Origin of the sequence: Stenotrophomonas sp. AR029 (genome assembly GCF_047520695.2) — a bacterium.
GTDB classification, from domain to species: Bacteria; Pseudomonadota; Gammaproteobacteria; order Xanthomonadales; family Xanthomonadaceae; genus Stenotrophomonas; species Stenotrophomonas sepilia.
In genome coordinates, this window is sequence record NZ_JAXBQQ020000001.1 from 965052 (window position 1) to 1077415 (window position 112364).

103 protein-coding genes, 1 tRNA gene and 2 riboswitches (2 of these 106 cut by a window edge) are annotated in these 112364 nt (G+C 67.2%); of the genes, 61 read left to right on the plus strand and 43 right to left on the minus strand.

Features of this window, described 5'->3' with window-relative positions:
- The 9 genes from ACM0PB_RS04570 to ACM0PB_RS04610 all read left to right on the plus strand — a co-directional run.
- Positions 1–415, plus strand: partial view of a hypothetical protein gene (locus ACM0PB_RS04570; protein WP_072169182.1) — the 3' portion only. 98 nt of this gene lie to the left of the window's left edge; the window shows 415 of its 513 coding nt (coding positions 99–513); its start codon lies off the left edge, out of view; the stop codon is at positions 413–415.
- 133 nt (positions 416–548) lie between these two features.
- Positions 549–1418, plus strand: coding sequence for an RHS repeat-associated core domain-containing protein (locus ACM0PB_RS04575; protein ID WP_081275814.1), 870 nt, complete (start codon positions 549–551; stop codon positions 1416–1418).
- Positions 1419–2224: 806 nt separating this feature from the next.
- Entirely contained in the window at positions 2225–4447 is a 2223-nt protein-coding gene (locus ACM0PB_RS04580) for an NADP-dependent isocitrate dehydrogenase (RefSeq protein ID WP_139727826.1), read from the plus strand.
- Positions 4448–4754: 307 nt separating this feature from the next.
- Positions 4755–5720, plus strand: a complete 966-nt coding sequence (locus tag ACM0PB_RS04585) for a hypothetical protein (protein ID WP_065178844.1) — start codon at positions 4755–4757, stop codon at positions 5718–5720.
- Positions 5713–6261 carry a GTP-binding protein gene (locus ACM0PB_RS04590; protein ID WP_065178843.1) on the plus strand — a complete coding sequence of 183 codons (549 nt, stop codon included), beginning with the start codon at positions 5713–5715 and terminating at the stop codon, positions 6259–6261. Before ACM0PB_RS04585 ends, ACM0PB_RS04590 begins: the two co-directional genes overlap by 8 nt.
- A complete protein-coding gene (locus tag ACM0PB_RS04595) occupies positions 6254–6670 on the plus strand; it encodes a roadblock/LC7 domain-containing protein (protein ID WP_065178842.1) in 417 nt (138 codons plus the stop codon). The genes ACM0PB_RS04590 and ACM0PB_RS04595 overlap by 8 nt, the downstream gene beginning before the upstream one ends.
- A gap of 53 nt (positions 6671–6723) precedes the next feature.
- Positions 6724–7083 carry a hypothetical protein gene (locus ACM0PB_RS04600; RefSeq protein ID WP_005419760.1) on the plus strand — a complete coding sequence of 120 codons (360 nt, stop codon included), beginning with the start codon at positions 6724–6726 and terminating at the stop codon, positions 7081–7083.
- A gap of 146 nt (positions 7084–7229) precedes the next feature.
- Positions 7230–8960, plus strand: coding sequence for a bifunctional isocitrate dehydrogenase kinase/phosphatase (aceK, locus tag ACM0PB_RS04605; protein WP_005419759.1), 1731 nt, complete (start codon positions 7230–7232; stop codon positions 8958–8960).
- An 80-nt stretch (positions 8961–9040) separates the two neighbouring features.
- On the plus strand, positions 9041–9943 hold the full coding sequence (locus ACM0PB_RS04610; protein ID WP_414604736.1) for an energy transducer TonB: 903 nt from the start codon (positions 9041–9043) through the stop codon (positions 9941–9943).
- A 39-nt stretch (positions 9944–9982) separates the two neighbouring features.
- Here the strand turns inward: ACM0PB_RS04610 and ACM0PB_RS04615 are convergent, their stop codons facing one another.
- From ACM0PB_RS04615 to trxA, 3 genes are all read right to left on the minus strand, one after another.
- On the minus strand, positions 9983–11557 hold the full coding sequence (locus ACM0PB_RS04615) for a sensor domain-containing diguanylate cyclase (RefSeq protein ID WP_005419756.1): 1575 nt from the start codon (positions 11555–11557) through the stop codon (positions 9983–9985).
- A gap of 209 nt (positions 11558–11766) precedes the next feature.
- Entirely contained in the window at positions 11767–13515 is a 1749-nt protein-coding gene (gene rho, locus ACM0PB_RS04620; protein WP_053498291.1) for a transcription termination factor Rho, read from the minus strand.
- A 228-nt stretch (positions 13516–13743) separates the two neighbouring features.
- A complete protein-coding gene (trxA, locus tag ACM0PB_RS04625) occupies positions 13744–14073 on the minus strand; it encodes a thioredoxin (protein WP_005411275.1) in 330 nt (109 codons plus the stop codon).
- Between the two features lie 509 nt (positions 14074–14582).
- Here trxA and rhlB point away from each other — a divergent pair.
- The 6 genes from rhlB to rpoH all read left to right on the plus strand — a co-directional run bounded on the left by rhlB (position 14583) and on the right by rpoH (position 20797).
- Positions 14583–16307 (plus strand): ATP-dependent RNA helicase RhlB, encoded by a 1725-nt coding sequence (rhlB, locus tag ACM0PB_RS04630; RefSeq protein ID WP_414604735.1) that lies wholly within the window; start codon positions 14583–14585, stop codon positions 16305–16307.
- Positions 16308–16445: 138 nt separating this feature from the next.
- On the plus strand, positions 16446–17132 hold the full coding sequence (gene ftsE / locus ACM0PB_RS04635; protein WP_005419728.1) for a cell division ATP-binding protein FtsE: 687 nt from the start codon (positions 16446–16448) through the stop codon (positions 17130–17132).
- A gap of 3 nt (positions 17133–17135) precedes the next feature.
- Entirely contained in the window at positions 17136–18083 is a 948-nt protein-coding gene (ftsX, locus tag ACM0PB_RS04640) for a permease-like cell division protein FtsX (protein ID WP_005419726.1), read from the plus strand.
- A gap of 7 nt (positions 18084–18090) precedes the next feature.
- Positions 18091–18933 carry a response regulator gene (locus ACM0PB_RS04645; RefSeq protein WP_005411271.1) on the plus strand — a complete coding sequence of 281 codons (843 nt, stop codon included), beginning with the start codon at positions 18091–18093 and terminating at the stop codon, positions 18931–18933.
- Entirely contained in the window at positions 18930–19643 is a 714-nt protein-coding gene (gene ung, locus ACM0PB_RS04650) for a uracil-DNA glycosylase (protein ID WP_005419723.1), read from the plus strand. The genes ACM0PB_RS04645 and ung overlap by 4 nt, the downstream gene beginning before the upstream one ends.
- A gap of 278 nt (positions 19644–19921) precedes the next feature.
- Entirely contained in the window at positions 19922–20797 is an 876-nt protein-coding gene (gene rpoH, locus ACM0PB_RS04655; RefSeq protein ID WP_005411269.1) for an RNA polymerase sigma factor RpoH, read from the plus strand.
- A gap of 135 nt (positions 20798–20932) precedes the next feature.
- Here rpoH and purD read toward each other — a convergent pair whose 3' ends face one another.
- Entirely contained in the window at positions 20933–22216 is a 1284-nt protein-coding gene (purD, locus tag ACM0PB_RS04660; protein WP_171956155.1) for a phosphoribosylamine--glycine ligase, read from the minus strand.
- A gap of 61 nt (positions 22217–22277) precedes the next feature.
- Positions 22278–23861, minus strand: coding sequence for a bifunctional phosphoribosylaminoimidazolecarboxamide formyltransferase/IMP cyclohydrolase (gene purH, locus ACM0PB_RS04665; protein WP_414604734.1), 1584 nt, complete (start codon positions 23859–23861; stop codon positions 22278–22280).
- Positions 23862–24069: 208 nt separating this feature from the next.
- On the opposite strand from purH, the gene ACM0PB_RS04670 reads away from it, so the two are divergent.
- The 6 genes from ACM0PB_RS04670 to ACM0PB_RS04695 are packed head-to-tail and all read left to right on the plus strand — an operon-like array spanning position 24070 to position 29870.
- Positions 24070–24687 carry a CDP-alcohol phosphatidyltransferase family protein gene (locus ACM0PB_RS04670; RefSeq protein WP_414604733.1) on the plus strand — a complete coding sequence of 206 codons (618 nt, stop codon included), beginning with the start codon at positions 24070–24072 and terminating at the stop codon, positions 24685–24687.
- Positions 24688–24721: 34 nt separating this feature from the next.
- On the plus strand, positions 24722–26473 hold the full coding sequence (locus tag ACM0PB_RS04675; protein ID WP_065178832.1) for a bifunctional alpha/beta hydrolase/class I SAM-dependent methyltransferase: 1752 nt from the start codon (positions 24722–24724) through the stop codon (positions 26471–26473).
- Positions 26473–27801 carry a phosphatase PAP2/dual specificity phosphatase family protein gene (locus ACM0PB_RS04680; RefSeq protein WP_065186302.1) on the plus strand — a complete coding sequence of 443 codons (1329 nt, stop codon included), beginning with the start codon at positions 26473–26475 and terminating at the stop codon, positions 27799–27801. The genes ACM0PB_RS04675 and ACM0PB_RS04680 overlap by 1 nt, the downstream gene beginning before the upstream one ends.
- Positions 27798–28235: a hypothetical protein gene (locus ACM0PB_RS04685; RefSeq protein ID WP_005419714.1), complete on the plus strand. Its 438-nt coding sequence runs from the start codon at positions 27798–27800 to the stop codon at positions 28233–28235. Before ACM0PB_RS04680 ends, ACM0PB_RS04685 begins: the two co-directional genes overlap by 4 nt.
- A 13-nt stretch (positions 28236–28248) precedes the next feature.
- On the plus strand, positions 28249–28878 hold the full coding sequence (locus ACM0PB_RS04690) for a lysophospholipid acyltransferase family protein (RefSeq protein ID WP_005419712.1): 630 nt from the start codon (positions 28249–28251) through the stop codon (positions 28876–28878).
- Positions 28875–29870: a phosphatidate cytidylyltransferase gene (locus ACM0PB_RS04695; RefSeq protein ID WP_065186303.1), complete on the plus strand. Its 996-nt coding sequence runs from the start codon at positions 28875–28877 to the stop codon at positions 29868–29870. Before ACM0PB_RS04690 ends, ACM0PB_RS04695 begins: the two co-directional genes overlap by 4 nt.
- Positions 29871–30054: 184 nt before the next feature.
- Here the strand turns inward: ACM0PB_RS04695 and fis are convergent, their stop codons facing one another.
- From fis to prmA, 3 genes are all read right to left on the minus strand, one after another.
- The gene (fis, locus tag ACM0PB_RS04700) at positions 30055–30330 is read right to left on the minus strand and encodes a DNA-binding transcriptional regulator Fis (RefSeq protein ID WP_005419706.1); all 276 of its coding nucleotides are present in this window, start codon (positions 30328–30330) and stop codon (positions 30055–30057) included.
- A 115-nt stretch (positions 30331–30445) separates the two neighbouring features.
- Positions 30446–31213: a DUF3426 domain-containing protein gene (locus ACM0PB_RS04705; RefSeq protein ID WP_065186304.1), complete on the minus strand. Its 768-nt coding sequence runs from the start codon at positions 31211–31213 to the stop codon at positions 30446–30448.
- Between the two features lie 42 nt (positions 31214–31255).
- Positions 31256–32176, minus strand: coding sequence for a 50S ribosomal protein L11 methyltransferase (gene prmA, locus ACM0PB_RS04710; protein WP_065186334.1), 921 nt, complete (start codon positions 32174–32176; stop codon positions 31256–31258).
- A gap of 164 nt (positions 32177–32340) precedes the next feature.
- On the opposite strand from prmA, the gene ACM0PB_RS04715 reads away from it, so the two are divergent.
- Positions 32341–33306, plus strand: a complete 966-nt coding sequence (locus ACM0PB_RS04715) for a hypothetical protein (protein WP_065178827.1) — start codon at positions 32341–32343, stop codon at positions 33304–33306.
- Positions 33303–33677, plus strand: a complete 375-nt coding sequence (locus ACM0PB_RS04720; RefSeq protein WP_005419699.1) for a hypothetical protein — start codon at positions 33303–33305, stop codon at positions 33675–33677. The genes ACM0PB_RS04715 and ACM0PB_RS04720 overlap by 4 nt, the downstream gene beginning before the upstream one ends.
- Positions 33678–33810: 133 nt before the next feature.
- Here ACM0PB_RS04720 and accC read toward each other — a convergent pair whose 3' ends face one another.
- From accC to ACM0PB_RS04740, 4 genes are all read right to left on the minus strand, one after another.
- Positions 33811–35178 (minus strand): acetyl-CoA carboxylase biotin carboxylase subunit, encoded by a 1368-nt coding sequence (gene accC, locus ACM0PB_RS04725; protein ID WP_065178826.1) that lies wholly within the window; start codon positions 35176–35178, stop codon positions 33811–33813.
- Between the two features lie 10 nt (positions 35179–35188).
- A complete protein-coding gene (accB, locus tag ACM0PB_RS04730) occupies positions 35189–35668 on the minus strand; it encodes an acetyl-CoA carboxylase biotin carboxyl carrier protein (protein ID WP_019660824.1) in 480 nt (159 codons plus the stop codon).
- 59 nt (positions 35669–35727) lie between these two features.
- A complete protein-coding gene (gene aroQ / locus ACM0PB_RS04735) occupies positions 35728–36171 on the minus strand; it encodes a type II 3-dehydroquinate dehydratase (protein WP_414604732.1) in 444 nt (147 codons plus the stop codon).
- A gap of 350 nt (positions 36172–36521) precedes the next feature.
- Positions 36522–37250, minus strand: a complete 729-nt coding sequence (locus ACM0PB_RS04740; protein WP_065186306.1) for a DOPA 4,5-dioxygenase family protein — start codon at positions 37248–37250, stop codon at positions 36522–36524.
- Between the two features lie 165 nt (positions 37251–37415).
- Here ACM0PB_RS04740 and ACM0PB_RS04745 point away from each other — a divergent pair, with 165 nt between their 5' ends.
- Positions 37416–38243 carry an isocitrate lyase/PEP mutase family protein gene (locus ACM0PB_RS04745; RefSeq protein WP_065178825.1) on the plus strand — a complete coding sequence of 276 codons (828 nt, stop codon included), beginning with the start codon at positions 37416–37418 and terminating at the stop codon, positions 38241–38243.
- A 33-nt stretch (positions 38244–38276) separates the two neighbouring features.
- Here ACM0PB_RS04745 and ACM0PB_RS04750 read toward each other — a convergent pair whose 3' ends face one another.
- Positions 38277–38810, minus strand: coding sequence for a hypothetical protein (locus ACM0PB_RS04750; RefSeq protein WP_005419691.1), 534 nt, complete (start codon positions 38808–38810; stop codon positions 38277–38279).
- Between the two features lie 125 nt (positions 38811–38935).
- Here ACM0PB_RS04750 and ACM0PB_RS04755 point away from each other — a divergent pair, with 125 nt between their 5' ends.
- Positions 38936–39532: an NAD(P)H-dependent oxidoreductase gene (locus tag ACM0PB_RS04755; protein ID WP_065178824.1), complete on the plus strand. Its 597-nt coding sequence runs from the start codon at positions 38936–38938 to the stop codon at positions 39530–39532.
- 16 nt (positions 39533–39548) lie between these two features.
- The gene (locus tag ACM0PB_RS04760; protein WP_065178823.1) at positions 39549–40142 is read left to right on the plus strand and encodes a TetR/AcrR family transcriptional regulator; all 594 of its coding nucleotides are present in this window, start codon (positions 39549–39551) and stop codon (positions 40140–40142) included.
- Positions 40143–40155: 13 nt separating this feature from the next.
- Here ACM0PB_RS04760 and ACM0PB_RS04765 read toward each other — a convergent pair whose 3' ends face one another.
- The gene (locus tag ACM0PB_RS04765; RefSeq protein ID WP_065178822.1) at positions 40156–40938 is read right to left on the minus strand and encodes a D-alanyl-D-alanine carboxypeptidase family protein; all 783 of its coding nucleotides are present in this window, start codon (positions 40936–40938) and stop codon (positions 40156–40158) included.
- A 133-nt stretch (positions 40939–41071) separates the two neighbouring features.
- Between ACM0PB_RS04765 and ACM0PB_RS04770 the strand changes: the two genes are divergently transcribed.
- Positions 41072–41638 carry a GIY-YIG nuclease family protein gene (locus ACM0PB_RS04770; protein WP_005419685.1) on the plus strand — a complete coding sequence of 189 codons (567 nt, stop codon included), beginning with the start codon at positions 41072–41074 and terminating at the stop codon, positions 41636–41638.
- Between the two features lie 7 nt (positions 41639–41645).
- Here ACM0PB_RS04770 and ACM0PB_RS04775 read toward each other — a convergent pair whose 3' ends face one another.
- Positions 41646–41789 (minus strand): hypothetical protein, encoded by a 144-nt coding sequence (locus ACM0PB_RS04775; protein WP_162911598.1) that lies wholly within the window; start codon positions 41787–41789, stop codon positions 41646–41648.
- Positions 41790–41887: 98 nt separating this feature from the next.
- Here ACM0PB_RS04775 and ACM0PB_RS04780 point away from each other — a divergent pair, with 98 nt between their 5' ends.
- Entirely contained in the window at positions 41888–42799 is a 912-nt protein-coding gene (locus ACM0PB_RS04780; protein ID WP_065178820.1) for a LysR substrate-binding domain-containing protein, read from the plus strand.
- Here ACM0PB_RS04780 and ACM0PB_RS04785 read toward each other — a convergent pair.
- Entirely contained in the window at positions 42783–43499 is a 717-nt protein-coding gene (locus ACM0PB_RS04785; RefSeq protein WP_065178847.1) for an ABC transporter substrate-binding protein, read from the minus strand. The two genes, ACM0PB_RS04780 and ACM0PB_RS04785, sit on opposite strands and share 17 nt — an antisense overlap.
- Positions 43500–43769: 270 nt before the next feature.
- On the minus strand, positions 43770–44609 hold the full coding sequence (locus ACM0PB_RS04790) for an arylamine N-acetyltransferase family protein (RefSeq protein WP_414604731.1): 840 nt from the start codon (positions 44607–44609) through the stop codon (positions 43770–43772).
- Between the two features lie 202 nt (positions 44610–44811).
- Between ACM0PB_RS04790 and ACM0PB_RS04795 the strand changes: the two genes are divergently transcribed.
- A complete protein-coding gene (locus tag ACM0PB_RS04795; protein ID WP_065178819.1) occupies positions 44812–47352 on the plus strand; it encodes a methyl-accepting chemotaxis protein in 2541 nt (846 codons plus the stop codon).
- A gap of 92 nt (positions 47353–47444) precedes the next feature.
- Here the strand turns inward: ACM0PB_RS04795 and ACM0PB_RS04800 are convergent, their stop codons facing one another.
- From ACM0PB_RS04800 to ACM0PB_RS04820, 5 genes are all read right to left on the minus strand, one after another.
- Complete coding sequence (locus ACM0PB_RS04800; protein WP_235649052.1) at positions 47445–49967, minus strand: PepSY domain-containing protein; 2523 nt, start codon at positions 49965–49967, stop codon at positions 47445–47447.
- A gap of 645 nt (positions 49968–50612) precedes the next feature.
- A complete protein-coding gene (locus ACM0PB_RS04805; protein WP_414604575.1) occupies positions 50613–51176 on the minus strand; it encodes a TlpA family protein disulfide reductase in 564 nt (187 codons plus the stop codon).
- On the minus strand, positions 51173–53554 hold the full coding sequence (locus tag ACM0PB_RS04810; RefSeq protein ID WP_414604574.1) for a protein-disulfide reductase DsbD domain-containing protein: 2382 nt from the start codon (positions 53552–53554) through the stop codon (positions 51173–51175). The genes ACM0PB_RS04805 and ACM0PB_RS04810 overlap by 4 nt, the downstream gene beginning before the upstream one ends.
- A complete protein-coding gene (cutA, locus tag ACM0PB_RS04815; protein WP_065196842.1) occupies positions 53551–53889 on the minus strand; it encodes a divalent-cation tolerance protein CutA in 339 nt (112 codons plus the stop codon). The genes ACM0PB_RS04810 and cutA overlap by 4 nt, the downstream gene beginning before the upstream one ends.
- Positions 53890–53957: 68 nt before the next feature.
- Positions 53958–55748 carry an endonuclease gene (locus ACM0PB_RS04820; RefSeq protein WP_065196843.1) on the minus strand — a complete coding sequence of 597 codons (1791 nt, stop codon included), beginning with the start codon at positions 55746–55748 and terminating at the stop codon, positions 53958–53960.
- Positions 55749–56059: 311 nt separating this feature from the next.
- Between ACM0PB_RS04820 and ACM0PB_RS04825 the strand changes: the two genes are divergently transcribed.
- From ACM0PB_RS04825 to ACM0PB_RS04835, 3 genes are all read left to right on the plus strand, one after another.
- Positions 56060–56347, plus strand: coding sequence for a co-chaperone GroES (locus tag ACM0PB_RS04825; RefSeq protein WP_005411227.1), 288 nt, complete (start codon positions 56060–56062; stop codon positions 56345–56347).
- Positions 56348–56428: 81 nt separating this feature from the next.
- Positions 56429–58078, plus strand: a complete 1650-nt coding sequence (groL, locus tag ACM0PB_RS04830) for a chaperonin GroEL (protein ID WP_005411226.1) — start codon at positions 56429–56431, stop codon at positions 58076–58078.
- A gap of 138 nt (positions 58079–58216) precedes the next feature.
- Positions 58217–58828: a DUF6445 family protein gene (locus ACM0PB_RS04835; protein WP_053497029.1), complete on the plus strand. Its 612-nt coding sequence runs from the start codon at positions 58217–58219 to the stop codon at positions 58826–58828.
- 69 nt (positions 58829–58897) lie between these two features.
- Here the strand turns inward: ACM0PB_RS04835 and ACM0PB_RS04840 are convergent, their stop codons facing one another.
- Positions 58898–60058, minus strand: coding sequence for a serine hydrolase domain-containing protein (locus ACM0PB_RS04840; protein ID WP_139727800.1), 1161 nt, complete (start codon positions 60056–60058; stop codon positions 58898–58900).
- Between the two features lie 68 nt (positions 60059–60126).
- Positions 60127–61050 (minus strand): aspartyl protease family protein, encoded by a 924-nt coding sequence (locus ACM0PB_RS04845; RefSeq protein ID WP_005419669.1) that lies wholly within the window; start codon positions 61048–61050, stop codon positions 60127–60129.
- Positions 61051–61156: 106 nt separating this feature from the next.
- Between ACM0PB_RS04845 and ACM0PB_RS04850 the strand changes: the two genes are divergently transcribed.
- From ACM0PB_RS04850 to ACM0PB_RS04875, 6 genes are all read left to right on the plus strand, one after another.
- Positions 61157–61864, plus strand: a complete 708-nt coding sequence (locus tag ACM0PB_RS04850; protein ID WP_065178812.1) for a response regulator — start codon at positions 61157–61159, stop codon at positions 61862–61864.
- A gap of 32 nt (positions 61865–61896) precedes the next feature.
- Positions 61897–63195 (plus strand): sensor histidine kinase, encoded by a 1299-nt coding sequence (locus ACM0PB_RS04855; RefSeq protein WP_065178811.1) that lies wholly within the window; start codon positions 61897–61899, stop codon positions 63193–63195.
- A gap of 71 nt (positions 63196–63266) precedes the next feature.
- Positions 63267–63767, plus strand: coding sequence for a MarR family winged helix-turn-helix transcriptional regulator (locus ACM0PB_RS04860; protein ID WP_065178810.1), 501 nt, complete (start codon positions 63267–63269; stop codon positions 63765–63767).
- On the plus strand, positions 63764–64504 hold the full coding sequence (locus ACM0PB_RS04865) for a DNA alkylation repair protein (RefSeq protein ID WP_414604573.1): 741 nt from the start codon (positions 63764–63766) through the stop codon (positions 64502–64504). Before ACM0PB_RS04860 ends, ACM0PB_RS04865 begins: the two co-directional genes overlap by 4 nt.
- A 185-nt stretch (positions 64505–64689) precedes the next feature.
- Positions 64690–64947, plus strand: coding sequence for a hypothetical protein (locus tag ACM0PB_RS04870; protein ID WP_414604572.1), 258 nt, complete (start codon positions 64690–64692; stop codon positions 64945–64947).
- Between the two features lie 295 nt (positions 64948–65242).
- Positions 65243–66316 carry a 3-deoxy-7-phosphoheptulonate synthase gene (locus tag ACM0PB_RS04875; RefSeq protein WP_065186318.1) on the plus strand — a complete coding sequence of 358 codons (1074 nt, stop codon included), beginning with the start codon at positions 65243–65245 and terminating at the stop codon, positions 66314–66316.
- 248 nt (positions 66317–66564) lie between these two features.
- Here ACM0PB_RS04875 and ACM0PB_RS04880 read toward each other — a convergent pair whose 3' ends face one another.
- Positions 66565–67182, minus strand: coding sequence for a trimeric intracellular cation channel family protein (locus tag ACM0PB_RS04880; protein WP_005419661.1), 618 nt, complete (start codon positions 67180–67182; stop codon positions 66565–66567).
- Between the two features lie 84 nt (positions 67183–67266).
- Positions 67267–67370, minus strand: a riboswitch (glycine riboswitch).
- Positions 67371–67383: 13 nt separating this feature from the next.
- A riboswitch (glycine riboswitch) is annotated at positions 67384–67473 on the minus strand.
- Between the two features lie 40 nt (positions 67474–67513).
- On the opposite strand from ACM0PB_RS04880, the gene ACM0PB_RS04885 reads away from it, so the two are divergent.
- The 3 genes from ACM0PB_RS04885 to ACM0PB_RS04895 all read left to right on the plus strand — a co-directional run bounded on the left by ACM0PB_RS04885 (position 67514) and on the right by ACM0PB_RS04895 (position 68739).
- Entirely contained in the window at positions 67514–67780 is a 267-nt protein-coding gene (locus ACM0PB_RS04885; protein WP_005419660.1) for a GIY-YIG nuclease family protein, read from the plus strand.
- A 71-nt stretch (positions 67781–67851) separates the two neighbouring features.
- A complete protein-coding gene (locus ACM0PB_RS04890; protein ID WP_032954574.1) occupies positions 67852–68283 on the plus strand; it encodes a nuclear transport factor 2 family protein in 432 nt (143 codons plus the stop codon).
- Positions 68284–68286: 3 nt separating this feature from the next.
- Entirely contained in the window at positions 68287–68739 is a 453-nt protein-coding gene (locus tag ACM0PB_RS04895) for a hypothetical protein (RefSeq protein ID WP_065178806.1), read from the plus strand.
- An 80-nt stretch (positions 68740–68819) separates the two neighbouring features.
- Here the strand turns inward: ACM0PB_RS04895 and ACM0PB_RS04900 are convergent, their stop codons facing one another.
- A complete protein-coding gene (locus ACM0PB_RS04900) occupies positions 68820–70100 on the minus strand; it encodes an NAD(P)/FAD-dependent oxidoreductase (RefSeq protein WP_414604571.1) in 1281 nt (426 codons plus the stop codon).
- A gap of 123 nt (positions 70101–70223) precedes the next feature.
- Here ACM0PB_RS04900 and ACM0PB_RS04905 point away from each other — a divergent pair, with 123 nt between their 5' ends.
- Together ACM0PB_RS04905 and ACM0PB_RS04910 are read left to right on the plus strand one after the other, a co-directional pair.
- Positions 70224–71003, plus strand: a complete 780-nt coding sequence (locus ACM0PB_RS04905) for an NYN domain-containing protein (RefSeq protein ID WP_049470953.1) — start codon at positions 70224–70226, stop codon at positions 71001–71003.
- Positions 71004–71114: 111 nt separating this feature from the next.
- Positions 71115–71735, plus strand: a complete 621-nt coding sequence (locus ACM0PB_RS04910) for a glutathione S-transferase family protein (RefSeq protein ID WP_005419650.1) — start codon at positions 71115–71117, stop codon at positions 71733–71735.
- Between the two features lie 96 nt (positions 71736–71831).
- Here ACM0PB_RS04910 and ACM0PB_RS04915 read toward each other — a convergent pair whose 3' ends face one another.
- On the minus strand, positions 71832–74009 hold the full coding sequence (locus ACM0PB_RS04915; protein ID WP_005419648.1) for a primosomal protein N': 2178 nt from the start codon (positions 74007–74009) through the stop codon (positions 71832–71834).
- Positions 74010–74422: 413 nt separating this feature from the next.
- Here ACM0PB_RS04915 and ACM0PB_RS04920 point away from each other — a divergent pair, with 413 nt between their 5' ends.
- The 4 genes from ACM0PB_RS04920 to sppA all read left to right on the plus strand — a co-directional run bounded on the left by ACM0PB_RS04920 (position 74423) and on the right by sppA (position 79610).
- Entirely contained in the window at positions 74423–75427 is a 1005-nt protein-coding gene (locus ACM0PB_RS04920) for a hypothetical protein (RefSeq protein ID WP_065178803.1), read from the plus strand.
- A complete protein-coding gene (locus ACM0PB_RS04925) occupies positions 75420–76001 on the plus strand; it encodes a DUF3106 domain-containing protein (RefSeq protein ID WP_032954564.1) in 582 nt (193 codons plus the stop codon). The genes ACM0PB_RS04920 and ACM0PB_RS04925 overlap by 8 nt, the downstream gene beginning before the upstream one ends.
- A gap of 206 nt (positions 76002–76207) precedes the next feature.
- The gene (locus ACM0PB_RS04930; protein ID WP_005419642.1) at positions 76208–77572 is read left to right on the plus strand and encodes an MATE family efflux transporter; all 1365 of its coding nucleotides are present in this window, start codon (positions 76208–76210) and stop codon (positions 77570–77572) included.
- A 115-nt stretch (positions 77573–77687) separates the two neighbouring features.
- A complete protein-coding gene (sppA, locus tag ACM0PB_RS04935; protein WP_171956146.1) occupies positions 77688–79610 on the plus strand; it encodes a signal peptide peptidase SppA in 1923 nt (640 codons plus the stop codon).
- A gap of 98 nt (positions 79611–79708) precedes the next feature.
- Here the strand turns inward: sppA and ACM0PB_RS04940 are convergent, their stop codons facing one another.
- On the minus strand, positions 79709–79921 hold the full coding sequence (locus tag ACM0PB_RS04940) for a hypothetical protein (protein WP_065178801.1): 213 nt from the start codon (positions 79919–79921) through the stop codon (positions 79709–79711).
- Between the two features lie 112 nt (positions 79922–80033).
- Here ACM0PB_RS04940 and ACM0PB_RS04945 point away from each other — a divergent pair, with 112 nt between their 5' ends.
- Positions 80034–80810 carry an SDR family oxidoreductase gene (locus tag ACM0PB_RS04945; RefSeq protein WP_005419635.1) on the plus strand — a complete coding sequence of 259 codons (777 nt, stop codon included), beginning with the start codon at positions 80034–80036 and terminating at the stop codon, positions 80808–80810.
- Positions 80811–80903: 93 nt separating this feature from the next.
- On the opposite strand, the gene ACM0PB_RS04950 is transcribed toward ACM0PB_RS04945, so the two are convergent.
- The 9 genes from ACM0PB_RS04950 to ACM0PB_RS04990 form a co-directional block, all read right to left on the minus strand.
- On the minus strand, positions 80904–81614 hold the full coding sequence (locus ACM0PB_RS04950; RefSeq protein WP_414604570.1) for a hypothetical protein: 711 nt from the start codon (positions 81612–81614) through the stop codon (positions 80904–80906).
- A gap of 34 nt (positions 81615–81648) precedes the next feature.
- A complete protein-coding gene (locus ACM0PB_RS04955) occupies positions 81649–82338 on the minus strand; it encodes a hypothetical protein (RefSeq protein WP_065186322.1) in 690 nt (229 codons plus the stop codon).
- A gap of 43 nt (positions 82339–82381) precedes the next feature.
- Positions 82382–82972: an L-threonylcarbamoyladenylate synthase type 1 TsaC gene (tsaC, locus tag ACM0PB_RS04960; RefSeq protein WP_081275815.1), complete on the minus strand. Its 591-nt coding sequence runs from the start codon at positions 82970–82972 to the stop codon at positions 82382–82384.
- 131 nt (positions 82973–83103) lie between these two features.
- A complete protein-coding gene (locus ACM0PB_RS04965) occupies positions 83104–85587 on the minus strand; it encodes a DNA topoisomerase I (protein ID WP_005419627.1) in 2484 nt (827 codons plus the stop codon).
- 193 nt (positions 85588–85780) lie between these two features.
- The gene (locus ACM0PB_RS04970) at positions 85781–86710 is read right to left on the minus strand and encodes an RDD family protein (RefSeq protein ID WP_065178799.1); all 930 of its coding nucleotides are present in this window, start codon (positions 86708–86710) and stop codon (positions 85781–85783) included.
- Positions 86711–86759: 49 nt separating this feature from the next.
- Entirely contained in the window at positions 86760–87518 is a 759-nt protein-coding gene (locus tag ACM0PB_RS04975; protein WP_005419623.1) for a pilin, read from the minus strand.
- Between the two features lie 39 nt (positions 87519–87557).
- Positions 87558–88031, minus strand: coding sequence for a DUF494 family protein (locus ACM0PB_RS04980; protein ID WP_005419622.1), 474 nt, complete (start codon positions 88029–88031; stop codon positions 87558–87560).
- A 43-nt stretch (positions 88032–88074) separates the two neighbouring features.
- Complete coding sequence (dprA, locus tag ACM0PB_RS04985; RefSeq protein WP_065186323.1) at positions 88075–89202, minus strand: DNA-processing protein DprA; 1128 nt, start codon at positions 89200–89202, stop codon at positions 88075–88077.
- Positions 89203–89312: 110 nt separating this feature from the next.
- Positions 89313–90443 (minus strand): LysM peptidoglycan-binding domain-containing protein, encoded by a 1131-nt coding sequence (locus tag ACM0PB_RS04990; protein ID WP_414604569.1) that lies wholly within the window; start codon positions 90441–90443, stop codon positions 89313–89315.
- A 126-nt stretch (positions 90444–90569) separates the two neighbouring features.
- On the opposite strand from ACM0PB_RS04990, the gene def reads away from it, so the two are divergent.
- The 5 genes from def to ACM0PB_RS05015 all read left to right on the plus strand — a co-directional run bounded on the left by def (position 90570) and on the right by ACM0PB_RS05015 (position 96602).
- Entirely contained in the window at positions 90570–91082 is a 513-nt protein-coding gene (gene def, locus ACM0PB_RS04995) for a peptide deformylase (protein ID WP_005419619.1), read from the plus strand.
- A gap of 120 nt (positions 91083–91202) precedes the next feature.
- Positions 91203–92126: a methionyl-tRNA formyltransferase gene (fmt, locus tag ACM0PB_RS05000; protein WP_053496981.1), complete on the plus strand. Its 924-nt coding sequence runs from the start codon at positions 91203–91205 to the stop codon at positions 92124–92126.
- A gap of 3 nt (positions 92127–92129) precedes the next feature.
- The gene (rsmB, locus tag ACM0PB_RS05005) at positions 92130–93461 is read left to right on the plus strand and encodes a 16S rRNA (cytosine(967)-C(5))-methyltransferase RsmB (RefSeq protein ID WP_065196856.1); all 1332 of its coding nucleotides are present in this window, start codon (positions 92130–92132) and stop codon (positions 93459–93461) included.
- Between the two features lie 22 nt (positions 93462–93483).
- Positions 93484–95193 carry an ArnT family glycosyltransferase gene (locus ACM0PB_RS05010; protein ID WP_414604783.1) on the plus strand — a complete coding sequence of 570 codons (1710 nt, stop codon included), beginning with the start codon at positions 93484–93486 and terminating at the stop codon, positions 95191–95193.
- Positions 95194–95345: 152 nt separating this feature from the next.
- Positions 95346–96602, plus strand: a complete 1257-nt coding sequence (locus ACM0PB_RS05015) for an O-antigen ligase family protein (protein ID WP_005419601.1) — start codon at positions 95346–95348, stop codon at positions 96600–96602.
- Positions 96603–96632: 30 nt separating this feature from the next.
- On the opposite strand, the gene ACM0PB_RS05020 is transcribed toward ACM0PB_RS05015, so the two are convergent.
- Positions 96633–97439, minus strand: a complete 807-nt coding sequence (locus ACM0PB_RS05020; RefSeq protein WP_065178794.1) for a glycosyltransferase family 2 protein — start codon at positions 97437–97439, stop codon at positions 96633–96635.
- Between ACM0PB_RS05020 and ACM0PB_RS05025 the strand changes: the two genes are divergently transcribed.
- Positions 97438–98496: a CDP-glycerol glycerophosphotransferase family protein gene (locus ACM0PB_RS05025; protein ID WP_065178793.1), complete on the plus strand. Its 1059-nt coding sequence runs from the start codon at positions 97438–97440 to the stop codon at positions 98494–98496. The two genes, ACM0PB_RS05020 and ACM0PB_RS05025, sit on opposite strands and share 2 nt — an antisense overlap.
- A 92-nt stretch (positions 98497–98588) precedes the next feature.
- Here the strand turns inward: ACM0PB_RS05025 and ACM0PB_RS05030 are convergent, their stop codons facing one another.
- From ACM0PB_RS05030 to ACM0PB_RS05045, 4 genes are all read right to left on the minus strand, one after another.
- Positions 98589–100127, minus strand: a complete 1539-nt coding sequence (locus ACM0PB_RS05030; RefSeq protein WP_164229850.1) for a PH domain-containing protein — start codon at positions 100125–100127, stop codon at positions 98589–98591.
- Positions 100124–100624: a PH domain-containing protein gene (locus tag ACM0PB_RS05035; protein ID WP_053496994.1), complete on the minus strand. Its 501-nt coding sequence runs from the start codon at positions 100622–100624 to the stop codon at positions 100124–100126. The genes ACM0PB_RS05030 and ACM0PB_RS05035 overlap by 4 nt, the downstream gene beginning before the upstream one ends.
- A 72-nt stretch (positions 100625–100696) precedes the next feature.
- Positions 100697–101833 carry a GTP cyclohydrolase II RibA gene (gene ribA, locus ACM0PB_RS05040; RefSeq protein WP_053496995.1) on the minus strand — a complete coding sequence of 379 codons (1137 nt, stop codon included), beginning with the start codon at positions 101831–101833 and terminating at the stop codon, positions 100697–100699.
- An 87-nt stretch (positions 101834–101920) separates the two neighbouring features.
- Complete coding sequence (locus ACM0PB_RS05045) at positions 101921–102841, minus strand: lauroyl acyltransferase (protein WP_053496997.1); 921 nt, start codon at positions 102839–102841, stop codon at positions 101921–101923.
- 61 nt (positions 102842–102902) lie between these two features.
- Between ACM0PB_RS05045 and dtd the strand changes: the two genes are divergently transcribed.
- The 4 genes from dtd to ACM0PB_RS05065 all read left to right on the plus strand — a co-directional run bounded on the left by dtd (position 102903) and on the right by ACM0PB_RS05065 (position 106325).
- Entirely contained in the window at positions 102903–103343 is a 441-nt protein-coding gene (gene dtd / locus ACM0PB_RS05050; protein WP_005419588.1) for a D-aminoacyl-tRNA deacylase, read from the plus strand.
- Positions 103344–103433: 90 nt separating this feature from the next.
- On the plus strand, positions 103434–105287 hold the full coding sequence (rpoD, locus tag ACM0PB_RS05055) for an RNA polymerase sigma factor RpoD (protein ID WP_005419586.1): 1854 nt from the start codon (positions 103434–103436) through the stop codon (positions 105285–105287).
- Positions 105288–105879: 592 nt separating this feature from the next.
- Complete coding sequence (locus ACM0PB_RS05060; RefSeq protein WP_111108294.1) at positions 105880–106209, plus strand: hypothetical protein; 330 nt, start codon at positions 105880–105882, stop codon at positions 106207–106209.
- Between the two features lie 40 nt (positions 106210–106249).
- Positions 106250–106325, plus strand: a tRNA-Ile gene (locus tag ACM0PB_RS05065).
- A 93-nt stretch (positions 106326–106418) separates the two neighbouring features.
- On the opposite strand, the gene ACM0PB_RS05070 is transcribed toward ACM0PB_RS05065, so the two are convergent.
- Complete coding sequence (locus ACM0PB_RS05070) at positions 106419–106577, minus strand: helix-turn-helix transcriptional regulator (RefSeq protein WP_488472680.1); 159 nt, start codon at positions 106575–106577, stop codon at positions 106419–106421.
- Positions 106578–107775: 1198 nt separating this feature from the next.
- Between ACM0PB_RS05070 and ACM0PB_RS05075 the strand changes: the two genes are divergently transcribed.
- From ACM0PB_RS05075 to ACM0PB_RS05085, 3 genes are all read left to right on the plus strand, one after another.
- Entirely contained in the window at positions 107776–109569 is a 1794-nt protein-coding gene (locus ACM0PB_RS05075; protein ID WP_111108293.1) for a DEAD/DEAH box helicase, read from the plus strand.
- Between the two features lie 696 nt (positions 109570–110265).
- On the plus strand, positions 110266–110907 hold the full coding sequence (locus ACM0PB_RS05080) for a hypothetical protein (RefSeq protein ID WP_111108292.1): 642 nt from the start codon (positions 110266–110268) through the stop codon (positions 110905–110907).
- 61 nt (positions 110908–110968) lie between these two features.
- Positions 110969–112364, plus strand: partial view of a serine hydrolase domain-containing protein gene (locus ACM0PB_RS05085; RefSeq protein WP_239502811.1) — the 5' portion only. The gene runs 380 nt beyond the window's last position; the window shows 1396 of its 1776 coding nt (coding positions 1–1396); its start codon is at positions 110969–110971; the stop codon falls past the right edge of the window.

The following is a 112364-nucleotide window of genomic DNA, read 5'->3' on the forward strand; positions in this document are numbered from 1 at the left end:
CAATGCCGCTCCGGCAGCGACTGCTCCGGCCGAACCGGCAGCACCGGCCCCGATGACCGGCGCGCCGCCGCCGATGGCCGAAGCCGCTGCTGTCAGCGTCTCGTCGGTCACGGTCGGCAAGACCGCAGCCGCCGACAAGTCGGTTGCGACGACGGCTTTGTTCGCGCCGAAGGACGACATCATCGTCTCGGTCAAGACCGACGGTGCTGCCAACAACGTCGCCGTTGGCGCGAAGCTGACCTACCAGGACGGCCAAGTGGCCGGCGAACAGAATGCCACGCTGAACACCAGCGGTGCGGAAACCACCAACGTCACCTTCAAGAATGCAAAGGGCTGGCCGGCCGGCAAGTACCGCGCCGAAGTCACCGTCGATGGCAAGGCGGCCGGAACGCCGCAGGAGTTCGAGGTCAAGTAAGTCCAGCCGACTCTCTCCCGGCAGGGCTCACGATGGACGCAGCCGCGAGGCTGCGTCCTTTTTTGTTGGGCGATACCCGATCGAGGGGATCTCGGGTACGCTGAACGGAATATGGAAGCGTGGGAGGGATGGGATGCTCAACTGGATTGTTCTCACGCTGGCAATGGCGTCGACGGACGGTGAAGTAGTCACCTATGTTCATACGGATGCACTCGGGAGTCCGGTGGCTATTACGGACTCAAACGGGAAGGTGATCGAGAGATTCACATACGAGCCTTATGGCTCTGTCGTTGGAATCGCCGCGGCAGATGGTCCTGGTTACTCAGGCCATGTGTTTGATTCCACGACAGGTCTCAATTACATGCAGCAACGATATTACTCTCCCGAAATAGGTGCCTTTCTCAGTGTAGATCCCGTCGCTGCCTATGGTGGGAAGTCTTCCCTCTTCAACAGGTACCGATACGCCAATAGCAGTCCTTACAACTTTGTCGATCCGGACGGCAGAGTTCCTGTAGTTACGCGGATGAAGGACGGTTCGGTGAAAATCAGCTTCCCAACAAAATTTTCAGGGGATGGTGCGACACCCAAGAACATAGCGACCTTCAAAGAGCAGGTGGCGTCAATGTCAGGAACCTATGATATTGGCGGGAAGGAGACGCGCGTGACGGTCGAGGTCACTGACATTGAAAGAAGTACCCCGCGGGCCGCCCGTAATGAGATAAAGCTTGTCAACGGGGAAACCTCCCACCGCAGCGGACGTAGTTTTGCGGAGTTGGGCGGAAAGAAGGGCGAGATCAATGTCCTGGATAGATTTGACAAGGGTGTTGTTCCTCATGAAGTGTCACATCTTGGCGGTGTGGATGATCTCTATGACAAGACAACGGGGCTGCCCAACCCTGCACGCGGCGACGGAATCATGAATAGGGTTCCCGGTGTGGTTGACAGCCATACCATCGGTGGAATTGTGGACGGTGATTCGGCAGTTCAGAAACGGGAGCGTTGAGATGCTTGCACGCATTTTGGTTTTCTTCGCTTTCTTATTCCCGCTCACTTCGTGGGCCCAGGAATCTAGCCTGTGGAGCTACAGTTGTGACCACTTCCTATACGGCGCCTGTGTGCGGCTGCCGACAGGCATGTCCGTGACCTACGAGGCATCTGTTGACTTTGGTCTGCACCGCATCAGGCGTGATGGTAGGGAAGTCGTCTTGATCTACGAGGGCGATGCCCCCGAAAAGCCTGTGCCAGGAAGCACGCCGGATCTGCGCTTCACGGATGGCGGATATGTCGTGTCGGGGTATGCAAGGGCGGAAGGACCTTCCACCCGGTACGACGTCTACGTTCGACCCGGATCATCTGGCGCCGGCTCGCTGCACATCCGAGGCTCTGCAGCGACAGCAGATGAACTCGCCAGCCTGGCCGCCGTCGTTGGGGGATTCCGAATCTGCAACTTCCAGCAAAGCAAGCGCTCGCAGACATTGATCTGTCCAAGGCGTGCCGAGTGGGGGCAGGGATTGTCGGAGTGGGTCATGCGTGCCTCAACGAGCGGGAAGTCGAATTAGCCATCAAGCCTCAGCTTCCAGACCGGAAGCGAGCCAACGACGAAACACAGCGGTCCAGTACCGCCGCGTATGGCGTGGCTTTGCCCCGCGCGACTGAAAACGCGACAATGCAGGGGTTTCCCCGCCGCGCGCCCACCCTGACGGCGACGGGGGAAAGCGTGGGGCCCCGCCTCGCGCGCGACACGGTTGCACGTGGGCCGGCGCTGGCGCCGGCCTTCCCCTGAGCATTGCTACAGAGTCCAAGTCCCCCATGTCCAAGATCCTCTACACGCTGACCGACGAAGCACCGTTCCTGGCCACCCAGTCGCTGCTGCCGATCGTTGACGCCTACACCGCCACGGCCGGCATCGTGGTGGAAACCCGTGACATCTCGCTGTCCGGCCGCATCCTGTCGCAGTTCCCGGAACTGCTGTCCGACGCGCAGAAGGTCAGCGACGACCTGGCCGAGCTGGGCCAGCTGGCGACCACCCCGGACGCCAACATCATCAAGCTGCCGAACATTTCCGCCTCGGTGCCGCAGCTGAAGGCGGCCATCAAGGAACTGCAGGACCAGGGCTACCCGCTGCCGGATTACCCGGAAACCCCGGCCGACGACCAGCAGCGCGACTACAAGGCGCGCTACGACAAGGTCAAGGGCAGCGCGGTGAACCCGGTGCTGCGCGAAGGCAACTCCGACCGCCGTGCACCGCTGTCGGTGAAGAACTACGCGCGCAAGCACCCGCACCGCATGGGCGCTTGGGCGCCGGATTCGAAGTCGCACGTCGCGCACATGGCCGCCGGCGATTTCTACGGCAGCGAAAAGTCGGCCACCCTGGCCAACGCCGGTTCGCTGAAGATCACCTTCCACGGCAACGACGGCAGCACCGCTGTGCTGAAGGAAAAGACCGCGGTCAAGGCCGGCGAGATCGTCGACGCCGCCGTGATGAGCCGCAAGGCGCTGGCCGCGTTCATCGGTGAGCAGATCGCCGATGCCAAGGCCCAGGGCGTGCTGTTCTCGCTGCACCTGAAGGCGACCATGATGAAGGTCTCCGACCCGATCATGTTCGGCGTGGCGGTCAATGAGTTCTACAAGGACGTGCTGGCCAAGCATGCCGACGTGCTCAAGCAGGCCGGTTTCGACGCCAACAACGGCATCGGTGACCTGGCTGCGCGCCTGCCGTCGCTGCCGGAAGCCACCCGTGCCGCGATCGAAGCCGACCTGGCTGCCGAGTACGCACAGCGCCCGGGCGTGGCCATGGTCAACTCGGACAAGGGCATCACCAACCTGCACGTGCCGAGCGACGTCATCGTCGACGCCTCGATGCCGGCGATGATCCGCGACTCCGGCAAGATGTGGAACGCCGAAGGCAAGCTGCAGGACACCAAGGCGGTCATTCCGGACCGCTGCTATGCCGGCGTGTACCAGGCCGTCATCGACGACTGCAAGGCGCACGGCGCCTTCGACCCGGCCACCATGGGCTCGGTGCCCAACGTCGGCCTGATGGCACAGAAGGCCGAAGAGTACGGCTCGCACGACAAGACCTTCCAGATCGCTGCCGATGGCGTGGTCAAGGTCACCGACGACGCCGGCAACCTGGTGTTCGAGCACACTGTGGAAGCCGGTGACATCTGGCGCATGTGCCAGACCAAGGACGCGCCGATCCAGGACTGGGTCAAGCTGGCCGTCGAGCGTGCCCGCCTGAGCAGCACCCCGGCCGTGTTCTGGCTGGATGCCGCCCGCGCCCACGACGCGCAGGTCATCGCCAAGGTCGAGCAGTATCTGAAGGACCACGACACCAACGGCCTGGACATCCGCATCCTGCCGCCGGTGGAAGCCACCGCGTTCTCGCTGGACCGCATCCGCAAGGGCGAGGACACCATCTCGGTGACCGGCAACGTGCTGCGCGACTACCTGACCGATCTGTTCCCGATCATGGAGCTGGGCACCAGCGCCAAGATGCTGTCGATCGTGCCGCTGATGGCCGGTGGTGGCCTGTTCGAGACCGGCGCCGGTGGTTCGGCCCCGAAGCACGTGCAGCAGTTCGTCGAAGAGGACTACCTGCGCTGGGATTCGCTGGGTGAGTTCCTGGCCCTGGCTGCGTCGCTGGAACACCTGGGCAACCGCTATGACAACGCCGCCGCCCGCGTGCTGGCCAAGGCGCTGGACGAAGCCAACGGCCAGTTCCTGGACAACGACAAGTCGCCGTCGCGCAAGCTCGGCGGCATCGACAACCGTGGCAGCCACTTCTACATCGCTCTGTACTGGGCGCAGGCCCTGGCCGCCCAGGACGAGGATGCCGCACTGAAGGCACGCTTCGCCCCGCTGGCCAAGGCGCTGACCGACAACGAGCAGAAGATCGTCGACGAGCTGATCGCAGTGCAGGGCAAGGCCGTGGACATCGGCGGCTACTACCGTCCGGACGTGGCCAAGGCCAGCAAGGCGATGCGCCCGAGCGCGACCTTCAACGCCGCGCTGGAGCTGCTGCGCGGCTGATCCGTCGCCGTTCGGCCGTGACCCCGGAACCCGCGCTTCGGCGCGGGTTTCTTTTCTGGCTCTGGGGTCAGATCCCTTTTGCCACGCAAAAGGGATCTGACCCCAGGCGATGAAACCGTGACTTCCGTCGGCTGTCGGAATGCCGTCAACGGGGCATGAAACTTGCCCGCGATAGCCGTCGCAGAACCGATCGGACACCGCCTGCAACCGCTCCCGATCTGAGCAGTCGATCACGACGGCTGCCGCTGGCGATGCCCTAGCCTTGGCGACGCGAGACCACCGGGGAGGTGGTCGCCCGGGGACACGGATGGCACGCGTGCTGGTAGTGGGAACCGACATCCAGGGCGAGAAGGCCCTGCTGCAACGGCTGCGCCTGGCGTCGGCACTGCCGGACGGCCAGGTCCGCCGCAGCCGGGACCTGGACGATTGCGACCTGCTGGTCATCCGCGATACCCCGGCACTGCGCAACGCGGCCCAGCGCATGCGCCAGCAGCGACCGCGCCTGCAATGCTGGATCGAGGACAACGGCGGCCAACTGCGCGACGGCGACGGACACCAGGATGTGCTCGACGACGGTGCCATCGGCCGCGCGCTGCGTCGCATGCAGTTGGCACCGGAGCCCCTGGCCATGCCCGCACCCGCGCTGATACGTCTGGCCGATGGCGCACACGCCATTACCCGCCTACTGCGCGAGCGGTTGCCGCTGCGCCATGGCCAGGCACTGTTGAGTGATGCGGGCGAGCCTTTGCTGCTGATGGATCTGGAGCACGACCAGGCCGTGCTGTTGCAGGAACCCGCGAGCGCGCTGGTGGAGCGCCTGGCCGATGCTTTCGAACGCCTGCAGCTGGATGCACTGACGCCAATGCGCCTGCAGGCGCTGGCTGGTGAGCGAACACGCCAGCCGCTGCGGCCGCTGTTGTGGCAATGGGCGCAACGCAGCCGCCACTGGCAGGCACTGGACGAACGCCTGCGCGGCGCTTCGGTGAAGCTGCTGCGCTGGCCGGATTTCCGCGTCCTGGGGCACGACCACGATGGATTCCGCCTGTGCTCGTTGCTGCTCAAGCGCGCCTGTACGGTTGAAGAATGCGCGATGCTGCTTGAGCTGCCGGCGGCGGCCGTTCGCGATTTCATCCACGCGGCCTACCTGTGTGGCTACGCGCAGCTGCAGGCCGCCCCGGCGGCGCCGATGATGGCGACCGGTGGCACCCGCACCGACAACGGACTGCTTGCCCGCCTGTGGCGGCACCTGCGCGGGAGTGAGCGCAATGCGTGAGCACAAGGTGGTGGTGCTGGGCGGCATGGGCAGCGGCAAGTCGACGCTGGTGCGCAGCATCGCGGCCGGCGCGGTAGTCGACACCGATGTGGCCAACAGTGATCGCCTCGGTGCCGACAAGGCCTCCACCACCGTCGCGCTGGACTATGCAGACATCGACCTGCCCAACGGAGAACGCCTGCGTCTGTACGGAACGCCCGGCCAGCAGCGTTTCGATTTCCTGTGGCCGATCCTGCTACAGGGTGCACGGGGCGCGGTACTGTTGCTGGACGCACGTCGCGTCGGCATTGCCAGCGAGCTGCAGGACTACCTGCAGGTGCTGCAGCCGTTCGCATCATCCCTGGCACTGGTCGTGGCGGTCACCCACCTGGACCAGGCGCCACAGGCGGCGCTGGATGACTGGGCCGCCCGTGCCTGCCTCGATGACCAGCCGCTGCCGCTACTGGCCGTGGATGCCCGTGACCGCGAACAGGGACTGCTGCTGATGGATGTACTGATGAGCGAAATGGAAGCACACGCACTGGTGGCCGCGCATGGGTGACGGGCAGATGGCGGTACTGCCCGATGCGGGCCAGCGTGAGCGCCTGCAGCCGCTGCTGCAGGACCTGCAGCAGCGGGTGGAGGGCGTGCGCACGGTGGTGCTGGCCAGCGTCGATGGCTTTGCCCTGGTCAGCGCCGGTGCCGAAGGACGCGGCGAACGGCTGGCGGCGATGACCAGCGCGATGCTGGCGTTGGCCGCAGCGGTGGGGCGCGAACTGCTGCTGGGCGATCTGCAGACGCTGATGCTGGAAGCGATGGGCGGGAAGGTGCTGATGCTGGCGATCCAGGCCGAGGGACGTGCACCGCTGCTGCTGATGGCGGCCTGCGACCAGCGCAGCGTGATCGGCCAGGTGCTGTGGCAGAGCAGGGAATGTGGCCAGGCGATCCTGGCCGAACTCGGCGGATCGTGAGCCCGGCCGCAGGGGAACGAGGGGCTCGAACCAACATCGACAAGGGGTGCGACGTGGCTGGATTGAATGAATCGTTGAACGCACTGATGGGCATCGACGGCGCGCAGGCAGTGGCGCTGGTCGACTACGAAAGCGGCATGCTGCTGGGCGAAGCCGGTGCCGGCATGGACATGGAGGTGGCCGCTGCCGGCAACACCGAAGTGATCCGGGCCAAGATGAAGACCGCCGCCTCGTTGAACCTCAATGACAGCATCGAGGATATCCTGATCTCGCTGGGCAAGGCGTACCACATCATGCGACCGGTCGCGAAGAAGAAGGGACTGTTCTTCTACATCGTGCTGGACCGGACCAAGTCCAACCTTGCACTGGCCCGACGCAAGGTGCAGGACGTGGAGGCCGAACTGGCGATCTGAGCCGGTAGTGCCGGCCGCTGGCCGGCGTCTGCATCGATCCATCGACGGTCCAGGTGCTGCCGGCCAGCGGCCGGCACTACCTTCGCACTCGACGCCATTGCACACGCCAGCGTATGGTGAAGCCGGTCCTCCCGGCTGAGTCCTGCATGTCCGAGCCTGATATCGATGCCGAGCTGGCGTCGCGCATCGCTGGCGCCATCCACGCTGGCTTCGAGCAGTACCACGCCCGCTTTGCGGCGATCACCGCTCGTGCGCGGCAGCGTTTCGAGCAGCGCGACTGGGCGGCTGCGCGCCAGGATGCAGTCGAGCGCATCGCGCTGTACGACCTGTGCATTGCCGAACAGATGGATGCACTGCGGCGCCTTGCCGGCGAAGCAATCGGGGAGCGCGCATTGTGGCTGCAGGTGCATGCACGCTACAGCGCATTGCTGCGGGGGCTGATCGATGCCGAACTGTACAAGACCTTCTACAACACGCTGTCGCGGCGCTTGTTCTCCACCCGTGGCGTGGACCCGGCGCTGGAGTTCATCGCCTTTGACGTCGAGCCGTCCGATGCGATCACCCATCCGGTTGCGCGGCATACCTACGCGGTTTCACCCACGCGGCCGGTGGAGGCCCTGCAGCGCGTGTTGGCCGATTACCGCTTCGACATTCCGTATGCGCACCAGCTGCGCTGCGCGGCGGCCATCGCCGTGCGCCTGCAGGACGATCTGGCCCACTGGGGCGATACGCCGGTGCGCAGCATCGAGCTGCTCGACACCGTGTTCTATCGCGAGCGCCGCGCCTATCTGGTGGGCCGCGTGTTCGGCGAGCACCGCTTCTCACCCTGCGTGATCGCACTGGTCAACGATGAGCGTGGACTGCGTGCCGACGCGGTGCTGACCCGGCGCCGCGACGTCGCCCATCTGTTCGGCGTGTCGCGCAGTTATTTCCAGGCCGACCTTGCCACGGTGGGCGATGCGGTGGTGTTCCTGCGCAGCCTGCTGCCGGGCAAGCCCATCGATGAGATCTACACCGTGCTGGGCCGTGCCAAGCAAGGCAAGACCGAGCGCTACCGCACCTTCTTCCGCCACTTCAACGAGCATCCGCAGGAGCGGCTGGTGCCCGCCGAAGGCACGCCGGGCATGGTCATGGCGGTGTTCACCCTGCCCAGCTATCCGCTGGTGTTCAAGCTGATCCGCGACCGCTTCGCCTGGCCCAAGGCGATGTCGCGGCGGCAGGTGGAAGAGAAGTACGCGCTGGTGTTCAACCTCGACCGTGTCGGCCGCCTGCTCGATGCGCAGCCGTATCGCCACCTGCGCTTCCCGCGCGATCGCTTCGCACCGGCCTTGCTGGAGGAGTTGCTGCAGCAATGCGCGCAGACCGTGCGGGTCGATGGCGACCATGTGGAAGTCGCACTGTGCTACGTGCAGCGCCGTTTCCGGCCATTGAATCTGTACCTGCGCGAGCAGGGGGGCGAGGCGGTGCGCGCAGCGGTACTCGACTATGCGCAGGCGATCACCGACATGGCGCGCAACAACATCTTCCCCGGCGACATGCTGCCGAAGAACTTCGGCGTATCGCGGCATGGCCGGGCCGTGTTCTACGACTACGACGAGCTGTGCCTGGTCAGCGACTGCGTGTTCCGCGCATGGCCGCAGCCGCGTACGCCGGAGGAAGCCATGGCCGATGAACCCTGGTTCCATGTCGGTCCACGCGACGTGTTTCCCGAGCGCTTCGGCCCGTTCATGGGGCTGCCCGCCAGCGAACTGGCGGCGGTGAGGGAGCACTACCGGCACCTGTTCGATCCGGCGTGGTGGCAGGACCTGCAGGCGCGCTTCGCCGAGGGGAACTATCCGGATACGCCGCCCTACGCGGCGGCCCATCGCCTGGCCTGAACGGCGTGGCGTGAAGCACGTGCCGGTCCGGTCAGGATTGCGGTACGCTCGGTGCTCACTTCATCACCACGGATCCGGCAATGATGCGTTCCCCCCTGTTCCTTGCGCTGGCCCTGGCGTTCTCCGCAGGTGCCCCGCTGCTGCCATCCGAGGCCGTCGCCCAGAACGCGCGCGCCGTGCGCGCCACCGCCGAGATGAGCATGGCGCTGTCGGGCAGTATCGATGTGGCGGCCGACGGCTCGGTCAGCGCGCTGGTCCTGGACCAGAAGGCGATGCTCGCACCGGGTATTGCATCGTTCGTGGAGGGCACCATCCGTGGATGGCAGTTCGAGCCGACGCTGCGCGATGGCAAGCCGGTGGCGGTCCACGCACCACTGCGGGTGCGCCTGCGTGGCAAGCAGCAGGACGACGGCAGCTACCAGGTCAGCATGACCAGTGTCGACTTCAGTGAGTATGACCCGAAGGCTACCGATTCGGTGACCCGGAAGAACATGCCGCCACCGCGCTACCCCGAGGATGTCTTCCGCAGTGGCGGGCAGGGTGATGTGCTGCTGCTGGTCAAGGTGGCCCGCGACGGGACCGTGGCCGACGTCATTGCCGAACAGGTGAACATGACCGTGGTCGCGCCGGAGCGGACCCTGGCCAAGATGCGCGACCTGCTCGCCAAGGCCAGCATCAGCGGCGCCCGAAAGTGGACCTTCGTCCCGCCCACGACCGGCGAGAACAGCACGCGCGACTTCTGGACCGTACGCGTGCCGGTGAACTTCGCCCTGAACAGCGACGCCGGCAGCAACGGCAATGCCCAGCCGGAGCGCTATGGCCGCTGGCGTGCCTACATCCCCGGCCCACGCCAGGCCGCACCGTGGCGCAAGCCGGATGCCGTCGAACAGGCGGGCAGTGATCTGCTGCCGGCCGGGGGCGTGTACATGGTCGATGGCACCCAGCGCGGCCTGCGCCTGCTGACACCGTTGGCGCAACGCTGAGCCCGGCGCGGTGAAGCGGTCGGCCAGGCCGGCCGCTTTTCAGTCCGCGTACGGGTAGACCACCACCCGGTTGCGGCCCTGTTCCTTGGCCATGTACAGGGCCTTGTCGGCCAGCCGCAGCGCCTGCTCGGCATCGACATGGAAGCTGGGGAAGTGGGCCACGCCCAGTGACACGGTGATGGTGCCGACCGGCTCGAACGGATGATCGGCGATGTGCTGGCGCAGGCGCTCGCCGGCCTGGCGCGCAGAGTCGGTGCTGATGCCCGGCAACAGCAGCAGGAATTCCTCGCCGCCGGCACGGCAGAGGATGTCGCTGTCGCGCGAGTAGCGGCGCATCTGGTCGGCGATATGGACGATGGCCGCGTCGCCGACGTCATGGCCATGGCTGTCGTTGATCGATTTGAAGCGATCGATGTCCAGCGCCAGGATCGCGAACGGAATGCCCTGCACCTGCAGCGCATCCAGCGCCTGCTGCAGGCCGCGGCGATTGAGCAGGCCGGTCAGCGGATCGGTACGGTTGGCGCGGCTGAGCGTGCCGATGCGGTCCTGCAGCGCGTTGAAGCTGTGCAGCACGGCCTGCTTGAGCTGGGCCACCTCGAAGTACCAGGCGCGGATGCCGCTGACGTGGCTGATCGCGTTGCCGGTGTCCTCGCCACCCTGCACGTTTCGCGCCAGCTGCCACAGCGGCATCGAGATGCGACGGGCGAACCACCAGGTGACCAGCAGTGACAGCAGGCCGAGCGGGATCGCATTCCAGATCACCGCGGTCATCAACCGTGACAATGGCTGCAGCGTGGCCTCGGTCGGCCGCTGGGCGATGATGCCCCAGCCGGTGGCCGGCACCGGTGCATAGCCGGCCAGCATCGATACGCCCAGGTTGTTGCGGACCTGCTGCGCACCGCGTTCACCGCGCACGACTGCCTTCACCGCCGGGTTGCCGACCACGTAGTCGCCGACCCGCTTGCCATCGGCGTGGTACAGCAGGCGGCCATTGCGGTCCACCACGTACAGGTACGAGCCGTCGCGGTAGTAGTGCTTGCCCAGCAGCGTGTGCAGCGCACTGCGCTGGCGCAGGTAGAGGGTGCCGCTGACGTAGCCGCGATAGCGGCCCTGGCGATCGAAGATCGGGTGCGACAGCGAGACCAGCAGCTTGCCGGTGGTCGACTGGTAGGGATCGCTGATCATCGGCTGGCGCGCGGCCAGTGCGGCGTTGTTGCCGGCACTGTGAAGGATCTCGCCCTGCAGCTGCAGGGTCTGCGGCGAGGTGGCGATCACCAGGCCGTCGGCGTCGACCACCAGCGAGGAGTTGAAGCTGTTGGTCTGCAGCTGCAGCCGGCTGGCTTCATCCTGGGCCTGTGCCGGATCGAGATCATTCTGGCCGAGCCGGGTGGCGGCGTAGGCCAGCTCCTGCTGCGCGGCCAGCAGGAAATTCTGGGTGGTCTCGGCCAGTTTGGTGGCATAGACGCGGTTGGCCTCCAGCGTGTTGCCGACCAGCTGGTCGCGCTGCACGCGGTAACTGGCCAGCAGGGTATTGGCCAGGGCGATGATGGCGCTGAGCAGGGCCAGGGCGAGGATCAGCTTGCCCAGGTTGAGGCGGGGGGACAGCGTTCGCATGCGTCGACGGATCCGGCAGGAGGCTGGACCCGACCGGTTCTCCGGAAGGGGCGACAGCGGGAATCGGTGGCCACGCCCTTGGGGCCGGGCAGGGTATGGGGCGAATTATCGCCAAAAGTCAGCGGCGGCAAAGTGAAACAGGTCGCCCTGCAGGCGAAAAAAAACCTGCCGCAGCGGGCGGCAGGTTCTCTTCAATGCAATGGCGTGGATCAGCGCTTCATCGAACCGAAGAACTCGTCGTTGGACTTGGTGTTCTTCATCTTGTCCAGCAGGAATTCCATCGCGGCCATTTCGTCCATCGGATGCAGCAGCTTGCGCAGGATCCAGATCTTCTGCAGCAGTTCCGGTTCGATCAGCAGGTCTTCGCGGCGGGTACCGGAACGGTTGATGTCGATGGCCGGGAACACGCGCTTTTCAGCGATACGACGGCTCAGGTGCACTTCGCTGTTGCCGGTGCCCTTGAACTCTTCGTAGATCACCTCGTCCATCTTCGAGCCGGTGTCGACCAGCGCGGTGGCGATGATGGTCAGGCTGCCGCCTTCTTCCACGTTGCGCGCGGCACCGAAGAAGCGCTTCGGGCGGTGCAGGGCGTTGGCGTCCACACCACCGGTCAGCACCTTGCCCGAGCTCGGCACCACGTTGTTGTAGGCGCGGGCCAGGCGGGTGATCGAGTCGAGCAGGATCACCACATCCTTCTTGTGCTCGACCAGGCGCTTGGCGCGCTCGATGACCATTTCGGCCACCTGCACGTGGCGCGCGGCCGGCTCGTCGAAGGTCGAGCTGATGACCTCGCCGCGCACGGTGCGCTGCATTTCGGTCACTTCTTCCGGGCGCTCGTCGATCAGCAGCACGATCAGGTGCACGTCCGGATGGTTGGTGGTGATGGCGGTGGCGACCTGCTGCATCATCATCGTCTTGCCGGCCTTCGGCTGCGACACGATGAGCGAGCGCTGGCCCTTGCCCTGCGGCGCCATCAGATCGAGGATGCGGCCGGTGATGTCTTCCGACGAACCGTTGCCACGCTCAAGGGTGAAGCGGCGGCGCGGGAACAGTGCGGTCAGGTTCTCGAACAGCACCTTGTTCTTCGACGCTTCGATCGGCTCGCCGTTGATGGTGTCGACGATGTTCAGCGCGAAGTAGCGCTCGCCGTCCTTCGGGAAGCGGATGCGGCCGGAGATGTGGTCGCCGGTGCGCAGGTTGAAGCGGCGGATCTGGCTGGGCGAGATGTAGGTGTCGTCAGGACCGGCCAGGTAGCTGGCTTCGGCCGCGCGCAGGAAACCGAAGCCATCCGGCAGGATTTCCAGCACACCATCGGCGGCGACGCCGTCACCGTGGCGGGTCAGCACCTTCAGCAGGGCGAAGATCACGTCCTGCTTGCGGGCACGGGCCACGCCTTCGGAGATCTGCAGCTGCTCGGCGATTTCCAGCAGCTTCTGTGCCGGCATGCGCTTGAGGTCGCTCAGCGAGTACACCGGGAAGCCCTCGGGCACGTTGGCGTGCGGGCGCGGCACGAACGGCTGCTGTTCGCCGCCGTCATTGGACATGCCATCGTCGCGGAAGCGGTTGTTGCGGTCACGGTCGCGGCGGTTGCGGAAGCGGTCGCGGCGGTTGCCCTGACCTTGCCCCTGGCCCTGCTGGCCGTTCTGGTTGTACGGGTTCTGGCCCTGGTTCTGGCCACCCCCCTGGTGATTCTGCTGCCGCGGCTGGCCGGATTCGCGGCCCTCGCCACCCTCGCCACCGCCACTGCTGGCAGGGGCCTCGGCGGCGGGCGCGCTCGGCGCAGGTGCTGCGGCCGGCGCCGGTGCTTCGGGCGCGGCGGCCAGCGGCAGGGTCGGCTGCGCCGGAGCGGCGCTGGTTTCTGCGGCTGCCGGGGCGGCGGCCTTGCTCACGCGGGGCTTGCGCACGCGCTTTTCGGCGGGCGCATCAGCGCTGCCGGTTTCGGAAGTGTTATCGGACAAGAGCGTTATTCCTCGCTTGACGGTGCGAGCGCCCGGCTGGGGCGGCGAACGTTGGGAATGGGTCTGGAAGAAACTGCGTCCAGAGGGTGCGGCACGCGAACGCGGCCGGATATGCCGACACTATCATCGGCCTGCGGCGCCATGCAAGGGTCGCCGGGAACAGCATTCATCATGGGCGTGGTGCGCCCGCCGGCAGCCGCGCTCGGCGGCTGCCGGAGACCGGCAGGATCAGGCCAGGGCCTTGTCCAGCAGGCCGGCCAGCTGGGCCTTGCCCACCGCACCGATCTGCTCGCCGACCTTCTCGCCATCCTTGAACACGACCAGGTACGGAATCGAACGCACGTGGTACTTCGCGGCCAGCGCACGGTTGTGGTCAACGTTGACCTTGGCGATCTTGGCGCGGCCCTGGTAGGCATCGGCCAGCTCGTCCAGCGCCGGGGCGATCATCTTGCAGGGGCCACACCACTCGGCCCAGAAATCGACCAGCACCGGTTCCTTGGAATTCAGTACTGCGCTATCAAAGTCGGCGTCGCCGACATGTACAACCTTGTCGCTCATCTTGGTTTCTCGTCTTGGATTGCACCCGGCCATGCCGGAGGTGGGTGAACTGGGCCTTGCCCGGTGGCGCGACCCTCGTCGTTGCCTCGCGGCGCACTGCCGCGGTGCGTTCGGCGGGATGCCTGGACGCTCACGGCCGGCAGTGTACCCCTATCGCGGGGCAGGGACAGGCGCCGTCTGGAACCCAGCGTATCGTGATCGCTTCGATGCCCGGTATGTGTCGGATTTCACTGTCCTCCTGTACATGGGGCTGGCAGTGCGCGACACCAGCGCCCCAGACCGGGCCGTTCAAGTCCAGTGTGGCTGGGTGAAGGTGGCGTCTCCGGGTGCCGTGAGACACCGCATTCCGGTTTGCCTGCCCGAGTGCGTTAAACTGGGACATTGTGCGGCGCACGGACCGAGGGGTCCCGGCCTGCCAACCCGCCGCAGGGGCCGCAGTTTGCGACGGTTCCCCTAGACGCTGAAGTGCCAGCCGCCCCAAGGGCCGGCGGCCATACCAAGACGGACTCATGAGCGACAAACCGCTGACCGATTTGACCTTTTCCTCCTTCGAGCTGCATCCGGCCCTGCAGGCCGGCCTTGAAGGAGCCGGATTCACCCGCTGCACCCCGATCCAGGCGCTGACCCTGCCGGTCGCGCTGCCCGGTGGTGATGTTGCCGGCCAGGCCCAGACCGGTACCGGCAAGACCCTGGCCTTCCTGGTCGCTGTCGTGAACCGCCTGCTGACCCGTCCGGCGCTGGCCGACCGCAAGCCGGAAGACCCCCGCGCCCTGATCCTCGCCCCGACCCGTGAGCTGGCCATCCAGATCCACAAGGATGCGGTGAAGTTCGGTTCCGACCTGGGCCTGCGTTTCGCCCTGGTCTACGGTGGCGTGGATTACGACAAGCAGCGCGAGCTGCTGCAGCAGGGTGTGGACGTGATCATCGCCACCCCGGGCCGCCTGATCGACTACGTCAAGCAGCACAAGGTGGTTTCGCTGAATGCCTGCGAGATCTGCGTGCTCGACGAAGCCGACCGCATGTTCGATCTGGGCTTCATCAAGGACATCCGCTTCCTGCTGCGCCGCATGCCGGAACGCACCATCCGCCAGACCCTGCTGTTCAGCGCCACCCTCAGCCATCGCGTGCTGGAGCTGGCCTACGAGCACATGAACGAGCCGCAGAAGCTGGTGGTCGAAGCCGAGACCATCACCGCTGCCCGCGTGCGCCAGCGCATCTACTTCCCGGCCGACGACGAGAAGATCCCGCTGCTGCTGGGCCTGCTGTCGCGCAGCGAAGGCGCGCGGACCATGGTGTTCGTCAACACCAAGGTGTTCGTCGAGCGCGTCGCCCGCTCGCTGGAGAAGGCCGGCTACCGTGTCGGCGTGCTGTCCGGCGATGTGCCGCAGAAGAAGCGCGAGAGCCTGCTCAACCGCTTCCAGAAGGGCCAGCTGGAAATCCTGGTGGCCACCGACGTCGCCGCCCGTGGCCTGCACATCGATGGCATCAAGTACGTCTACAACTACGACCTGCCGTTCGATGCCGAAGACTACGTGCACCGCATCGGCCGTACCGCGCGCCTGGGTGAAGAAGGTGATGCGATCAGCTTCGCCTGCGAACGCTACGCGATGGGCCTGCCGGACATCGAGGCCTACATCGAGCAGAAGATTCCCTCCGAGCCGGTCACCAAGGAACTGCTGACGCCGCTGCCGCGCCCGGAACGCCCGGCCCCGGCTGCAGGCGAGGAAGGCGAGGACAACGAAAGCGTCGGCCAGATCTTCCGTGAAGCGCGCGAAGCCCGCGCCGCCGAGGAAGAGCGTCGGGGTGGTGGCCGCAGTGGCGGTCGTTCCGGCAGTGGTGGTGGTCGTGGTGGCCGTGACGGCGAGCGCAGCGGCGAACGCCGTTCGCGCGGCCCGCGCAAGCCGCGCGTGGAAGGCGAGCAGGGCGCTGCCGCCCCGGTCGCCGGTGCTGAAGGCGCCGCCGCCACGGCCCCGCGTCCGCCGCGCCCGCCGCGCGCCGAAGGCGCACCGGAAGGTGCCGTGGATGGTGAGCACAAGCCGCGCAAGCGCCGTCGTCGTCGCCATGGCCGTCCGGTCGAGGGTGCCGAGGGCGTGCAGGCCAACGCCGGCAACGGCGCGAGCCCGGTGACCCCGGTGCAGGTGGTGGCCAAGCCGGTGCGTACCGCCGCCGATACCGGCGATTCGTTCCTGACCCGCATCGGCCGCAAGATCCGCCGGATGCTGTCGGGCAACTGATCCGCCGATGGGGGTGCCCCATGGGGCAGGGTAGTGCCGGCCGCTGGCCGGCAACCCACGAAGCTGCCGGCCAGCGGCCGGCACTACCTATGGCGTGACCATCTCCACGCCGTCGCGCCGGTCCTGCATAATCGGGGCATGAGTGTCCTGCGCTTCGACAATGTCAGCAAACAGTACGCCGGTGGCCACGAGGCACTGACCGATGTCAGCTTCGAGGTCGCGCCGGGCGAGATGCTGTTCGTCACCGGCCATTCCGGTGCGGGCAAAAGTACGCTGCTCAAGTTGATCCACCTCGACGAGCGGCCCAGCCGTGGCGCGGTGGTGTTCGACGAGCGCAACCTGCTGAAGGTGCGCGGCGGCGACGTGCCGCGCCACCGACGCGCGGTGGGGGCGGTCTACCAGGACCACCGCCTGCTGATGGACCGCTCGATTGCCGAGAACGTGGCGCTGCCACTGATCCTGCGTGGTACCCGCCGTGGCGACATCAACAAGCGCGTGCGTTCAGTGCTCGAGCGCATGGGCCTGGGCCATCGTGAGAAGGCACTGCCCTCGCAGTTGTCGGCCGGCGAGCAGCAGCGCGTCGGCATCGCCCGTGCCATCGTCGGCGAGCCCAAGCTGCTGGTGGCCGATGAGCCGACCGGCAATCTCGACCCGACCCTGGCAGCGGAGATCATGGCCCTGTTCGCCGAGCTGCCCTCGCGCGGCACCAGCGTGCTGGTGGTCAGCCACGACCTGCCGCTGCTGCGCCGCATGCGCAAGCGCGTATTGATCCTCGACCACGGCCGGCTGGTGGATGACATCTCGCCGCAGGACCTGGCGGAGTAACCGATGGCGAAGAACGAAAACAGCGAAGCCGCCGCCCCGTCGCGCGTGGGCGTCTGGTTCCAGCACCACGTGCACAGCGTGGTGTTCAGCCTGGGCCGCGCCTGCCGCAAGCCGTGGGCGACCCTGCTGACCGTGATGGTCATGGCGCTGGCCCTGGCGTTGCCGCTGGGGCTGTCGATCGCGCTGGACAACCTCAAGCAGTTCGCCGGCAGCGTGCAGCAGTCGCGCGACATCAACGTGTTCCTGAAGGGCAACATCGATGGTCCCGGTGCGCTTCGCCTGGCCGGCCAGCTGCGCGACCGCGATGACGTGGCCGAAGTGAATGTGCGCACACCCGAGCAGGGCCTGCAGGAACTGCGCGATGCCGGCCTCGGTGAGGCGATCGATGCGCTCAACGACAATCCGTTGCCCTCGCTGCTGGTGATCACCCCGGGCCAGGGCAAGGACGACGCACGCCTGGCACGCGCGCTGGAAAGCCTGCCCGAGGCCGACCTGGTGCAGCACGATGCGCTGTGGCGCCAGCGCCTGGACGCCTGGCTGGCGTTCGGTGCACGGCTGGTGCAGGTGCTGTCGGTGCTGCTCGGCGTGGGCGCCGCGCTGGTGGTCGGCAACACGGTGCGCCTTGACATCCAGGCCCGTCGCGAAGAGATCGGTGTGCTGCAGCTGCTCGGCGCGAGCGATGGCTTCATCCGCCGCCCGTTCCTGTACCTGGGCGCGTGGTACGGGCTGGGCGCCGGCGCGGTAGCGCTGGCCCTGATCGGCGCCGCCGGTGCCGCCCTGCGCGTGCCGCTGGCCGAACTCTCGCGCAGCTACGGCAGCCCGTTCGTGCTGCATGGCCTGGACCTGCTGCACGGCGGCCTGGTCCTGGTCGGCACACTGCTGCTGGGCTGGCTGGGCGCCTGGCTGGTGACCGGCCACTTCCTCCGCCAGACCCGCCCGACCGACACCTGAGACCGGCATGCAACCGCAAGCGCTGAAGCACCTTGAAGGGCCCGCGACGCGGGTGATGGTGGTCGATGGTTCGAAGCTGGTCCGCAAGCTGATCGCCGATGTCCTGCAGCGTGACCTGCCGGGCGTGGAGGTGATCGGCTGCGACAGCATCGAGGATGCGCAGCAGGCGCTGGCGCAAGGCCCGGTGGACCTGGTGACGACCTCGCTGACCCTGCGCGATGGCGACGGCCTGGCGCTGGCGCGGATGGTGCGCGAAGCCGCCGGCCAGGCCTATGTGCCGGTGATCGTTGTGTCCGGCGATGCCCAGCAGCACCTGGAGCAGCGTCGCTTCACCGAGTACGTCACCGACTATTTCGACAAGGCGCTGGGCCATGAGGCACTGGCGACCTTCATCCGTGGCTATGTGCAGCCGCAGACCATCCCCGGCGCCACCATCCTCTACATCGAGGACAGCCGCGTGGTGGCCGAGGCCACCAAGCGCATGCTTGAGCGGCAGCAGCTGAACGTACTGCACGTGGTCAGCGCCGAAGAGGCATTCACCCTGCTCACTGCCGAGTCGCTGGGCCGCAGCCGCCACCGCATCGATCTGGTGCTGACCGATGTCACCCTGAAGGGCGAACTGAGCGGGCGCGACGTGGTGCAGCGCGTGCGCGTGGACTTCGGTTACGGCAAGCGCCGCCTGCCGGTGCTGGTGATGACCGGTGACGGCAACCCGCACAACCAGACCGGGCTGCTGCAGTCCGGTGCCAATGACCTGGTGCTCAAGCCGATCGAAGAGCGGCTGCTGGTCACCAAGGTGCTGTTCCAGCTGCGCCTGGCCCGATTGAACGATGGACCCCTGATTCGATGATGGATGAAGTAGCCGACACCCCGACGATCCAGCTGGAACCGAGCTGGAAGCAGCATGTCGGCGATTACCTGCTGCAGCCGCAGATGCGCGAGCTGTCCAGCTTCCTGCGCCAGCGCAAGGCCAGTGGCGCGGCGGTGTTCCCGCCCGGCCCGCAGATCTTCGCCGCGTTCGACGCCACGCCGTTCGAGCAGGTGAAGGTGGTGATCCTCGGGCAGGACCCGTATCACGGCCGCGGCCAGGCGCATGGCCTGAGTTTCTCGGTGCCGCCGGGCGTGCCGGTGCCGCCGTCGCTGCTGAACATCTACAAGGAGATCGAGAGCGATCTCGGCATCCCGCGCCCGGACCACGGCTGCCTGATTCCGTGGGCGCAACGTGGGGTGCTGCTGCTCAATGCCGTGCTGACGGTGGAAGAGGGCAAGGCTGGTGCCCACCAGGGACGTGGCTGGGAGGGCTTCACCGATCACGTGGTGGATGTGCTCAACCGCGAACGCGAAGGCCTGGTGTTCATGCTGTGGGGCGCCTATGCGCAGCAGAAGGGCAAGGTCATCGACACCCGTCGCCATCGCGTGCTGAAGTCGCCGCACCCGTCGCCGCTGTCGGCCCATCGTGGCTTCCTCGGCTGCCGGCATTTCTCGATGGCCAACGAGTACCTGCAGCGCCGCGGCCAGGCCCCGATCGACTGGTCGCTGCCGCCGCGTTCGGCGCTCTGAGCACCGTCGGGCTGCTGGGCCTGAACACCGGGCAACGTCTCCGGGCCTGAATGGGTCTGCAGAACGGCCCGTTCAGCTCCGCTTGACTGAAATCGGCCGGTTTCTGCCAGGTAATTGCTTGAATTCCAAGGGATTGTGAATCCCGAAAAGCATGCTCGCCACTGTCATCAAATCGCGCTACGGTAGGGCTCTGTTTGGGACCAGTGTTGCATCAATAGGATGCTGGAACTTTTTCCTCCTTTAGCAGTCCAAATCCCGGACTGCTAAGATGGGTGCCTATGAGCCAGAACACCTCTACTGCCCTTGTGGCAAACAATCTCCCGATTCCCAGTGCGCTCGGTTCGCTGGACGCCTACATCGGTGCCGTGCACCAGATCCCGGTGCTGTCGGTCGATGACGAACAGGACCTGGCCCGTCGTTTCCGCGACGGCAACGATCTGGACGCCGCCCGCGAGCTGGTGCATTCGCACCTGCGCTTTGTGGTCCACGTGGCCCGCGGCTACAACGGCTACGGCCTCGCGCTGGGTGACCTGATCCAGGAAGGCAACATCGGCCTGATGAAGGCGGTCAAGCGCTTCGACCCGGACATGGGCGTGCGCCTGGTCTCCTTCGCCGTGCACTGGATCCGTGCCGAAATGCACGAGTTCATCCTGAAGAACTGGCGCATCGTGAAGGTCGCCACCACCAAGGCGCAGCGCAAGCTGTTCTTCAACCTGCGCAAGTCGAAGACGCGCCTGGGCTGGATGAACGCGGCTGAAGTCAGCGCGGTGGCCAAGGACCTGAACGTGTCCGAGCGCGAGGTCATGGAAATGGAGTCGCGCCTGTCCGGTCGCGATATCGGTTTCGATGCGCCGACCGACGAGGACAACGAGCACGCCCCGCCGTCGCCGGCTGCGTTCCTGGTTGCCGATGACGAAGACCCGTCGATGGCCTACGAGCGCGAGGACAGCGAAGACAACCAGATGCAGCTGCTGCGCGAAGGCCTGGCCGAACTGGATGCGCGTTCGCGCGACATCATCCGTCGTCGCTGGCTGGATGCCGACAGCAAGGTGACGCTGCAGGAGCTGGCCGACGAGTACGGCGTGTCCGCCGAGCGCATCCGCCAGGTCGAGGCGAACGCGCTGAAGAAGATGAAGGCGCTGTTCACCGCGTAAGGCGGGATGGCGTTGAAGCTAGGAAAAGGCCCGGCATTGCCGGGCCTTTTCTTTTCGGAGGCGTCCTCATCCACGCATGGCGTGGATCTACCCAGTGTCAGTAGAGCCACGCCGCGCGTGGCTGCGGCACGGCGGTCACTCTTCGCGTGCGATCGCGCGCCAGCCGATGTCGGTGCGGTGGAACGCGTTGGCCCAGCTCACCTTGGCCACGCCGGCATAGGCCTTCGTCTGCGCATCACGCACGCTGTCGCCCAGTGCGGCCACGCACAGCACGCGGCCACCGGCACTGACCACCTGGCCCTGCGCATCCAATGCCGTACCGGCATGGAACACCTTGGCGCTGGCCGGCACGTCGCCGAGGCCGGAAATCACATCACCGGTGATCGGCGCTTCCGGGTAGGGCCTCGCGGCCAGCACCACGCCCAGTGACGGGCGCGCATCCCACTGCGCTTCTACCTGGTCCAGGCGGCCATCAATCGCCGCTTCCACCAGCTCGACCAGGTCCGACTGCAGGCGCAGCATCACCGGCTGGGTTTCCGGATCGCCGAAGCGCACGTTGAATTCAATTACCTTCGGCGCGCCGCTGGCATCGATCATCAGGCCGGCGTAGAGGAAACCGGTGAACGGGATGCCGTCGGCGATCATGCCCTGCACGGTCGGGTTCACCACTTCGCGCATCACGCGTGCATGCACCTCCGGCGTCACTACCGGCGCTGGCGAGTACGCGCCCATGCCACCCGTGTTGGGGCCGGTGTCGCCGTCGCCGACGCGCTTGTGGTCCTGCGAGGTGGCCATCGGCAGCGCATGCACGCCGTCCACCATCGAAATGAAGCTGGCTTCCTCGCCATCGAGGAATTCCTCGATCACCACGCGGGCGCCGGCATCGCCGAACGCGTTGCCGGAGAGCATGTCACGCACCGCGTCTTCGGCCTCGGCCAACGTCATTGCGACGATCACGCCCTTGCCGGCGGCCAGGCCATCGGCCTTGACCACGATCGGTGCACCCTTCTCGCGGATGTAGGCCAGGGCAGCGTCCACGTCGGTGTGCACGGCATAGAACGCGGTGGGGATGTTGTGGCGGGCCAGGAAGTCCTTGGCGTAGGCCTTGCTGCCTTCCAGCTGCGCGGCGGCGGCGGTCGGCCCGAAGATGCGCAGGCCGGCGGCGCGGAAGCGGTCGACCACGCCGGCCACCAGCGGTACTTCCGGGCCGACCACGGTCAACGCCACGCCTTCAGCCTGGGCCAGCGCCAGCAGGCCGTCGATATCGGTCACCTTCACCGCCACGTTGCGGCACTTGTCTTCGCTGGCGGTACCGGCGTTGCCGGGCGCCACGATCACGTCGGTGACACGGGAGGACTGGGCCAGCTTCCATGCCAGGGCGTGTTCGCGGCCGCCGGAGCCGATGACGAGGATCTTCATGGGACAGGGTTCTCGGATACGGAAAAGAAAAGCCGGGCAGGGCCCGGCTTGGTGATGCGGATCAGTGGCGGAAGTGGCGCACGCCGGTGAACACCATGGCCAGGCCATGTTCGTCGGCGGCGGCGATCACTTCGGAATCGCGCATCGAACCGCCCGGCTGGATGACCGCCTTGATGCCGGCGGCAGCGGCGGCATCGATGCCGTCGCGGAACGGGAAGAACGCATCAGAGGCCATCACCGAACCCTCGACCACCAGGTTCGCGTCGGCGGCCTTGATGCCGGCGATGCGGGCCGAGTACACGCGGCTCATCTGGCCGGCGCCGACACCGATGGTGCGGTTGTCCTTGGCATAGACGATCGCGTTGGACTTCACGAACTTGGCCACCTTCCAGGCAAACAGCAGGTCGGTGAACTGCTTGTCGGTCGGCGCCAGCTTGCTGACCACCTTCAGCTCGTCGCGGGTCATGCCGCGGTTGTCTGACGACTGCAGCAGCAGGCCCGAGCCGACGCGCTTGCTGTCGAAGTTGTTCAGACCGTCGCCATGCGGGATGCGCAGCACGCGTACGTTGGCCTTCTTCTGCGCGTACTCCAGCGCGGCCGGCTCGTAGTCCGGGGCAATCAGCACTTCCACGAACTGGCGGTCCAGGATCACCTTGGCGGTGGCGGCGTCCAGCGGCTTGTTGAAGGCGATGATGCCGCCGAAGGCGCTGGTCGGGTCGGTGGCGTAGGCCAGCTCGTAGGCATCGCCGTTGCCGGCGCCGACGGCCACGCCGCACGGGTTGGCGTGCTTGACGATGACGCAGGCCGGCGCATCGAACTGGCGCACGCATTCCCACGCCGCATCGGCATCGGCCAGGTTGTTGTAGCTCAGCTCCTTGCCCTGCAGCTGCTGGAAGGTGGCCAGCGTGCCCGGCACCGGGTACAGGTCGCGGTAGAACGCGCCGCTCTGGTGCGGGTTCTCGCCGTAGCGCAGGTCCATCACCTTCACGAAGGTGGAGTTCATCTGCGCCGGGTATTCGGCACGGGCCGGCACGGCGGCGTCGGTGGCGGTGATCGCCGACAGGTAGTTGCTGATCGCCGCATCGTACTGGGCGACGCGGTTGAACGCGGCCACCGAGAACGCGAAGCGGGTGGCAGCCGTCAGCTGGCCGTTGTTGGCCTCCAGCGAGGCCAGCAGCTCGGGGTACTGCGACGGGTCGGTGGCCACTGCCACGCGGGCGAAGTTCTTGGCCGCCGAACGCAGCATGGCCGGGCCGCCGATGTCGATGTTCTCGACCGCGTCGGCCAGGGTGCAGTCGGCCTTGGCGGTGACCGATTCGAACGGGTACAGGTTCAGCACCAGCAGGTCGATGGCGCCGATGCCGTGCTCGGCCATCACCGCGTCATCCAGGCCGGAGCGGCCCAGCAGGCCGCCGTGCACCATCGGGTGCAGGGTCTTGACCCGGCCGTCCATCATTTCCGGGAAACCGGTGACCTCGGCCACGTCCTTCACTGCCAGGCCCGCCTCGCGGATCGCCTTGGCGGTGCCGCCGGTGGACAGCAGCTCCACGCCGCGTGCCGCCAGCGCAGTGGCCAGCTCGACCAGACCGGTCTTGTCGGAAACGGAGAGGAGGGCCCGGCGGACGGGCAACAGATCAGCAGTCATGGGACGGAATCGGCAGCGGAGCGGGGCCGATATTGTAGGCGGTGGCGGCCGGTGGCGGGCGCTGGTGGTGGCAATCAACCCGCACCGATGGCCTGTGGCCGCCTTCAGCACCGTCTGGTCGGGGGCGGTCCGCAATCAATTCCATGGGGCACGCTGCCCCAATCGGGTAGGCTGTGCGGGAACTGCCAAGGATCAGCGGGTTCGGATCGTGTCGATCTATGCATTGAAAGGACGTTTTCAGGACCTCCTGCGTCCGGCCGTACGCGGCCTGTACCGCATGGGGATCACCGCCAATGCGGTGACCGTGGCCGCTGCCGTGGTTTCGCTGCTGGTGGCCGGCGCCGTCTGGTGCTGCGCGCCGGCTCAGACATGGCTGTACCTGCTGCTGCCGCTGTGGATGCTGCTGCGCATGGCGCTCAACGCGGTGGACGGCATGCTGGCCCGCGAATTCGGCCAGCAGTCGCGGCTGGGTGCCTATCTGAACGAATTGTGCGATGTGATCGCCGATGCGGCGCTGTACCTGAGCCTGCTCAGCGTGCCGGGCGTGCGCCCGGAGGCGCTGTGGCTGCTGGCCTGGACCGCGGCGCTGAGCGAATACGCCGGCGTGCTGGGGCTGATGGTCGGCGCCAGCCGCCGCTATGACGGCCCGATGGGCAAAAGCGACCGCGCCTTCGTGATCGGTGCGCTGGGCCTGCTGCTGGCGTTTGAGTGGGTTGGCGCGTTGACGGTCATGGGCGTGGCCGCGGCCATGGCGGTGCTGTGCGTGCTGACGATGATCAACCGGGTCCGTCGCGGACTGCGGGAAACCGCAGTTTCGCCAAATTAATCAAGCAGATAGAAAAAGACAATCAGGAGATTGCATGCGTCAGGCGCAGGAACGGGAATTCCACAGCTTCGACCAGGTACCGCTGTTCTACCGGTACTGGGCGGGCACCACCGCAGCGCCGGCCACCAAGGCCATCGTGCTGCTGCACCGCGGCCATGAACACTCCGGCCGGGTCACCCACCTGGTCGATGAGCTGGACCTGCCTGACACCGCCTTCTTCGCCTGGGATGCGCGCGGCAATGGCCGTTCGCCGGGCGCGCGTGGCGATGCACCGGGCTTTCCGGCGCTGGTGCGCGACCTGGACAGCTTCATCGCCCACATCGGCGCCGAGCATGGGATCGCGGTGGAAGACATCGTGGTGATCGCGCAGAGCGTGGGTGCCGTGGTCGCCGCCACCTGGGTGCACGACTACGCGCCACGCCTGCGCGCGCTGGTGATGGCCTCCCCGGCGTTCAAGGTGAAGCTGTACGTGCCGTTCGCACGCCCGGGCCTGGCATTGATGCAGAAGCTGCGCGGTAACTTCTTCGTCAACAGCTACGTCAAGCCGCAATGGCTGACCCACGATCCGGCGCGGGTGGAAAGCTACCGCACCGATCCGCTGATCACCCGGCCGATCTCGGTGCGCGTGTTGCTGGGCCTGTATGAGGCGGCCGATCGCATCGTCGCCGATGCGCAGGCCATCAGCGTGCCGGTGCAGTTGCTGGTGTCCGGCTCGGACTTCGTCGTGCACCGTGGCCCGCAGGACCGCTTCTACGAGCGCCTGTCCAGCCCGATCAAGGAGCGCGTGCATCTGCCGGGCTTCTTCCACGACACGCTGGGCGAGCGTGATCGGGCACCGGCACTGGCACGTATCCGCAGCTTCATCCAGGCGCGATTCGCCGAACCGTTGCGCGAGTTGTCGCGGCGCGATGCGCACCGCCATGGGCCGACATTTGAGGAGTCTGAAATCCTGGCCTGGCCGCCCGAGCGCAACAGCCTGGCCGACCTGCGCTGGCGCGTGGTGCGCGGTGGCCTGCGCTTTGGCGGCAGACTGTCCGAAGGCATTGCACTGGGCCTGCAGACCGGTTTCGATTCGGGCAGCACGCTGGACTACATCTATCGCGACGAAGCACGTGGCAAGGGCCCGTTGGGGCGCCTGGTCGACCGCAACTACCTGGATGCGATCGGCTGGCGCGGCATCCGCATTCGCGGTCGGCACCTGCAGGAACTGCTGCGCGATGCCGCCCAACGCCTGCGCGGGCAGGGCATGCCGGTGCGCGTGCTGGACGTGGCCGCTGGCCATGGCCGTTATGTACTGGAAGCGCTGGGCCAGGGCGAGCAACGCGCCGAGCGCATCGTGCTGCGCGACTTCAGCGGTCTGAACGTGACCCAGGGCCAGGCGCTGATCGAGCGCCTCGGTGCGTCCGACATCGCCCGTTTCGAACAGGGCGATGCGTTCGATCCGGTGCAGCTGGCGCAGGTCGACCCGGCGCCGACGCTGGCGGTGGTATCGGGGCTGTACGAACTGTTCCCCGACAACGACGCCGTGCTGCGCTCGCTGCAGGGCATCGCCGCAACGGTGCCGACGGGTGGCTACCTGGCCTACACCGGCCAGCCCTGGCACCCGCAGCTGGAGTTCATCGCCCGCGCGCTGACCAGTCATCGTGGTGGCGCTGCTTGGGTGATGCGCCGCCGCACCCAGCAGGAAATGGATGAACTGGTGCGCCTGGCCGGCTTCGAGAAAGTGGCGCAGCGCATCGATGACTTCGGCATCTTCACTGTGTCGCTGGCACGCCGGACCGCGTGATGGCGACGCTGGCTGCAACTCCGCTTGCCACGGCGGGGCGCCCCTGGCGGCGCGCGCTGCTGTGGCTGGCCCTGCTGGGCCCGTTCTTCTTTGCCAGCTACGGCTTCGCCAACTGGGTGGCCGGCCGCCACGCCGAACTGCCGGTGATGGCGTTCGGCTGGGAAACGCAGATTCCGTTCGTGCCATGGACGATCGTGCCGTACTGGTCGATCGACCTGTTCTACGCGGTCTCGTTCTTCCTGTGCCGGCAGCGCCTCGAACTGGACCGGCACGCATTGCGGCTGTTCAGTGCACAGCTGATCGCCGTGAGCTGCTTCCTGCTGTGGCCGCTGCGCTTCAGTTTCGAGCGGCCGGAGATCGGCGGCGTGTTCGGTTGGCTGTTCGATGTGCTGCTGGGTTTCGACAAGCCGTTCAACCAGGCGCCATCGCTGCACATCGTGCTGCTGATCGTGCTGTGGGTGAAGTTCGCGCAGTACCTGCACGGTGCCTGGCGCTGGGTACTGCATGTGTGGGCGCTGCTGATCGGCGTCTCGGTGCTGACCACGTTCCAGCATCATTTCATCGACATCCCGACCGGGCTGCTGGCCGGCTGGCTGTGCGTGTGGCTGTGGCCGGAGCAGGGCACGCCACCGCTGCGGGCCTGGCGCATCGCGCGGCATGCCAAGCGGTGGCGATTGGCTGCGCTGTACCTGCTGGCGACCGCCGTGCTGCTGGTGCCGGTGGTCCTGCTGCGGGGTACGGCGTTGTGGCTGCTGTGGCCGGTGGTGTCGCTGATGCTGGTGGCGCTGGCGTATGCCGGGCTGGGCACGGCGGTGTTCCAGAAGCGCGCCGATGGTCGCCTGACCATGGCGGCACGCTGGCTGCTGGCACCGTACCTGGGCGCCGCCTGGGTCAACTCGCGGCTGTGGACACGGCGTGCGCCGCAGCCGGTGCCGGTGCTGGACGGCGTGTGGCTGGGCCGGATTCCCTGCACGGTATTGCCGGCACCTTTGGTGGCCGTGGTCGATGCCTGCGCCGAGCTGTCCTGCTGCGCGCCGGGTGCGGCGTATGGCAGCGTGCCGATGCTGGACCTGGTGGTGCCCACGCCGGAGCAGCTGCGCGAGGCCGCCGAGGCCATCGAGCGTCTGCGGCCGCAGGGGCCGTTACTGGTGTGCTGTGCACTGGGCTATTCGCGCAGTGCCGCCAGCGTGGCGACGTGGCTGCTGCGCACGGGCCGTGCCGCGGAAGTCGGAGCGGCGGTCGCCATCGTGCGTGCGGCACGCCCCGGCATCGTGCTGGGCCCGGAGCATCTGCAAGCCATCACCGCAGCGGCTGGAGTGCGCGCATGAGTGCCGTTCCCGATCTGGCGACCATGCAACTGCTGCTGCGCCAGGGACGCTGGCCCGCGCTGCTGTCGCTGGGGCTGCTGCTGGTGGCGCTGCTGCTGCTGGGCATCGAAGCGGGGTTGGCGATGATCGCCGCCGGGCTGTTGCTGCTCAGTGTGGGCGCTGGGCTCGTGCAGGCCTACCATGCATGGCGGGTCGGGCTGGACGCGAGCCTGCTGCAGCTGTTGCGCGATGAAGGCCTGGAAGGCGAAGCCGCTGCACGCCGTACCGACCAGTTGCTGCAGGACAGTGGCCTGCGCCGCACACCGGCCGATGCGCCGCTGCGCGGCTGGGACGTGCGTTGGGCCGGCATGCGCCGGCTGTTGCTGCGCCAGTACCTGCTGACGGCAGTGCAGGCCGCACTACTGGTACTGGCCGTAGTGTGGCCGCAGACGTGAACGGGAGGGACCGATGTTCGCCGAACTGATTGCACGCGCCTGCAGTGGCGCGATCCACGTGGTGACGGGCGCCCGTGCGCTGTGGATCGGCTGTGCGCCGTCCAGCGAGCGCCGCGTGTACTACGGCAACCACGCCAGCCATGGCGACTTCGTGCTGATCTGGTCGTCGATGCCGCCCGCGCTGCGGCGACAGGTACGCCCGGTGGCCGCCGCCGAATACTGGCAGCGCGACGGCCTGCGCCGCTACCTGATCGATGCGGTGTTCAACGGTGTACTGGTAGAGCGTGAGGCCGGGCACCGCCAGCAGGACCCGTTGCAGGTGCTGCGCGATGCGGTCGACGAAGAGTGCTCGCTGATCCTGTTCCCGGAAGGCACGCGCAATGTGGGCGATGAGCCGCTGCTGCCGTTCAAGAGCGGCATCTACCACCTGGCGCGGCAACGGCCGGAGCTGGAGTTCGTGCCGGTGTGGATCGACAACCTGAAGCGGGTGATGCCGAAGGGCCGGTTCCTGCCGCTGCCGCTGCTGTGCACGGCTACGTTCGGCACGCCGCTGCGGCTGCAGGCCGACGAGGACAAGGCTGCATTCCTGGCCCGCAGCCGGCAGGCGCTGCTGGACCTGGCGCCGAATGGAGGGCGCGCATGAGCTATCTGATGGACGTGTCCGGTGACCTGGCCGCGCGCAGCGTGGGCCAGCAGACCGGTCTGCTGTTTGCCGGCGTCGGCGTGGTGCTGGTGCTGGCCACGCTGGTGGCCGAGACCCTGCGCTGGCGGCAGCGTGGGCAGCCCAGTGCAGTGATCGCCAACCTGGTGTCGCGCATCCGCGCCTGGTGGGTGATGGCGATCGTGGTCGGGCTGGCGCTGTTCTTCGGTCGCGCCGGGGTGATCGTACTGTTTGCGATCATCTCGCTGTTCGCGCTGCGCGAGTTCATCACTCTGGCACCGACCCGCTCGGGCGACTACTACGCGCTGCTGGCCGCGTTCTACATCGTGCTGCCGTGGCAGTACTACCTGGTGTGGATCGACTGGTACGGCATGTACACGCTGCTGATTCCGGTCTACGCATTCCTGTTCCTGCCGATCCTGTCGACCATCGGTGGTGACACCACGCACTACCTGGAGCGCACCGCGAAGGTGCAGTGGGGGCTGATGATCTGCGTGTTCTGCATCTCGCACGTGCCGCTGCTGCTCAACCTGCATGTGCCCGGGCATGACCCGGCGCGCAACGTGCTGCTGTTTGCCTTCCTGGTGATCGTGGTGCAGTCCTCGGACGTGCTGCAGTACATCTGGGGCAAGCTGCTGGGCCGGCACCTGATCGCCCCGAAGCTGTCGCCGTCGAAGACGGTGGAGGGCTTCGTGGGCGGCGTGCTGAGTGCCAGTGCGCTGGGTGCGGCACTGTGGTGGATCACCCCGTTCACGCCGCTGCAGGCGTTCGGCCTGTCGCTGCTGATCAACCTGATGGGGTTCTGGGGGGGGCTGGTGATGTCGGCGATCAAGCGCGACCGTGGCATCAAGGACTGGGGCCACATGATCGAGGGCCATGGCGGCATGCTCGACCGGCTGGATTCGGTGTGCTTCGCCGCGCCGGTGTTCTTCCATGTGGTGCGGTATTACTGGAAGGCGGGCGGGGGCGGGTGATCCTACCGGGCCTTCATCCACGCATGGCGTGGATCTACTGACGGGCGGGGGCGGTTGACTTTGCCGGGCTTCCATCCACGCATGGCGTGGATCCACCGGTAGTGCCGGCCGCTGGCCGGCAACTGCAACTTCCTGCCATCGTTCATGGGGTTGCCGGCCAGCGGCCGGCACGACCCACGCGCGCTTACGCGCTGATGCCGTATTCCTTCAGCTTCTTGCGCAGGGTGGCGCGGTGGATGCCCAGCATCGCCGCGGCGCGGCTCTGGTTGCCTTCGCAGTGGTTGAGCACTTCCACGAACAGCGGGATTTCCATCTCGCGCAGCACGATCTCGTAGACATCGTCCGCGTCGCAGCCATCAAGGTCACGCAGGTAGCGGCGCACGGACTGGGCGACGTGTTCACGCAGCGGTGGCCGGGGAGCGCCACGACTGTTGTCAGGACGAGAGAGGACAGCGTTCAAGGGGGTTCCCGATTCGGTTGGCCCGTGCGCGCGGAGCGCGCGGCCGGACGAGGTGGTGGCGGCCAGTCTAGCGCGAGCGTGCCCGACCTGCCACGGCTGGTCGCCTCTATCCTGCTCAGAGGAAGTCGAAGGTGAATGCGACGGTGGATGCGGCGGGTTCCTGCACGCGGAACGCAATGCGTGCACTCTGGCCAGGTTCCAGCACGGCCGCGCCGGGGTTCTCGCCGAGGTACTGCGCCGGTGCGAACACGCCGCTGCCGATCACCCGGCCATCGGCGTCAGACAGCGACAGGCGCAGATCCGGCCAGGCCTGTGCCCAGCGCGCATCGTTGCGGATGCTGGCCTGCACCTGCAGTACGCCCGCCTGGCCCGGCACGGGGCGGATCTCGCGGCTGGTCATGGTGAACGCGGTGGGGTCATGCCAGGCCGGCAGGCTGCAGCGCAATACGCCGCACAGTGCGCCCAGCCAGGCGCGGTTGCCGGCGTCGGCGGCCAGTCGCGCACGATCGGCCAGCACGCTCTGCAGGACCAGCAGCAGTGCCAGTCCGGCGACCAGCCCCCAGTGCCAGCGTGGCGTCGGCAGTGCGCGTGGCCGCGAGGTGCCCAGGAAACTGGGTGCATCTCCGGCCACGGCCTGCGGAGCCGGAGCGGCAAGGACGGGTTCGATCACGGCCGCTTCGTCGGGGTTGACGATGTCATCGCACTGTCGCGTTTCCGCCATCGGTGGCGGCGCCGCTTCGAGGGGGGTGCGGGCTTGGGCTGGCGGGATGTCATCCATCGCCGGGTCGGGCGTGCGTGAATCGGTCGCAGGTGCAGCCTCGCCTTCCGACGCGGGGCGCAGGAAGGTGGCCAAGGGGCGGCGCGGCGGGTTCGGCTCGGACATGCTCAGGGTGCGGGCTCGGATCCAGCGGTCATTCAATCACGATCAGGCGCGGCGTACGCCGGTGATGCGCATCCAGTCGCCATCCTGGGTCGCCTGCAGGTCGTTGAACCACGCGGCGTAGCGCTGCAGCAGTTCGCCTTCCTGGCCATGCAGGATGCCGGACAGGGCGATGCGGCCGCCGGCAGCGACGCGCGCGGCCAGCAGCTCGGCCAACGCGTCCAGTGCCGAGGCAAGGATGTTGGCGACCACGATCGGGTAGGTGGCGACCGGTTCGTCCTGCGGCAGGTACACGTGCATGCGTGCCTGCTCGCCGTTGCGCTCGGCATTGTCGGCGGTGGCGACCAGCGCCTGTGGATCGTTGTCCACGCCGACCGCTTCGGCGGCACCCAGCTTCAGCGCGGCCAGGGCGAGGATGCCCGAGCCGCAGCCGAAGTCGAGCACGCGCTGGCCCTGCAACTGGCCGTCCACGGCCAGCTGGTCCAGCCAGCGCAGGCACAGGGCGGTGGTCGGGTGGGTGCCCGAGCCGAAGGCCAGGCCCGGGTCCAGCCGCACCACGGCGGCATCGGCGGCCTGCGCGGCGTCCGGCAGTTCATGGTTCCACGGCACGATCCAGGTACGGCTGCCGAAATCCATCGGCTGGAACTGGTCCAGCCAGGCGCGTTCCCAGTCTTCATCCTCGACGGCGCGGAAGCTGCCGTTGCTCCAGTCCAGTTCCGGATCGAACGATTCCAGCGCGGCCAGCAGCAAAAGTGCATTGCTGTCGGCGGGGAACAGTGCGCTCAGCACCAGGGTGTCCCACAGCGGCGTTTCACCCACGCCGGGTTCGAGGATGGCCTGTTCGTTGCTGGTGTCGGCTTCGGCATCGAGCAGGGTCACAGCCAGTGCGCCGACGTCCTCCAGCGCATTTTCATAGCGGGGCTGGGTGGCTTCGGTGCAGCGCAGGGTCAGTTCCAGGAACGGCATGGCGGTGGGGGCAATCACGGGAAAGGGGGCCATGCTAGACCATCGGAGCGTCTCCGTATCGCGTGAGATGCCACCTTGAGATGAACGGGGGCAGTTCAGACAGGCCTGCCGGGCCTTGCTAAACTCGTCACTTTCCTGTGCGCCGTGAACGCTCACCGCCGCCGATGGCCTTCGCCCCGACCCTGAAAACCTGGTTGCTCGTGCTGCCGGCGGTGGCCGTGCTGGGCGTGGCCGGGTACCGGGCCAGCGGCCATGCGGCGGGCGTGGCATCACCGTCGCCGGACCTGCCGACCGTCGTGGCCAGCCGCGACAGCGGAGCGGCGTTGCCGGTGGTGCCGGAAGCCCTGGCGCGCCGGCTGGCCACCGTCGAGCGCGGCAACACGCTGCCGTCGGGCCTGCCGCTGGACCTCCGCGCCGACATCGAAGACGCCAGCGATCTGTACGCCTACGCCCAGCGACTGCGCGTGCAGGCCGATACAGGTAACCATGAAGCGCGCTGGATGCTCAGCCGCGTGTACGACTATTGCGCGCAGTACGCACTCGATCCGGGTGGCTACCGCCTGGACAACAACGTGTTGAGCGGGTTGGGCCTGACCGCGGCGCCGGCGATGATCGAGGCCCGCGAGCGCGTGGCGCAGCGGTGTGGCGGCTTCGTTCCGGGCGACAAGCTGGGCGCTGCGCTGGTGCTGGCCGAACGCCGCAAGGCGGCCGCGCAGGGCAACCTGGCCGCAGAAGCATCGTTGTTCGCCGAGGGTGAGCCGTTGCATGACAGTGCCGAGTACCGCCGCGACCTGGTCGAGCGCGTGCGCACTTCGCGTGACCCGGAGGCCTATATGGCGATCGCGCCGGGCATGGGCGTGCGTGCCGCCGGTGACAGCGCACTCGACGGCCTGGTGGCGGGCGAACAGCTCAGTGAGCTTGCATGGCGGCTTGCGGCCTGCGAACTCGGTCTACCGTGTGGAGCGGACAGCGTGCTGGTCAACAGTTTTTGTGCGAACGGAGGGATCTGTTCGCAGGATGGAGCGCAGGATTTCCGGGATTTCGTGTATGACGCTGCGGTATCGCGGCAAGGTGCTGGGAAAATGAAGGAATGGATCAAGCGATTGATTGGAAAGAGGGACGGGCGATGAATTACCGTCGATTCCTGCATGGGGCCAAGTTCTGGTTCTGGGTGGCGCTGTTCGTGGCCTACTCTGCCGGTGCGGTCGGCCTGCTGATGATCGATACCTACGAGGATCGGTACCGGCATCTGTCGAAGGTGGAACTGACCACGGTGAAGGCGCAGGAAGACGTGCGCCGCGCCGGCGCCAGCCAGGTCGCTGCGGTCTATCGCGCGCAGACGGGCATGCCGTTCGCTTCACTGCCGGCTGGCAGCACCTTCCAGGTAGTTTGGCCGGATGGCTCGACCGAGACCATGGTGATCGTCGATCCGACCTCGCCCAATGGCGTGCGGCCGCTGGCCAATTCGCAGATTCCGGCGACCGCGGCGGACGCGCGCTGAGGCCGCATCAGTAGAGCCGAGCCATGCTCGGCTGCACTCGCCCGCAAGCCGGGAACGGCTCGGCGCTGCCGGAAGGAAAACAGGAAAGGGCGGGAATATCCCCGCCCTTTCCATGTCCAGCATCGGGTGACGATCAGGTCAGCGCGATCGGCTTGTTCTTGCGTTCGGCAAGGCGCTTTTCCAGGTAGTGGATGTTCTGTCCACCGGCCTGGAAGCCCTTGTCGCGCATGATCCGCTGCTGCAGGGCGATGTTGGTCTTGATGCCATCGACCACCATCTCGCTCAGCGCCACCCGCATGCGGGCGATGGCGGTTTCGCGGTCCGGGCCGTGCACGATCAGCTTGCCGATCATCGAGTCGTAGTTGGACGGCACGCGATAGCCACTGTAGATGTGGGTATCCACGCGCACGCCGGGGCCGCCCGGCGGATGGAAGCCGGTGATGGTGCCCGGGCTCGGCACGAAGGTCTCAGCATCTTCGGCGTTGATGCGGCACTCGATGGCATGGCCGGTCAGTACCACGTCGCTCTGCTTGATCGACAGCTTCTGGCCAGCGGCGATCTTCAGCTGCTCGGCCACCAGGTCGATGCCGGTGACCATTTCGGTGACCGGATGCTCCACCTGGATGCGGGTGTTCATTTCGATGAAGTAGAAGCGGCCGTCCTCGTACAGGAATTCGAAGGTGCCGGCGCCGCGATAACCGATGCGGATGCAGGCTTCCACGCACACCTTGCCGATCTGCTCGCGCTGTTCGGCGGTGATGCCCGGTGCCGGTGCTTCTTCCACCACCTTCTGGTGGCGGCGCTGCATCGAGCAGTCGCGTTCGCCGAGGTGGATGGCGTTGCCCTGGCCGTCGGCCAGCACCTGGATCTCCACGTGGCGCGGGTTCTCCAGGAACTTCTCCATGTAGACCTCGCCATTGCCGAACGCGGCCTTGGCCTCGCTCTTGGTGGTTTCGATCGAGGTCTTCAGCGAGGCTTCGGCGTGCACGACGCGCATGCCACGGCCACCACCGCCGCCGGCCGCCTTGATGATGACCGGATAACCGATCTCACGGGCGATCTTGGTGTTGGCGACGATGTCGTCGCCCAGCGGGCCGCCCGAGCCGGGCACGCACGGCACGCCAGCGGCCTTCATCGCGCGGATGGCTTCGACCTTGTCACCCATCATGCGGATGGTGTCAGCCTTGGGGCCGATGAAGATGAAGCCAGACTCTTCCACGCGCTCGGCGAAGTCGGCGTTCTCCGACAGGAAGCCGTAGCCCGGGTGGATGGCCTGGGCGTCGGTGACTTCAGCAGCGGCGATCAGTGCCGGGATGTTGAGGTAGCTCTGCGGCGACGGCGCCGGACCGATGCAGACCGACTCGTCGGCCATGGCCACGTGCTTGAGGTTGCGGTCGACCGTGGAGTGCACGGCCACCGTGCGGATGCCGAGGGTGTGGCACGCGCGCAGGATGCGCAGCGCGATCTCCCCTCGGTTGGCGATGACGACTTTGTCGAGCATGGCGCGCCCCTCAGCCGATCACGAACAGCGGCTGGTCGAACTCCACCGGCTGGCCGTTCTCGCCGAGGATGGCGACGATGGTGCCGGACGTGTCGGCTTCGATCGGGTTGAACATCTTCATCGCTTCGATGATGGCCAGGGTTTCGCCTTCCTTGACCTGCTGGCCCACGGTGACGAAGGCCGGCTTGTCCGGGGCGGACGAGGCATAGAAGGTGCCGACCATCGGCGAGCGCAGCACGTGGCCTTCCGGCAGCGCCGGGCCCGGCTTGGCGGTGCCGCCGGTGGACGCTTCGGTCGGCGACTGCATCGGCATGGCCTGCGCCGCCGGCGCCGCCGGGGCGGCGTACACCGGAGCAGCGACCGGTGCGGCATAACCAGCGACCGGAGCGCGCGACAGGCGCACCGACTCTTCGCCTTCCTTGATTTCGATTTCAGCCAGGTTCGACTCTTCCAGCAGGTCGATCAGCTTCTTGATTTTGCGCAGATCCATGAGGGCCTCTTTGGTTTCTATCTAGGTGAGGAGAGCGCCGTGGGCGCCCGGGTCGACAATCAGGTGGCGGATACGCGCAGCAGCGCCGCGTCCATCGCGTAGCGGTAGCTGTCGGCACCGAAGCCGCACACCACGCCCACCGCCTTGTCACTGAAGTAGCTGTGCTGGCGGAAGGGTTCGCGGGTATGCGGGTTGGACAGGTGGATCTCGATGAACGGCACCGCCACCGCTGCCAGCGCATCGCGCAGGGCCACCGAGGTGTGGGTGAAGGCGGCGGGGTTGATCAGGATGAAAGCGGTTCCGTCGTTGCGCGCAGCCTGCACGCGGTCGACCAGCACATGCTCGGCGTTGGACTGCAGGCTCTCCACGGCGTGCCCGGCAGCCGATGCCTGCGCGGCCAGGGCCTGGTTGATGTCGGCCAGCGTGGTGTGGCCGTACACCTCCGGCTCGCGGGTGCCGAGCAGGTTGAGGTTGGGGCCGTGCAGGACCAGCAGCTTCGCCATGGGATCCGGAAGACGGGAAAGGGCGGCAGTCTGGCGGAACCGGTGGATGCTGTCCAGTTCGGCGAAGTTTGCAGCGTTTCAATCGTATGTTTGAAACGTGCCGGAGGGCCTGTGGCTGTATGGCGGACGCCGGATCAAGGCGCGCTGAACGTCGTGCAGGCGGTGGATGCGAGCACATAGGCCGACGATCACGGCAGGGCCGGGCGAGGGGCGATGCCGCAACGGCCCATGATGCGGTAGATCCACGCCATGCGTGGATGAAGGAAGTGCGGCGCGCAGCAAGCTACGCAGCCACCGAGGGGGCTGCCCAAGGTGCGCTGCCCCCCCCAGCGCCCCAATCGGACATCCGCTCAGGTTTCCAGCGGCACCGTCGGCACCACGTTCGGGAATACCTCCTCCAACGGCTCCTGTTCCCCCGGTTGTGGCGCCGGCCAGTTGTAGGCGTTCACCGGCTGCGCGCGGTTCACCCACAAGGCGTAATACAGGTGATCGGCGCGACCGTCGCCGGTATTGGGGTGGATCAGGATGGTCAGCCCCAGGCTGTTGAGCTGCAGCCACGGCACCAGCACCGGCAGCAGGTCGTTGGTGAAGCCGAAGTAGAAAGAGGGCGTGACGTGCGGGCCGCGCGGCTCCAGGTTCCAGTTGCCCAGCTCCACCGGGAAGCGCTCGGCGGCCCAGCGCCGCAGCAGGGCTGCCTTCTCGAAGCTGTCCTCATCGAAATAGATATGGGCGTGGTAGCTCTTGATGTCGGTGTAGGCGCGCGGGGCGGTGGGCAACGTGGCCTCGCCGGGGCGCACGCTGGCCGGGCGCGGGGTCGGTTCGCTGGCCGTGGCCTGGCCCCAGGGGCTGCGGCCCTTGGGCGCTGGCGGAACGATGGCGCGGAAGCCAGGTCGCCCGGGTTCGGTGGTGTTCACGGCGCTGCCGACGCGCGCGGCGGCGGTGGCGGTGGACGCGCTGGCCAGGCCGCCGGCGGCCAGGCCGGCCGACGCGATCAGGCGCCGGCGGGCGGGCGAGAGCAGGTCGGCCCAGTGGGCGTCATCGTCGCCTGCGTCGGTGAGGGGATGCGGGTCCGGGTGCATGAGGGGCTCCGTGGCGGCATTGTGGGGGCAGGCGTCCACGCTCGGGCAGGGCTGCCGGTGGCGTCCAATAAGCAGCCGGCATCACTTCATGCACGGCTGCCTTCGTCGCCTTGAGCGCGACCGAACGGCGGGCTAGGGTGCAGGTCTACTGCCCCGGAGCCCGCCATGGCCTCGCCTGATGCCGACACCCTGCGCAAGCGCGCCAGCTTCCGCCAGTTGCATGCAGCAGGATGCTTCGTGCTGCCCAATCCGTGGGACGTGGGCAGTGCGCGCTATCTGCAACGGCAGGGCTTCCAGGCCCTGGCCACGACCAGTGCCGGCTGCGCCTGGAGTGAGGGGCGGCCGGACGGCGCGGTATCGCTGCAGGCCACGCTGGAGCACCTGCGACTGATGGCGGCGGCGACCCCGTTGCCGTTGAATGCCGACTTCGGTGATGGTTTCGGCGCTACGCCACAGGCGGTGGAGGAGGCGGTAGCCGCGGCGCTCGCTACCGGCATCGCGGCGTTGTCGATCGAGGACGCCAGCGGCCTGGCCGATGCACCACTGAGGCCCATCGAGCAGGCGGTCGAGCGATTGCGAGCGGCGCGTGCGGCCATCGACCGCGCGGGCGGCGACGTGCTGCTGGTCGGGCGAGCGGAGAACTTCTTCGTGGGCGTACCGGATCTGCAGGACACCCTGCGGCGCCTGCGTGCCTACGCCGAGGCCGGTGCCGATGTGCTGTATGCACCGGGCATCAGTACGCGCGAGCAGATCAGTGCGGTGGTCGCCGCCGCGGGCTCCAAGCCGGTGAACCTGCTGGTCGCTGGCCCCACAGCACTGAGCCTGCAGGACATCGCCGCACTTGGCGTTCGCCGGGTCAGCCTGGGCGGTGCGCTGGCGCGTGCCGCGTGGGCTGGGCTGATGCAGGCGACCCAGCCGATCGTGCAGGACGGACGCTTTAATGGCCTGCAGCAGGCGGCGTCCGGGGCTGCCTTGAACGCGTTGTTCCAGTAGCCCCGCGCCCTGCATGACGGGAAGGGCCGGCGACTACAACGCCTCGATCTCCCGCTTGGGCAGGATCACGCCGGGTTCCAGCGCTGGCAGCAGTTGGCGAAGCAGGCGCGGATTGTCCTGCAGCCCCGTGCCGTCCAGATACGTCCACCCGGAACCGCCAATGCGGCGCACGGCCACCATGAACGTGGTGCTGCGCATCGGGGTTTCACGCACCCGTACCAGGGATTGGCGTGGCACGAAGCAGACTTCTTCCTCCCCGGCCGCATAGGTCCGGGTCGGCACACCGACGTCTTCGCTGATGACCACCACGCCGCCGCTGTGCTGCTTCTTCAACGCATCGCGGGTGATCGCCTGGAAGGCCTCATCGCCGCCGGCCAGCCGCTTGAGGCTGGGATGCGTGCGCTCGATGAGGAAGTCCGCGTCGCCGCGGGCGTAGGCAGTCATCAGGGCGCGCACATCTTCGCGCAGGGCCTTCGCGTCACTGGGACTGAGTTCACCCGCGAAGGCGGATGGCAGCAACAGCGACAGCAGCAGCGTCAGTATCGTCAGGGGCAGGCGTCGATCCATGTCCGGATGTCCCACAGGGCATCGTTGCACTATACGTTGGACGCGAAAACAGCGTCCCACCGGTGGCGCTGGTTTCCCAGGAATCGCTACTTACCATTGGTAGGTATCGATTCCTGGAGATCCCCATGCACAGCCTCATTGTCATCGCCCACCCTGAGCCCGTTTCGCTGACCCACGCGATGGCGCGTCGCATCGGTGATGCCATTGCCGCGGCCGACACCGGCAACACCGTGGCCTATGCCGACCTGATGGCCGAAGGCTTCGATCCGCGCTTCAACCCGCAGGACCAGGCGTTGTTCCGCAGCACCGGCGCGGTACCGGCCGATGTCGCTGCCGAGCACGCGCGGCTGGATGCCACCGATACGCTGGTGCTGGTGTTCCCGTTGTACTGGTGGTCGTTCCCGGCGCTGCTGAAAGGCTGGATCGACCGTGTGTTCACCAACGATTGGGCCTACGCACAGGATGCGCAGGGCAGGCTGGTGAAGAAGCTGCAGCGCCTGAATGTGCATCTGGTCGGCTTGGGCGGCGCCGACGCAGCCATGGTCGAACGTCGTGGCTACGACGCGGCAATGAGGACGCAGATCGACATGGGCATCTTCGACTATTGCGGCGCACGCGTGCTGTCGTCCCACCTGCTGCTGGACGCCGATACCGGTGCCGCTGAAGCGCATCTACAGACCGCGCTGGCGATCGGCCGTAAAATTGGTGTTCCAATGCGCTGATCGCCGTGCTCCGCCGATGCCCGCCAACGCCACCCCCACGCGCCGCCGAATGACCCGGGAGCAACGCACCCGCCAGTTGCTGGATGTGGCCTGGGCACTGGTCCGCGAAGAAGGTACCGGAGCGTTGACGCTGGGGCGGCTGGCCGAAGCGGCGGGCGTGACCAAGCCTGTGGCCTACGATCACTTCGTGACCCGCAATGGCTTGCTGGCGGCGCTCTACGATGACTATGACGGACGCCAGACCGTGGTCTTCCACGAGCGCATCGGTCGCGCCCGGGCGCAGCTGGTCGATCGGGCGGCGGCCATCGCCTCCGGCTACATCGACTGCGTCCTCAGCCAGGGCAGTGAAGTGCAAGGCATCCTCGCCGCGCTGGTGGGGGCGCCGGAACTGCATGAGGTGCGGCGGCGCTACCAGCAGGATTTCATCGACAACTGCCAGGTCTGGCTGGGCCCGTTCGCCGCCGACGGCACGGTGTCGCTGGCGGGGCGCTGGGCCATCCTCGGTGCGGCTGAAGCCCTTTCAGAGGGTGTGGCTGCCGGCGCGCTGGACAAGGCCGGTGCCGTGGCCGAGCTGCAGCGGCTGATCGTGGCGACGGTCAAGCGGCGCTGAGCCGCACGAGCGGTCAGCCGCCGGCCAGGGCGGCGAATCCCGCGGCCAGCTGGTCGCGCACCAGTGCGTCGCGCGCGTCGCGGCTTGCAGAGCCCAGCACCACGGTGATCAGCCGTACCGGCTGGTCCCGCCCGGATACTGGCCGGCACGCGGTGGCGGCCAGGCAGAAGCCTGCGGCCTGGGTGTAGCCGGTCTTCAAGCCGTCCACGCCGTCTTCGCCGAGCAGGGCGTTCTGGTTGCTGCGGTTGAAGCTGCCATGGGCGAACGCGCGCTGCGCGGTGATCGCCAGGATCTGCGGATGGTCGTTCAACAGGCGGGCGGCCAGCACCGCCATGTCGCGCGCGCTGGAGACATGGTGCGGTGTGGTGATGCCGGACACGCTGGCAAACCAGGTGCTGCGCAGCCCGAGCTGGCGTGCGTGCCGGTTCATGCGTTCCAGGAATGCGGCCTGCGATCCGTCCAGGTGACGCGCGATCGCCAATGCAGCGTCATTGCCGGAAACCACCATCAACCCTTCCAGCAGGCGTGCCAGAGTGATTGTCTCGCCGGGCACCAGGCCCATGCGCGTTTCATCATCGGCCACGGCATGCACATCGTCGGCGGCGATGGTGACCGGGTCGTCCCACGAGCGTCCGTTCTCTTCGACGCACGCATAGGCGGCGTAGGCGGTCATCAGCTTGGTCAGCGATGCCGGTTGCCGCGCGGTTTCAGCGTTGTGCTGGTGGATCACCGCGGAGGTCGCCGCTTCCAGGGTGATGGACGAAATCGGTAGGGGGGCGGGCGCAGCAGACGGCATGGCGGGCGGAGATGGCAGCGACGGTCAGCAAGAATAGTTCGTGCCGGCTGCACGAAGCCGCACTGCCGGAGCGCTGCAGCGTCCACGGCAACGCCCGGTTGCGCCCGGGCTGGGGTCGAGGCAGCCTGCGCACATGCAATCGGATATCCGCATCGACGGTCGTGTCTTCACCTACGTCTTCCCGTGTGCGTGGGAGGACTACGCGAAGATCGGCTTTTCACGTGATCCGCTCGGACGCATCAGCGCATTGCATCGGCGATGGTTCGAGTTCTTCGACCTCGATGCCGGTGCGCTGGTGGAAGCGGAGGGCGAGCGCGATGCACGTGATCTGGAGCTGCAGCTGCGTTCGCCGTTCAAGGCGCACCGCGCACCGGCACCGATGACGATCCAGCACAAGGCTGGGGGTCGTACTGAATGGGTACGTGGTGCCAACCAGGCCTTGTCGCTGGCAATTGCTGCGTTGGGTGAACAAGGCTATCGCTGTTACCCGCTGAAGGCATGGCTGCAGGCGGCGCTGCGCCTGCGCATGGACCGGCTGCACGACTGGGCTGTGGTGCAGCTTCCGGAAGAAGAAGGCCTGCGGATTCCCGGTGGCCCCGGTGAGGGCGTGCTGCGTGACACGCTCGACGGTTGCCGGGCACTGGATATCGATCCAATGCCCTGGCTGCCTGAATACGTCCAACGCTGGTACACAGGTTGAGCCGCGTTCAACGGGTCCTCGGCTGCTGAACCGGCGCGGCCGGTTGCGCCGCGCACGCAGGGGAGGCGGTGGACGGGCTGGCCAGCTGGCGTGCCAGCTCGGCGTTGGCCACATGGCCGTGCAGGAACAACAGGCTGCCGAAGATGTTCATGAGCGTGCCTCCACTTGAGTGGATTGCACGATACGGGCAGCATGGAAGCGCAAAAAGAGACATTTCCGCAAGCATGCCTTGAGAGGAATTCAAGCCTGATGTCCCGTCCGCCCCTTCATGCCCTGCAGGGATTCGTGGCCGCCGCGCGGCTGGGCAACCTGTCACGGGCAGCGGCGTCGATGAATCTGACCGTCAGTGCGCTCAGCCATCAGATGCGCCAGCTGGAAGAGCGGCTCGGGCAGCCACTGCTGGTCCGCCAACCGCGTGGCGTCGCCCTCACCCTGGAGGGGCAGCGCCTGCTCGACCAGGTCGGCCCGCATCTGGATGCGATCAACGAAGCTTTCCAGCCCTATGCGGCCCGCGCCGAGCACGTGCTGACGATCAGTGCGGTGCCGTCGATGGCGTCGGCGTGGCTGGTGCCGCGCTTGGGTCACTTCGTGGCTGAGCACCCACAGATCGAGATCAACCTGCAGTCGAGTGAGCGCCTGATTGATTTCGAGCGGCAGCGCCAGTTCGACGCCGCGCTGCGGCTGGGTAGCGGGCAGTGGCCGGGCCTGGTGGTTGAGCCGCTGTTCGACGAGTGGCTGCTGCCGATGGCGAGCCCGGCGCTGATCGAACGCATGGCAGGGATCGACCGGGTGCCACTGAACCAGTGGCCACTGCTGGGGGACCCCGATGGTGCGTGGGGGGCCTGGTTCGCGTTGAGCGGGCAGACCCCGCCGTCGCGCTTCGTAGCGGTGCTGGATGATTCGGAGGCACACCACCGTGCGGCGCTGGACGGGGTGGGCGTGGCGCTGGGGCGGGTGACGCGGGCGCGTTTGTTGCTGGATTCCGGCCAACTGGTTGCGCTGTCCAACCTGCGCCTGAAAACCGCCTGGCCGCATTGGCTGGTCTACCCGCAGCGTTCGGCCCGCCACCGCGGCTTTCTTGCCTTCCGCGACTGGCTGCACGCGCAGGCTGCCGAACACGTGCGGCACATGGCGGACGCTACACTCATCGCACCAGCGTGACCGCCTGCCCGCCACGCGCGAATGCCTCTTCCAGCAGCGAGCCGGCCTTGATCGCCTGCACTTCCTTGAACAGCGCCTGCAGCGCGTCGGCGGGGCGCGATGCCGGCGCCGCCACCGCCTGCTGGATCGCGGTGAAACGGTCGGCCAGCACGCGGTGGCCGGGATGCGCCCGCGCCCATGCTTGCAGCGGCTGGCGCACGCCGGCGGCGGCATCCAGGCGCTGCAGATCGAACAGGGTGATCGCAGCCGCCGACGTCTCGGCCCGTTCGATCGTGGCGTGGCGCAGTTCGCGGCTGAGAAACAGGTCGTAGGCTGCACCGCGGCCCACCGCGATGCGCAGCCCCTCGCGGTCGAGGTCGGTCACCTGCTGCGCGGGACTGTCCTCGCGCACCAGATAGGTGCCTTCGATCTCCACGTACGGAGCACTGAAGGCGATGCGGTCGGCGCGTGCCGGATCGATGGCCAGGAAGGCCAGATCCCAGCTGTCTTCGCCTGCCGCAGCGACCACCGAGGCTGCGGCATCGTGACAGGTGAAGCGTGCCTGCACACCCAGGCGCTGCGCCAATGTCGTGGCCAGCTCCACCGACGGTCCGCGCGGTGAGTGCGCATCGCCCTGCGCCAGCACCGGGTTGCCCAGGTTGATCGCCACGCGCAGGAAACCCTGCGGTGCCAGCGCACTTTGGTGATCGGCCAGGGACATGCAGGACTCCGCGAGGAAAGGGGCACCCAGCATGCCAGCACTGCCCTGCAAGGGGCGTCATGCTGCACGACTGCAGGATGGCCTACCTTCCGTTTGCCGACGAGGCCGCAGGTGTGGGCATGGACTTGGAGGTGAGCCTGGAGCGTGCACTGCGAGCGGGAGCTGAGCTGCGCTTCGGACCGGTCGACGCGGGCGACTGGCGCGTGGCCGAGCCCACGCTCGGCTGCTGTTGGCCCAGCCGCCCAAGCTCAGCCGAGCATGGGCTCGGCTCTACAAGGTCGCGGCGCGTGAGCGCTGCAGCCAGTCGTTGATCGCCGGATCGAGCCGCAGGTCGTCCGGCAGCTGCATGCCGAAGCCTTGCTGCAGCACGTCGCGCACGTCGGCAACATCCTGCAGCGGACGCTTGTCCGGTGCCTGGCCGGGGCGGTACTCGGTGTAGTTGCCGCTGCCGATGGTGCGTCGCCAGTCCGGCCCGGTCAGCGACGCGCGCAGCTGGCCAGGGAAGCTGGAGTCGGGATGGGTGCACACGTACCAGTTGCCCACCACGTTGTCGATCGGTGCCGGCACGTGCAGGTCGAAACGGTACATCGCCCGCCAGCCGTCAGCGGATTCGGCGGACAGCACGAAATCCCCCTCGCCGGGCAGCCGCTGCAGCAGATAGCGTTCGTGCGGCGTGGCTTGCGGTTGCGGATCATGCAGCCGCAGCGGCACGGTCGGGGTCAGGCTGCCGAAACCGGCATCCACCAGCCAGTCATCGCCGTCCACCTGCACGCGCAGCAGCAGGTGGGTCCGTGCGGTCAGTTCGCCGTCCTGGGCAGCCAGCAGCACGCGCGCGCTCAATGGCTGTGCATCGAAGCCCAGCGCCTGCAGCAGCGCCAGCAGGCCGCCGTTGAGTTCGAAGCAGTAGCCGCCACGACGGTCGTCGAGCAGCTTGCGCTGCACGCTGTCCAGGTCGATCGGTACCGCATCGCGCAGCAGGCAGCTGAGGGTCTCGAACGGCAGCACTGCGTTGTGACGCTGCTGCAGCAGGGTCAGCCCGGCCAGCGTCAGCGGTGGCGGGGCATCCAGCTGCAGGCGCTGCAGGTAGCGGGGGACATCGAGCGTCGTCATGGCGGCACCGGGCGGGAGGGGAGGTCCACTGTGCTCCCCCAACCGGGGTTGAGGTCAAGGGCGCTGGTCGTGTCACGCCAGCGTCGCCTGCACCCGGTACAAAGGCCGCGTCCGCCCGTCACCGCTGGGCCAGGACGACGAAAGTTCTAAAGTTGCCTTGAATCCGGCCGATACAGGTGCGTCCTTCTGCCTGGAGTCTGTCATGTCGGCCGTTGTCCCCCACCTCCGGTCCCTGCGCACGCGGCTTGCGGCGCTGCGCCCGGCGTCTTCCGGCCTGCTGCTGTGGCTGCAACCGCATCGGCTGAGCGTAGCCAACAAGCTCAAGGCGACCTTGTGGGTCTGTGGCCTGGGACTGGTCGCAATTGCCGCCGCCTATGCCTGGACCGGGCATGCCAGCACGCAGGCTGCGCGCAGCCAGGCCAGCTACCAGCGCGGCAGTGATCTGGCCGCGCGCCTGGCCACGCGGGTGGCCGAAGCGCGCCGCCTGCAGATCCAGTATGCACGCAGTTTCGATGATGCCGACCGCGCGCAGCTGCTGGCCACGCAAAAGGCGCTGCAGGACGATCTGCAGGCCCTGCGCACGATGCCGATGGATGCCGGCCGGCGCAAGGCCCTGCAGGCGCTGACCGAAGCTGCAGACGCGTTCTCGCAGGGTGTTGCCGCCCTGTTCGAACGGGTCGACGAGATGGGCCGTGGTGAGGCCGGCCTCGCCGCGCAGCTGCAACAGGCTGCAGACACGCTGCAGGGGCAGGTGGATGCGCAGCAGCGGGATGCGCTGGCGTTGTCCCTGCAGAAGATGCGGCGGCAGGAGGCCCTGCTGCTGCTCGACGGTGATTCCACCCACGCCGACCGCGCCAGCGAAGAAAAGCTGCCGTTCGATCTCGCGCTGGCGGGCCTGCCCGCGGATGCGCAGGTCACCCTGCGCACCGGGATGGATGCGTATCAGGCCGCATTGCTGGGGTATACCGCGGCCCGCGTCGGCCTGGATGTGGAAGCGCAGTCGCTGCTGGATACCGCCGCGGGCGTAGCGCCTGCGCTGGCCGCATTCCAGCAGGCACAGGTGGCGGCGCTGGCCGGGGCGCAGGCACGCCAGCAGGCCGGCGCGCGCACCATGAGCGTGCTGTTCGCACTGACCCTGCTGCTGGTGGCCGGCGTGCTGATCACCAGCCTGGTCCTGGTGCTGCGTGCGGTGCGCCAGCCGATCCAGGACACCCTGCGCTTCGCCAGCGACATCGCTGACGACCGCTTGGACACCACCCTGCGCGTCTACAACGCCAACGACGAGATCGGCCAGCTGGCGCAGCGCCTGGTCGACATGCAGCAGCGCCTGCGCGCGCGTATCGAGACCGAGCGTGCCGTGGCGCGCGGCAACACCCGGGTGCGCCAGGCATTGGACAGTGCACAGACCGGTTTGATGGTGATCGATGCGGAAGGGCAGGTCGCCTACGCCAACCCGGCATTGCTGCAGCTGCTTGACCTGCGGAACGAAGCGCTGGTGGGCAGCGACGCGGTACGCCTGCATCCGGCGTTGGCCAGCCTGGCCGGCGTGCGCCAGCGCGAAGAGCGCGAGATCGGCCATGCCGGCACGCGTTACCAGCTGATTGCCAACCCCGTCATCGATGAAGGGCAATTCCTCGGCGTAGCGGTGGAATGGCGCAGTCGTGCGCTGGAGACCCTGCTGGAAACCGAGGTCGCTGCCCTGGTCGATGCTGCAGCACACGGCGACCTGCACGGTCGCATCGCGCTGGAGGGCAAGCAGGGCTTCGTGCGCACGTTGTCGACCAGCATCAACCGCCTGCTGGCGACGTTTGAAACCAACCTCGGCGACCTGCAGGCATTGCTGGCTGCGCTGGCCCGTGGTGACCTCAGCGTGCGCATGGAGGGTGAGCTGCAGGGCGTGTTCGCGCGCATGCGCGATGATGCCAACGCGACGGTCGCGCAGCTGGGCCGCATCGTCACCCGCATCCAGCACGCCACCTCCAGTCTCGATACCGGCGTTGGCGAGATCGTTGCCGGCCATCATGATCTGTCTCAGCGCACCGAGCAGCAGGCCGCCAACCTGGAAGAGACCGCCGCTTCCATGCACGAACTGACCGATACGGTCGGTCGCAATGCTGATGCCGCAGGCCGTGCCGACGCGCTGGTCAAGGGTGCGGCTGCGGTGGCGCAGCGCGGCGGCGAGGCTGTCGGCCAGGTGGTGGCGACCATGCAGGGCATCAGCGAGGCATCGCGGCGGATCGGCGACATTACCCAGCTGATCGACGGCATCGCCTTCCAGACCAACATCCTGGCGCTGAATGCGGCGGTGGAAGCGGCGCGTGCCGGTGAGCAGGGCCGCAGTTTCGCCGTGGTAGCCGCGGAAGTGCGCCTGCTTGCACAACGCAGCGCAGAGGCGGCCAAGCAGATCAAGGGCCTGATCGAGGATTCGGTGGCGCGTGTGGGAGAGGGCAACCAGCAGGCCGAACAGGCCGGCACCACGATGGGCGAGATCGTCGGCAGCGTGCAGCAGCTGGCCGAGCTGCTGGCGGGTATCCGCAGTGCGTCGCAGGACCAGCATGCCGGCATCGCACAGGTGAACCAGACCATCGTGCAGATGGAAGCCAGTACCCAACGCAACGCCAGCCTGGTGGAAGAGGCCGGTGCCTCCACGGCGCAGATGCAGGTCCAGGTGCGTGCCCTGGCCGACGCGGTGGGCGCGTTCCGGTTGCAGTCGATGCCGCAGGCGCGCGCCGCCGCGGCCTAGTCAGCCGAGCGTAGGCTCGGCGCTACATCGGCTGCAGGAACACTGTAGAGCCGAGCCCATGCTCGGCTCACACCAGCGTTCGGCGGCAGGAATCAATACACGTCGCGGCGGTAGCGCCCGTTTTCCAGCAGCATTTCCACCGCTTCATCGCCCAGCGCCGTTCGCAGCACCTGATCCACGCCTTCGGCCATGCCCTGCAACGACCCACAGACATGGATCACCGCACCGCGCCGCATCCAGTCGCGCAGCGTTCCGGTGGCCGCCTGCAGGCGATCCTGCACATAACCGCCGTCGCCATCGCGCGAGAACGCCAGGTCCACCCGCGCGAGATGGCCATCGGCCTGCCACGCTTCGATCTCGTCGGCGAACAGGAAATCGAGTGCACGCTGGCGCTCGCCGAACAACAGCCAGTGCCCGTGTTCGCCTGCACGGGCGGCTTCGCGCAACAGGCTGCGCAGGCCGGCGATGCCGGTGCCGTTGCCGATCAGCACCATCGGCGCGCCAATGACACGATGGAAACCGGGGTTGCGATGCACGCGGGCGACGATGCCGGCACCGATCGGCGCATGCAACGACAGCCAGCCCGAGCCCAGCCCGGCTCGACCGGAGGCGTCATGCACCAGCCGCACCACCAGCTCCACCACGCCATCATCCGTGCAGGAGGCGATCGAATACTCGCGGCTGGGCAGCAGCGGCAGCCCGGCCAGCCACAGGCAGGCATCCTGCACTGCCAGCGCGGCATCGGCCTCCGGCAGCTCGCGTTCGCTGGCCAGCGCCAGCAGCGTGCGCGGATGGCCATCGACCAGCAGGGGCTGCAGCGGATCCAGCCCATGCGCCTTCAACACGGCACCGGCATGCTGCGCATTGTGGCGGGGCGCGATGTGCAGGATGTCACCGGCCTGCCACTGCACGTCGGCCGGTGCGGCAAGACGGATACGCCAGATCGCTCCGCCGACGCTGCCAGGGTTGAGGCGGTCACGGCCGAGCAGGCGCCACTCATGCATCTGCGTAGCCGCAGGCAGCACGCTGTCATCGGTGACGATGCCGGTGAGCGCACCCAGCTCCTGCTGCCACCGGCGCAGCGCGGGGACCGAGGCGGCATCGACGTCGACGCGCTCGAACAGTGCACGCGCGCCGTTTCCGATCAACCAGCCATCGACCCGGCGGCCGAAGCCGCAGTAGTGCGGGTACTGGCGGTCACCCAGCGCGAGCAGGCCGAACTGCAGGCCCGAAAGGTCCAGCGCTTGTGCAAGCAACTGCCGCGCTGCGCGCCGTGCGGCGTCGGGCGGCTCGCCGTCGCCGAAGGTGCTCAGCACGAACAGCGCGCTCGATGCACGCAGCAGGAGCGCGGCATCGATGCGCGCCAGCGGCAGCACCTGCACCGCATGGCCGGCCGCCTGCAGCTGGGCCGCCGCGCGCCACGCCAGCTGTTCGCCCAGTCCGCTCTGGCTGGCATGCACCACCAGCCACGCTGCGTTGCCGGCGTCGCTGGCCGGCATCGGTAGCGCCTGGCGCAGCCCGCGCGCGGCACGCTGGCTGCGGCGGCGGTCCAGGTACAGCATCCAGCCGGTGATGAAGAACAGGCTCATGCCCAGGCTGCTGAGCATCACCACCACGCGTCCGGGTACACCGAAGTAGCTGCCCGAATGCAGCGCGAACACGCTGGTGGCCAGCTGTCCGCCCGCGCCCTGGCGTGCGTACGGGCGGGCATCGAGAACCGCACCGCTGGCCGGATCGAGCTGCAGCAGGTCATGCGCACGATCGTGGTGGCCGCCGCGCTGCGACGGATCACCGGCCATCACCCGCACGTTCAGCGCCTGCCCGGGCTTCTCCGGCAGGCGCAGGTCAATGAAGCCGGCGCGCACGCCCGGCACCGCGTACAGCGTGGCTTCAATGCGGTGCAGGTCCAGCGATGCATCGGTGGCAACCTGGTGCTTGGCCGCCGGTGGGACGCCCAGCAGCGTGCTGGCCGCGCTGCGATACCCGTCGAACGACCACCACAGGCCGGTCAGCGCACTCATCAGGTAGATCAGCAGCACCCAGGTGCCGACGACCGAGTGCAGGCTCCACAGGAAGCCGCGCCCGCTGCGTTTCCACTCCACTGCCAGCCAGCTGCGCCAGTGCCACCAGCGTCGTGGCCAGCGCAGGTAGAGTCCGGACAGGGTGAAGAACAGCAGGGCGATGGCACAGCTGCCGGTGATCCACTTGCCGCGTTCGCCCGCGGCAAGGTGGCGATGCAGGTCCTCGACGAAGTCGAAGAACGCCTGGCCGCGCAGGGCGCTGAAGCGCTCACCGCTGTACGGGTCGAAGTACACCCAGTGGTCCTTGCCGCCGGCAAAGCGCGCGACCGACGGCCGCTGTCCGGTGGCATCGATACGCAGGCGTTGCAGGGGGCGTTCGCTGCCGGCCTGCAGCAGCGGCACCAGTTCACTGAGTGCAAGGGGATGCTGTCCGTCGGCATGGTGCTCGGCGATCTCGGCAAAGCCGGGATTGGCGGCGCGCAGCAGCTCGTCCTCGAAGGACAGCACGGCGCCGCTGAGGCCCATCACGGCCAGGACGGCACCGGCGGTAATGCCCAGCAGCCAATGCAGTTGGAACAGGACGTTCTTGAACATCGAAGGAGAGGGGCCCGGGAGGCTGCCGCCCGCATCCTGCGCAACAGCAAATGAGAATTAGTCGCGGAATTCTCCGTGGCGCGTTGGCTGCGGTCAAGCTGGAGGTACCGGCCGGGCGGCACCCGGCACCCGCGGTAGTGCCGGCCGCTGGCCGGCAACCTCAGAAGCAACAGCCGAAGCAACAGCGGGTTTCCTGTGAGGAGGCGGGGTGGGTCCGGTTGCGGGGGACGGCGCAAGTACGTCCCTGTAGCCTTGGTCACGGCATCCATGCCGCGGACACCCCCTCAACCGGACCCACCCCGCCTTCGACAGTTTCCTGCGATCTGTCGGAACGGCGTTCTGCTTTGGTGGGTGCCGACCGTTGGTCGGCACGGGGTCTGATTCCGTTCTGAATATCGATATCTGACAGATGTGTCGACCAAGGTCGACACCTACCAACAGCCGCGAAGATCTGTCAGAGGTGGGGCGGTGTCGGAGTGCGGGGTGTCAGCCGCATGGATGCGGCTGCCAAGCTTACAGGGACGTACTTGCAGCGTCCCCGCACTCCGACACCGCCCCGCCAACCCACGGAATGCCCGCTTTGGCTTTGGCTGTTGCCGTTGCATTGAGCAGGGTGCAGGGCTGCAAGCCCTGCAAAAAACACCCTCACTTCGCCCAGCCGTCGATCTCGCCGTGGGCAAACGGCCCCAGCTTCGCCTTCACCAGCCGTCCCTGTGCATCGAACAACACGCTGTAGGGCAGCAGGCCTTGCGCGTTGCCGAGCTGCACGCTGGCATCGCGCGGGCCCGGTGTCTCGATCACGATCGGGTAGTCCACCGGCACCTGCTGCAGGAAACCGCGCACGTCGTCCGTGGTGTCCAGCGCCAGACCCAGCACCTGCACACCGTTGTCGCCCTGGGCATCGGCGAAGCGCGCCAGTTCGGGCATCTCTTCCACGCAGGGCGCACACCAGCTGGCCCAGACGTTGATCAGCAGCGGCCGGCCGGCGAAGTGATCGCGCAGGACCAATGGCTGACCCGCCAGGTCCGGCAGTGTCAGCGCGGGCAACTGATCGCCCACCTGCAGCGTGGGCTTCATGGCCGTCGCCCTGGAAGCCGTCGCTGGCGCGGCAGGTGATGATGGGCCGGGGGCCAGGCGGTGCCCGGCCCACAGGCCGAGGCCGGCGGCCAGCACCGCTGTCCACAGCAGCGCTGGCCGTTGCCACTTCATCGTGCGGTGCGCAGCAGCGCTTCCTCGACCACCGCCTGGGTCAGCAGGGTCGGCAGCACGGTCGGCGGCGCGCCGGGGCCGTACACCACGTACAGCGGTACGCCCACCGCCTTGTGCTCTTCCAGGAACGTGGTGATCTGCGGGTCGACGTTGGTGTAGTCACCGCGCATGTACACCGCATTGGTGCGCTTGAGCAGTTCCTTGAACTCCGGCCGTGACAGCACCGCACGTTCGTTGGCCTTGCAGCTCACGCACCAGTCGGCGGTCATGTTGACGAACACCACGCGGTTGTCGGCGCGCAGGCGGTCCAGCAGCTGCGGCGAATACTCGACCACGTTGTCGCTGGCGGCCTGTGCGGCCCTCGCCGGCGCTGCCAGCTGGGTCACGCCCCAGGCCGGAACCAGTGCACCGATCGCCAGCAGCACGCCGAGCAGCGTCCCCGCACGCGAGCCGGTCCAGCGGTTGCGTTCAAACAGCCACAGGCCGAACGCGAACAGCAGCAGGCCACCCAGCACCAGCGCCATGCCGTCCACGCCGCGCTGCTTGCCCAGCACCCACAGCAGCCACAGCGCAGTGGCGTACATCGGGAAGGCCAGCACGTGCTTGAGCGTTTCCATCCACGGGCCGGGCTTGGGCAGGCGGCGTGCCAGCGCTGGCACGAAGCCGATCAGCAGGAACGGCAGCGCCAGGCCCAGGCCGAGGAACAGGAACACGGTCATCGCCTTCAGCGGCGGGGCAATGAAGGCGTAGGCGATCGCACCGCCCATGAACGGGCCGACGCAGGCACTGCCGACCACGCAGGCCAGCGCACCGGTGAAGAAGTCACCGGCCGGGCCGCTGCGGCTGGCCAGCGACTGGCCAAGGTTGCCGATGCCGCCGCCGAGGGTGAACACGCCGGACAGGCTCAGGCCCACCGCGAACATGATGTAGGCCAGTGCCGCCACCACGCCCGGGTGCTGCAACTGGAAGCCGATGCCGACGGCGTTGCCGATCGCGCGCAGGCTGACCATCAATGCGCCGATCACGGCGAACGCGACCAGCACGCCCAACGTGTACCAGAGCGCGTGGCTGCGCGCGCGCTCGGGGCTTTCGCCGCTCTGTGCCAGGCTCAGCACCTTCAGCGATAGGATCGGCAGCACGCAGGGCATCAGGTTCAGCACCAGTCCACCGGCCAGCGCCAGCAGCAGCACCCAGACGAACGAACGGTCCGGGTTCGGGGTGGTCGCCGGCGGACGCGTGCGAAGCGCATTGTCACCACGCGCGTCGGTGGCGAACGCGTTGCCTGCGCCCTGGCCGCCCGTGGCGGCGGGAGTGGCGTTGCCGTCGTTGGGTACGGTCGGCAGCAGGCGCAGCGGTACGCCATTGGCGGATTCACGCGGCGCACCGGCAGCGCCCAGCGCATTGACGGCTTCCTCGCGCACTGGCGCCTGGCCGGTGCCGGCGGTGAGCTTGCCGGCCGGAATCGACAGCTTCACCCGACGGGTCATCGGCGGGTAGCAGATACCATCGGTCTGGCAGCCCTGGAAGGTCACCACCAGGGTGCTGTCGACCGCATCAGTAACAGTGCGGCGCAGCGGCAGCGGCACTTCCACCTGGTTGAAGTACACCGAGACATCGCCGAAGTGCTCGTCGCGATGCGACTGCGCGGCCGGCCAGCGCGGCTTGTCGGCGAGCACGCCGGCGCTGCCTTCCAGCTTCAGCGAAGTGCGGTCGCGGTACAGGTAGTAGCCGGGTGCCGGGCTGAAGCGCAGCAGCAGGGTGTTGCCGTCGCTGGCGATGGCATCGAAGCCGAACGCCTGTTCCGACGGCAGCGGCAGCGCCTGGCTGTTGTTGGCCGCGCCCGGCAGGCGCAGGCCACCGCTGTTGCCGGCACCGGCCAGCGGGTTGTTGAACGGACTGGCGGCACCGGTACGCGCGGCAGGCACCGCGGCCGCCGCACCGGCACCCGGCAGGGTGACCTGCACCACGCGCTTCTGCGGCGGGTAGCAGACGCCGGCATCGGCGCAGCCCTGGTAGCGGACTTCCAGGCTGATGGTGCCGGCGGCGTCCGTCGGCGTGCCGGGCAGGGTGGCCTGCAGGCGCTCGCGATAGGTTTCGACCTCGCCGAAGAAATCATCGTGGTGCCTGTCACCCTTGGGCATCTGCAGCGTGCCGGCATTGAATGCCGGATCCGCCTTGACGCTGGTGCGGTGGCGATACAGGTAGTAGCCCGGTGCGATCTTGAACTGCAGTTGCACCTGGCCCCGTTCGGGGGCCGTGGCGGTCAGCGCGAACGCCTGGTCCACCGGCAGCAGGTCCTTCTCATCCAGGGCCAAGGCGGGCAGCGAGAGCCACAACAGGGCGCACAAGGCAGCGCCACGCGCAAACAGAGTCTTCAATCAGTGTCCTCCCGGGTCTGTGCCCGGATCCAGTCCAGATACGCCGGCAGGCCGGCCCGGGTTTCGACCGCGATGCACTCCGGGAGTTCATACGGATGCAGTTCGACGATCCGGGCGATTGCGTCATCGATGCGGCTCGCGGTGGTCTTTACCAGCAGCTGCAGCTCGGCATCGGTGGTCACCTCGCCCTGCCAGCGGTAGGTGGACTGCGCGCCATCAAGGCGGGTCACGCACGCGGCCAGGCGTTCGCCGACCAGCGCGTGCGCAATGCGCTCGGCACTGGCCCGGTCCGGGCAGGTGGTCAACAGCAGCAGGACGGGATCGACGATCGGCATGACCGCCGAGTATAGGGCCGCCGCCGGGTCAGGGCCCGGCGGCGGCAGTGGACCGCTGCGTTGCGCGGTCAGTTGGCCAGCTGGCAGGTGGCTGGCTTGGCCGAGGTGAACAGGGCCGGGGTCGCCCACTCGGGGTGATCGATGAACGGGTTGCGATTGCCCTGGAAGCTGTAGACCACGTCATTGCGGGCACGCTCGGCATCATCCGGCGGATCGGACAGGTGCCAGTCGATCAGCGTCGACAGCAGGCCCATGTAGGCCGGCGAACTGCTGGTCTTGACGATCTTGCTGCGGTCGTCGGTCAGCTCCAGGTCCGGCTCGGACTGACCGGTGGCCGCATCCTTGCCACCCTCATAGCGGATCGCCATGTACATCACCGCACGCGCCATGTCGCCCTTGCGCTTGCCCCACACCTCGAAGGTGCCGGTGTTGCCGTCCGGCGTGCGCACCCAGTTGGAGTTGCCCGGGTAGCCGCCGCTGCCGCCGCCCTGCCCATTGTTGGCTTCGGTGGCACGCTCGCCGCAGCTGGCATCGCACTTGGCGAACGGCTTGTTGCCACGGTCGGCGTTCCACTGCGCGTCGGTCAGGTACAGCATGTGGGTGTCGGTGTACGGCGCGTAGGGCAGGCCCTTGTCACCGGTGGTGGTGGCAAAGCCCAGCGAGTTCGGCCAAGTGTGCTCGCGGTTGTAGGTCAGGCCGCTGCCGGTGCCCGCACGATCACTGACCTTGGCGTAGCTGCGGTTGCGGTACGCATCGAGGATGCGGTTCGGGTTGTTCGGATCCTCGTCGGCGATTTCCAGGATGGTCCAGGTGCTGGTGCCCGAGCCGCTGTACGGGTAGGCGGTGTGGCCCTTGATGGTGGCGTGCAGCGAGCAGCGCAGCTGGCTGGGGCTGCTGGTGTTGACCCTGGAGTAGTAGCCGGCCGGCACGCCCGGGTTGCCCGGGTCCGGATTGCCGCCGGTGCTGGCCACGGTGAAGGCGATGCGGCTGTCGGCGGCCGGATGCGCGCCCTGCAGGTCGGTGATGCGCGCGGCGCGGATGTCGAAGCGGCAGGCTTCACCGGCCACCAGCGCGGTGTTGGTGGACAGCTTCACGCTGCGGCCGCTGGCCGGGAAGGTCAGCGGCACGGTGCCGGAGGTGCCGCAGCTCAGGGCGAAGGCGCCACTGGCCAGGTTCACCGTCTCGCTGAACACCACTTCCAGGTCGGCGGCAGCCGGGAAGGTGCTGCTGCCCTGCGCCGGGGTGGTGGTGGAGACTGACGGCGGCGTGTTGGGGCCTGGCGTGCCGCCGCCGCTGAAGGTCTGGCCGTTGTTGCAGCTGCCGAACGTCTGGCCGGCCGATTCGGCCCAGGTGAAGTGGGCGTACTGGCTGCCGCTGCCGGTCAGCTGCAGCGAGGTGCCCGGCGCGGTGCTGTTGCTTTCGGCCACCGGGATGTTCTGGCTGGTCATGCCCGCGGCAGGGCCACCGGAGGCGGTGATGGCGCCCTCGTAGCTGAGGAACTGGACCACCTTGCCGCTGGCATCGACCAGGGCGATGCCGTCGTTCGGACCATTCTGGAGGCCGTTGGTCGGATAGTTGACCACGGCGATGGTGGCGCTGCCGCAGCCGGCGGCGGTGCCGGCCGGGACCGGATTGTTGGCGTAGACGGTGGCGGCCGACGGGTTGCTGCCGTTGTAGAGGTACAGGCGGTAGCCGGACAGGTCCTCACCGGCAGTGGCTACGACCTCGATCGCTTCGCCGACGTCACCGGCGGCGGTGCTGTCGTCGTAGTGCAGTTCATTGATGAAGACCTCGGCCTGGACCGGCGCAGCGGCCAGCGCCAGCAGGCAGGCGGCGGCAAGCGGGGACAGCAATCGCATCGACTACTCCTTGTGATTGGGAATGCCTGACCGAGCCTAAGGCCGATCCAGTGACACTTTGTCGTAAATGAACGTCAGATATCTGACAGTGCGACGCTTGTCACCGAAATTGATCTGGACCGACGCCCTGGCCGAGGTGCGCGGGCGAAAAAATTTTTTCCTTCCGCCCTTGAAAGGGGACGGCGGGGCTCCATCTCTGCCCTGCTCCCGACGTTGTCGGGTTTCTTCACGTGCGGTTCTGGCACTCGCCTGGGGTGAGTGCTAACATCGCCGGACTTTTTTAGACCAATCAATCACTTAAGAGGTCTCCTATGAGCATCAAGCCGCTGCACGACCGCGTTGTGGTCAAGCCGATCGAAGCCGACGAAATCTCCGCCGGTGGCATCGTCATCCCCGACTCGGCCAAGGAAAAGTCCACCAAGGGTGAGGTCGTGGCCGTCGGCCCGGGCAAGCCGCTGGACAACGGCAACGTGCGCGCGCCGTCGCTGAAGGTCGGCGACAAGGTCATCTACGGCCAGTACGCCGGCAGCTCGTACAAGAGCGAAGGCGTCGAATACAAGGTCCTGCGCGAAGACGACGTGCTCGCCGTCATCGGCTGAGCTTCGGCGCGACCTGTTTCAACCTGATCCCAAACTCCCAGCCGCCGGGCCTCGTCCGGCGCTACCAATGAGGTAAATGCAATGGCTGCCAAGGATATTCGTTTCGGTGAAGACGCCCGTTCGCGCATGGTGCGCGGCGTCAATGTTCTCGCCAATGCCGTCAAGGCCACCCTGGGCCCGAAGGGCCGCAACGTCGTGCTGGAAAAGAGCTTCGGCGCCCCGACCATCACCAAGGACGGCGTCTCCGTCGCCAAGGAAATCGAACTGGCTGACAAGTTCGAGAACATGGGCGCGCAGATGGTGAAGGAAGTTGCGTCGCGCACCAACGACGATGCCGGCGACGGCACCACCACCGCCACCGTGCTGGCCCAGGCCCTGATCCGCGAAGGCGCCAAGGCCGTTGCCGCCGGCATGAATCCGATGGACCTCAAGCGCGGTATCGACAAGGCCGTTTCGGCTGCCGTCGCCGAGCTGAAGAACATCTCCAAGCCGACCGCCGACGACAAGGCGATTGCCCAGGTCGGTACCATCTCGGCCAACTCGGACGAGTCGATCGGCCAGATCATCGCTGACGCGATGAAGGAAGTCGGCAAGGAAGGCGTCATCACCGTTGAAGAAGGCTCGGGCCTGGACAACGAGCTGGACGTGGTCAAGGGCATGCAGTTCGACCGCGGCTACCTGTCGCCGTACTTCATCAACAACCAGCAGTCGCAGACCGCTGACCTGGATGATCCGTTCATCCTGCTGCACGACAAGAAGATCTCCAACGTCCGTGACCTGCTGCCGGTACTGGAAGGCGTCGCCAAGGCCGGCAAGCCGCTGCTGATCGTCGCTGAAGAAGTCGAAGGCGAAGCGCTGGCGACCCTGGTGGTCAACACCATCCGTGGCATCGTCAAGGTCGTGGCCGTCAAGGCCCCGGGCTTCGGCGACCGCCGCAAGGCGATGCTGGAAGACATGGCCGTGCTGACCGGCGGCACCGTGATCTCCGAAGAAGTCGGCCTGTCGCTGGAAAAGGCCACCATCAAGGACCTGGGCCGCGCCAAGAAGGTGCAGGTCTCCAAGGAGAACACCACCATCATCGACGGCGTCGGCGACAAGGCCAACGTTGATGCACGCGTGGCGCAGATCAAGACCCAGATCCAGGACACCTCCTCGGATTACGATCGCGAGAAGCTGCAGGAACGCGTGGCCAAGCTGGCCGGCGGCGTTGCCGTGATCAAGGTCGGCGCCTCGACCGAAATCGAAATGAAGGAAAAGAAGGATCGCGTCGACGACGCCCTGCACGCCACCCGTGCAGCCGTTGAAGAAGGCGTGGTCCCGGGCGGCGGCGTTGCCCTGGTCCGCGCAATCACCGCGCTGGCCGGCCTGAAGGGTGCCAACGAAGACCAGAACCACGGCATCCAGATTGCCCTGCGTGCGATGGAAGCCCCGCTGCGCGAGATCGTGGCCAACGCTGGCGACGAGCCGTCGGTCATCATCAACAAGGTCAAGGAAGGCACCGGCAGCTTCGGCTACAACGCGGCCACCGGCGAGTTCGGCGACATGCTGCAGTTCGGCATCCTGGACCCGACCAAGGTGACCCGTTCGGCCCTGCAGAACGCGGCCTCGATCGCCGGCCTGATGATCACCACCGAAGCCATGGTTGCCGAAGCTCCGAAGAAGGACGAGCCGGCCATGGGCGGCGCTGGTGGCATGGGTGGCATGGGCGGCATGGGCGGCATGGACTTCTAAGTCCACGCCTCCGGCGGTCGTTGCCGGCCTCGGTCGGCACGCCTTCCCGATGTGATGTTAAAGAAGAACCCCGCCGCAAGGCGGGGTTTTTTGTTGCCCGGTTGCCGTCGCCGCAGTGCATCGCTACGCTCGGTGACCATGCCTACCTCGTTCATCGTCGTTGACGACTTCCTTTCTCCCGCCGATGCGCAGGGGTTGCGCCAGGCGGCACTGGGCCTGGACTATCCCGTCCAGGAGGGCGCATTCCCCGGCCGCAATTCACAGCAGCGGCTGGAGCTGGATGGCCTGTCCGGCGCGGTCTCGCGACTGGTCAACGAACCGCTGCGGCCGGTCAACCCGCTGCAGTCGCACGGCAAGTTCCGCCTTACCCTTGCCGGCGACATCGGCCGCGCCAAGGTACACGCCGACCACTCGCACTGGTCGGGCATTCTCTACCTGAGTGCACCGGAGCACTGCGAGGGCGGCACCGAGTTCTTCCGCCATCGCCGTACCGGCACCGAGCGCATGGCCCTGGACGCGGCGGAGCTGGCCGCATTGGGCTACGCCAACGGCGGCGACATGCATCGCGACATCATCGAGCGCGACAGCAACGACGACAGCCAGTGGGAAATGACCATGCGCATTCCGATGCGCTTCAACCGGCTGGTGCTGCTGCGGCCCTGGTTCTGGCACACCGCCGGGCCAGCGTTCGGTGATCGACCGGAGAATGGCCGGCTGGTGTACCTGATGTTCTTCGAGCAGGCGCGCTGAGGAGTGCCATCCACGCATGGCGTGGATGCTCCCCCTGGCCGCGTTCGCCATGCAGGCGTCATCGCACCCTCATTCGACGAATACCTTCGCCGCGCCATACTCCCACTGCCACGGCACGCCGGTATCGCCCAGTACGAATGCCACCAGTGCCGGGAACGCAGCTTCCGCCCGTACATCGTTGCCCAGGATCACCACGCAGCGTCTGTACCGTTCGATGCACACCAGCGTGTTGCCGACCGCATCGTCGTGGCCACCCTTGTAGAAGCCTGCGCCCTGCGGGCCGCGGAACGTCACCACGCCCAGGCCTGAGGCCAGATCCTTGCGTTGCTGCGCCACGGGCAGCTCCGGCTGCAACGTGGGGAACTGGCTGGCGGTGGTGATCGGCAGCTGCGGCCGCACCAGTTCCCTGCGCATTGCAGGCGACAGCCCATCGCCGCGGACATAGCCGGCAGCGAAGCGCGCCATGTCGGCGATGGTGGTATCCATCGAACCGGCCGCACGCACGCGGCTGCGTTCATCGTGCGGCTCGGCCGTGCCTTCCGCCGTCCAGCCATCGGCCAGGTTGGCGGCGAAATCCTCACGCCACATCATGCTGGTGCGGACCATGCCGAAGCGGTCGAATACCTGCCGCTGCATCAATGCACCCACGTCCTGGCCAAGCCGTCCACGCTCGATCACGAACTGCAACAGGATCAGCCCTTCGCCGGAATACCCATAACGACTGCCCGGATCGAAGTGGAACTTCAGGCGGCCATCGGGTTCCAGGAACCCGAAGTTGGCAAAGCCACTGGAATGGTTGAGCAGCAGGCGCGGAGTGAGCTGGCGCCAGCGCGCATCATCGGTCAGTACGCTGTAGTCGGCGTACTTCTTCGGCTCTGGCGGGTAGTCCGGCAGCGGCTTGTCCAGCGCCGTGGCGATGCTGGCGTCCAGCTCGATCCGTGCGTCCTGGGCAAGCTGTGCGACCAGGTGGCCGAACGCCATCTTGGTCAGCGAGGCGGCGTACATCACGGTATCGGTGCGCAGCGGCTCGCCTGCGGCGTTGCGTTCGCCGTAGGCGGCCACGTGTACCACCTTGCCGCCATCGATCACCGCCAGCGCCATCCCGCGCGCATGGGCCGCCTGCATCAGCCGCTGTGCTTCGGCATCGATGCGCGCGGGCGAGGGTAGCGGCGGCGCGGCCAGCACGGCCGGCGGGAGCAGCGTCAGCAACAGCAGGACAGCACGGCGCATGCGTGGAACTCCTGGCGGGACGTGGCGCGATGCTACGCCTGCCAGCTCCCGCCGTCATGCGCCAGACGTCAGCCGGGTCGGCGCAGGCAGATCCGCGCGGCACCCGCACCGATGTCCACCTGGCCACCGCGCATCGCGTCGGCACCGAGGATCAAGGCCGGTCGCGCCTCCAGGCCGATCGCCCTGAACACCGGCAGTTCGCTGATCCGGACCTCCATCGGCGGGTGCTGCCAGTTGCCGCCGGTCATGCCGGGCAGGGTGTACAGCCAGGTTGCCTGTGCACCGCCACCCAGCCCCTCGGTGCCCTCTTCACGTGCACGCACCCGAGCATCGCTGCCGTCGGTGCGCAGGCCCAGTGCGCGGGCTGCTTCGGCGTTGAGGACGGTCTGCGCGGCACCGGTGTCGACCACGGCGATGGCGTCCACGCCGGGCGTACCCAAGGCAAGCGTGATGAAGCCGAACTGGCGTAGGCCGTCATCGCGGCCGGGCAGCGCATTGGGTTGGCAACCCGGTCCTTCCAGGTCCAAGCCGCCGGGTGTCCACAGCGCCAGTTGATTGCGGCCGAAGTCCCAACGGGTGTCCCAGCGCCCGGTCAGGTCGTTGCCGATCAAGCCGTCAATGGCCGGATCATCGCCCTTCGCCAGCGATGACAGGTCGACCTGCATGCCGCTGGCCTTCAATTGCCAGCTGCCCAGCTGCCACGCTGTGCTGCGCATGCGCTGCAACCGCGCCGCCTTCGCGCTCGCGCCCTGGGCCTGCGACACTGCCGCTTCCGCATCCTGCAAACCGTAGCGCCGCACTACGCGTGCATCGACCAGGGTTGCCCCGGCGGCACTGTCGACCACGAAGCGCAGCGGCTCTGAACGCCCGTCCAGCGAGACGGCCACTGCCGGATGACCGCCCTGCATCCACATCGGCAGGACGTGCTCGGCGGCATCGGAGGCGAGCGCCGGCAAGGGGATGGCGAACAGGGGCAGCAGGAACAGGCGCAAGGGGAGACTCCGCAGTGATCGTGGGCGACCATTGGCGCGCAGCGGCGTATCACCGCGATATCGGCGTTGATACCGTCCTGATACACAGGTGCGGGATACTGGGCGAATGAACACTCCCATCCGCGTCATCGTCGTCGATGACGATGCCAGCATTCGTGACGCCATCGCCGACCACCTGCTGCTGCACGGCTACCAGGTGCGTGTGGCGGCGGATGCAACAGCGCTGGACGTGTTGCTGCAGGTTGAACGTCCTGACCTGATCATCCTCGACTGGATGATGCCCGGTGAGGACGGCCTGTCGGTATGCCGCCGGCTGCAGGCGCGGGCGATCCCGATCCTGATGCTGTCGGCGATGGGGGCCGCGCCGGATCGCGTGATCGGCCTGGAGATGGGCGCGGACGACTACCTGGCCAAGCCGTTTGACCCGCGCGAGCTGTTGGCGCGGGTTCGCGCGCTGATGCGCAGGCAGGACAAGCTGCGCGCACAGGTGGCCAGCGAGCTGCGGTTTGATGGCTGGCGATTGCTGCCTGACCAGCGTCGCCTGTTCGCGCCGGATGGCGCCGAACTGGTGCTGAGCCGCGGTGAATTCTCCCTGCTGCTGGCACTGGCTGAACGTCCCGGGCGGGTGCTGGCGCGCGAACAGCTGCTGCAGTTGAGTCGCGGAGAAGCCAGTGACAGCGTGGACCGTGCCGTCGACCTTGCGATCAGCCGCCTGCGCCGCAAGCTCGGGCAGGCCGCGTCCGGCGCTGAAGCCCTTGTGCAGACACTGCGTGGCGAAGGGTACCGCTTCAACGCGGAGGTAGGGGTGTTGTGAGCAGCCGGTGGTCAACCACCCGCTGGATCGCGATGCTGGCCTTGGCCAGCCTGCTGCTGGCAACCCTGGTCAGCGTGGCGGTAGTGGGGTGGATGCCCCGGCCCGCGCCGCCACCGATGCGGCTGGACCATGCGATGCAGGTGCTGCGTGGGGAACAGGCGCCGGCGCCACTGGGATTGCATATGTCGACGCAGGACGCGCCACCCCGGGGCAGCGCCAGTGACTGGCTCACCCAGTTGGCGGCGCTGCAGATGGACCTGCCGGCCAGGAATGTACGCCTGGTGTGGACGGGGCAGGGCAGGGCGCCCGATGTGCAGGTCATCGAGGGTGGCGCGGTACTGGACGCCTCCGCTCGTGCTGGCGTGCTGAAATCGCAGGCCGCGTTGCTGACCGCCATGCAGTGGCCGCCGTTCGAACTGGGGATGCGGCAAGCCGATGGCCGATGGCGGGTGGTCGGCAGCGACCACAGTGAACTGGCGGCCTGGCGCCGCCAGGTGATGCTCGCCCTGCTGGGCGGTGCGATCCTGCTGGCCCCTCTGGCGGCGTGGGCGTCGATCCGGTTGGGGCGCCCGCTGCGACGCCTGGCTGAAGCCAGCGCACGGGTCGACCTGCAGGCCGAAACGCCATTGCCTGATGACGGTCCACGCGAAGTGCAGGTACTGGCCACAGCGATCAGCACCGGTCGCGAACGTCTGCGCGCCCAGGCACGGGACATGACCCATATGCTGGCGGCCGTGGCGCATGACCTGCGCACGCCCCTGACCGGCCTGCGCCTGCGCGCGGAGTTCGCTCCCGCGCCACAGGCCGCCAGGATGGTGGCAGACATCGAGCGCATGGATACGATGATCGAGCAGGTGCTCGACTACGCACGCGGTGAGCTGCAGCCGTTGCAGATGCGGATGGTGGATCTTTCAGCGCTGCTGGAGGACTGCGTGCAGGCGGCGCTGCTGCGCGGGGTCGACATTTCCCTTCAGGGCCCGGATACGTTGCCGTGGCATGGCGATGCGCTGCTGCTCCGGCGCGCGGTCGACAATCTCATCGACAACGCCGAGCGCTACGCGGGCGCCGTGGAGCTGTGGGTCGCCATGGCGGGGGATGGAGTGCAGCTGGACGTGATGGACCGCGGCCCTGGCATCGCCGAGATCGATCGCGCACGCCTGCTGCAACCGTTCCAGCGCAGCGAGGGCTCGCGTAGCCGCGCCACCGGGGGCGCCGGACTTGGACTGGCCGTGGCTGCCAACGTGGCGAAGCGCCACGCGGGCGAACTTCAGCTGTTGCACCGCGAGGGCGGGGGGCTGATCGCGCGGCTGCTGCTGGGACGCACTTCCTGAGTCAACTCCGATTTGCTTCCACTGGCCACTCCTCCATATGATTAGGTGCCTAATCATTCAGTGAGGAAAGGATGATCGAAGCCAAGCATCAGGCGTTGCTGGAGGAAGCGCAGCGGCGCGGCCACGCCAACATCGCGCAGCTGCGCCTGTGCTTCCAGCTGCTCTCGTTGTCCTCGTCGATCGATCGCGACTGCGCTGCACGGTTGGCACCGCACGGGCTCAGCGAGGGTCGCTTCATCGTGCTGTTCCTGCTGCACGGGGCCGGCGGCGCACTGGCGCCGCACGCGCTGGCCGAGCGCGCTGGCGTGACCCGGGCCACCATCAGCGGCCTGCTCGATGGCCTGCAGCGCGAAGGCCTGCTGCAGCGTCGCAGCGATGACGAGGATGGCCGTCGTCTGCAGATCGTGTTGACCGCACCGGGCAAGCGTTTGGCCGAGTCGCTGTTCGAGCGGCACACACAATGGATCAGCGGCCTGTTCAACGGCCTGGATGCTGATGAACGGCAGCAGCTGTCACAACTGCTGCACAAGGTCTGGCAGCACACGGACACCGGGCGGGAAGCCTCCGCATGAGCACGCCCATTCCCGCGGAACGGCTGCGTGCACTCAACAGCGATGGTGCCGCTGCCACGCATCTGGCCGAATGCCTGGCAGTGGATTTCGCCGCGCTGTTGCAGGGGGTGGCACCTGTGCTCGAGCCGGAAGCGCTGCAATGTATGCGCGACGCCTCCGGCAAGGGCATCACCCAGCGCATGGCGCTGGCGGCGCGGTTGCTGCACGAATCCGGGCAGGGTGATCCCGCGCACTGGCAGGCACACGCATCAGACACCGTGCGTGGCTGGGCCTGCTACCTGATTGGCAGCGATGCCGGCGCGGCGCTGCCGGCCAAGCTGCGGGCGATGCGTCCGCTGGCTGACGACCCGCACTTCGGCGTGCGCGAATGGGCATGGCTGGCGCTGCGCAGCGACATCGTTGCCGCACCGTTGCAGGCGCTTGAGTACCTGCAGGTGTGGACGCAGGAAGCATCGCCTTACCTGCGCCGCTTCGCCTGCGAAGCGCTGCGCCCACGAGGCGTGTGGTCCACGCATATCGCGCTGTTCAAGCAGCATCCAGAACTCGCGTTGCCGATGCTGGAAGCAATGGCCAACGACCCGGAGCGCTACGTGCAGGACTCGGTCGGGAACTGGCTCAACGATGCCGGCAAGACTCGCCCGCAGTGGCTGCGTGAGCTGTGCGCACGATGGCAACAGCAGCACCCTGGCGATGCCAATGCCTACATCCGCAAACGCGCCATGCGCTCGTTGCGGTAGTGCCGGCCGCTGGCCGGCAACCTCATCAACCTCAAGGAAGGCCTTCCATGTCCTACACCCTCATCGAGCTCTACACCGCTCTGGCCACCTTGTAACAGCGCCTCCGGAGGCGCATGGCACATGCGTCTGTCACCCGGACGCGGTAAACAGGACATTGCCCATGTCCATCCGCAGGGAAGTTGATCATGCAGAGCACGCTCCAGGTAATGCTGTACGGCCCGCAGGGCGATACGCCGGCACTGCAGCTGCCGCAGATGGAAGGGCCCTCGGTGGCCATCCCGGAAGCGGTACTGCGCCGGCTGGTGTCCGATCTCTACACCACCCGTTCCCTGCTCAATCCCGAGCAGCTGGACGAGGCCCGGCAGGAGCTGGACCGCGTGCTGGAGCGCTGGGCCGACATCCACGAAGGCCTGCTGCTGGACGTGGAAGTGCATGGCAGATGAGCGACGTTGCACAGCGGCCACCACGTGCGCTGCGCAGTCAGGCGCATCACTGAACCGCGCCCCCAGTTGCGGATGAAACATTTTGCACTGCGCAAAAGCTGTGCTATCAATAGATCCCATGAACGCAGCCGCTACCCGCTTTTACTGGTATTACTTTCCGAAGCCACTGGCGGAGGAAGGACTGCGCTCACCCTGAAGAAAGCTTCAGACGCATTCCCGAAAGCCGCCAGCGAACCTGGCGGCTTTTTTCATGCCGCCACGCTGGGGACCCCCAACGTTCCGGAGATCTCCTGCAATGCCCCCGCACACCGACGACCTGCGTATCCGCACCATCGAACCGCTGACACCGCCCGCCCAGCTGCTGGCGATGCTGCCCTGTGACGATGAGGCTTCCGACACCGTCAGCGCCTCGCGCGCGGCCCTGCACCAGATCCTGCACGGCCGTGACGACCGCCTGGCGGTGGTGGTGGGCCCGTGCTCGATCCACGACCCGAAGGCCGCCATCGAGTACGCCCAGCGCCTGAAGCCGCTGCGCGACGCGCTGGCTGGCGAGCTGGAAATCGTCATGCGCGTGTACTTCGAGAAGCCGCGCACCACGGTGGGCTGGAAGGGCCTGATCAACGACCCGGACCTGGACGGCAGCTTCAGGATCGACAAGGGCCTGCGCATCGCCCGTGGCCTCCTGCGCGACATCAACAAGCTCGGCCTGCCGGCCGGTGTTGAATTCCTCGATGTGATCTCGCCGCAGTACATCGCCGACCTGGTGGCATGGGGCGCGATCGGCGCACGCACCACCGAAAGCCAGGTGCATCGCGAGCTGGCTTCGGGGCTGTCGTGCCCCGTCGGCTTCAAGAACGGCACCGATGGCAACGTGAAGATCGCCGCCGACGCGGTGGGTGCGGCATCCAACCCGCATCATTTCCTGTCGGTCACCAAGCAGGGTGGCACTGCCATCGTGTCGACCACCGGCAACCCGGATTGCCATGTGATCCTGCGCGGTGGCAAGCAACCGAACTACGACGCTGGCAGCGTGGCTGAGGCCTGCCAGGTGCTGGCCAAGGCCAAGCTGCCGGCGCGCCTGATGATCGATGCCAGCCATGCCAACAGCCTGAAGAACCCCGAGAACCAGCCGAAGGTGATCGACGACATCGCCGCTCAGATGGAAGACGGCGAACAGCGCATCGTGGGCGTGATGATCGAGAGCCATCTGGTCGGGGGCCGCCAGGAACTGGTGGAAGGCCAGCCGCTGGTCTACGGGCAGAGCATCACCGATGGCTGCATCGACTGGGACACCACCGTGACGGTGCTGGAGCGACTGGCTGCGGCCGTGCGCGCCCGTCGCGACGTGAAGGTGTCCGAAGCCGCCTGAGTGCGGCACGTGTGTGGATGGCGGCCAGCGCCTGCGGGGGTGCGGCCGCGATCAGGGCCGGCCGGAGTTGGAGACCGGCCCATCTGCACCGGCGATGCGCCTGGCGCTGCGCATGAGCGACAGCGCCAGGTACATCGCCGGGGTGGTGATGCCGATATTTGTAGCGTCGAGCCATGCTCGACGTGCGCGCGACGCGCGTTGGCGTCCTGCAAAGCGCAGTCGAGCATGGCTCGACGCTACGAAGAGGCTCAATGCACTTCGTCGTGGTACACGAACTTCGGCATTTCCCAGCGATAGTGGATCGCCAGCAGGCGCAGCGCGAAGCCGCCGCCCAGGCAGCACAGGATCGCGGTGGCGTCGGCCACGCCCCAGTGCAGCAGCAACAGATACGCCGCGCCGGTCAGCAGCGCGATGATCGCGTACAGCTCCTTCTGGAAGATCAGCGGCACCTCGTTGCAGAGGATGTCGCGCAGCACGCCGCCGAACGCGCCGGTCAGCATGCCGGCGATCAGCACGATCGGCATCGCATGGCCGGCCTCGCGCGCGATCGAGCAGCCGATCAGGGTGAAGGCGATCAGGCCCAGGCCATCGAGCACCAGGAAGGTGCGCCGGAAGTGGTGCATCCAGCGCGCCACCCAGGTGGCGATCAGCGCCGCGCACACGGTGAAACCCAGGTACTCGGGATGCTTCACCCAGCCCAGCGGATAGTGGCCGAGCAGGATGTCGCGCAGCGAGCCGCCCCCGAGGGCGGTGACGCAGGCGATCATGACCACACCGAACAGGTCCATGCGGCGGCGGCCGGCAGACAGTGCACCGGTCATGGCTTCGGCGGAAATGGCAACCAGGTAGATGATGGACAGCAGCATGGAACAGGCTCCGGGCGCGGTGGGGCCGGCCATGCGCAACTGCCACCACTGCCTGCGCAATGACGGGATGACGATGACCGGTGCCGCTCCCGCTGTCCTTTTGCCTGAGAGTTCAGCGGCGTTGGCCGCGTGCCCCTTCGGCGGATCGTCCCGGGCGTGCCCGGTGACCTCTCTCCAGCTCGGCGAGTCGAATGCATGGTTGGTGGGATTCCAGCCCACCGGCCTGAGCGATCATGGGAGCCTGCGCCTTCGGCGGGCGCCAGCGCGGCGCCACTCTCCTGCATTCGGGCGCCAGTATATCCGCTGCAGTGCAGCACGGCATAATCCGGGCATGGCCCCGTCCCTCCGCCCGTGGTTTCTGTACCTGCTCGAATGCCGCGATGGCAGCTATTACGCCGGCATCAGCACCGACGTGGATGCGCGTTTCGCCGCCCACCAGGCCGGCAAGGGCGCGCGCTACACCCGGGCCCGGCCACCGCTGCGCGTGCTGGCCGTGCGCGAATACCCGGACCGGGCCGCCGCCTCGCGGGCCGAGTGGCAACTCAAGCAGCAGCCGCGCGAACGCAAGCTGGCCTGGCTGCAGGCGCCGGTCCTGTAGATCCACGCCACGCGTGGATGGGCTACCCGGCCCATGCGATGATCGCCCCGCGCCCAGAGCTGGAGACCCGGATGTCCACGATCGCCCTGCTGTTTGCTCTTTCCGCAGCAACGAGCCCTGCCCCCGACCCGGCCACGATCGCGGCCATCGAAGCCACCTGCCATGACTACGTCGATGGCCAGCTGGAGGCGGACCCACAGCGCGTCGCCCGCTCCCTGCATCCGGACCTGGCCAAGCGCGCTGTGCTCGGCGATACACCCGACGAACGCCTGGGCCTGCGCCGGATGTCGAAGGAAGAACTGGTCTCGCTGACGAAGCAGGGCGCGTTGAAGACCCCGAAGGATCAATGGGATCGTCGCTGCACGGTGCTGGACGTGACCGGCAACGCGGCCTCGGTGCGGCTGGAGACCCCGTGGTTCGTCGATTACTTCCACATGGGGCGCTTCGACCAGCGCTGGGTCATCGTCAACGCGTTGTGGTATCCAAAGCCGAAGGCACAGTGAGCGATGCGTGCCGCCGGCAAAGCATGGATCTCCGTCGTCGTGCTGGTCGCCGGCATCGCGCTGCTGCCTGGCCTGCTGTACCTGCTCGGGCTGGCATTGGCAGGCGGTCGGCCGACGCCGGCCGACCGTGCGCCCAGTGGTGTGGCTGCGTGTAGCAGCGAGCCACGGGCGGGATACCAGCCGATGAACCCCTGGCGCTTTACCGCCCAGTTCTTCGACAAGGACGCGATGAAGAAGGTGCCTGAAGTGGAGCGGGAGGCCTTCTGGATTGCCCGGCGCTACCTGTGGCGGCAACCGCAGCGCGGCATGCTGCGCTGGCATCTCAGCAGTACCGCACTGACGATCTGGATCACCCGGCATTGGAGTGCCGCGCAGATTGCCGACACCGCGAGGAAGGAGGACTTCTGCCGGACCTGGTCGAAACGGCGGGTGCCCGGTGGCCCGATGAACCAGTAGATCCACGCCATGCGTGGAGGGTGTTGACCGGGTCAGAGCCCTTTCCTGTGGAAAGGGATCCGACCCCGTTGCGTGCAGCCCTACCGCCTCGGCCGCCGGTCATCCTGGTCATCACCGAAGATGATCCGCGCACTGCGCTGGTAGCTCCAGTACGCGACTGCCCAGTTCAGCAGCACCACGATGCGGTTGCGGAAGCCGATCAGGAAGAACACGTGCGCGGCCAGCCAGAACCACCAGGCCAGCACGCCGGAAAGCTGCAGCCGGCCCAGGTGCACGATCGCGGCCATGCGGCCGATGGTGGCCAGGTTGCCGTAGTCGGCGTACTTGAACGGGCCGGGCTCGGGCTTGCCGTGCAGGCGCGCGCGGATCACCTCGGCCACGTACTTGCCCATCTGCTTGGCGGCCGGTGCCACCCCGGGTACCGGCTTGCCGTCGGCCTGGCTCAGTGCGGCCAGGTCGCCGGCCACGAACAGCTCCGGGTGACCGGGCAGGGTCAGGTCCGGTTGCACCGGCACGCGTCCGGCGCGGTCCAGTGGCACGTCCAGCGTGCGCGCCAGCGGTGAAGCGGCCACGCGGGCGGCCCAGACCACGGTGCGCGCCGGTACGAACTGTTCGCCGAGCTTGAAGCCCTGGCTGTCGATGTCGCTCACCGGGGTACCGGTCAGCACTTCCACGCCCAGCTTTTCCAGTTGGCGGCGCGCCTTCAGCGAAAGCACATCCGGGAACGAGGACAGCACGCGGGGCCCAGCCTCGACCAGCCGCACCCTGGCGCTGGCCGGGTCGATGTGGCGGAATTCGTTGCGCAGCGTGTGGCGCGCGATCTCGGCCAGGGTGCCGGCCAGTTCGACGCCGGTGGGACCACCGCCGACGATGGCGAAACTCAGCCACGCCGCCTTCTTCGCCGGGTCCGGTTCGGCCTCGGCGCGTTCGAACGCCAGCAGCAGCTTGCGGCGCAGCGCGATGGCATCGTCCAGCGTCTTCAGGCCGGGCGCATCATCGGCCCACTGATCGTTGCCGAAGTAGGCGTGGGTGGCGCCGGTGGCCAGCAGCAGGCTGTCGTAGTCCAGCGTGCTGCCATCGGCCATGCGGATCTGCCGCGCCCGCTTGTCGATGGCCACCACTTCGCCGAGGCGGACTTCCACATTGCGCTGGTGGCCGAGGATGTGGCGCAGCGGTGCGGCGATATCCGGCGCGGACAGGCCGGCGGTGGCCACCTGGTACAGCAGCGGCTGGAACAGGTGATGGTTGCGGCGATCGACCAGGGTGATGCGTATGCGCTCGCGGGCCAGGGCACGGGTGGCCCAGAGACCGGCAAAACCGCCGCCGACAACGACCAGGTGGGGAACGCGCTCGCGACTCATCGACTCACTCCAGTGGGGGCATCGGGGGAAGCGCCTGGCATCTTCGCACGGCGGCCACCTGTCACGTCAGCGCCTGCCCGGATCGGCGATACTCGGGTTCAGGCAACGGCCCGTGAGGAGCCCATGAGCGAACCGGAAAAGCGCATCGCCCTGTTGATCGACGCCGACAATGCGCCGGCCTCGAAGATCGACGAGGTCCTGGCGGAAGTCGCCCGCTACGGCGTGGCCAACGTGCGCCGTGCCTACGGCAACTGGAAGAGCCCGCGACTGAAAGGGTGGGAAGCGGTGCTGCATGAGTATGCGATCCGACCGATCCAGCAGTTCGCCTACAGCAAGGGCAAGAACGCTTCGGACATGGCGATGGTGATCGATGCCATGGACCTGCTGTACGCGCGCAACCTTGATGGCTTCGCCATCGTCTCCAGCGATGCGGACTTCACCCCGATGGTGATGCGCCTGCTGACCGATGGCGTGAAGGTATATGGCTTCGGCGAGAAGAAGACGCCCGAGCCATTCGTCAATGCGTGCTCGAAGTTCACCTACCTGGAGGCACTGGGGCAGACCCATGCCAGCGTGCCCGATGCCGAACAGGCGTCCAGCGAGCAGGCCTCGAACGAGCCGGTGGCCAACGACGATGCGCGTCCACGCAAGAGCGGTGCGGAAATGCGCAGTGACACCCGGCTGGTGAAGATGCTGCGCCGTGCGGTGTCCGCGGCCGAGGGTGAGGATGGCTGGTCGCACCTCGGCCCGGTCGGCAGCCAGATCGGCAACCAGGCCTCGTTCGATCCGCGCAACTATGGCTACGGCAAGCTCAGCGACCTGCTGGCGGCGATCGGCCTGTTCGAGCTGAAGAAGGACGGCAAGTCGTCCTACGTGCGCGCGCTGCCAAAAAAGAACAGGTAGTGCCTGCTGCTGGCCGGCAATGCCCGGATGCCAGATCCCGCATCCGGCACGCACATCTCCACCCGATCAGGCGTATCGTTGCCGCTCGCATTGCCAGCAAGGAAAACCCGCATGTTGAAGATCTGGGGCCGCCGCAATTCCAGCAACGTCCGCAAGGTACTGTGGTGCGCCGAGGAAATCGGCCTGCCGTACGAATCCATCGAAGTCGGTGGCAGCCATGGTGGTACGCAGACCCCGGAGTACCAGGCGATGAATCCCAACGGCCTGGTGCCGGTGATCGAAGACCACGGCTTGCCGCTGTGGGAATCGAACACCATCGTGCGCTACCTGAGCGCCCGCTATGCACTGGGCACCCTGTACGCTGAGGACCCGATGGAACGCGCCCAGGCCGAGAAGTGGATGGACTGGAGCACGTCGCGGATGGCGCCGCTGTACAGCGACCTGGTCTGGGGCATCATGCGCACCGCGCCGGCCGACCGCGATGAAGCGCGGATCAATGCCGCCATCGTGCGCGCCGGTGACTACCTGGCGATGGCCGACGCTACCCTGGCCAGGCAGCCGTGGCTGTCGGGCGAGAAGTTCGCGATGGGCGACATCCCGCTGGGCTCGCTGGTCTACGCCTGGTACGAGCTGCCGATCCAGCGACCGGAGCTGCCGCATCTGGCTGACTGGTATGCGCGGCTGCGTGAGCGCCCGGCCTACCAGCGCGGCGTGATGTCGCCGCTGACGTAAGCGAAGGCGTCCGGGGTCAGAGCCCTTTTCTGCGAAAAGGGATCCGACCCCAGGGCATCGGGGTCGGATCCCACCCGACGGGTGGGCTCTGACCCCTCAATACAGGTCCGTTGGATCCACATCCAGCGACCAGCGCACCTTGCGTGCTTCCGGCAGCGCATACAGCTGCGGAACCAGCTGCGCGAGCACGCCATGCAAGGGTGGCCGCTGCGGCGCCGACAGCAGCAGCTGTGTGCGCTGGTAGCCCGCGCGCCGCGGCATCGGCGCCGGCATCGGGCCGTACGCCTCCACCACGTTCTGCTCGCCCAGCAACTGCCGCGCAGCCAGCAGGAACGCATTGGCGTGCTCGACCTGCTGCGCTTCGGCGCGCATCAGCGCCAGGTGCGCGAACGGGGGGAACCCTGCGGCTTGCCGCTGGTTCAACTCGGCCTGCGCGAACGGGTGGTAGCCACCGCTCACCAGGGTTTCCAGCAGCGGGTGACCAGGGTGATGGGTCTGCAGCCAGACCTCGCCGGGGTCACGCGCACGTCCTGCACGACCGGCCACCTGGATCAGCTGCTGCGCCAGCTTCTCGCTGGCGCGGAAGTCGGCGGAGAACAGGCCTTCGTCGATGCCGACCACCACCACCAGGGTCAGCTTCGGCAGGTCGTGGCCCTTGGCCAGGATCTGCGTGCCGACCAGGATGCCGGGCTGGTCGCCCAGTTTCGCCAGCTGCTGCTCCAGCGCATCGCGGCGTGAGGTGGTGCCACGGTCGATGCGCACCACCGGGAAATCGGCGAAGGCGGCGGTGAGGTGTTCTTCCAGGCGTTCGGTGCCGATGCCCTGCGGCTGCAGCGCCAGGCTGCCGCAGGCCGGGCATGCCAACGGCGCCGGTTGGCGCGCGCCACAGTGGTGGCATTGCAGGCGTCGGCCGCCGCCATGCACGGTCATCGGCGCATCGCAGCGCTGGCACGGCGCGGTCCACCCGCAGTCGTGGCACAGCAGCACCGGTGCGTAGCCACGGCGGTTCTTGAACACCAGCACCTGCTGGCCACGCTGCAGGTGTTCGCCGATGCCAGCCAGCACATCGGCCGAGAGGCCATCGTGCAGCGGCCGCTTGCGTACATCGAGGATGCGCACGCGCGGTGGCCGCGCATCGCCGGCGCGCTGCTTCAGGCGCAGGTGCGTGTAGCGCCCGGCGTAGGCGTTGTGCAGCGTTTCCAGTGAAGGGGTGGCGCTGCCGAGCAGCACCGGAATGCCCAGCGCCTTGGCGCGCACCAGAGCGAAATCGCGCGCGTGGTAACGGATGCCGTCCTGCTGCTTGTAGCTGCCGTCGTGTTCCTCGTCGACGATCAGCAGGCCGGCCTGCGGCAATGGCGTGAAAACCGCTGAGCGGGTGCCGACGATGACCCGCGCTTCGCCTCGGGAGGCGGCCGCCCAGACGCGCGCGCGCTCGTTGTCGTTCAACCCCGAATGCAAGGCGTGCACGGCGATGCCCAGGCGGCCGCGGAAACGTGCCAGGGTCTGCGGGGTCAGGCCGATTTCCGGTACCAGCACCAGCGCCTGCCTGCCCTGCGCCAGGCAATGGATGATCGCCTGCAGGTAGACCTCGGTCTTGCCGCTGCCGGTCACGCCGTCCAGCAGGAACGGCTGGAAGCCGTCGGCAGCGTTGATCGCAGCCACCGCCCCGGCCTGGTCCGGGTTGAGCGTGGGGCCGGGCAGCGGCTGCGCATGCTGCGGTGCCACCGTCATCGCCACGCGCTCGGCCAGCTCGCGCTTGGCCAGGCTGCGTGCAGCGGTGCGCCAGTCGGCCATGCGTTCGCCGAGCACGTCCTCATCCACGATCGCTCCTGCCAGCAGCTCGGCCAGCTGCCGCGGACGGCTTCCGGCGCGCAGCTTTTCGCGCTGGGCGTGGCCTTCGGTGGTCAGCTGCCAACCCCAGTGGTGGGTGTCGGGCAGGGCCTCGCCATGGCGCAGCGGGCCGGGCAGGGCGGTGCTCAGCACCTCGCCCAGTGGCGCATGGGTGTAGCGCGCCAGCCACTGCAGGCTCTGCCAGAGTTCGCCCTGCAGCAGCGGCTGCCGGTCGCACCAGGCCAGCGCCTGGCGCAGTCCCTGGCCGTCGTCGGTCTGGCCGTGGCCGGCCACCACGCCGACCAGCTCGCGGTTGCCGAACGGCACCTTCAGGCGGCAGCCGACCGCGGCCGTGGGGCCATCGCCCTCCGGCGACAGGTAGTCGAACAGGCGGGGCAGGGGGACGGGCAGGGCGACCTGCAGGGTCGGAATGGGTGAAAGCATCGGGCCAGTGTAACGGGCCATGCACGCGCGAATGGCAGGGGGCAGACGTGCCCGGGCGACGACCGTTGAATCATAAATGTCACCTAAATATCGGTGTCCATTGGAGATTCAGTCTTATCCACATGTTCTGTGGATAACGTTGTGCGTTACCGGTCGACGGGAACGCAGGAGGCCGATGGCGACGAGCTCACCCTTGGGTTGGTCAAAAAATCGCCACACTTGAAAGGCGTTCAAAATCAACAACTTGAGTGTGAAACATTGCTGAAACAGAGTGAATTCAGCGGCATGCCGCAATTTCCCGCGCGGGGAGCGTGGTGCTGTGCACAACCTGCAGCACGAAGTGCCTGTGGGCGCAAGTCCTACGGGTGCCGATGGGCTGCCGCTATCATGCCGGCAGACCTTTGGAGTGACCGATGACGGCTGTGCCCGCCCCTGTTTCCTCGACCGCGGCCGGCGCGCTGTCGGCGTTCCTGCGTGGCGTCGAACGCCGCGCCCTGGTGGTGGCTGAACTGCAGTGCGGCGATGCCGCCCGTGCCGAGCAGACCCTGGTGGCAGTGATGCGCGCGTTTGCGGCGGTCGCCAGCGACCTGCCGATGGCGCAATGGCCGACCCGCTTCTGGACCCTGCTGGGCCAGCGCCAGGCGCTGCGCGAGCCGGCGGGCGGGCAGTGGGCGCCGTCGTTGGCCGCGTTGGGCGCGATGCCGCCACTTCCACGACTGGCGCTGCTGCTGCGGGTGGGCGGCAGCCTGGACGAGGGCATCGCCATGCGCGTGCTCGACCAGGACGAGGCCGGATACCAGCACCTGCTGGCTGACGCGTGCCCGCGGGATGCCCATGGCCAGCCAGACGCCGCAGCCTGGCGCCAGCTGGCCGAGCAGGTGCAGGCGCGTATCCGTGAACTGCCGGCCACGCGCCTGCAGCAGCTCCAGCAGCCGGCCGCACCCGCCGCCCACAATGAAGCACCGGCCTCCAGCTGGCGCGCACCGCAGCGGGACGAGCGTGCGGCCGCCAACGGCAAGCGCCGCCGCGCGAATGCCAGGCCGCGCTGGCGCGGTCCGCTGATCCTGCTGGTGACCGTGGCGGTACTGCTGGCCGCCGCGCTGGGGTGGCGCCACCTGCAGGGACATTCGTTCGGGAGCGATGCACCCTTGCCGGAGGGCGTGGTGGGCGAAGCCGGTCCGGTGACCGTGGAAGCCCTGCCACCGAGCAAGGTGGACGCCATACCGGACGCGGGCCAGGCGCAAGCCAATGATGACGCAGCGATGCTGGCAGATCGCGACTACCCGCTGGTCGCCGATGCCGACCTGTACGCGTGGACTGCCGCGGGCGGCCCGCTGCCGGTGGATGAATCGCAAGCCAAGCCGAGCCGGCCGGAGCCTGCCAGTGCCACGCTGGAAACGGCTGCCGCCGATGAATAAGTCCGTGCTCGCCAGCCTGCTGCTGGCCCTGCCGCTGTCGCTGTCCGCCGCACCGCAGCCGTTGAGCGTGCCGTTGCCGCCACCGGTTCCGGGCAGTTCGCCGGCTACGCCGGCGTCGGCCGCTGCAACAGCACCTGCCGAATTCGCTCAGCTGGATACGCAGCAGCAGCGACAGCGCCGTGCCGACTACGCCGCCTGGCGCGCATTGCCGGAAGCAGAGCGCGAGCGCATCCGTCAGGCGGCTGCGCGCTTCAATTCGCTGCCGGCCGATCAACAGCAGCGCATGCGGCAGCAATTCCAGGCGCAGGATCAGGCGTTCCGCGCCGGATGGCGGCTGGGCCCGCAGCTGGGCCTTGAATTCCCCAAGCTGCACGGACTGTTCGGATTCGTGCCACCGGAGCAACGCGAGACCGCGCTGGCCGTGCTGCGCCAGCTCAACCCGGCGCAGCTGGCCCAGCTGGCCCTGGTCGCGCAGCGCACGCCGCCGCAGGAACGCGACACGGTACGCAGCGCCTTCCTCGCCGTGCCCGCCGCCGAGCGCGACAGCTGGCTAAAGCGCCAGGCCGGCCAGTAGAAAAGGGGACGGAGGGGATTAAGTCGTATCAGGCCAGTCAGTGCCGAATGCGACTTAATCCCCTCCGTCCCCTTTTTGCTTGGGGCGGCTGAAACCCAGCATTCACGCCATGTCATGGGAATGCAGGCGCCGCCCGCGTAAGATGGGCGCCCGCAACCCGGTGCCTGTGCCCTTCGCGCGCAACCGCAGTTCGCGTCAAGCACCTTATGTCTACTGCAACCTCCACGCCGCGCTTCAGCAAGGAAGTCGGCGCCACCGGTCTGCTCGCCCTGCCGCTCGTGCTGGGCCATGTGTCCACCGGTCTGATCTCCTTCGTCGACAACGTGATTGCCGGCCACCACGCTACGGCGACCCTTGCCGCAGTCACCATCGGTACGGCGTTGTTGTGGCTGCCAATGCTGATTCCGATCGGCACCCTGATCTCCCTCACCGCTTCGGTGTCGCAGCTGCACGGCGCCGGCCGCGAGCGCGAGATCGGCCCGCTGTTCCGCCAGGCACTGTGGCTGGCGCTGGGGCTGGGGCTGATCATGTTCACCTTCCTCACCGTGGTGCCGCCGCTGCTGCCGGCCTTCGGCATCGCGCCGGACATCGTGCCGGGGGCGACTGCGTTCCTGCATGCGGTGCGCTGGGGTGGCCCGGCGCTGACCCTGTACTTCTGCATGCGTTATCTCAGCGAGGGCATGCACTGGACGCTGCCGACCATGCTGCTCGGCTTCGGTGGCCTGCTGGTGCTGGCGCCGATGGGCTACGTGCTGGCCAATGGCAAGCTCGGCTTCCCGGAGTTGGGGGCCGAGGGCCTGGGCATCGCTTCGGCGGTGATGATGTGGCTGCAGGCGACCGCATTCGCCCTGTATCTGTGGCGGACCAAGCGCTTTGCCCATCTGCAGCTGTTCTCCCACTTCGAGGGACCGCGCTGGAAGGCGATCTGGGAGCTGCTGCGCACCGGCCTGCCGATCGGCATCACCGTGCTGATGGAAGGCGGCCTGTTCATCGTCACCGCCTTGCTGATCGGCCGCCTGGGTGCCAATGAAGCGGCGGCACACCAGATCGCGATCAACGTCGCGCAGCTGTGCTTCATGATCCCGATGGGCGTGGCCGAGGCCACCACCGTGCGCGTCGGCCATGCGGTCGGCCGTGGTGACGGCTTCGGCGTACGGCGTGCGGCGTGGGCCGGTTACGCGATCATCATGGGCACGCAGACGTTGTCAGCGGCGGTGCTGCTGTTCGGCCACGATGCCATCGTCGGTGTGTACACCAACGACCTGGCAGTGGCCGGCCTGGCCTCGACCCTGCTGCTGTACGCGGCCACCTTCCAGTTCCCGGACGGCATCCAGGTGCTGTCGGCGGGTGCGCTGCGCGGCCTCAAGGACACCCGCGTGCCGATGTTCATCGCCATGTTCGCGTACTGGGGCCTGGGCATGCCGCTCGGCGCCGGGCTCGGCCTGGGGCTGGGCATGGGCCCGCAGGGCATGTGGATCGGCCTGATCGTCGGCCTGACCGCCGCTGCCATCCTGATGGGCTGGCGCCTGCGCCGCAGCAGCCAGCGCATCGGGCAGTCCGCGCTGTCCTGATCGTCCTGCCCGCCATGCCGACCCATGGCGGGCGATCCCCTGACTTGTGTCCGATGCCGCATCGCGCGGCACCGGCTATGCTGGTACCACGGCAAGAAGCCATCCGGAGCGTTCCATGAATCAACCCGTGCCCCCGCTGCCCCCGGCGCGTCGCAACCCCGTCGCCAGTTTCTTCATCGGGCTGTGGGACGTCATGAACTTCACCCGCCGGTTGATCCTCAACCTGGTGTTCTTCGGCCTGCTGTTCCTGCTGCTGGTGATGTTCGTCATCGCCGCCGGCATGGGTGCCGGTGCCAGCAAGTCGCTGCAGGACCGCACGACGCTCGTGATCGCGCCGGAAGGCCGCCTGGTCGAGCAGTTCAGTGCCGATCCGGTCAGCCGCGCACTGGCCAAGGCCGTGGGTGACAACGGTGCCGAAGAGATCCAGCTGCGCGACCTGCTGCGGGTGATCGAGTCGGCCAAGGAAGACAAGAAGATCGAGCGCGTGGTGCTGGAGCTGGACAAGCTGCAGCCGTCGGGCTTCGCCTCGCTGCGTGAAGTCGCCGCCGCGCTGCAGGACCTGCGCGCTTCCGGCAAGCAGCTGGTGGCCTACAGCGAGAGCATGGGCCAGTCGCAGTACCTGCTGGCTGCACAGGCCGACGAGGTCTACCTGGACCCGATGGGTTCGGTCGTGCTCGAAGGCCTCGGCCGCTACCGCCAGTACTTCCGCACCGGCCTGCAGGACAAGCTGGGCGTGGACGTGCACCTGTTCAAGGTGGGCGAGTACAAGTCCGCGGCCGAACCGTACGTGCTTGACGCCGCGTCGCCGGCCTCCAAGGAAGCCGACCTGTTCTGGATGAACGATGTGTGGCAGCGCTACCTGGGCGACATCGCCAAGGCGCGCCGCCTGGATCCGGCACAGCTGGCTGCCGGCATCGACACGCTGCCGGAAGGCATTGCCGCCGCCGGTGGCGACCTGGCCAAGTTCGCGCTGCAGCAGAAGCTGGTGACCGCGCTGAAGACCCGCGAGGAATTCGAGGATCTGATGATCGAGCGCGGCGTGGCCGACGAAGACGCCGACGGTGGTTTCCGCAACGTCGACTTCGGCCGTTACCTGGCCCTGCTCGACGCCCGCCGCAACCCGGTGGACTCGCGTCCGCAGGTGGCCGTGGTGGTGGCTGCCGGCGAGATCAGCGGTGGCGACCTGCCGGCCGGCCGCATCGGCGGCGAGTCGACCTCAGCGCTGTTGCGCGCCGCGCGCGACGACGACAACGTGAAGGCCGTGGTGCTGCGCGTCGATTCGCCGGGCGGTGAGGTGTTCGCCTCCGAGCAGATCCGCCGTGAAGTGGTGGCGCTGCAGGCCGCTGGCAAGCCGGTGGTGGTGTCGATGGGCGACCTGGCTGCCTCCGGTGGCTACTGGATCAGCATGAATGCCGATCGCATCTACGCCGATCCGTCGACCATCACTGGTTCGATCGGCATCTTCGGCATGGTACCGAACTTCAGCCGCGCGCTGGACAAGATCGGCGTGCACACTGACGGTGTCGGCACCACCCGTTTTGCGGGTGCATTCGATGTCACCCGCCCGATGGATCCGGCCGTGGGACAGGTCATCCAGTCGGTGATCAACAAAGGCTACGCCGACTTCACCGGTCGCGTCGCCGACGCGCGCAAGAAGCCGGTCGAGGCCGTGGACGAGGTGGCCCGCGGCCGCGTGTGGAGCGGTGCACAGGCCAAGGAACGCGGCCTGGTCGATGCCTTCGGTGGCCTGAGGGATGCGGTGGCCGATGCGGCCAGCCGCGCCAAGCTGGGCAAGTCCGATGCCTATCGCGTGCGCTACATCGAGAAGGCAGCCACGCCGTTCGCGCAGTTCGTCAGCGGTTTCGCCGGCAGTCGTGCCGGTGCCTGGATGCTGTCCGATTCGGGCATGGCGCGGATGATGCTGGCACGCACGATGCCGGAAGTGGACACGCAGCTGCGCTTCGTCGAGAACGCGGCCCGCGAAAAGGGCAACGGCGCACCGGTGAAGGCGCTGGCGTACTGCTTCTGCGGGTTCTGACCGGCAACGCTATCGAATGAAAACGCCCGGCTCAGGCCGGGCGTTTTCGTTCATGGGGTCGGATCCCTTGGCTTCGCAAAGGGCTCTGACCCCACCGGTCATTGCGCCGCGTCGGCCTCGGCCTTGCGCTCACGCGCGGCAGCCTCATCGACGGTTTTCTGCACGTCCTTGGCGCGGTCCAGCGGCTCGTTGATCGCACGCGACATCGCTCGTGGCACCGGTGGCTTCTCCGGGTTCGGCGTGGGCGGACGCTGGCAGGCCGCCAGCAGCAGGCTGGCCAGCAGCGACGTGGACAGGATCAGGATGCGCATGGCGGCTCTCCGCGGTGGGCGTATGGGCAAGTGTCGCATCCCCGGCCGAGCGCCGCCGTGAGCGCGTATCCTTGCGGCATCGAAACACAGCGGGCGCGGCCCCGGAGGACACATGACCCAGCAACGGTGGCGCCTGGACGGCCAGACTGCCCTGATTACGGGCGCCAGCGCCGGCATCGGCCTGGCCATCGCGCACGAACTGGCCGGCCTCGGTGCCGACCTGATGATCGTGGGCCGTGACATCGATATGCTGGAGACGGCGCGCGACGAACTGCTGGACGTGTATCCGCAGCACCAGGTGCACGCGCTGGCTGCCGATGTCTCCGATGACGAGGACCGCCGGCAGATCCTGGACTGGGTGGAAGACCACAGCGATGGCCTGCACATCCTGGTCAACAACGCCGGTGGCAACGTCACCAAGGCGGCCACGGAGTATTCCGAGGACGAATGGCGCAAGATCTTCGAGACCAACCTGTTCTCGGCCTTCGAGCTGTCGCGCTACGCGCATCCGCTGTTGGCGCGGCATGCGTCGTCGTCCATCGTCAACGTCGGCAGCGTGTCCGGCCTGACCCACGTGCGCAGTGGCGTGGTCTATGGCATGACCAAGGCCGCGATGCACCAGATGACGCGCAACCTGGCCGTCGAGTGGGCGGAGGATGGCATCCGGGTCAACGCGGTGGCGCCCTGGTACATCCGCACGCGGCGCACGTCCGGTCCATTGTCGGACCCGGACTACTACGAGGAAGTGGTCAACCGCACGCCGATGCGCCGCATCGGTGAACCGGAGGAAGTGGCCGCAGCCGTGGGCTTCCTGTGCCTGCCGGCGGCCAGCTATGTCACCGGCGAATGCATCGCAGTGGATGGCGGTTTCCTGCGCTACGGGTTCTGATCATGCGGTGGTAGTGCCGGCCGCTGGCCGGCAACCACGGGATCTTCAGGTGATTGCAGTTGCCGGCCGGCGGCCGGCACTACCGCATGGCAGTCACCCCGGTACCGGGCAGTTGCTGGCCTCCAGCACGCCCTGCAACCGTTCGCGTTCCCCGCGGGCCTTGTCGCGGTTCTCCGGCGAGGCGAACCGCTCGCGGCCACGTGCGTCGCGGAAGCGTTGCTGCCAGCTGCTGCAGCGCTGCGCTTCCGGCAGTTCCTCGCAGCGGTCGCGCACCACTTCGCAGCCTGCAGCATTGACCGGTGTGGCGCCGCCCAGGCCCTGCACGGTCATCGGTTCGCAGCGGCCGGGGGCAGCTTCGTATTCGTGCAGGTAGCCACCGCCCTGGCTGTCGGTGCACTGGAAGATGGGCGGCAGCGGCGGCTTCGGCGGCGCATTGCTGTCCGGCGCGGCATCAGCCTGGCGTGGCAGCGATGCACTGTCGAGTATCAGATCGCCGCCTTCGCGTTCGACCATGCCGGCTTCCATGATCGTGCGTCCTTCGCCGGGGCGGCGGGGGCTGGGCGCGGAAGCCGGCGGCATACCCGCCGCCGCCGGTTCGGGTGGCGACGGCACAGGGGTCGGCGTGGGCGACGCACTGGCAGCGGCCGGAATCCGCACCACCTGCTGCTTGCTGCCGGCAGGGCAGGGCGTACGTTGCAGGGTGGGCACATCGCTGTTGCTGGAAGTGCAGCGGTAGATCACCCCGTCGTCGGCCACTGCGTTGCCGGCGAACAGGCCCAGGGCCAGCCAGATCAGGTTCTTCATGCGCACAGCGTACATGCCACGGCAGGTGCTGCGCTCAGCGGTCGCAGTCCCGCGACAGGCGTGCGTCGATGCCACGCTGTTCGTTGCTGATGGCAGTACGCTCGCTCTGCAGCGCACTGTTGTAGCGGCGGTCCAGTTCCCAGCGGCGGTCGCGCAGGCGCGCGCAGACTTCCTGCGGCGGCAGCGCATGGCAGCTGTCGCGGACCAGCACGCTGCCGGCCGGAACCTGCACACCGACACCCACCGCGGGCGGCCGGTAGCCGGTTCCTTCACCGATGGGGGGGCCGACCGGCGTGCCGAAGGCCGGGCGTGGGCCGGGATGGACCGGGCCGTGGTGCCCGTGCGGAAGCCAGACGCTGGTCCACAACGGTACCCAGCGCGGATTGCCCTCGTTGTTGTCGCTGGTATAGCGGCGACCGTCGTCGCTCACGCATTCGTACAACGGCTGTGGCGGCTGGATGTAGACGTGGCGGACTTCGCGATCGCGCATCACCGGAACCTCGTCGGGAGGCGCGGGCGTCGCATCGCTGCGCACCACCCGTGGCGTCGGGTCGCGCGGGCGCTGCAGGTCGCGCACTTCCTGCCGGCCGCTGCTGCAGGGCCTGTCCTGCAGGGCCACGGCGCCATTGCTGGCGACGCAGCGATAGACGCGCACGTCCTCTGCGGCCGGTGCGGTCCATGGCAGCAGCAGGCACAGGCCCAAGGCGGTGCGCAGCAGGTTCATGGCGGCAGGGTGCGTGATTGTGCGTGGCAGTGCAATCGTCCGCTCAGGAGCGCAGCACGTTGCCGCTGAGCGCGTCGCGGATCGGGGTCGGTTGGGCCAGGCCACCGGTCTCGCCATCGAGCAGGCCATCGAGCAGGCGCAGCAGGCGCGGATCCAGCTCGGCGCGACTGCGTGCCGGCGGTTCACCTGCCAGGTTGGCGCTGGTGGAGACCAGCGGCCCGCCCCAGGCGCGGCACAGGGCGGCGACCAGTGGGTGGGCGCTGATGCGTACGGCGATGCCGCTGTGTTCACCGGTGACCCACGGTTGGGCGCGCGGACCGGCCGGCAGGATCCAGGTGTTGGCGCCCGGCCAGCTGGCCAGAACCGCACGCTGGCGGGCGTCGGGCAGCGCCTGCAGGCGGACCCAGCCCTCCAGCTGCGACAGTTCGGCGGCGACCAGGATCATGCCCTTCTCGATCGGGCGCTGTTTCAGCCGCAGCACCGCGTGCACCGCGGCTTCATGTGACGGATCGCAGCCCAGGCCCCAGACCGCTTCGGTCGGATAGGCGATCACGCCACCGGCGCGGAGCGTGGCGACAGCAGAGTTCAGGGTGAGTTCTTTCATGACGGCGACCGGCCCGGCGTGGGCCTCCATTATCCCCCCGCTGCGTGCAGAAGGGGTGGAACGCGCCCGCTCGGTAGTGCCGGCCGCTGGCCGGCATCCGAGGCTTCCAGGTGTTGCCGGCCAGCGACCGGCACTACCCCTCATCCGCGCATGGCGTGGATCTACTTCTTTGCAGCGGTCTTCTTGACGGCCTTCTTCGCCGGTGCCTTCTTTGCGGCAGCTTTCTTCACAGCCTTCTTGGCCGGCGCTTTCTTGGCCGCGGCCTTCTTCGGCGCTGCTTCCTTCTTCACCGCAGCCTTCTTGGCCGGTGCCTTCTTCGCAGCGGCCTTCTTGGCGCCGAAGCCCTTGCGCACCGGCTTGCCGGTTTCTTCCATCAGCTGCTGCACTTCAGCCAGGGTCAGCGATGACGGCTCGCGATCCTTGGGGATCTTGCCGTTCATCCTGCCATCGCTGATGTACGGGCCGAAGCGGCCGTTCAGCACCTGGATGTCGCTGCCCTCGAACTCCTTGATGATCCGGTTACGCGCGATCTCTTCCTTCTCTTCGATCAGGAATACGGCGCGGGCCAGGTCGATGGTGTACGGGTCGTCTTCCTTCTTCAGTGAGGCGTAGGTGCTGCCGCGCTTGGCGAACGGGCCGAAGCGGCCGATGCCGACGCTGACCGGCTCACCATTGTCCTCGCCCAGCGCGCGCGGCATCAGGAACAGTTCCAGCGCGTCTTCCAACGAGATGGTGTGCATCGACTGGCCGGGGCGCAACGAGGCGAACTTCGGCTTTTCCTCGGCGTCCTCGGCGGTGCTGCCGATGGCGGCATACGGCCCGAAACGACCCAGCCGCACGCTGACCGGCTTGCCGGTCTTGGGGTCGGTGCCGAGCTCGCGCGCGCCACTGGCCTCGGCGCGGTCGACCGATTCCTTCTTGTCTTCGACCAGTTCCTTGAACGGCTCCCAGAAACGGGCCATCAGCGGGATCCATTCTTCCTCACCGCGCGAGACGGCATCGAGCTCGTCCTCAAGCCTGGCGGTGAAGTCGTAATCCACGTACTGGGTGAAGTGGCTGGACAGGAACTTGGACACCGCGCGGCCCACGTCGGACGGGCGGAAGCTGCGGCCTTCCATTTCCACATACTTGCGGAACAGCAGGGTCTGGATGATCGAAGCGTAGGTCGAGGGACGGCCGATGCCGTACTCTTCCAGCGCCTTCACCAGCGCCGCTTCGGTGTAGCGCGGCGGTGGCTGGGTGAAATGCTGTTCGGCCAGGATGCGTTCCAGCGGGATGCGGTCGCCCGGCTTCATCGCGGGCAGCTTGCGGCCCTCATCTTCGTCCTCGGCGCTCTTGTTGTCCTTGCCTTCCTCGTACACGGCCAGGAAGCCGGGCACGACCACGGTGGTGCCGCTGGCGCGGAACACGTGTTCGCTGCCGGCCGACAGGTCGACGCTGACGGTGTTGAGCGTGGCCGGGATCATCTGGCAGGCCACCGCACGCTTCCAGATCAGCTCGTACAGGCGCCGCTCGTCGTCGGTCAGGAAGCGGGCGACCTGCGACGGCGTGCGCAGGGCCGAGGTCGGGCGCACCGCTTCGTGCGCTTCCTGGGCGTTCTTCGACTTGGTCTGGTAGGTGTTGGGCTGGTCCGGCAGCGAGGCGATGCCGTAGTCGCGGGCGATCACGTCGCGGATTTCCGCCAGCGCGTCCTGCGACAGGTTCACCGAGTCGGTACGCATGTACGAAATCAGGCCGACGGTGCCTTCGTCGCCGATGGCCACGCCCTCATACAGCTTCTGCGCCACCTGCATGGTCTTGCGGGTGGTGAAGCCGAGCTTGCGCGAGGCTTCCTGCTGCAGGGTGGAGGTGGTGAACGGCGGCGCCGGGCGGCGCTTGCGCTCCTTGCTGGCCACGTCGGTGACGTGCAGCGAACCCTGCGCGGCCTGCTGGATGCGCATGCGCGCCGCTTCAGCGGTGTCGCCATCGGTGACGGTGAACTGCTCGAACTTCTGCCCGTCCAGCTTGACCAGCTTGGCATTGAAGTGCTGGGACGGGTGCGCGCACTCGGCAGCGATCGACCAGTACTCGCGGGCGATGAAGGCTTCGATCTCTTCCTCGCGCTCGACGATCATGCGCAGCGCCGGGCTCTGCACGCGGCCGGCGGACAGGCCGCGCTGCACCTTGCGCCACAGCACCGGCGACAGGTTGAAGCCGACCAGGTAGTCCAGCGCGCGGCGGGCCTGCTGGGCGTCGACGAGGTCGCTGGCGATCGCGCGCGGCTGGCTGATCGCTTCCTTGATGGCGCGCGGGGTGATCTCGGTGAACACCACGCGCTGCATCGGCTTGTCCTTGACCAGCCCGCGTTCCTTCAGGATCTCGGCGATATGCCAGCTGATCGCTTCACCCTCGCGATCCGGGTCGGTTGCCAGCAGGATGTCGTCGGCGCCCTTGGCGGCCTTGGCGATCGCATCGACATGCTTTTCGTTCTTGTCGATCACGTCGTAGTGCATGGCGAACCCGTTGTCCGGGTCGACCGCGCCTTCCTTCGGAATCAGGTCACGCACATGCCCATACGAGGCCAGGACGGTGTAGTCCTTGCCGAGGTATTTGTTGATCGTCTTGGCCTTGGCCGGCGATTCGACGATGAGCAGGTGCTTGGGCATGGCAGCAGTGTCTGTGGGGCGAGCCGCAGGGAAGGGGCCGCTAGGGTGGAGCAAACGGCCGCATTAGTGAAGCGGCCACGGACAAATCAATACGCTGAACGCCCGGTAGTGTGCCGGGCGTTCAGGTTTCACCTTATTAGAGGAATCACGCCCGGCCAGCCCCTGTCAAGCAGCCAGACGTGAGGATGGCCGTTCATGAGGCCATCTTGGCGATGAAGCCGACCGCAGCCACCAGCAGCACCAGGCCCGCCACCGTCAGCAGGCCGGTCAGTACCAGGATCACGATGGTGACCGTACCCAGCTCATGGCGCTGCAGCTGCGGCTGGTCGGTGTAGGCCCAGCGGTCGACCACCAGGGTGTCGCAGATCATGTCGTGCAGGCCCTGCTTGCGCTCGGTGAAGGCGGCCATCAGGAAGCCGATCCCCAGGGTGAAGCTGCTCAGCAGCATGGCCCAGTAGCGACCGAAGGCGCGGCCACGGGTCAGGCGGTCACCATTGCTGCGCACGACCTTGATGCCGACCGCCATCTTGCCCAGCGTGGCGCCGCCCTGGGAGGAATGGAACCAGGTGTAGTAGGCCACGCCGATGACCATGTTGATCAGCGCGCTGGCCAGCTGCGCGACGATTTCGATGGAGGTCTCGCCACTGCCCACCGCGCCCATGCTGGCGCCAAGCACCACGCCGATGATGGCGCCGATGATGCCGCCCGGCACGGCCAGCACGAAGTAGTCGATCATGTAGGCCGCGACGCGCTTCCAGAAGCCGGCGTAGACCACCTCGCCGCCGATCACCGGCCGCGCGCCACCGGCAGCGGCGGCGGCCGGTGCGTTGTAGGGTGAGCTGCTGAGCGCGCCCGTGCCAGGCAGCGGCGCAGTGCCGTTGTCGATGGCGGCGTAGTCGCTGCGCAGGTCGAAGCCGCCACTGGCAGTGGCGGTGCTGGCGTCGGCCAGCGTCTGCAGGCCCAGTTCATCGACCACCTGGCGCAGTGCAGCCCACTGGGCCATGCCTTCGCGCCAGACCAGGGTGTCCAGGTTCAGTTCGCCGCGCTGGAAGCGCTGGCGGATCTCCTGGACCGACAGCGGGCCCTGGCGTTGCTGTCCTACGGCGTAGTACCACTCAGTCATTGCATGTTCCCTGTTGGATCGTCCTTGGAGGTGCTGCCGTGCGCGTGGCTCAGCCGCGGCACGACGGCGGCAGGTACTTGTCGTCGCTTTCACCGCTGCATTCCCAGCGGCCGCTGTCGCGATCATATTCCAGCCACAGCAGGTCGCCATCGAGGCTCTTGCCGGGCACGGCCAGCGTTGCTTCGATGCCACAGTGGCCGTTGTTGAAGCGGCCGATGTTCACCGCCGACAGGCCGGCCTGGCTGAAGTCCCCCGGGGCCGGGAAACCGGCATCGTTGGCGCCGGGGCAGCGGCCTTCATCGTCGGCGAAGTGCTGCACCTGCTGTTTCAGCGGCTGCAGGGCATTGACCGCGGTCGCGATCCTGGCACGCACGGTGTAGTCCTTGTACGCGGGCAGGGCGATCGCCGCGAGGATGGCCATGATCGGCACCAGTACCAGCAGCAGGCCGCCGCCGATGATTGCGGTCAGGGCGCAACCGGAGAGCTTCTTCTTCGGCGGCGGCAGGACCCCGGCTGCCGCCTGGGTGGCATAGGGCGTGGACGGCGGCAGCACCGGCGGCTGCGGCGGAGGCGGCGCGACCGGTTCGGGTTCGGGTTCGGGTTGCTGGGCCGGCGCAGCAACGTCCAGCGCCGGCACGATCAGGCCCAGCTCGTCGACAACGGTGCGCAAGGGCTGCCATTGCGGCAGGCCGTCGCGCCAGACCAGGGTGTCCAGGGAGATCTGGTTGTTTCGGAACAACTCGACCAACTGTTCCGCCGGCAGCGGGCCTTGCTGCCGGTTGCCTTCTGCATGGAACCACTCGCTCACGGGGACGCTCCTGAATGCGCTATGCCCCCAAGTGTACGGTCAGTGAAGGGGTTCTGGCTCGTCCATGAACATCTGCGTCTCCATCCAGGCATAGGCCGCTTCGGAGCCGGGCTGGTTGAACAGCACCATCAGCACGACCCATTTCAGGTCGTCCAGGTCCAGTTCGTCCTGGTCCAGGGCCATCGCCCGGTCCAGCACCAGCTCGCGCTGGTCGGCGTCGAGGATGCCGTGCTGTTCCAGGTACAGCAGGAAGCCGCGGCATTCCACATCCAGCTTGTCCAGCTCGGGGCCATGGTAGATGCGCACGGGGCCATCGACCCGCGCCTGGGCCACGCTCGGCCGCTGCGCGGCCAGGGCATCGAGCCAGTCGAACGCCTTGTTGATCTCGGTGGGGCTGAAACCGGCCTGGATCAGGCCGTTCTGCAGCGAATCGCGGTCACGGATCAGGTCCGCATCTTCGCTGAAATAGTGTTCAAACAGGTACAGCAGTACATCCAGGATGCTCTCTTTCATTGCCCCTCGGCCTGCGTCGCGCGACGCTGTGGAGGTGAAGAAACTAGGGAGTTCGACAGTAGCGGCCGTGTACGCACACCACGATTCCCGCCAGTTCCATGGCCAGCAGCATGGAGGACACCTGGGGCGCCGTCAATCCACAGCGCGTGATCAGTGAATCCATACCGCTTGGGTTGTGGTCCAGGGCTCGCCACAAGCACTGGTAGTCAGGGTCGTCGGCCCAGCGCGCCGGCAGGAGGGCCGGCAGTGCCTGTTCAGTGGGGGTGGACAGCCGCGATTGCAAGCCCGGCAGCTGCAGGCGAAGGGCAGGGGCGAGCAGTTCCAGAACCTCCTCGGGGCGCTCGACCAGCGCCGCGCCCTCGCGGATCAGGCGGTGGCAGCCCGCCGCGCGCGGGTTGAGCACCGATCCGGGCAGGGCACAGACCTCGCGGCCTGCCTCGGCGGCCAGGCGCGCGGTGATCAGCGCGCCCGAACGCTGCGCGGCCTCGACCACCACGGTGGCCAGCGCCAGCCCGGCTACCAGCCGGTTGCGCGCGGGGAAGTGGCCTGGGCGGGCCGCCGTACCCGGCAGGTACTCACTGAGCACCACGCCCTCGGCGGCGATGCGCGCCTGCAGCCGGGCGTGGCTGTCCGGATAGGCGCGGTCAGGGCCCGTGCCGATCACCGCCACGGTGCAGCCACCGGCCTCCAGCGTGGCCTGGTGCGCAGCGGCATCGATGCCTGCGGCCAGGCCGCTGGTCACCGCCAGGCCCGCCTCGACGAAACAGCCGGCAAAACGCGCGGCCAGTGCGCGCCCGCCCGGGGTGGGGGAACGGCTGCCGACCAGCGCCACCGACGGGCGCCAGGCCAGGCTGGGGTCTCCGGCGACGAACAGCGCCAGCGGCGGGTTGGGCACCTCCAGCAACGAGGGTGGAAAGGCCGGATCGGTGCAGGGCAGCAGGTGATGGTTGTCCTGTTCCAGCCAGCGCAGGGCGGATGCACACGCCCGGGCGTCGGGACGTTCCAGCGCGGCGCATTGCTCCGGCGTGCAGCCGTGCGCGCGCCAGTTCGCCGGGCCTTGCGCGATGGCGGCTTGCGCACCGCCCGCGGCCTGCAGCAGGGCCCGTCGTGGCGCCAGTGCGCCTCCCGCCATCAACAGGCGCAGCAGCGCCTCATATGCATGCGTGGTCATCCCCCACTATCGGCCGCACACAACAAAGGCGCCCTAGGGCGCCTTCGCACGTGATCGTCAGGTTTTCCCGCAGACGCCTGCCGGGCAGCGGCCGGCACGCCCGGCAACGGTTACTTCGCGTCCGGGTGCAGCGCGTTGTAACCGACCTGCACCGGCTTCACGCCCTGCATCACCAGCGCGTAGCTGACGTTGTCGAAGGTACGGAACACCATCGCGTGTGCGGCATACTCATCCGGCAGCGAGACCCGGCCCGCGCCGGTGCTGAGCGAGTCGTCCATGCGCGAGGAGTTCGGGTACTTCATGCGGTGCGCCACATGGCGGCCCGGGCGCCACAGCGAGAACACGGTGCCGTTGTCCACGCCCTGGGCACGGCCGGCCGAGATCGCGATCACGTCGCGCGGGCCACCGGCATTGAACATGTCGGTGACGGCCAGCACGCGCACGTCCACACCCTCGACACCGGCAGCGGGTACATGAGGGATGAACTGCAGGTCGTACGGCTTGGCTTCGACCGGCACCAGGCGGTCACCGGCGCGCACTTCGCGGCCGCCGTCGTTCTTGTCCAGCACCAGCGTGGAGGCCTCGACCTTGCCGCCGGCAATCTGGGTGATGGTGCCGGTAGCGACCTGGGCCAGCTCGTAGCCGAGCACGCCACGGCGGGCGTTGGGCGCGTTGTAGGCCTTCCACAGGTTGCCGCTGCCCGGGGTCACGTCGCCATTGGCGGTCAGGTCTTCGGTCGGCTTGGGCTGGGCGTACCGTACGGTCGGGCGTACCACGGCCCAGCGCTGGCCCACCTGGGCATCGGCCAGGCGCACGTAGACGGTGTCACCGCCGGACACGCGCAGGCGGCTGTCCTCCAGGCCGACCACGTAGGGCAGCTGCTTGATGCTGTCGACAACGCTCAACTGCTTCAGGAACGGCTCGACCTGGGCCAGCGGAATGGCGTCGATCGGGGCCTCCTGGCGCGGGCCGGCCTGGGACACGGTCACCCGGTCCAGGTAGGCAAGGCTCAGCACGTCACCTGGATAGATCAGGTGCGGGTTGGCGATCTGCGGATTGGCTTGCCAGATCTCCGGCCACAGCCAAGGCTTCTGCATGAAACGTGCGGCGATATCCCACAACGTATCCCCTTTTCGGACCACATAGGTGTCCGGGTGCCCGCCATTCACTTCCACGGCGGTAGCATAGGCAGCCACGGTCAGCATCGCCGCGGCGACGACCGTACGAAAACGAAGCAACATAGGTGTGAAGCCCTGATTCCCCAACAGGTCCACGCACTATAGTCCAGAAACCGGGGCGCAAGGCAAGCGTTGGAGCTAGAATCTGCGACGTATGCCGGCGTGCCGGCCCCCTATCCGGAAACAGCCATGGCCCTTCTCCCCATTCTCGAGTTCCCCGATCCGCGCCTGCGTACCAAGGCTGCGTTGATCGACGCCGCCGAAGTCACCACGCCGGCCTTCCAGGAACTGATCGACAACATGTTCCAGACCATGTACGACGCCCCGGGCATCGGCCTGGCGGCCACCCAGGTGGACGTGCACAAGCGCTTCATGGTCATCGATGTCAGTGAAGAAAAGAATGAACCGCATGTGTTCATCAACCCGGAAATCGTCGCCAGGGACGGGGGCCGGGTGTACCAGGAGGGCTGCCTGTCGGTCCCGGGCATCTTCGCCGACGTCACCCGCGCCGACACCATCACCGTGAAGTACCTGGACCGCAACGGCCAGGAACAGCAGCTGGAGGCGGGTGAAGTACTGGCCACCTGCATCCAGCACGAGATGGACCACCTGGACGGCAAGCTGTTCATCGACTACCTGTCGCCGCTCAAGCGCGAGATGGTCCGCAAGAAGCTGGCCAAGCAGCGCAAGCACGTGGCGTGATCGCCCATCCGGGCCGCCCTTCGGGTGGCCCGTGCCTGCGCGACGCGCGCGGGCTGCACGGCGCCGGCCGACGGCGCCGTTTTGTTTCCTGCACGAATCCATCCTGCAAGTGGGGTAGCCATGAGGATTGTCTTTGCCGGTACGCCGGAATTCGCGGTGTCGTCGCTGCGCGCCGCGGCGCGCCACCACGAGGTCGTGGCCGTCTATACCCAGCCTGACCGGCCGGCCGGCCGTGGCCGTGGCCTGGCACCGTCGCCGGTCAAGCTCGAGGCCGTGGCCCGTGGCATTCCGGTCTACCAGCCTGAATCACTGAAGGACGAGGCTGCACAGCAGCAGCTGCGCGACCTGCAGCCGGACCTGATGGTGGTGGTGGCCTACGGCCTGATCCTGCCCAAGGCGGTACTGGCGATCCCGACCCACGGCTGCTGGAACGTGCATGCCTCGCTGCTGCCACGCTGGCGCGGGGCGGCGCCGATCCAGCGCGCGATCCAGGCCGGTGACGCAAAGACCGGTGTGTGCCTGATGCAGATGGAAGCGGGCCTGGATACCGGCCCGGTGCTGCTGCACCAGGAACTGCCGATCGCTGCCACCGATACCGGTGGCCAGCTGCATGACAAGCTGGCCGAGCTGGGTGCACAGGTCCTGTCCGACGGCCTGGGCCTGCTGCGGGCCGGCATCAAGCCGATCGCGCGGCCGCAGCCGGAGCAGGGCGTGACCTATGCGCACAAGCTGGACAAGGCCGAAGCCCGTCTGGACTGGGCGCAGGGCGCCGATGTGCTGGCGCGTACCGTGCGTGCCTTCAATCCGTGGCCGATCGCCGAAGCGACGCTGGCTGGCGAACGCGTGCGCATCCATGGCGCGGTGGCGCTGGAGGAGGCCCACGGCCAAGCGCCGGGCACGGTGCTGGCGGCCAGCCGCGATGGCATCGACATCGCCTGCGGCCAGGGCGCACTGCGCTTGCGTACGCTGCAGCGCGAAGGCGGCAAGGCGATCACCGCCGCCGACTACCTCAACGCCCGCCGTGATCTGCGCGTGGGAGCATAAGCGGTGTCGAAGCAGAACGATTTCTCCGTGGCCAAGGCGGCGCCGGGCGCGGCCACCCGCATGCTGGCCGCACGTGTGCTGGCACAGGTGTTCACCCGTGGCCGTTCATTGAAGGCCGAACTGGCCTGGGCGCTGCCGAAGCTGGCCGACAGCCGCGATCGTGCCTTGCTGGAAGCGCTGTGCTTTGCGGTGCTGCGTCGCCGCAGTACCTATGACGCTGCCTTGCAGTCGTGGATGCAGAAGCCGCTGTCGGCGCGCGACGCCGATCTGCGCACCCTGTTGATGGTGGGCTTCGCCCAGCTGGACGTTCTGGAACTGCCGGCGCATGCGGCGCTGTCGGCCACGGTCGATGCCGCGCGTGCGCTGGGCCGTGAGCGCCAGGCCGGCCTGGTCAATGCGATCCTGCGCCGCGCGCAGCGCGAAGGTTTCCCGGAGCAGCCGGCGCGCGATGCCTTCCCGGAATGGCTGGCCGATGCGGTGGAACGCGATTGGCCGGCACAGGCCGACGCGATCTTCAGCGCCAGCCTGCAACCGGCACCGTTGTGGCTGCGTGCCAACCGCCAGCACGGCGGCCGTGACAAGGCACTGGCGGCACTGGCCGAGGCGGGCATTGCCGCCGAACCCAGCGCGCTCTGCGCCGATGCACTGCGCCTGGCGGCCCCCGTTGCGGTGAACCAGCTGCCGGGTTTTGCCGACGGTGCACTGTCGGTACAGGACCTGTCGGCGCAATGCGCAGCCGACGCGCTGGCGCCCGCGACCGGCGCCCGCGTGCTGGACGCCTGTGCGGCACCCGGTGGCAAGTCGGCGCACCTGCTGGAACGTGACCCCAGTCTGCGCCTGCTGGCGCTCGATATCGATGCGCGTCGACTCGCGCGCGCCCGCGATACCTACACCCGCACCGGTGTGGGTGAGGGCGCGCAGACCCGGGTGGCCGATGCCAGCGATCCCGGGGCCTGGTGGGATGGCACGCCGTTCGACGCCATCCTGCTGGATGCCCCGTGCTCGGCCACCGGCGTGATCCGCCGCCAGCCGGACGTGATGTTCCACCGCCGCGCCGAGGACATCGATGCGCTGGTCGGCGTGCAGGCCCGCCTGCTGGAGGCCTGCTGGTCGATGCTGCGCCCGGGAGGCGTGCTGCTGTACGCCACCTGTTCGATCCTGCGCGCCGAGAACGTCGATCAGGTGCGAGCCTTCCTGAAGTGGCATCCGGACGCAGCGGCACAGCCTCTGGATGACACATTCGGCCTCGATTGCGAGGGGATTGCGCGCCAGCGCCTGCCGGGTGACAACGATGCTGACGGTTTCTTTTACGCGCGTCTGCTAAAAACAGCCTGACCCCGCTGACGTTCCGAGTCCCATGCTGAAATCCCGCGCGTCGCGCGAGACGTGGTTGTTCGTGGTGATGGCCCTGCTGGTGCTGGGGGCCGGGCTGGGCCTTCGTGATCCGTGGCCGTCGGACGAACCGCGCTTCGCGCTGGTGGCCAAGCAGATGTTCGACAGCGGGCAGTGGCTGTTCCCGCATCGCGGCACCGAGCTGTACTCGGACAAGCCGCCGATGCTGATGTGGTGGCAGGCCACGCTGTACGGCCTGGTCGGGCAGTGGCGCGTGGCTTTCCTGCTGCCGTCGCTGCTGGCGGCCCTGGGCACGCTGTGGTGCGTGGTCGACCTGGGGCGACGCCTGTGGACGCGGCGGGTGGGGCTGTACGCCGGCTGGGCGCTGCTGTTCGCGCTGCAGTTCACCTTCCAGGCGAAGAAGGCGCAGATCGACCCACTGCTGCTGCTGTTCATCACCCTGGCCAACTACGGCCTGCTGCGCCACCTTTTGCTGGGACCAAGCTGGCGCTGGTGGTGGCTGGGCTGGTTCTTTGCTGGCATCGGCGTGATCACCAAGGGCGTGGGGATGCTGGCGCTGCTGATGCTCGTGCCTGCGGCCATCGCCGCGGCGTTGCAGTGGCCACGGGTGGGACTGCATGCGCGCGACGCGCGTTTCTGGCTGGCGCCGCTGGCCTTCCTGCTGGCGGTGTCGTTGTGGCTGGCGCCGATGCTGCTGGCCGGCTTTGCCACCGGCTCGGACGAGTACCTGGCCTACATGGACGACATCCTGTTCCAGCAGACGGCGCGGCGCTACGCCCATTCCTGGGACCATCACCAGCCCGCCTGGTACTTCCTGGTGACGATGCCGCTGATGTGGATCCCGGCGTTCCTGGCCCTGCCCTGGGCGATTCCGGCGTGGCGCCGCCGGCTGCGCCGCCGCGACCCGCGCTACCTGCTGCCGCTGGCCTGGTGGCTGATGGTGGTGCTGTTCTTCTCGATTCCCGCCGGCAAGCGCGATGTGTACATCCTGCCGGCACTGCCGATGTTCTGCCTGGTGCTGGCGCCGCTGTTGCCTGGATTGCTGAGGCGGCGCGATGTGCAGGCCGTGGTGGGGGTGTTCACCGGCCTGCTGTCACTGGGCCTGGCCCTGGCCGGTGCGATGGCGGTGCTGGGCGAGCCGGCCTTCGAGCTGCGCCTGACCCACAGCCGCGGGCTGGCGCCCGGCGCCGTCGACGCACTGGCCTGGACGATCCTGGCGATGGGCGTGTGGGGCGGAGTGAGCCTGCTGGCCTGCGGCCGTCGCCGGCATCTGGCGCTGGTATCGACCCTGGCGATGGTCTGGGTGCTGTACAGCCTGGTCGGCTATCCGCTGCTGAACGATTCCAGTTCCGCCCGCGGCCTGATGCGCACGGTTGGTGACCGTCTGGGACCGGATGCCGAATTGGGGCTGGTGGCCTGGAAGGAGCAGCATCTGCTGTTGGCCGACCGCCCCGCAGCGACCTTCGGTTTCGAGACGGACTGGGACGAGCAGCTGATTGCGGCCACGCGCTGGCAGCGGCTGGCGCCCGGACGCCGCTGGTTGCTGGTGCACGAATACGCGATGCTGTCGTGCGTCGACCGCAACCGTTCTGAACTGGCCGGCGTGGCCAACCGGCGGCGCTGGTGGCTGGTGCCGGCAGCAGCGGTGAAGGTGCCCTGCGTGGTCACTGCAGAGGAGCGCGAACGTGAACGGCGTTTGCAGGAACATGACTAGCCACCACGATTCCAGCTTGTCCAGTCTGCCCAAGCGGGCCCAAAGGCAGTAAAACAGCAGGCTGGGACGGCCTCCGTTGATCCTTCCCGTTCTTCCCGCAGATTGCAGCGATACTTCCCGACGTGCCAGCTTCACCGGACAACCTGAACCCCATGGCCGACGACCCGCTGGGCGTTCCCGCCGGTGGGCGCCATGGGGCCGCGCATGCGCTGGCCCAGCTGGGCCTGTTCTGCCTGCCGGCACTGGTGCTGACCGTGCCGATCAACCTGCTGCCGTATGGCCTGCTGCTGCTGCTCAGCACGCTGCTGGCGCCGGAGCTGCTGTGGCGCGCGCGCGGCATGGCCGGTCAGCCGGTGAAAGTGCTGGCCTGGCTGATGCTGGCGGTGCTGGCGCTCGGCGTACTGTCGGTGGTGTTGTTCGAGCAGGGCCTGCGTGACGTCGACAACCGCTCGCGATTCGTGGTGATCCCGTGGATCGCGCTCTGGGTCTGCGCGCTGCGTCCCAACCTGCGGTGGCTCTGGTACGGATCATTGACCGGCCTGCTCGCCACCTTCGCGATGTCGCTGTGGCAGGTGCTGGGTGGCGCCCCGCGCGCAGAGTTGTTCACCAACGCCATCGTGCTGGCCGACATCGTGATGGTGTTGATGGTGCTGCTGGTGTTCTGTCGCCCGTCGCGGCGCTGGTCGCTGGTAATCCTCGGCACGGCCGCCGGCTGCGGCACCATCGTGCTGACCGGCAGCCGCGGCGTGTTCGCCGCCCTGCTGGCGCTTCTGGTGGTGCTGGCACTGAGCCTGCGCTGGCGCACCGGTGCGGCGCGCCTGTCGGTGCTGGCCGGCATGCTGGCGATCGGCGCGACCCTGTTGCTGTCGGTGCCGGAGCTGCGTCACCAGGTGCGCCTGAGCGAGCTGCACAGTGACGTGCAGCGGATGGAACTGGGCGACAGTGATTCTTCCGCCGGTGCCCGCGTGGAACGCCTGCAGGTGGCTTGGGAGACCTTCCTCGATCACCCGCTGGTGGGTGTTGGCATCGGTCATTTCGACAGTGCGATGCTGCGCGTGCCGGTCTGTCGGGAGAATCCGGAAGAGTTGCGTTGCCACCTGGGGCATGCACACAACGATGTTGCCGAATGGGCAGCGACCCAGGGCGTACCGGGCCTGCTGCTGTTGCTGGCGGTGTATGGCATCCCGCTGTGGTTGTTCGTGCGCCTGCATCGCCGTAGTGGTCGGTCAACCTTCCGTGGGCCGGCCGCAGCCGGCATCATGCTGGTGATCACCTACGCGTTGTGCGGACTGACCCAGTCGATGTTCGCGCACCAGATGACCGCCAGCTTCTACGTGACCCTGGTCGGCCTGCTGACCGGCCTGTCGATCGTCGAAGGCGCGCGCTACCGGGCAGCCACCGGGGCGTGAGGCGTCGGCGCGCCGGGCAGGGCCCGGCGATCAGGGGTTCGGCGGGTCGGCCACGGCCTGGCCGTTGCCCAGCATCCACAGCATGATGGTCTTCTGGCGCACGTAGTTGGCGCGCACATAGGCGTAGACCAGGCCATGCCAGCCGTCGCGGAAGCCGCCACGGAACACGAAGCCGCGCCAGAACCGCCAGGCCGGTGCCAGCACCAGCTTGCCCAGCGTGGCCCGTTTACCGCGCGCGAACTCGTGCTCGGCCATCATCCGCGCGTACTTCTCGGTCTTGGCCAGCTGCTGCTGCAAGGATCGGTAGGGATAGTGGACCAGGTCGCCGCGCAGGGTACCCACACTGCCATCGACGCTGGCGGCCTCGTGGATCTCGCGCTTGCCGCGCCAGCCGCCACGGCGGCGGTCGAACAGGCGCATCACCCGGTCCGGGTAGGCATTGCCATGGCGCAGGAACTTGCCGAAGTACTCCGACAGGCGTGCGAAGCGATAGCCGGCATGGCCAGCGAAGCCACCGTCGCGGGCCTGTTCGATGGCCGCACGCAGTTCCGGGCTGATCCGCTCATCGGCGTCCAGGCACAGCACCCAGTCGTGGCGGGCCTGCTCGACGCAGTACGCCTTCTGGCTGCGGAAGCCGTCGAACGGGCGCTGCAGCACGCGGGCGCCTGCGGCCTCGGCGATGGCCACGGTGGCATCGGTGGAGTAGGAGTCCACGACGACGATCTCATCGCAGAAGGCCAGTGAGGCCAGGCAGTCGCCGATGCGGCCGGCCTCGTTGAACGCGATAATGCAGGCCGAGATGCGAGGCCGTTCGATGGGAGCGGTCGTGGAGGACATGATGGCCGGGTACCTGTTGTTTGCGACGGAGCGCTATGCGCTGCCTATTCTCGCCCCGTTGGCGCAGGCCTTGCACGCCTCCGGGCAGGAGGTGGCAGCCTGGTTCGAGGGCGGCGCGGCCGGCAGCCAGCTGCCGGGAGTGCCCAACATCGGCCTCAAGCAGGCGCTGGCAATGCGGCCGCGGGCGGTGTTCAGCGCCGCCAACTGGGTGCCGACCTTCCTTTCGGGAGCCAAGGTGCAGCTGTTCCATGGCTTCAACGTGGAGAAGCGGGACAGTGCGCGCGGCCACTTCCGGGTGCGCGGCATGTTCGACCTGTACTGCACGCAGGGGCCGGCCACCACCGGGCCGTTCCGCGAGATCGCGGCCCTGCAGGGCCACTTCGCGGTGGCCGAGACCGGCTGGCCGAAGCTGGATCCGCTGTTCCGCGACGATGGTGGCGAGAGCGCCGCGCTGCGCGCCGCCGCTGGAGGACGCCCGGTGATCCTGTTCGGTTCGACCTTCACCGAACGCCTGAGCGCAGCCCCGCACCTGCATGCGCAGATTGCTGCCGACATCGCCGAGGGCAAGCGCTACTGGCTGCTGACCCTGCACCCGAAGTGCCCACCGGAATTGTTCGAACGCTACCGCGCGCTGGCCGGTGCCAATGCGCGCTTCGTCGAGCCGGAGCAGGTGATGGCTGCACAGCGCGCCGCCGATGTGCTGGTGTCCGATACGTCCTCGATCGTTTCGGAGTTCATCGTCCAGCACAAGCCGGTGGTGACCTTCCGCAACCGGGTGCCCAAGCCGCACATGATCGACTTCGACGACCCGGTGCAGCTGCCGGCGATGCTGCAGCGCGCGCTGCATCCCGACGCCGCGCTGCAGGCGGAGATCGTGCGCTACGCCGATGCCATCCATCCGTACCGCGATGGCCTGTCCAGCGAGCGCGTGATTGCGGCTACCGAGGATTTCCTGTCCGGTGAAATGGGCGTGCTGCGGCGCAAGCCGTTCGGGAGCTGGGTGCGCGACCTGCAGATCCGCAAGGACCTGGGGTATTGGGGGCCGTCGCAGCGGTAAGCCGAGCGTGGGCTCGGCTCTACAGTAGATCCACGCCATGCGTGGATGCGCGACCCCAGGCCGCGGTAGTGCCGGCCAGCGGCCGGCACTGCCTACCAGCGCAGCTTGCGCCGCGCCAGCGCGGCCGCCAGTTGATCCATCACCTGTTGCGCCTGCGCCTGCGGCAGGTAGTGCAGGATCAACGCCACATCACCATGCGCGCCGGCGGTATCCAGCTGCAGGCTGCTGGTGCCCAACAGCTTGTCCAGTGGCGAGCGCAGCAGGCGCAGGCCCTGCACCTTGTCCAGCTCGGCCCAGCGCCACCAGCGCTTCCACCAACCGCCGCGCACGGCGACGTAGTGGTCATCCAGATACCAGCCCATGCGCGCCATCTGCCGGTGGGCCACCAGCAGCGCCAGCGGCAACCAGGCCAGCACGATCAGGCCCCATGATCCCCAGCGCCAGTACGCGGCTGCGGCCAGCACGGGGACCAGCAGCAGCGCACCCAGGCACAGCCGCCACCAGCCACGCTGGGGAATGGACTGCCACTGCGCCGGTGGCCACTGCAGTTGTGGCAGCAGGTGCTGCACCAGCTGCTCGCAGCGCATTGCCGGGGCCAGCGGTGCCAGCTCGCGCAGGGCGCGGTCCTGGTCCCGCGAAGGGCCGCCGGCGGCGCTGTCGATGCGCAGCTGGCGCAGGCCGAACCAGCGATGCAGGGTGGTTTCGTGCAGCGTCCAGGCCTGGATGCGGCGACGCGCGACACTGCTGCGGGTTCGGCTGACCAGGCCAGCCGAGACGGTCAGCCGGCGATCCTGCTCGCTGAGAGTGAAGCCGTGATAGCGCAGCAGGGTCAGCACCACCGACAACGCCCGCAGCGCCAGCCAGCCCAGCAGCAGGGCTGCGGCCAGCAGCAGGAAGGCGCCGGCCACGCCGGGATGCAGGTGGCTTGCGTAGCCGAAGGCCTCCCTGCCACCACGCTGGATGGCCGCGTCCATCACCGGCCGCGGCACGGTCTGGAACAGCACGCCGAAGGCGGCGATCGCCAGTGCCCATCCGCGGTTGGAGAGCAGGCCCATGCGCACCACGTCCCAGCTCGACAGGCGCAGCAGCACCTGTTCGGTGTCGGTCCCGGTGATCGAGGGCGTGGCGACGACGTCGGCGGGCTGCGGTGCCTGCCCACGCTGGCGCACCAGCCGTTCCAGCGCCAGCGCCTGGTCCAGCCTCAGTACCCGCATCTCGGCTTCCGGCCGCACGCCGCCGGCCGATTCCAGGCGCAGCTCGGCCACACCGAACAGCCGGTGCAGCGGGTTCTGCCGCACTTCCACGTTGTGGATGCGGGCGAACGGGATCTCGCGGCGGTTGCGCGCCAGCAGCCCGCTGCGCACGGTGATGGCATCGCTGCCGATGCGGTAGCGGTAGCTGAGGTACTGCAGCACCGAGACCAGCACCAGTGCCGCGATCGCCGACAGTGGAATCAACTGCGCCCACATCGGGTCGCGCTCGCCACGCTGGCCGAACACCAGCAGCGCGACCAGCGGCAGGAAGTAGTGGCGCAGCTGCATCAGCAGTACGAACAGCCACGACCACGGGTGCAGGCGATGGTCCTCGCCACCGGCAGGCAGCGATGCGGGCAGGGGCGGCGGCAGGCTCACAGGGCGTCGGCGTCCTGGTCGAGCTGGTGCGAGAGGGTGTCGCGCAGGCGCTCGGCGTCGGCTTCATCCAGGCCGTTGACGGTGACCGCGCTCATGCGGGTACCGGCAGTGTGCACGATCAGCGTGGCCAGGCCGGCGCGGCGCTCCAACGGGCCCCGGCGCAGGTCCAGGTGTTGTACGCGCGATATGGGAATGCGGGTTTCCAGCTGCCACATCAGGTCGCGGCGCAGGCCCAGGCCCTGGTCATCCAGGCGCCAGCGGGTGCGGGTCAGTCGCCGGCGGCCGAGCCAGGCGCCGAAGAGGATGCCGATCAGCAGCCCCAGGGCGGCAGTCCACAGGCCGCCGGGCAGATCGAAGAACCAGGCAGCTGCGGCCAGTGGCAGACCCGGCACGAACAGTCCGCCGAAGGCGCCTTCCAGTGCGGCCAGGCGGGCGGCACGTTGCGGCAGCGACTGCCAGGCATCGGTGGGCGGGGCGATGGGGGCGACGTCGGTCACGCGGGCTCCGTCAGGTGGCAGGGCGAGCGGCGGCGGTGGCCGCACCGCGCAGACGGTAGCAGGTCGGCTGCGTTACTGGGCAGCCTGGATCAGCGCATCGACATCCAGCAGGTGGCCAGCACGATCGGCCTTGGTGCGCAGGTAGTGTTCGTTTTCCGCGGTGATCTCGCCGGTGACCGGAATGCAGTCCAGCACCTCGATGCCGGCATTGCGCAGGCGCTGTGCCTTGGTCGGGTTGTTGCTGAGCAGAGCCACGCGCGAGATGCCCAGGCCATGCAGCATCGCCACCGCACTGCCGTAGCGGCGTTCGTCGGCACCGAAGCCCAGCTGTGCATCGGCGTCGATGGTATCCAGGCCGTCGTGCTGGTAGCCATAGGCGCGCATCTTGGCGGCGATACCGGTGCCGCGGCCTTCCTGGTCCAGGTACAGCAGCACGCCGCCGCCCAGTTCCTTCAGCTTGCGCAGCCCGCGCCGCAGCTGGTCGCCGCAGTCGCACTTGAGCGAGCCGAACAGGTCGCCGGTCAGGCACGAGGAGTGCACGCGTACCGGTACCACCGACGACAGGTCCGGTTCGCCGACGATGATCGCGACCTGGTCGCGCTGGGCCACTCCGCCGCGGAACACCGCGAAGGTGGTCATGCCGACGTCGCGCAGCGGTACCGGCGAACGCGCCACCAGTTCGTAGTCGTGGGCCGCATGTGCTGCGCCTTCGGCCAGGTCGCACAGGGCCACCTCGGCGGCACCGTCGAACGTGTGGTCATCCACGTCCAGGCGCACCGCGACCATCGCCGGCAGCAGCAGGCCCAGGCGGGCCAGCTCGACCGCGCCGGCATCGAAGGCGTCGCCGGCTGCCCAGCCGTCGGGCATCGGGCCGGGCTCGCGCAGGTAACCCAGCGAGGGCAGGGTATCGAAGGCAATGCCAGCCAGCGGCAGGCGCGCGCCTTCCGGTGCTTCCACGCCGAGCACGCGGGCGCGGGTCGCGGTCAGGAACAGGTAGTGGCGCTCGCGCGCGGCACCGGCGAACGTGGCAAAGCTGCTGGCAGTGGCGCTGTCCAGTGCAATCACCGCCAGGCGCTGGCCCTGGCCATCGTGGAGCAGTACCGGGCGACCGGCACGCAGTTCGGCCACCGCGCGTTCGCAGCGGATCGCGGCGGGATCGCCGAACAGGGAAGAGGCAGCAGGCATGGCAGGACCGGGGGAGGCGGACATCGCAGTCTCTATGGGGGCGCCGGCGTCGTATTCAACGTGGTGCGGCCGCCGGTCGCAGGGGCCGGACGGGCCCGCGTGGTGCGACCGTCAGTGCGGATGCTCTTCGGTCGCGTACGGGTCTTCCTCGCCGCTGCCCGGTGGCCGCAGCGTATAGCGCTTGTAGGTCCATTGGTACTGCGTCGGGTCGCGGCGGGCGATGCGCTCGATGCCGGCGTTGAGCGCGGTGGCCGCCACCTGCGGGTCCGGGTCGGCCACGGCCGGGTCGGTCGGCTCGATGTGCAGGGCGAATTCCATGTCCGGCCCAACGCGCTCGCACCAGCCATACAGCACGGTGGCGCCGGTGCGCTCGGCCAGCCGGTTGACCAGGGTCATGGTCAGTGCCTGCACGCCGAAGAACGGCACGAACACGCCGTCGCCGGCCTTGGGTTGCTGGTCCGGCAGGATACCGGTGGCACCGCCGTCCTTGAGCACCTTGAACAGCTGGCGCACGGCGGGGCCCTCGGCGCGCACCTGCTGCACGTTCTGGCCGCCCCGCACCAGCTGCAGGAAGGCGTCGCTGGCCTCGTCCTCCGGTGGCTTGTAGACGATGGCGATGTGCCCGCGCGAGGCCAGCCACTGGTTCAGCAGCTCCCAGTTGCCGAAGTGGGGTGCGGCCACGATCACGCCCTTGCCGCTGGCCAGCGCCGCGTCGTACAGGGATTCGCCGTGGCGCTGCTTCAGGTGCAGGCGCAGGTTGTCGGCCGGCCTCTGGCTCCACAGCCGCAGCGTCTCGATGGCCTGCAGGGCGGTGGAGCGCAGCAGCTCGCGGTGCAGGCGGTCGCGCGCCGGACCGTCCAGTTCCGGGTAGGCCAGTTCCAGGTTGCGCCGGGTGACGCGGCTCTCGCGAGCGTTGAGACGGACCCACGTCCACGCCAGGGCATGCGCGAACGCCCGCAACAGTGGCCAGGGCAGGCGGGCGAACAGGGTGGTGGCGCGGTAGACCAGCCGGGCTTTGCGTTGCGGATTCATCGGCGCCAGTTTAGCCAAGGGCGCTGCTATCGTGGCCGGCCCTGTTCATTGGAAGCCCACGATGCTCGTCCTGATCCAGCGCGTCAGCCAGGCCGCCGTCCATGTCGACCAGGAAGTGGTGGGGCAGATCGGCCCCGGCCTGCTGGCCCTGGTCGGCATGGAACCGGGCGATACCGAGGCCCAGCTGCGACGGATGGCCGAGCGCCTGCTGGGCTACCGGGTGTTCGCCGACGAGGCCGGGAAGATGAACCGGTCGCTGCGCGACACCGGCGGCGGCCTGCTGCTGGTCAGCCAGTTCACCCTGGCCGCCGATACCCGTTCGGGCATGCGCCCCAGTTTCACGACCGCCGCACCGCCGGACGAGGCTGAACGCGGGTTCAATCGATTTGTCGAGATCTGTCGTGAAAATCACGCGCCGGGGGTGGAAACGGGCCGATTTGGAGCCCATATGGTCGTCAGCCTGGTCAATGACGGTCCCGTGACCTTCCTTCTCAGGCCCTGAGCCTGCGGGACCACCGCCCGGCAGGCGGGGCCCCGGGCTGGTATAATGCTACGTTCCCTATTTCTCCCTAGCCGGTGGCGCGAGCACTACATGGCCAACGAACGTCCTGCCCAATCCGAAATCAAGCAACTGATCAGCAAGGGCCTGGAACAGGGCTACCTGACCTACGCCGAAGTCAATGACCATCTGCCGGACGACATGGTCGACCCGGAACAGATCGAAGACATCATCGGCATGATCAACGGCATGGGCATCGATGTCCATGAAGTTGCGCCGGATGTGGAAACCCTGCTTCTCAACGATGGCAACACCGGCAATCGCGAAGTCGATGACACCGCGGCTGAAGAAGCTGCCGCCGCGCTGAGCGCGCTCGACACCGAAGGTGGCCGTACCACCGACCCGGTGCGCATGTACATGCGCGAAATGGGCACCGTCGAGCTGCTGACCCGCGAAGGCGAAATCGCCATCGCCAAGCGCATCGAGGAAGGCCTTTCGCAGGTCCAGGCGGCCCTGGGCCAGTTCCCGGTTTCGGTCGAGTCGCTGCTGAACGACTACGAAGCCCACAAGGAAGGCAAGAAGCGCCTGGCCGAAGTGATCGTCGGCTTCAACGACCTGGTCGACGAAGAGCCGGCACCGCCGGCGGTCGTTGCCGATGACAGCGCCGATGCGGACGCCGAAGGCGACGAGGACGAGGACGACGATGTCGACGGTGGCGATGAAGAAGCCGCACCGACCGGTCCGGATCCGGAGGAAGTCGCCGCGCGCATGCAGGCACTGAGCGATGCCTTCAACGCTTTCAAGAAGGCCGCGACCAAGGGCGACAAGAAGAACCTGCCGCGCCTGCGCGAAGAGATGTCGGCGGTGTTCGTCACCCTGAAGCTGCCGCTGCCGCTGACCGACGTGCTGACCAAGCAGCTGCGCGACACCATGGCCGACATCAAGTCGCATGAGCGCCGTGTACTGAACCTGGCCACCGTCACCGCGCGCATGCCGCGCAAGGACTTCATCCGTTCCTGGGAAGGCAACCAGACCAACCTGGAGTGGGTGGAAGACGCGCTGAAGCGCAAGCAGAAGTGGTCGTCGGCCCTGCGCGAAGTGAAGGACCAGATCATCGCCGAACAGCAGGCGACGATCGACATCGAGAAGCTGACCCAGCTGGACCTGGAAGAGCTGAAGGAAATCAGCCGTGCCATGGCCTACGGCGAAGCCAAGGCGCGCAAGGCCAAGAAGGAAATGGTCGAGGCCAACCTGCGCCTGGTGATCTCGATTGCCAAGAAGTACACCAACCGTGGCCTGCAGTTCCTCGACCTGATCCAGGAAGGCAACATCGGCCTGATGAAGGCCGTGGACAAGTTCGAGTACCGCCGCGGCTACAAGTTCTCGACCTACGCCACCTGGTGGATCCGCCAGGCGATCACCCGCTCGATCGCCGACCAGGCGCGCACCATCCGAATTCCGGTGCACATGATCGAGACGATCAACAAGTTGAACCGCATTTCCCGCCAGATGCTCCAGCAGTACGGCCGCGAGGCTACGCCGGAGGAGCTGGCCAAGGAAATGGACATGCCGGAAGACAAGATCCGCAAGGTGATGAAGATCGCCAAGGAGCCGATCTCGATGGAAACCCCGATCGGCGACGACGAGGATTCCCATCTGGGCGACTTCATCGAGGACACCAACGTGGAGTCCCCGATCGAGAACACCACCAACATCAACTTGTCCGAAACCGTGCGCGACGTGCTGGCCGGCCTCACCCCGAGGGAGGCCAAGGTGCTGCGCATGCGCTTCGGCATCGACATGAACACCGACCACACGCTGGAAGAGGTCGGCAAGCAGTTCGACGTGACCCGCGAGCGCATCCGCCAGATCGAAGCGAAGGCCCTGCGCAAGCTGCGTCACCCGAGCCGTTCGGAGCAGCTGCGCAGCTTCCTGGATATCGATTGATAGCCAGCGGCTGTTGAAGCGTTGAGAGAAACCCCGCCTGGTGCGGGGTTTTTCTTTTTTGGGCGTTGCGCGTGCCTTTCCTGCTTTTCTGTAGAGCCGAGCCAATGCTCGGCTGCTGTTCGCGATGACGTATCCGGCAGATCTTCTCAACAGGTGTCGGTTGCTTGCCGCACCTTGTGACGCAACTGGCCTGAGAATTGTTGATCCCTTCGCTGCGATTCATCGTCGCAGGAGACCGTCACCCGGCCGAAGTCCAAGCGGCTCAACGATCCAAGTACCCAGCTTCGAGTACTACGCGCATACGCTGTCGCAATCGCCAATTGAAGCCACTACCTTCTCTTCCACACAGTCCTCCGCAGGTGCTCAACACACCGTCGTAGGCGGACTGTCTGCCGCAACAGCAGGCAATCCAAGGTCAATCCGCAACTCTCGCCATTCCGGTGAGCCCAAGGGTTTCTGGCCGGGTGGCGCGCAGCCATACAAGACCCTGCAAGGGGAAAAGCTGCGGGCGGCCCTACGACCGTGTTGAAGCACCCGGTCGCCTCTCTCAACAGGAGGCGGAAGAGGTTCGACGAATCGTAGGAGAGTGAGTATGGGGCTGACGGAGATTGGCGGTGGGTGCGGCTGGGGTGTCTCGGATACGCGTGGCTGCGACTTTCCCCCGTTGTTGGACTGGGACGATGTGCTGCGTGATGAGCGCGAGGACCCATTGGGGTTCGCACGACGAGCGACGTTGGCGTTGCTGACACAGTCGGGTGCCGGACTGCTTGCTGGCTTCGGTGGCGATAACCAGATTGGGCTGGAAGAGGCCAGAAGGACGGTGGCGCTGTTCCAGGCACACCTGCGGCGGCAGGCGTGGTTCGCGGAAGCGGCGGAGAAACGGTTGGGTCGTGTTGCTGAGGCTCTTGCTGCTGCCGGGTAGCCGATCTAGCGCGGCCTCCACTACACTGTGACGCTGCGCAGGGCCTATAGCTCAACGGTTAGAGCAGGGGACTCATAATCCCTTGGTTCCAGGTTCGAATCCTGGTGGGCCCACCATCGAATCAGGCACTTAGGGTCATCCGCAGTGCCTTCTTCGTCAAGCCAGCGCCGCACGGTGACCGCTCGGTGACCGTTTACGCTCCGCTGCTGTCACAGTTGGCCGGCTGGTCGCTCCACATCCTCGGGCGTCCACTGCGGGGCGCTCCTGCGTGCGTGGATCCAACGCCGGATGTCGCTCTGGTACCAGCGAGTGCCGCCGCCGACCTTGTGCCTGGGCGGGAATGTGTCCTTGTCCATTTCGCGGTAGATGTAGCTCTACTTCATCCCGGTCCGGGTTTCGACCTGCTCGAGCTTCAGCAGGACTTCGGGGATGTTCTCAGCTGCGCCCATCTCGAGCCTCCGCTACTTCAGTGGTGGGTGCCAACAGCAGCGCAGTGTGCGAATCCGATCGCGCCGTGGACACAAGGTTTGCGATCTATGTCAGGTCCATGGTGGGGTTGCCCCGTTTGACCTGGCGCCCGTAGCACCCTGATGGCTTGCCCAGTGAGCCGGTGCCGGGCCGAGCCGAGCCGACCAAGTAGGCCGCCCAGGGGCGGCCTACTTGCGTTTCGAGGGAGTAATCCGTGGTGGGTGCGGCCGTAGTGACGTTGTGGCGGTGAGCGGCTCGTCACGTAAGCCCGTCAGCGGTGCGATGCCTGGGCAGCAGCAGTAGGTCATGCGCTACTACGACGCTAGATGTAACCGGTGTAACCAGTCTTCCCCCATGACTGGAACGCACCCAAATCATACGCAAGCCGTTGATATATATTGATTCGGGGGCACTGTAACCAGCGCACCAATGTAATCAGCAAAATCAGCGAGTCAGAACTCTCAAGCAGGAAACGGCAGGCGGCAAGGCAGCAGTCATATCGGCAAGACGGTTGGGAGACAGGAGAAGCGGCAGCGGGAGAGGGGCGAGAGTGCCCGGACAGGGGCTGTAACCAAAAAAGTGTTCCACAACCCCATTTCATAGCTTTCCTGAAACACTGTAAGTAGTGGTGCGTTCTTCTTGGACGCTATTGGATGCCCTCTTGCCTCTATTCTTTGGCGACTGCACGTCTGGCATCCATACGACCGCTCAACTCCTCACCAATCACCCCCATTTGGTGCAGGGATTCGCAGGTGGCGGCATGACCCCTCAGCGCCCCCGACAGCCTTGCTGGGCCTGCTGCTGGCCCGTGCGCAGGTAGCGCAGAAAAAGCACCCTATGAAGTGCGCAGGCGTGGCGGGGAGACGAGTGCGCGCGCTTGGTGGACGTGGCCACGGCTGCAGCGGCCTGGCTTAGCCAGATGATGGCAAACCGCCCGTCTATCGCGCCGTTATGACGCCCCTTGGCGCGCTTCGATTGCGCAGTAGCCATGACGCCGGAGGTCTAATGTGCCGGACTGTATGGCGCGGGCGTACACGGTTGCCTTAGTGGTGGCAAGATGAACGGGCCATTTGGGCAGACAGAGGAAGGCAGGGAGCCGTGACCAGAGTCTTTCAAACGATTGAGCCAAGTATCGAGAGTAACGACCGGATTAGAGAGCCTCAGCGCGAAGCCTACCGCGAGTTGAAGAAATTTGCGGAGGGTGGGGGCAATGACCGTGAGGTCGGAATTATTCTCCCAGTTGGATGCGGAAAATCCGGGACAATCACCATTTCGCCATTTGCGTTCAAGGCGCGTCGTGCGTTGGTGGTGGCGCCAGGGCTGAATATTGCAAGCCAATTGGCACGCGACTTTGATCCGTCTAATTCGCACATGTTCTACCAGAAGTGTGCGGTGATCACGGACCCTCCGTTTCCGGAACCCGTGGAGATACGTGGTACCGATAGCAATCGAGGTGATTTGGAAGAGGCAGATGTTGTCATCACGAATGTTCAGCAGCTTCAGGGGCAGGACAATCGGTGGCTTACTTCACTGCCAGATGACTTCTTTGACCTAATCCTGTTTGATGAGGGGCACCATAGCGTTGCGGCGACGTGGGAGGCGGTTAAGGCCAAATTTCCTCAGGCACGTATCGTAAACTTCAGTGCCACTCCGCTTCGTGCTGATGGGCAGGTGATGGGCGGGAAGGTCCTGTATTCCTACCCTATCTTTAAAGCGATCGAAGCAGGGTATGTGAAGCGCCTAAAGGCGCTTCAGCTAAACCCAAAGACGCTCAAGTACGTTCGGCGAGAAGACGGCCAAGAGATAGAGGTTGAACTTTCCGAGGTGATTAGGCTGGGTGAGGACGATGCCGGCTTTCGACGGAGCATCGTCACATCTGAGGAGACGCTCAACACGGTCGTAGACGCATCCTTGCGCGAACTTGATCGCCTTCGAGGCGCTTCCGGAGATCCGCGTTTGAAGATTATTGCGTCCGCACTCAACTACGAGCACTGTCTCCAGGTCGTTCAGGCCTATGCGGCAAGGAATCGCAAGGCGGCCTTTGTCCACTCTAGGGAGGACAATGCTGCGAACGAGCGCGTTATGAAGCGCCTAGACGCTCATGAGCTTGATGTCATTGTTCAGGTGCGAAAGTTGGGTGAGGGGTTCGATCATCCGCATCTGGCGGTGGCAGCAGTTTTGAGTATTTTCTCGAATCTATCGCCGTTCGTTCAGTTTGTCGGACGAATCATGCGAGTTATCAAGCAGAATGCTCCTGGTGACGTTATAAATAATGGGACGGTGGTGTTCCATGCTGGGGCCAATATCGCGCGGCAATGGAAGGACTTTCGAGACTTTAGTCAGGCTGATCAGAGTTACTTTGATCAGCTTTTGCCGCTAGAGGGATTGGGTGAAGAGGATGGTGCTTCCCGTGAGTACGAGCCATTTGCTCCGCCTGAGCTGCCAGATGTAACAGGGCAGTCGGAAGTCCATTTGGAAGAAATCAGTCTTCTCACCAATGAGGCTGCTGCCGCCATCGCGCTCCTGAAGGAGCAAGGGATCATCCAAGGAGACTTCGATCCTGGGACGCAAACATTGAAGCCGATACCGGTGACGAAAGTCGCGGCTAGGCAGGCTGCGCGTCAAGCTCTGAACAGCCGTGTCCAACTGGAGGCAGGACGGTTGCTTGCAAAAACCAAACTCAGTGCAGAGGGGCGTCAGCTTGATCGGAAGTTCCTAGGAAAGTCGAACTATCAGATTGTCGCTGGCGAGCTTCACTCTCGAGCAAATGCTCTCGTAGGAAAAGGCGCCGGAGAGCGAAGCGAGCTGACTCAAGCTGAATTGAATACTATTGAGGCAGGCTTCGCTGATATTGTTGAAGGCGTTGAGCGGGAGGTGATCCGTGGCGGCTAAATCTCTAGTTGTCCGTACAGAAGTTGATCGTGCGGGTAAATCACATGACTGCCAAGCAAATAAGAGCCACCGCGTAAGCATGGGTGATCTCAGGCTCAAGGTTCGCAACGGCAGAAGTTGGGATCATTACTGCGAGGAGTGCGGAAGAAAGATTCTGCAGAGAGACATTGAGAAGCTCCAAAAACTCCTGGAGTTTAAGGAGACTATGTAGCGGGCTGGCTGAGGGGATGTGGGGCGCTATGCCCTTCCCCGAGGCGCTGCAGTCACCGTGTTTGATGTAGTGCTCTGATTCCCGCTACTTAGGCGTGATGCCCCTCCGAGTGTTGGAGGGGCTTCATCTGCAGCGAGTTGGACGTTCCCTGTCGAGGGTCACATTCCCAGTTCAATGTGCAGGTGTACTAGTGCCATGGATCGCTACCGGGGCTGCTGCTTACCGGGATGAGCGCTGCTCAGACCCGGTTGCCAACAGGTCGCCTAGCACGGGGGGGCAGCCAATGAGCTTTGGCGGTAACATTGGCGGTAACTATGGTGGCTCGCATTTCTGTGAGCATTGCTACGATGGGTTCTGCGCCGAAAGTGTGATTGATGGTGGACCCACCAACCGACCTCGCACGACTTGTTGCAGATCTCATTGCCCCCCGCCCCCCGCGCGACCCGCAGCGTCGGTAGCATCTGATCCGCGCACAGGGATCGACCATGCCCAACACCGATATGCCGGTGGAAGACTTCACCACCGAAATCGAAGACAGCCGGCACCTGTTCGCCTGGTGTCTGGTCCACCATGGCCAGGTGCCCGAGGCGCAGGCGCTCGAACAGGCACGGAAGCGCTATCCCGACCAGAGCCCCGGCCGCGAATACGAATACGCGCTGATCTTCCACGACGAGCCCTGGCACTGGGCGATGCTGCACATGAAGGGCGAAAGGTATTGGCAGCAGCACCCGGAACTGGCGCAGCCGTCGCTGGACTACGAAGCCGAATCGGACGCACTGTGCCTGGCCCGCGGTGAGCAGGTGCCACTGCTGGATGAGGACGAGTACCTGGGCGCGCTCGCGCATGCGCGCCACATGCGTGCATGGACGCTGGTCCATCAGGCGGGTCGTTCGCCGGATGAAGCGCGCCAGGAGGCGCTTGGTCACTACGCGTATCATCCGCGCCATCATCGCGGGCGATTTCAGGTTCACGATCCGCGTGACGGCTGGTGCCATGTGATGAGCGCATTGCATGGCAACGACTACTGGGCGCGACCAGAGCTGCGGGAACCGCCACAGGCCTATTGGAGCGAGTCCCGCGCCTTTGTTTCGGCGCAGGGAATCCGCTTGCCGGACCCTCCGGGCTGAGGCCTGCTCAGCCAGCGAAGGCGCAGCGCCATCGATCACCGCACTCTGTGCCGAATGACACATGCCCTGCCATTTCTGCTGGCGGGAAGATGGCGGCATCCTGAAGTGGAGTGATCTGATGCCTGGTACGCTCAGTCGTCGCACCTTCCTGGCCAATGCCGCGGCTGTTCCGGCGGCCACGCTCATTCCCACCGGTGTTGCCACCCCGGCGCGGCCAAGCGTCACCACCGCGAGCCTGATCGACGCGGAACGCGGCGTGATCCGCTCGGCCATGGACGGCAGCGGCATCGGTGCCGCTGCCGTCTGCCTGGTCGAAGGCGGGCAGGTGCGCTGGACTGAAGGCTTCGGTCACGTATCAGGCCAGGGCAGCGTGCCCGTAGACGCCAGCACGATGTTCAGCATCCAGTCCACCTCGAAGAACTTCGCGGCGGTGGCGGTGCTGTTGGCCGTGCAGGACGGCATCCTTGATCTGGACGCGCCCATTACCCGCTATCTGCCGTCGTTGACGGTGCGCAGCCGCTTCGAGCATGCTCCACAGGAGCGCATCAGCCTGCGCCTGCTGCTTGCCAATCGCGCGGGATTCACGCACGAGGCGCCACTGGGCAACAACTACGAACCGGCGTCGCCGGGCTTTGATGCGCACGTCCGCAGCATCTCGCAGACATGGCTGCGCTTTCCGGTGGGTACGCGCTATCGCTACTCCAACCTGGGCTTCGACCTTGCCGGTCATGTCCTTGAGCAGGTTGCGGGCATCAGCTATCCGGCCTGGCTGCAGCGCCGGATCTTCGAGCCGCTGGGAATGCACGACAGTACGGCCGATGCGTCGGTCTACCTGGCAAGCAAGGTGCGGGCACTGGGAACCCAGGAAGGCCATACGCAGGTACCGCCGGTGACGCCGCTGGTGGTGTCGGGAGGCGTGTGGACCAGTGCCGCCGACATGGCGAAGTATCTTGGCTTCCTGCTCGGTGGCGGCCGATCCGGTGCGCAGCAACTGCTTGAGCCCCGTCTCTGGGACGAGATGCATGGTTTCGGCCTGGGCGGCGACTACGGGCTCGGTGTCATGCGCAGCGAACGCCTCTACGGCAGTACACCGGTGCGGCTGCTGCACCACCGCGGCGGGGGCTTCGGATTCGGGTGCGTGTTCACCTACTGCAGGCAGGCAAACGCTGGATTTGCCGCGATGTTCAATCGCGCGACGTCTGCGGGGTACGGCATCGGCGAGCGTCTGCTCGATCAGCTGTTGTCGGCGCGTTTCGGGCCCCGTCAGCCGCGTGTGCCCCTATCAAGCCTGGCGCCGATCAGGTTGACCCAGGACCAGATGCAGCAGATGGCGGGAAGCTGGATCGGGCGCAGCGGCAAGGCGAAGATCGGGGTTGCCGGAAACGGGGAGCTGCAACTGCATCGAGGGGCGCACGCCGAGGGTACCCGCTTTGCGGCCATCGACGGCGATCAACTTT

Coding starts and splice junctions, on each gene's coding strand:
- ACM0PB_RS04575 (WP_081275814.1), top strand. CDS start 549: ATGCTCAACTGGATTGTTCTCACGCTGGCAATGGCGTCGACGGACGGT.
- ACM0PB_RS04580 (WP_139727826.1), top strand. CDS start 2,225: ATGTCCAAGATCCTCTACACGCTGACCGACGAAGCACCGTTCCTGGCC.
- ACM0PB_RS04585 (WP_065178844.1), top strand. CDS start 4,755: ATGGCACGCGTGCTGGTAGTGGGAACCGACATCCAGGGCGAGAAGGCC.
- ACM0PB_RS04590 (WP_065178843.1), top strand. CDS start 5,713: ATGCGTGAGCACAAGGTGGTGGTGCTGGGCGGCATGGGCAGCGGCAAG.
- ACM0PB_RS04595 (WP_065178842.1), top strand. CDS start 6,254: ATGGGTGACGGGCAGATGGCGGTACTGCCCGATGCGGGCCAGCGTGAG.
- aceK (WP_005419759.1), top strand. CDS start 7,230: ATGTCCGAGCCTGATATCGATGCCGAGCTGGCGTCGCGCATCGCTGGC.
- ACM0PB_RS04610 (WP_414604736.1), top strand. CDS start 9,041: ATGATGCGTTCCCCCCTGTTCCTTGCGCTGGCCCTGGCGTTCTCCGCA.
- ACM0PB_RS04615 (WP_005419756.1), bottom strand. CDS start 11,557: ATGCGAACGCTGTCCCCCCGCCTCAACCTGGGCAAGCTGATCCTCGCC.
- trxA (WP_005411275.1), bottom strand. CDS start 14,073: ATGAGCGACAAGGTTGTACATGTCGGCGACGCCGACTTTGATAGCGCA.
- rhlB (WP_414604735.1), top strand. CDS start 14,583: ATGAGCGACAAACCGCTGACCGATTTGACCTTTTCCTCCTTCGAGCTG.
- ftsE (WP_005419728.1), top strand. CDS start 16,446: ATGAGTGTCCTGCGCTTCGACAATGTCAGCAAACAGTACGCCGGTGGC.
- ftsX (WP_005419726.1), top strand. CDS start 17,136: ATGGCGAAGAACGAAAACAGCGAAGCCGCCGCCCCGTCGCGCGTGGGC.
- ACM0PB_RS04645 (WP_005411271.1), top strand. CDS start 18,091: ATGCAACCGCAAGCGCTGAAGCACCTTGAAGGGCCCGCGACGCGGGTG.
- ung (WP_005419723.1), top strand. CDS start 18,930: ATGATGGATGAAGTAGCCGACACCCCGACGATCCAGCTGGAACCGAGC.
- rpoH (WP_005411269.1), top strand. CDS start 19,922: ATGAGCCAGAACACCTCTACTGCCCTTGTGGCAAACAATCTCCCGATT.
- purD (WP_171956155.1), bottom strand. CDS start 22,216: ATGAAGATCCTCGTCATCGGCTCCGGCGGCCGCGAACACGCCCTGGCA.
- purH (WP_414604734.1), bottom strand. CDS start 23,861: ATGACTGCTGATCTGTTGCCCGTCCGCCGGGCCCTCCTCTCCGTTTCC.
- ACM0PB_RS04675 (WP_065178832.1), top strand. CDS start 24,722: ATGCGTCAGGCGCAGGAACGGGAATTCCACAGCTTCGACCAGGTACCG.
- ACM0PB_RS04680 (WP_065186302.1), top strand. CDS start 26,473: ATGGCGACGCTGGCTGCAACTCCGCTTGCCACGGCGGGGCGCCCCTGG.
- ACM0PB_RS04685 (WP_005419714.1), top strand. CDS start 27,798: ATGAGTGCCGTTCCCGATCTGGCGACCATGCAACTGCTGCTGCGCCAG.
- ACM0PB_RS04690 (WP_005419712.1), top strand. CDS start 28,249: ATGTTCGCCGAACTGATTGCACGCGCCTGCAGTGGCGCGATCCACGTG.
- ACM0PB_RS04695 (WP_065186303.1), top strand. CDS start 28,875: ATGAGCTATCTGATGGACGTGTCCGGTGACCTGGCCGCGCGCAGCGTG.
- ACM0PB_RS04705 (WP_065186304.1), bottom strand. CDS start 31,213: ATGTCCGAGCCGAACCCGCCGCGCCGCCCCTTGGCCACCTTCCTGCGC.
- prmA (WP_065186334.1), bottom strand. CDS start 32,176: ATGCCGTTCCTGGAACTGACCCTGCGCTGCACCGAAGCCACCCAGCCC.
- ACM0PB_RS04715 (WP_065178827.1), top strand. CDS start 32,341: ATGGCCTTCGCCCCGACCCTGAAAACCTGGTTGCTCGTGCTGCCGGCG.
- ACM0PB_RS04720 (WP_005419699.1), top strand. CDS start 33,303: ATGAATTACCGTCGATTCCTGCATGGGGCCAAGTTCTGGTTCTGGGTG.
- accC (WP_065178826.1), bottom strand. CDS start 35,178: ATGCTCGACAAAGTCGTCATCGCCAACCGAGGGGAGATCGCGCTGCGC.
- accB (WP_019660824.1), bottom strand. CDS start 35,668: ATGGATCTGCGCAAAATCAAGAAGCTGATCGACCTGCTGGAAGAGTCG.
- aroQ (WP_414604732.1), bottom strand. CDS start 36,171: ATGGCGAAGCTGCTGGTCCTGCACGGCCCCAACCTCAACCTGCTCGGC.
- ACM0PB_RS04740 (WP_065186306.1), bottom strand. CDS start 37,250: ATGCACCCGGACCCGCATCCCCTCACCGACGCAGGCGACGATGACGCC.
- ACM0PB_RS04745 (WP_065178825.1), top strand. CDS start 37,416: ATGGCCTCGCCTGATGCCGACACCCTGCGCAAGCGCGCCAGCTTCCGC.
- ACM0PB_RS04750 (WP_005419691.1), bottom strand. CDS start 38,810: ATGGATCGACGCCTGCCCCTGACGATACTGACGCTGCTGCTGTCGCTG.
- ACM0PB_RS04755 (WP_065178824.1), top strand. CDS start 38,936: ATGCACAGCCTCATTGTCATCGCCCACCCTGAGCCCGTTTCGCTGACC.
- ACM0PB_RS04760 (WP_065178823.1), top strand. CDS start 39,549: ATGCCCGCCAACGCCACCCCCACGCGCCGCCGAATGACCCGGGAGCAA.
- ACM0PB_RS04765 (WP_065178822.1), bottom strand. CDS start 40,938: ATGCCGTCTGCTGCGCCCGCCCCCCTACCGATTTCGTCCATCACCCTG.
- ACM0PB_RS04770 (WP_005419685.1), top strand. CDS start 41,072: ATGCAATCGGATATCCGCATCGACGGTCGTGTCTTCACCTACGTCTTC.
- ACM0PB_RS04775 (WP_162911598.1), bottom strand. CDS start 41,789: ATGAACATCTTCGGCAGCCTGTTGTTCCTGCACGGCCATGTGGCCAAC.
- ACM0PB_RS04780 (WP_065178820.1), top strand. CDS start 41,888: ATGTCCCGTCCGCCCCTTCATGCCCTGCAGGGATTCGTGGCCGCCGCG.
- ACM0PB_RS04785 (WP_065178847.1), bottom strand. CDS start 43,499: ATGTCCCTGGCCGATCACCAAAGTGCGCTGGCACCGCAGGGTTTCCTG.
- ACM0PB_RS04790 (WP_414604731.1), bottom strand. CDS start 44,609: ATGACGACGCTCGATGTCCCCCGCTACCTGCAGCGCCTGCAGCTGGAT.
- ACM0PB_RS04795 (WP_065178819.1), top strand. CDS start 44,812: ATGTCGGCCGTTGTCCCCCACCTCCGGTCCCTGCGCACGCGGCTTGCG.
- ACM0PB_RS04800 (WP_235649052.1), bottom strand. CDS start 49,967: ATGTTCAAGAACGTCCTGTTCCAACTGCATTGGCTGCTGGGCATTACC.
- ACM0PB_RS04805 (WP_414604575.1), bottom strand. CDS start 51,176: ATGAAGTGGCAACGGCCAGCGCTGCTGTGGACAGCGGTGCTGGCCGCC.
- cutA (WP_065196842.1), bottom strand. CDS start 53,889: ATGCCGATCGTCGATCCCGTCCTGCTGCTGTTGACCACCTGCCCGGAC.
- ACM0PB_RS04820 (WP_065196843.1), bottom strand. CDS start 55,748: ATGCGATTGCTGTCCCCGCTTGCCGCCGCCTGCCTGCTGGCGCTGGCC.
- ACM0PB_RS04825 (WP_005411227.1), top strand. CDS start 56,060: ATGAGCATCAAGCCGCTGCACGACCGCGTTGTGGTCAAGCCGATCGAA.
- groL (WP_005411226.1), top strand. CDS start 56,429: ATGGCTGCCAAGGATATTCGTTTCGGTGAAGACGCCCGTTCGCGCATG.
- ACM0PB_RS04835 (WP_053497029.1), top strand. CDS start 58,217: ATGCCTACCTCGTTCATCGTCGTTGACGACTTCCTTTCTCCCGCCGAT.
- ACM0PB_RS04840 (WP_139727800.1), bottom strand. CDS start 60,058: ATGCGCCGTGCTGTCCTGCTGTTGCTGACGCTGCTCCCGCCGGCCGTG.
- ACM0PB_RS04850 (WP_065178812.1), top strand. CDS start 61,157: ATGAACACTCCCATCCGCGTCATCGTCGTCGATGACGATGCCAGCATT.
- ACM0PB_RS04855 (WP_065178811.1), top strand. CDS start 61,897: ATGCTGGCCTTGGCCAGCCTGCTGCTGGCAACCCTGGTCAGCGTGGCG.
- ACM0PB_RS04860 (WP_065178810.1), top strand. CDS start 63,267: ATGATCGAAGCCAAGCATCAGGCGTTGCTGGAGGAAGCGCAGCGGCGC.
- ACM0PB_RS04865 (WP_414604573.1), top strand. CDS start 63,764: ATGAGCACGCCCATTCCCGCGGAACGGCTGCGTGCACTCAACAGCGAT.
- ACM0PB_RS04870 (WP_414604572.1), top strand. CDS start 64,690: ATGCAGAGCACGCTCCAGGTAATGCTGTACGGCCCGCAGGGCGATACG.
- ACM0PB_RS04875 (WP_065186318.1), top strand. CDS start 65,243: ATGCCCCCGCACACCGACGACCTGCGTATCCGCACCATCGAACCGCTG.
- ACM0PB_RS04880 (WP_005419661.1), bottom strand. CDS start 67,182: ATGCTGCTGTCCATCATCTACCTGGTTGCCATTTCCGCCGAAGCCATG.
- ACM0PB_RS04885 (WP_005419660.1), top strand. CDS start 67,514: ATGGCCCCGTCCCTCCGCCCGTGGTTTCTGTACCTGCTCGAATGCCGC.
- ACM0PB_RS04890 (WP_032954574.1), top strand. CDS start 67,852: ATGTCCACGATCGCCCTGCTGTTTGCTCTTTCCGCAGCAACGAGCCCT.
- ACM0PB_RS04895 (WP_065178806.1), top strand. CDS start 68,287: ATGCGTGCCGCCGGCAAAGCATGGATCTCCGTCGTCGTGCTGGTCGCC.
- ACM0PB_RS04900 (WP_414604571.1), bottom strand. CDS start 70,100: ATGAGTCGCGAGCGCGTTCCCCACCTGGTCGTTGTCGGCGGCGGTTTT.
- ACM0PB_RS04905 (WP_049470953.1), top strand. CDS start 70,224: ATGAGCGAACCGGAAAAGCGCATCGCCCTGTTGATCGACGCCGACAAT.
- ACM0PB_RS04910 (WP_005419650.1), top strand. CDS start 71,115: ATGTTGAAGATCTGGGGCCGCCGCAATTCCAGCAACGTCCGCAAGGTA.
- ACM0PB_RS04915 (WP_005419648.1), bottom strand. CDS start 74,009: ATGCTTTCACCCATTCCGACCCTGCAGGTCGCCCTGCCCGTCCCCCTG.
- ACM0PB_RS04920 (WP_065178803.1), top strand. CDS start 74,423: ATGACGGCTGTGCCCGCCCCTGTTTCCTCGACCGCGGCCGGCGCGCTG.
- ACM0PB_RS04925 (WP_032954564.1), top strand. CDS start 75,420: ATGAATAAGTCCGTGCTCGCCAGCCTGCTGCTGGCCCTGCCGCTGTCG.
- ACM0PB_RS04930 (WP_005419642.1), top strand. CDS start 76,208: ATGTCTACTGCAACCTCCACGCCGCGCTTCAGCAAGGAAGTCGGCGCC.
- sppA (WP_171956146.1), top strand. CDS start 77,688: ATGAATCAACCCGTGCCCCCGCTGCCCCCGGCGCGTCGCAACCCCGTC.
- ACM0PB_RS04940 (WP_065178801.1), bottom strand. CDS start 79,921: ATGCGCATCCTGATCCTGTCCACGTCGCTGCTGGCCAGCCTGCTGCTG.
- ACM0PB_RS04945 (WP_005419635.1), top strand. CDS start 80,034: ATGACCCAGCAACGGTGGCGCCTGGACGGCCAGACTGCCCTGATTACG.
- ACM0PB_RS04950 (WP_414604570.1), bottom strand. CDS start 81,614: ATGAAGAACCTGATCTGGCTGGCCCTGGGCCTGTTCGCCGGCAACGCA.
- ACM0PB_RS04955 (WP_065186322.1), bottom strand. CDS start 82,338: ATGAACCTGCTGCGCACCGCCTTGGGCCTGTGCCTGCTGCTGCCATGG.
- tsaC (WP_081275815.1), bottom strand. CDS start 82,972: ATGGAGGCCCACGCCGGGCCGGTCGCCGTCATGAAAGAACTCACCCTG.
- ACM0PB_RS04965 (WP_005419627.1), bottom strand. CDS start 85,587: ATGCCCAAGCACCTGCTCATCGTCGAATCGCCGGCCAAGGCCAAGACG.
- ACM0PB_RS04970 (WP_065178799.1), bottom strand. CDS start 86,710: ATGACTGAGTGGTACTACGCCGTAGGACAGCAACGCCAGGGCCCGCTG.
- ACM0PB_RS04980 (WP_005419622.1), bottom strand. CDS start 88,031: ATGAAAGAGAGCATCCTGGATGTACTGCTGTACCTGTTTGAACACTAT.
- dprA (WP_065186323.1), bottom strand. CDS start 89,202: ATGACCACGCATGCATATGAGGCGCTGCTGCGCCTGTTGATGGCGGGA.
- ACM0PB_RS04990 (WP_414604569.1), bottom strand. CDS start 90,443: ATGTTGCTTCGTTTTCGTACGGTCGTCGCCGCGGCGATGCTGACCGTG.
- def (WP_005419619.1), top strand. CDS start 90,570: ATGGCCCTTCTCCCCATTCTCGAGTTCCCCGATCCGCGCCTGCGTACC.
- fmt (WP_053496981.1), top strand. CDS start 91,203: ATGAGGATTGTCTTTGCCGGTACGCCGGAATTCGCGGTGTCGTCGCTG.
- ACM0PB_RS05010 (WP_414604783.1), top strand. CDS start 93,484: ATGCTGAAATCCCGCGCGTCGCGCGAGACGTGGTTGTTCGTGGTGATG.
- ACM0PB_RS05015 (WP_005419601.1), top strand. CDS start 95,346: ATGGCCGACGACCCGCTGGGCGTTCCCGCCGGTGGGCGCCATGGGGCC.
- ACM0PB_RS05025 (WP_065178793.1), top strand. CDS start 97,438: ATGATGGCCGGGTACCTGTTGTTTGCGACGGAGCGCTATGCGCTGCCT.
- ACM0PB_RS05020 (WP_065178794.1), bottom strand. CDS start 97,439: ATGTCCTCCACGACCGCTCCCATCGAACGGCCTCGCATCTCGGCCTGC.
- ribA (WP_053496995.1), bottom strand. CDS start 101,833: ATGTCCGCCTCCCCCGGTCCTGCCATGCCTGCTGCCTCTTCCCTGTTC.
- ACM0PB_RS05045 (WP_053496997.1), bottom strand. CDS start 102,841: ATGAATCCGCAACGCAAAGCCCGGCTGGTCTACCGCGCCACCACCCTG.
- dtd (WP_005419588.1), top strand. CDS start 102,903: ATGCTCGTCCTGATCCAGCGCGTCAGCCAGGCCGCCGTCCATGTCGAC.
- rpoD (WP_005419586.1), top strand. CDS start 103,434: ATGGCCAACGAACGTCCTGCCCAATCCGAAATCAAGCAACTGATCAGC.
- ACM0PB_RS05060 (WP_111108294.1), top strand. CDS start 105,880: ATGGGGCTGACGGAGATTGGCGGTGGGTGCGGCTGGGGTGTCTCGGAT.
- ACM0PB_RS05080 (WP_111108292.1), top strand. CDS start 110,266: ATGCCCAACACCGATATGCCGGTGGAAGACTTCACCACCGAAATCGAA.